Here is a 110,676-nt window from a genome sequence, read left to right as displayed (position 1 = left end):
CTTTCGGAAAACGAAATTCGGCCAATCCTCCGACCTCATTCTCAAGCTTAGTAAAGACTGTCCACCAATCCCGTACGCCTTCTTCTGTTGCAACGGCATCATATACTTTTTCAGCGATTACAGGTAGAGTTAATTTTCTATGAAAATGGTTTGGCACGAAACTCGCCTCCTTTCTATTAAAAACTTCGATTATGCCTCTTTCACTGCATTTTTCAATGATTTGATTATTCCAATATGTTCACTTTCGTGGAATGCTGCAAAGGAAAGCAATTCTCCTATTGTTTCTAGCTTTAATGGGCCAATTGGTACTGGGTTCGCAATTTTCTCATCCAGACGGCCGGTAAATGTTTCTCTTACTCGACCAATTTGTTCGGCTAATAAAGATTGAATTTCATCAAGTGATGGAGGTGTGACCTTCCACTCTGATGGACGTGTTCCACTATTAAATAAATCTCCGTATCCTTCTGGAAGATTCATGGTTTCGTTTGAGTAATGAAATGCAATGCCCTCTACTGCTGCGTAAATGTGACCAAGCTGCCAGCGCAAAGAATTTGAGAAGCCATCAGGAACAACATCTGCATTTTTTTCTGTCATCTCCTGAGCATGTTTTAATACGATGTTACGCGCAAATTCCATTTGATCCAGAATCATTTTTTCGTTCATGTTCATTCTCTCCCTTTTCCCTCTTATTTTTATCCTAGATATTTTTTCAAGCTTTCTTCTAATGAACTTGTCCAACCAAAATTATGCTGCTGAGCTGCTTCTTCACTCGGAAGGTTTGCATGTGTCACCACTATTTCGGTAGCATCATCTTTCTCCAAGAAATCAATAGTAACCTTTGTTGCAGGAAACTCTTGCTCTCCGTTTTCCCACTTCCAAGTAAAGACTAATTTATCATGTGGAACGACCTCTAAATATTGACCTGTTAAGACATGTGTTTGACCATCCGGGGAATGCATGTTTAACCTGTACGCTCCGTTTACTTCCACATTCATTTCATCAATCGTAGTCGTAAATCCATCTGGGCCCCACCAGTTCTTCAACTCTTCAGGTTTTGTCCAAGCATGAAATACTCTTTCCTTTTTAACAGGGAACGTGTGGTTTAACTGTAGGGTAAAATCTTGCACGCTATTCATTGTGATCATCGTTGTTTCCTCCTTTTTCTTCTTTTAATAGATATTTCTCTAAGCTTGTCAGCTGACTTTTCCAGAAGGACTCAAGATCATTAAGCCATTTTGTTGCCTCATGAAAAGCTTGTGGGTGAAGATAATAATATTTGTACCTTCCTACCTTTCTAAAAGAAACTAACTCCGCATTTTCTAACACCTTCATATGCTTTGAAAACGCAGGCAAAGACATGTCAAAAGGCTCTGCTAGCTTTTTAACGGTCTTCTCACCCTTAGACAACTCTTGAATGATGCTCCTTCTGGTTGGATCTGATAGAACGGAAAATACTTGATCAAGGTTTCGTTTATAATAGTTAACCATGTAGTTAACTATAAGGGATTAAAAATAGAAATGCAAGTTTTTTTAAGAACGGACATTCTATTTTTTATCTAGACGTTGTCGCTATGCGTTCTTTTCCCGGAGGTAGTTTTAATCATCTGTCTTCACTTAAAGATTGGAAAAAGCAACATTCTTTTAGAAAAGAGAACAAAAATCCCCTCCTGCATAATCAACTAAAATTTGTAAACATTAAATACAAAGCAGGTCGATGGGGGTGAAATATTGTCACCGATTAAAATTATTCCTAAAAAGAAAAAATCCAGGCCAAAACAGGAACAAGTCAAAACGGAGGAAAATGTTAGCTCTGTCTCGCAGGATCTTGTTCAAAGAGAACTAGAAAGTAATATCACGTATTTGAAAAACATATTCGGTGAAAGCTCGGACCTCGTCTTTAGAACCCTTCACCCCCATTCGAATTATAAGCTCGCCATTGTGTATATGGAGGGGATGGCTGGAATACAGAACATCCAGGAAAGTGTCATCAAGTCTATGCTGGAATGGTTTAAGGGCTATAAAGAACAGGAGCCCCCGTTAGATTTGATTACCAGTTTAGGCGATTCGTGCATGACGATTGGATCTGTTAACTATACAGATCAATATAAAGATATTGTTTCTTCTATTCTTACAGGAAATACCGTTATTCTCGTGGATGGTTATGCTAGAACGATTATTGCGAAAACAAAGGATCCCTCTAAAAGGGATGTAACAGAGCCGAAAACCCAAAGTGTGGTTCGTGGTCCGATGGAAGGATTCACGGAAGATATTCAAACGAACACCGTATTAATTAGGAAAAAAATCAAAGATGTCAACTTACGGATGGAATCAAAGGAGATTGGTAGGTATACCAAAACAGAAGTAAACATTATGTACATCAAAGGGATTGCCAATGAAGACATTGTCGATGAGGTCCGTTCTAGGTTGGAAGAAATTGATATTGATGGGATTCTAGAAAGCTCCTATATTGAGGAACTCATTCAGGATGATACCTTAAGCCCTTTTCCTACGATGTTTAACTCAGAAAGGCCCGATGTAATAGCTGCTGGATTATTGGAAGGAAGAGTGGCCATCCTTATTGACGGTACACCATTTGTGCTTTTGTTACCGGTTGTCTTTTTTCAATTTCTCCAAGCAGCCGAGGATTATTACCAACGATCTGATTTTGGTTTGATGAGAATATTAAGATTTATAGCCTTCTTTTTCGCATTATTGAGTCCTTCTTTTTTTGTTGCGATCCAGACCTTTCATATTGAATTGATTCCTACTCCTTTAATGGTTACGCTTGCGGCTCAAAGGGAAGGGGTTCCTTTTCCGGCTTTTGTGGAGGCTTTAATCATGGAGGTAACCTTTGAAATTCTTCGTGAAGCGGGAATCCGGATGCCTAAAGCGGTGGGGCAGGCGATTTCCATTGTTGGGGCTTTAGTAATTGGCCAAGCTGCGGTAGAAGCTGGATTTGTTACTCCTGCAATGGTCATTGTTGTTTCCATTACGGCCATTTCCACCTTCGTTTTTCCTGCATATAATCTTGCCATTGCGGTTAGGGGTTTACGATTTGGATTCATGATTCTTGCCGCAACCTTTGGCCTGTATGGTGTTACGGTTGGATTATTTTTACTGGTGCTTCATCTGTGCAGCCTTCGTTCGTTTGGTGTTCCATATATGGCGCCCCTTGGTCCCTTTAACAAAGAAGCTCAGCGGGATACCATTTTTCATTTACCATTGCGATGGTTGACAGGAAGACCGAATATCTTTCATCAGCACAATCTGACCAGACAGAATTCTAAGGGTAAGTTTCAAAAGAATTGAGTGGTAAAGGAACGTGATTTTATGAAGCATGTTAAAAGGGCCATGATCCTCATTATTTGCTTATTCATGATGACAGGGTGCTGGAACAGGCGTGAAATCAATCAATTAGTCATCGCCATTGCATTAGGTATTGATAAAACAGAGAATGGCTATTCGTTCACAGCACAGCTGATCAATCCGACCATGTCCTCCCAAGCCACCAAAAAAGGGGGAGCAGGAAGTATGGTTCGCACCGTTCGATCACAAGGCGAAACGCTTTTTGAGGCCTGGAGGAATCTGACGGAAATAAATCCTCGTAAAGTATATTTTGGGCATGTCCAGCTTGTCGTGTTGAATGAAAAATTAGTGGAGGAAGGCATTCAGAAGTCCCTCGATCCACTTATGAGGGATCATGATTTTAGATCAGACTTCTTTTTATTAGTGAGCAAGGAAAATACCGCCAATGATGTATTAAGCATATTGACGGTTTTAGAGCCTATTCCTGCCTTGTCCATCCATTCCATGCTCCTTTCAACATCCAAGCATCTAGGTAACATTTCTGTCCTCAAATTCGATGAGCTTTTGGAAGAATTAAATACAGAAGGAATGGATCTTGCCCTGACGGAAATAAAAGTTATCGGTGATGTAAACAATGGGAAATTGGTGTCCAATGTGGAAGCTTCTGCACCTGAGACTTATGTTCAGGTAGGAACCTTAGCATTACTTAAGTACGATAAGCTAGTAGGATGGTTTGATAAGGACCAAAGCAAGGGACTAAATTATGCTAAAGGAAATATTAAGAGCACATCAGAAGTACTGCCGTGTCCGAATCCTAATAGCGGAAATCAGACAGTAGAGATCATCACAACCAAAGCAAATATGTCTGCCAGCATAAAAAACGATACCCCGAAGATTGAAATTGAGGTGGAAGTAAAAGGCAATATTGTAGATGTGGAATGTGAGGAGAATCCTGTTGATATGAAGATATTTAAACAAATAGAAGATGCTCTTTCCAGCAAAATAGAAACCATGATAAAAGATGCTATCAAGGTTTCGCAAGAAGAAGTTAAATCAGATGTGTTTGGATTTGGTAATACGATTCACCGAAAAGAAAACGGTTATTGGAAGAAGCACAAAGATCAATGGTACGAAATCTTTCCTACCATTCCCTACACCGTAAAAGTAACAGCAAAACTACATAATACAGGATCACTGGACCATTCTGTTAAGGAAAAGGATGAGTAGAGCTTGCTAGATTTTTTGCTAATATTGTTGGTTTCCGGCATCATGGTGATGGCAGATTATATGTCTTTGAAAAAGGAAAAAAAATTAATGATCGCGTATCTATCATTAATTGTTATTGGTCTTTCCCTGTTTTTGGCGGAAATGTTAATGGAAGACGTTCCAAACCCTCTGAATGTTATCGTCTATCTTTTTAAACCATTAACAGAAATGATTATGTCACTATTTAAATAAGGTGGGACGGCATGGAGAAGCATATTCAAAAAATCGCACCCAATCAATTTGGTATTCTTGTTATGTTCTTTACGGTTGGCAGTTCCATTTTACTGATTCCAAGACCTTTAATAGCCGTTTCTAAACAGGATGGCTGGATTGCGGGTACCCTTGGATTAGGCTTAGGACTTCTAGTCATTTGGTTATATTTGAAGATTATAAAGCTCTCACCAGACACAAATCTATACAAGCTCATGGAAAAAGCGTTCGGGAAAATCCTCGGGAAGGTTGTATCGGTATGTTATTTCTTCTTCATCTTTTTGCTAACCTGCGAAGTATTAAGTAATCTAGGTGACTTTCTTACCACCCAGATAATGGTAGAAACACCAAAAATCTATTTACACCTTTTATTTTTGTTTCCAATTGTATATGGAGCAAGACAGGGAATTGAGACCATTGCTCGCTCTGCTCAGGTTGTTCTTCCAACCTTCTTGATTATGATTATCTTTATGGTAGTAGCACTCATTCCTCAAGGGGACATCGCAAACCTTGAGCCAATTTTCGGTGAAGGAGTGAAGTCTACAATAAATGGTTCCTTGTCCATCTTGACTGTCCCTTTTTTAGAGCTTTTCATCTTTTTCGTGATTGCGCCTCATGTCACAAAAAAAGAAAAAATTAAAAAAGCTTTTTTGTTAGGTGGGTTGACCGGCGGCTCCATCCTAATTATTATCACTTTCTTGGTCATTTTGGTTTTGGGTCCTCATTTCTCCTCACAGGTAGAGTACCCAACCTACTTACTTTCAAAGAAAATTAATATCGCAAACTTTCTACAGAGACTAGAGGTTGTAGCTGCAGCGGTTTGGGTGATCAGCTTGTTCTACAAGGTCATCATCTGCTTTCACTCGACAGCTATTGGTTTAAGGGAATTAATAGGGTTAAAAGGGCAAAATCTTCTCATTCACCCTTTAAGCATCGTTGTTTTATACTTTTCTGTCACTATTTATCCAAACGTCGCCTTTTTTGTCATGTTTATTGAAAAGGTTGTTCTCTCCTATACCCTTTTATTCGGACTGGTGATTCCGTTGGCAGTTTACATCATTCTTAAAGTGAAATCTAAAAAAGGAAAAAATAATTGACAGTAGCTAATTTTATTATGTATTATATGTTTAAATACTTAAACGTTTAATCATTCTAACATAAAGGAAGGTAATTTTTATGACGAAAACAGCTTTAATAACAGGGGCATCAAGTGGATTAGGGTATGAATTTGTTAAATTATTTGCCAATGATGGATATAACCTAGTTGTCATTGCACGTAATGAAGAAAAGCTTCAAGAAATAAAAACGAAGTATCCGCACATTAATGTTACCGTTATTTCAAAGGACTTAAGTGAGCCTAATGCCATTAACGAAATTATGACTGAAATAAATAATCAATTTATTACAGTGGATGTATTAGTAAATAATGCTGGCTTTGGTCTATTAGGGTCCTTTGAAGATCTTAGTATTGAGCAGCAATTAAATATGATTCAGCTTAATGTTTCCTCCTTAACGGAACTAACCTATCGTTTGCTGCCAGATTTGAAGAAGAGTAAGTCAGGAAAAATCCTAAATGTTGCAAGTACCGCAGCCTTTCAACCTGGTCCGAACATGGCCGTTTATTATGCAACAAAAGCCTTTGTTCTATCCTTCTCAGAAGCATTAGCAGAAGAATTAAAAGAACATTCCATTACGGTGACAACTCTCTGTCCTGGTGCAACTAAAACAAACTTTAGCTCTATTGCAAAGGTAGAGAACACAAAAATGTTTAGCAATGCTATGTCATCAGATGTAGTTGCGAAACAAGGGTATCAAGCCTTAATGCAAGGAAAACGAGTGGTAATAACTGGAGGATTAAATAAAGTTGGTGCTTTGGCAGCAAAATTTTTACCTAGACGCACGGCAGCCAATGTTGCTAAACTTGTGATGAAAGAGAACTAGACAATATGCATAAATGAGGTCTGATTATGACACAAAGAGCTATAGATGTTTTTCGTTCCTGTATCCCATTGTTTACAACACTAAGTGATCCAGCCAGACAAGATATCATCTTACTTTTGGCAGAGCATGAAAGCCTTAGTGTGAATGAAATTGCCAACTCGTCGACGCTTTCTCGACCTGCAATTTCTCACCATTTAAAAATATTAAGAGACAATCACCTAGTACAAATAGAACAAAAGGGAACCATGCGCTACTATTCATTAACGTTAGAAACGAGTGTAAGTCAGTTAAAAGCCTTAATAGACATAGTAGAGAAGGATTGTATCATATAAGTCCAATATCCTGATTTGTTTTTATTAGTGCACAAGCATATTTGTGTAAGCCATATTACATGAATTCTATTACTAAAGGAAATATAATAGGGGTGTACACTAATAAAGAACGAATAGGAGGATTTTCTAATGACAAGCCTTAAATTAAACGATTCCGTACCGACTTTTTCCTTACCGACGACAAATGGTGAAATGTTTAATTTTGAAGATCATAGGAAGAGCCATGAAAGCTGGCATCTACTGATATTCTTTAGAGGTGCCTGGTGCCCAGTATGTGTTCAGGACCTGAAGGATTTACAAGAAAGTGTTGGGTTCTTTCAGGAAAAAAATGTTCATATCATCACGATAGCCACAGACAACGTCGAGGCATTGAAGGACATGTCTGAAGAACATTCGCTTAGTTTCCCGGTTCTTTCAGATGAAAGCCTTGAGGCATTAAAAGCATACGATGTTTTTTATCATGGAGACGATGCTCCCTATGAAGATCACGGGACACACGGTGAACCTGCCTATTTCTTAGTGGATGAAAACGGAAAACTATTGTATCAACAAAGACAAACGAGTCCATTTGGTCGACCGTCCGCAACGGAGCTGAGAAAAATTGTTCAGTACATTAGGAAGAATTTAAAATAGTACTTCCCTATAATAGCCGAGTATGAAGAGCTTCTCTTCATACTCGTTCTTTTTTTACCCCTTCACTTAATTCCAAGTAGGCTTCTTTCTAATCGCTTCTTGTAAGATACATTACAGAATTTTCAAAACATTAGTTTTACACTAGTGTTATATCACCGAAAGGAGCGATTGATGATGAACAAAGAAATGGGAAAATTACTTTCTACTGGGATTATTGCTGGGGTAGTTGGAGGGATTATTTTTGGCCTGATGATGCAGATGAGAGGAATGATGGGGATGGTTGCCGCCATGATGGGAAGTGAAAGTCTTGCTATCGGATGGCTTATCCACATGATTATCAGTGTGATCTTTGGTCTTTCCTTTGCCATATTGACAACATTCATCAAAAATATTTGGGTAGCTGCCCTTATTTTTGGGGTCGGCATTTGGATTGTCGGACCTTTAGTCATCATGCCTATGATGATGGGAATGGGAACCAATCTCGCAAATGCGTTCACATCTGATATGTTAATGAGCTTAGGCACGCATCTATTCTTTTCCATTATCCTCGCCATTGTCTTTAAGGCTCGTTCATCAAAACCAGCTACAAACCCGCACGTTCAAGCTTAACATTCTAGGAGGAATTTAACATGAATACCATTACAAGCGAAAAGCAATTCACAGAAATCACTCAACAGGATTCACCTGTGGTGGTAAAATTCTATGCAGATTGGTGCCCAGATTGTAAGAGAATGGATGCCTTTATGCCATCTGTATTAGAAGAGGTACAACATGTGCCCCTTCACGAACTGAACAAAGATAGTTTACCTGGTATTGCAGAAGAACAACAGGTGATGGGAATTCCAAGCCTTCTGGTATATCAAAATGGCGAAAAAATCGGCCATCTACACAGCGCAAACGCTAAAACACCAGACGAAGTCATTGCATTTCTTTCTAACTATTCTTTTTAAAAAGCTCTTTTCTAAAAGATTGTTGTTACAAACTAGGAAAAAGTCGGCTTTAGGACTTTTTCCAGGCCGAAAGCTGCCATAAACTTGTTTCGTGTTGCTAATCTTTTCGCAGTAGCAACAAAGTTTAAATGGAAAGCCTCCCTAAGTGGGGACTTTCCATTTATTTATTCATAAAAAAATACCCAACTCTTCATGTAGGTTGGGACTTATTATGTATTCTTTTCAGTCACACTTTGGAATGTGCATATTCATCAATGGCTTCTTGCAATCCTTCTGATATCACTTTTCGGTTGATGGAAATTGATTTACTAGCAGCATGGGCTTTCTCACTTTCGAGCTTTAATTCTGTAGAGATTCGCTGCAAATCGTTCTTTTGACCATCCATTTTCGAAATGGACGTGCTTATTTCTTGAAAGCATTTTTCTGTTTCCACAACATCATTAATACCCGTAATAGCGAGAGCTGCCCCTTTTTTGGAGCTTTGGCGTATTTCATCCATCTCGTTGAAAATGGACTTAATAGACCCTTCGGCTAGTTCTGTTGCTCGTTTACTTTCTTCAGACAGCTTTCGAATCTCCTTCGCCACGACATCAAAGCCTCTCCCAGCTGCTCCGGCTCGTGCAGCTTCTATTGAGGCATTCAAGGCTAAGAGATTTGTTTGAGAGGAGATTTTCTTTAAATTTGAAACAATATCGGTAAGGGTGGTAGAAATCTCCGAAAGAGACTCAATTTTCGCTAAAATATACTGAGATGAATCCTTTATTCCTTCCATATTCTCCACTGTTTTTGATACCGAATCTTTTCCAGCGACTGATTGATTCGATGCTTTTGTCGCGTTTTCGCTTATGGCGAGCGCTAAGGCAAATAACGATTGAGAATGCTCCACAATCCCTTCTGCATTAGTTAAGAACTGCTCCATTTCGTGTTTTTGTTTCTCCATGATATTATTTGCTTGTACGATCCTTGAATTCATCATTACTCTCCTCTTCAAAATAATCAAGTAGTTCCTTCCCGATCCAGATGGAATGATCAGACTTTAACACCGGCGCCCTTACTTCTCCGATTAATGAAAGTAATTCCTTTGCAGCTTCCGGCTCATGGAGTAAATTTTTCTCGTTGTAACGAATGCCATGCTGATTCAAAATCAATCTCGCTTTTTGACACCTGATACATCCATCAATAGTATAAAGTGTAAGCATGTTTATGCGCCTCCTGCCTCCTAAATACACTTTATCATATACACATGAAATATCTGTAATACACATTACAATGCAAAGAAAGAGGGTTTCTTCAATGGATAAATTAATGTTACTTTCGCAAATTAGCTTATTTGACGAGTTACCAATGGAAGAATTAAGAATTATAGATGACCTAAGTGAGATGCGGCCAGTGAAAAAGGGTACTATCATCACTTCCCCTGACAAACATATCCAGGCGCTTTTCTTCTTAAAAGAAGGACAAGTGCGCCTATATCGGATGAATCAAATGGGAAAACAATTCACCGTAGACATCCTAACAAGCGGAAACATTTTCGGCGAAACGTCGACTCTCTCTTTAACCGACGACCAAATTTATGCCGAAGCGATGATTGATACATACATATGTATAATGGGAGTCGAAGAATTTGAAGAATTCATTGTCAAAAATCCCACCATTGCCATTAAGTTAATTAATATTCTGTCCAATCGCTTAAAGGAAGTCTACTCCTTAAGCGAAAAAATCGCTTTAAGTGACGTTAAATATCGAATCGTCTATCTGCTTCTTAAATTAAGTGAAAAAACCGGAAGAAGAAAAAAAGAATGGCAAACGATCAATATGAAGCTGACTCATGCGGATATTGCCAATATGATCGGATCCACACGCGAAACGACATCCGCCATCATAAGTCAGCTTAAAAAAGAAGGATTAATAAAAAAACGCTTAACATTATCCATCAACGCCGATAAGGCCGATGAATTGTTAAACGATTTGTGAACCAAAGGGACGGTTCTCTCGTCCCTATTCCAATATACCGCGCGAAAATAGTTGAAAAATCACAAACGCTTAAAAACCCTTCTAAACCAACATCAAATTTAAAATTCAACAAACGTTTGTTTGAAAATTATTTTCTTGCCAAAATAAATAATGGGACGAGGTACCTGTCCCTCCGACCCATATGGTATGATATTGAGGTTGTTTTACCTACTACATTAGGCATTTTTCAGCTCAGAAAAGAGGTACTTATGCATTCTGATAAATTAACACGGCAACATTGGTTGCTCATTTTCACTCTTTCTTTATTAACCTTTGTTCTTGGGACAAGTGAGTTTGTTATTGTGGGGATATTAACGGATGTCTCCTCAAGTCTTTCGATTTCCAATGCCAAAGCAGGTACGCTTGTTTCTGCCTTTGCCATTACATTTGCTATTGCCACACCGATTGTGATGTCCGCAACAAGTCATTTTCCAAAACGGAAATGGATGTTGTTTCTAATAGGAGCTTTCATCATTTTTAATGCATTGTGCGCCGTTTCAACCTCCTATGCGATGCTGCTTCTCTTTAGAATTTTGACGGCAATTGTGACAGGAGTGCTAATCTCACTAGCTATGATCGTGGCAAGTGAAACCATGCCGGCAGCTAAACGCGGACTTGCGATTTCTTTTGTGTTCGGTGGGTTTACCCTTGCGAACGTCGTGGGTGTTCCGATTGGGACGGTCGTGGCATCTTGGTTTGGGTGGAATTCTACGTTCATGCTGACTACAATACTCGGAGTGTTGGCATTTTTGTCTTCCTATTTTGTATTACCTAGCAAGTTAAGCCAGGTTCGAAGCTCAATCAAGGATCAGTTCTCGCTGTTAACCAATCCGCGCATCCTGATTGCCTTTTTCATTCCCGCGCTCGGATTTGGAGCAACCTACGTCGTCTTTACGTATCTAGTTCCAATCCTAAAAGGAATGGGAGCACCAACCTATTCCATTAGCTTGATTCTTTTCGCTTACGGTTTTATCTCGATTTTCAGCAATATCATGGCAGGTAAAATCGCTAGCCATAACGCAATCGGCCGCCTTCGATTTGTGTTTCTTATACAGGCAGCTGTTCTGATATGTTTATTTTGGACAACCCATCATTTCGGGTTGGGTCTTGTAAATATCGGATTGATGTCGTTTATGGCTATTCTATTAACCACATCCACACAGCTTTACCTGATAGACCTTGCGAAAATCTATCAGCCTACAGCAACCGGACTCGCCGCCTCTCTCATGCCGGTGGCTAGTAACGTCGGCATCGGGCTTGGGTCCGCACTAGGAGGGGTCGTGTACCATCAAGTTGGGCTCATTCATGTCACTTGGGTTGGTGGCATAGTTGCGGTCGGTGCGAGTCTTCTTACGTTTTTAAGTTATTATTTGGATCGGAGAGCGGATAGAGAGGACTTGCACGCCAATTGAGTAACAAAGCCGAGAATACATGGTATTCTCGGCTTTGTTTGGATTGTGGGGCGTTGTGGTTTCAAGGTTTGTGTATGTAAAATTCAATTGAATCTGAAATTCAGCCATATGGAGTTAACGGATTTTTAGTTAAGCTTGTAGCTATTGATAAAGGTGGAAGTGTTTTAAACTATACAATAAAATGGTTTGATAAGGATACAGCAGCATAATTTACTAAAAATAAATCTAATTGTAAAAGCTTAAAATCAGTTAGAAAACTGGATCGATGATGGAAGTGATCTAGCTCAAAGTACAATTAAAACTAAATTAAATTCTTTATTACGAGCAGCAGGAGTAACAGCTACATATTCATTACCTATTGCTGATGCAATTGCAAGAACTATTACCTGGTTAACACTTTAATTCTTATCAATTCTTCAGAAAGAAAGGATAGTGTTATTTCATGAGAAAAATTTATGAGTATATATCCATCGACGAAAAAAAAGAAGTGGTTGAAAAACTAAAAGTAGACTTAAAAGAATTAGAACAAGAACTAAATCAAAATAAGGATTCCTTTTCAAATTTTATCTGCGAAATATTGTATAGTACACGGGATAAATGGCATTTAGAAATTGAAGAATTAGAAAATGAAATAAAAAGCTAATATACTTTTTTCTTCGCTTCAAACTATAATACGAGCTATCTAGCCTTCGTCACTTTTAGGTAGCAAGGTTATCCTTTGGTTACCACTTCCCCAATAATTACTAAAAGCATCGGGAACGACCCGATGCTTCTTCATTGTAGAGTTCTATTAACTATTGTATTGCACTGTCCCATCAACTTTCATTATCAAAGCTGTCAAGCAACGCCCGCACCTCAACCGTTGATTTCGTATTCATCAATTGATTTCGCAGCTCTCCAGCCCCTCGAAACCCTTTAACATAAATTTTGAAAAAGCGGTGAAGCTTGGAGATGGAGCGTGGTACTATCTCCGCATAATGATCCTGAAGGTCCAGCTGTAATCTTAAGAGATCAAGATATTCCTTACTGGTGTGCTCCCTTGGTTCTTTTTCAAAAGCAAACGGATTTTGAAAGATGCCTCGTCCGATCATCACGCCATCAATGCCATATTTTTCAGCAAGCTCTTGCCCTTTTTGAAGGTCAGGGATGTCGCCGTTGATGGTCAACAAAGTCTCCGGTGCAATGCGGTCACGTAAATCCTTGATTTCCGGAATCAGCTCCCAATGCGCATCCACTTCGCTCATTTCTTTTCTTGTCCGCAAATGAATAGAAAGATTCGCAATATCCTGTTCTAGAATATGCTTTAGCCACTCCTTCCACTCGTCTACTTCTGTAAAGCCAAGTCGTGTTTTCACGCTAACCGGTAGTCCGCCTGCTTTAGCGGCTTGAATCAGTTCTGCCGCAACATCCGGACGGAGAATCAGGCCACTTCCCTTTCCACGCGTTGCCACGTTCGGGACAGGGCAGCCCATGTTAATATCAATTCCTTTAAAACCAAGCTCCGCCATCCCAATACTCATGCGACGGAAATACTCAGGATTATCGCCCCATATATGCGCCACCATTGGTTGTTCTTCTTCAGTAAAAAGTAAACGGCCTCGCACACTGTCCTTACCCTCTGGATGACAATAGCTATCCGAATTCGTAAACTCAGTAAAAAACACATCAGGACGACCGGCTTTCCTTACTACTGTACGAAAAACCACATCTGTAACATCCTCCATCGGTGCCAATACAAAAAATGGTCGCGGTAAATCACGCCAAAAATTATCTATCATGACTAACTTCAATCCTCTCACTATGGTACAACTTCAAACTCCCGAAAAAATCAGTGAATCAATTCTTTTACACTTATATCATGGTTTGTAGCTTGGAAGCAAGGGGGGACAGCTTCCAATTTTGATATAGTGCATGATAGCCTAATTTGAAAAAGGTGAGGTGACGGTGAAATCATAAAGTCCCTTTTACATTCCGTTTCTCGCCAGCACGCTTCTCCCTAATAAACATCACCCCAATAATACCAAAAATAGCGAAGATTACCGGAGTAATAAACCCGTAGTAGTAACCATCACTAATACTCCCTTGAAAATGATCTAAAGTAAAGCCAATAATACTCGGCAGCAAGACTGCACTTAAAAATCCACCCGTATTCGCAAACCCAGTCACAATGCCCGTTTCTGTTAGAGGAAACGTTTGACGAACCACTGCAAAGGTTAAGGAATTCGAGCCAAATCCAAAGCCGATGATAAAGAATAGGATAACTAGTAAGTAAAATGGTGGATGCTCTTTAAATAGCAAAAAGCTGCACCAACACAATAAAACGATTATATGAAAAACAATATAGGGCCGCTTAATCGTTTCTAAATAACTTGAAATCCAACCAATTAGTGGTGCCCCGATCAGTGCTCCAATCAGGCTAATCATAATAAGCTGGCTTGCATCTAATCGTGTCACTCCATACACATCCATTACATATGGCACTGCCCACGAACCGATAAATCCTATATATCCTCCGACAATCCCAAAGTGACAAAAGAATAATGCCCAGGCCTGTCGGTTTGAAAGTATCCTTCTTAGTAAAACGGATGTTTTTTCACGGTGTATGATTGGCGCTACAACTAACGACTGCTGTGAATTTTTTACAAGTACAAAATAAAGAAAAATACTTAATAAACATAAGAGTACTCCAGCTGCAAGAAATGCGCCTCTCCAACCAAGTAAGACAATCAATGTAGAGAAAGGAACGGTTGCCAAAAGGAAACCAAGGCTTCCTGTCATTCCTGCAAAACCAATCAATCTAGTAAATTCCTTTTCATTAAACCATTGACTTAAAATCAACACCATATTAACCCAGATGGTCGCATCCCCTATACCCGTAAGTATCCTAGCAAAAAACAGAACAGATTCATGTGTACCATAGCTATATATGATGGTTCCTGTCCCTGTAAGAGCCGTTCCGATAATAAGTAGAAAATTAGGCCCATATCGATCAGCCAACATCCCCATCGGAACCTGCAAACCAGTGTAGACAAAAAATTGAATGCTTGTCACTAACCCCACCGTTGCTGCTGTCACGCCAAAATCCACCATCAACTGGTCTGTAATTAACCCTGGAGCCGTTCGCTGGCTCGACATGATCAAATATGTAAACAATACAGAAGTAAAAATAACCCACCGAAATTTACTATTTTGTTTGTCCAAGGTCATCTACTCCTGTTAGCTTTTATCTTATATATATGAGGTTTACAAAAGTGTAGAAGTGGGGCGAGGGAACGGTTCTTCTGGGGTCACTTGGACAACGATGGTGGGGTGCTCAAAATCCTTTAAAATTGAATCGGCATCAACTCGGGTGCTTTTGGCACGAACTCGGTGGTTTTTAGCACGAACTTGGGTCATTTCCGCATCAACTCTACTCATTTCGGCACGAACTTTTAATCTACCGACCTAAATCAAGCTAACATTTCTATTTATTACCTTTAACGCCTGCTATTTTGACTACAAATCTATTAAAATTTTTTAACACGCAAAAAAATCACTCTTCATTGTGTATTTTTGTACAAAAAAACACCTTTCCTATAAAAATTAGAAAGGTGTTTTCATCTTTAGAATTATGGGTTACAGAAAGGACAATTGGATGGATTAGCAAACTTATTACCGTTAGGATAGAACTTTTCTTCAGACACTCCGCAATTCTTACACTTATAAATATCTGATTTTATTTGTTCTGTTTTTAATCCACAGTGACTACATAATAGCCCCTTTTTCCTTTCCACCACTTCATAGCCAGGGTAAGAGCAGCTAGAGCAGACATGATAAATCTTTCTTATCAAATTATTAGTAGCGGCCTTTATATTTTTCATTCTTGTTGGATTGTATAATGCACGCATATCTGTTTCCATGCAAATTTCATCTGTACTACATTTTTTCAGCATATATTCCAATGCTTCTTCTAATTTGTCCTTTGAATGTATCCCTTTTATTAGTTCGTTTTTTCTTCTTATGATTATGGCATGATCAGGGAATCCAACTGCTTCACAAAACTCGTAAGCTTCTTGATAATTTTTTATTTGCGTTTGTTTATAATTTGTTTCGGTTGTGATGGCTTCACCAAAAATTTCAAATTTATTTTCTTTATCCATCAAGAACACGATCTCACGATTAAAAGGAATCCAAGGTACTGAAGGGTGCGGACCAAAAACGCCTTCACTAGATATAGCAAGTGTCTCTCCTGACAAATGCAAGGCACGTTCCGCTTTGTATTTAGTAGCCTCTAATTGATTTCCCTTTCTTTCAATCTCGAGAGTAAATGTTCCAAATTGATCGGTATCAAAATTCATTGGAACCTGTACTTTTATGCCAAGCATTTCCTCTAAAATGGGGGAGATGACCTTTTCTTTATGATGCATCGTAGCCAACAAACCGGTTCTTTGACCAAAAAAGGAAAAAATAACCTCTTTTTCGTTCATATGACTCCCCCTAATATTAGACAGAATGATAAGCTCCTGTTTCCGGATCAGCAATATAAGCATGGACTGGTAAAGTACTTGGAATTAATGGATGACCTTTAATAAAATCTATATTCTTCTTCATGACATCCATTACTTCTTTTGGCCCTTCTAACCATTTTATTACGTCGTGATTTACTACATCAATGTAATTAATGGTGTTTATGACCCTCTCCGACACGCCTGCTTCTTTTATCTTACCTAAAAATTCCTCATCATTAAATTTACATTCTATACTCTCTTTTTCTCTAATTATATAGATTTCCTCTATTTGCTCATTGTATATCGCTAGAATAATACTTCTAATCAAGCAGCCATAAGGTTGGGAAATGACCGCTCCAAAGCTATTCAAAATGAACAAATCTTCTTGCTTTTTCTTTGTTATAACTGGGAATAAAGGATAGATTTCTGTTGTGACACCAGTTATTATTAATGCTTTTTTCGATACATTTGACATGAATTTTTCCTCCCTTATTGTATCCATTTTGCCATTTCAAAATAGACAGGTATTCCTATAATTAAGTTGAATGGAAAAGTAACGCCTAAAGATAAGCCCAAATAGATGGAGGGATTTGCTTCTGGTACAGAAGTTTTAAGTGCTGCTGGTGCAGCAATGTACGACGCACTCCCAGCTAATACTCCCATTAATGTAACTCCGCCTAAAGATAAGCCTACGAAATTACCTACTAGAACCCCTAAGCTACCAAACAATAGTGGAGTAGTTACACCAAAAATCAGCAAGGGAAGTCCGTGTTGTTTTACCTCAGGTAGTCGTTTCCCTACTAGTAATCCCATATTTAAGAGGAACAGAATTAAAACACTGCTGTATAAGTCGATAAATAAAGGTTTAACCATTGGAAGGGCCTGTTCACCAAGGATCCACCCTATGAACAAACTACCCATGAGAAGCAAGATACTTTTTCCAAAAATACTTTCCCTCAGCACTTCTTTATCTAGGAATGTAGTGGATGAAGGGATAATCCCCATACTTTGGGTGGAATATATCGGTAAATCTTTATTACTTTCTAATATTCTTAATAACAGAAAGGAAACTAATATTGCTGGGCTTTCCATTAATACTACTATTGCATTCATGAAACTTTCATAAGATGTCCCACTCTTATTTAGAAAGGCAATGGCAGCTCCATAAGTAACAATACTAACAGAGCCATAGGTGGCTGCTAATCCAATGGAGTTTTTCAAATCCATCTTTATCAGTTTCAAGATAAACAAAGTAATGATTGGAATGACTGCTCCTAAAAATAATGCCCCAAGGATAGGCGCCCAAACAGATTCAATCGAATAATTTGAAAGTTCAATTCCTCCTTTAATCCCGATCGCAATTAATAAATAAATGCTTAACCCTTCACTTAAACCAGCCGGAAATTTCAAATCAGATTTAAACATTGCAGCAATTATCCCTAAAACGAAAAACAATACAACTGGTGATAATAAATTTTGAACTATTATTTCGCTCATTCAATATCCTCCTAACTTCTCCAATAAAAAAACCGACATTTTCAGCGTACGAGTGGCATGAAACCACTAATTCTGAAATGTCGGTTTATCTTCAACTAGCTCTAAAGCTATTTTTAGATCTCCCTATATTTACTTGTATTAGATTATCGTTTTCTCGTAATCATGAAGTAATTTAAATACCATCACTCGTTCTCCTGTACGAGAACTTATATCCGTATGAAAACTTTTTACTTTTTCTCCTGTGATGGTAAAAATTATCTCTTTAAGATTTTCCAAGCCGGACTCTACTAGCTCCGCACGAGTTTTCTTTATCGTTAACATTCCGTCTTTTGTCTCACAAACGGAGTACTCAGCTGGTGTTAACACGCCATGTAAATTTACAATGATCATATCCCTTAATATATCAGACTTCACAGAAACAGAACCCCGACCAAGATAGTCTTTTTCCCACTGCGTAATTGCCTTACTTATTTCTGACTCAATAGAACCCTTCGACTTTTTCATTAGTATATTTTCCCCCTTGAACAAAAAATCGGTGTATCCTTAATGATTTTAAGGAATACACCGATTTACTTTATTATTACCTTTTACTTTTTAAGAAATACTTTTTCATACAGCCAAATAATTATTTAACGGCATGCTAAAGCTATCTAATTTCAGCAAAAAATAAAAATAAAATCTCTCGAATATAAATTTATAATAAAATTACCTTAATTCTATAATTATGTCAATACTAAAAATTTGCACCTTGTTAAAATACATTTATTGAAAACAAGTATTTGGTCGCAATTTTTATTTTATGATTAAGTGCGCCACACACTCCACATGAGTTGTCTGCGGAAACATATCCACCGGCTGTACTTCTACAGTCTTATATCCCCCGTCTTCTAGCACTCGTAGGTCACGGGCAAGTGTCGCCGGGTTACAAGATACATACACCACACGCTTTGGCTTCATTTCAAGAATCGTTTGAAGCAATGCGTCGTCACAGCCTTTACGCGGTGGGTCCACCACTAGCACGTCTGCTGTGTTTCCTTCCTTATACCACTTCGGAATCACAACTTCTGCTTCGCCAACGGCAAATTCCGCATTGGTAATTCCGTTCAGCTCTGCATTACGCTTGGCATCTTCAATCGCTTCTGGGACGATTTCGACTCCGAACACCTTTCGAGCTTTTTGAGCCAGGAACAGAGAAATCGTTCCGATGCCACAATAGGCGTCTATGACACTCTCTTCGCCGGTCAAATCAGCATATTCCAAGGCTTTTTCATACAGTACCTTCGTTTGCTCTGGATTCACCTGATAAAAAGAGCGTGCTGAAATTGCGAACTTAATGTCGCCGATGAAGTCGTAGATGTACTCGTTGCCCCATAGCACGCGGGTCTCGTCACCAAAAATGACGTTTGTTTTCTTCGTATTCACGTTTTGCACAACTGACTTCACTTCCGGAAGTGCCGCGGTGATTTCTTCCACAATTAGCTTGCGGTTTGGAATATCAGGAGTCCTCGTGATGAGCACAATCATCACTTCCCCAGTAACAAGTCCGTAACGTGCCATCACATGCCTGAGCACACCTTTATGTGTTTTTTCATTATAGGCACGAACGCCATGCTTGTCGCAGATTTCACGAACAGTCTGGACAACACGATCATTGATTTCCTGCTGGATGATGCATTCCTTCATGTCGATGATTTCGTGGCTGCGCTGCTGATAAAAGCCGGCAATGAGGCCGCCTTCGTGTTCGCCGATTGGAACCTGGGCCTTGTTGCGGTAGCGCCAAGGATTGTGGTCCATGCCGAGTACCGGGTGAACCGGCACGTCTTTTAGATGCCCGATGCGCTCAAGCACATCCTTGACCTGCTTTTGCTTGGCAACGAGCTGGCCTTCATAGCTTAAGTGCTGAAGCTGGCAGCCGCCGCATTGCTTGTAGATTGGGCAGGGTGCGTCGACTCGGTAAGGGCTTGGCTTATAGATCTCTTCAAGCCGCCCAAATCCGTACCCTTTTTTCACCTTGATGACTTTAATTTTTACTTCCTCATCAGGCAGGGCATTTTGGACGAAAATCGGAAAACCGTTTATTTTTGCTACGCCGGCACCGTCGTGGGTCAGGTCTTGGACGGTGACATTGTAAGATTCATTTTTTTGAACAGGTAGATCTGTCATATCATTTCTCTTCCTTCACGTTAAAATCGCTGTTCCGATTGTACCACATGCAGGAAGGCCGTGCCAGTTGAGGGTTAATCCATATTCCGAACGACAAGGTAGGCAATTAAGCCGAGTGGGCCCGTTGCTAACACAATTAGTGCCCACAAGCAGCCAATGTTCGTGCCGTGCTTGTCTCTCGCATCCACAAACACCCAAAACAAAATCACATAACTAACGAAATAAAAAAATGGAATGATGAAAAACAATAACGAACCATCCATCTTACTATCCCTCCCCTTCTTCCTTTCTATCACAATTACGGTTTGGGGCTAGAATATGTTTCAATTCACAACTAAAAAATAACAAAGTTTACCAACTTTTTATGATAATATAAACATAGATTCATAATGAGGAGAGGTTGCCAAATGACCATTGCCGCTTTTTTAATTATTGCATGGGTGCTAAGCTGGTTCGGATTTAACCGCTTGTTTGTAAAAGCTATTCAGGAGTTATTTAATAAGGAAGTATCGAGCGCGAGCTATTATTTTATCTTTTTCTGCATCGGCGTGATTGGGGATTTGATTTTGTTTTTTAGAGGGCAGTATCCGTTTGATATTTGAGTGGGGAAGCCATTGAGTTGAGTAACATAAACCTGTGCTTGACTCTGATTTGCACCACCAAGCACAGGTTCTTCTTCACATACTTTCATTCTTATAAGCATCCAAAATCAACGAAGGACTCGCTAGCTTCTCTCCTTGGTTTCTAGGATCATATTTTTTCGAGCGAAAAATAACACCTTCCGCTCCATCCCAGTCGTTCTGGTGAAACTCACCATAATCATCGCAGTATTCAAGCAGCTTCACCTCGTACCCTGCATCTTCAAACAATGTTGTGAGTGTTTTATAGTTGTGCACAATTTTATGACTGGCAGCTGGATGATCGGGATCACCAGGTCCACCTACTTTTACAATGTGTTGGTAGGTCTCGTCAGGAAAATAACCATCCGGGACGGCACAACGAATGTAGCCACCTGGTGTAAGATATTTTTTACATATGGTTGCCGCTGCAAGCCCCTCTTCGTAGGAAAGATGCTCCCAAACATGTTCTGCCAAGATAGCTGCGATGGAATTCTCCTCAAATCTGTTTTGCCACGTCTTTTCGTCAAGTAAGTTCAATTCTTCTTCCTGTGTGTGGAGCCAGCCTGGGTTATTGTTATACTCTCCTGCTCCGATTACTAGCTTGATATCTTTTTGCTTGATGTTCATGCATTTCGCCTCCTTTTCACTATTTCCACAAAAAGAAGCACCAATCCTCTTTTCGATTGGTGCTTCTTGTTATCTCGTCATTCCATACACACAAGTATCCCGCAGCTCTCCGTTTACATCGCGGTCGTTATTTTTCAAAATCCCCTCAAGTGTGTAGCCTGCTCTTTCAGCAACCCCGCGACTTTTTGCGTTGTTGGAGTCACAGCGAATCTCCACACGTTTGGCTTGAAGTTCATCAAATGCGAAACGGCTGATTCCTTCTACTGCTTCGGTGATGTAGCCCTTACCGCTAAAACGAGAATCTACCCAATAGCCTATCTCAAATTTCGGGATGGACCAATCGATGCGATGCAAGCCTGATGATGCCACGAATTCCCCGGTCTCTTTTAAAAAAACGAGCAATCGTAAATCCTTGCGTTGTAAAAATTGGGCGTGGCTTTCTCGGATGTTTGCCTCTACTTCTTCTAGGGACTGCTCGCGTTGGGCAAAAATCATCCATGGCTGCAAGTCAACTAGAGAGGTATGAATGGCGTTATGTACCACCGCACCATCTCCTGGCAACGGCATTCTAATGAGCAGCCTTTCTGTTGTAAACTCTGCTGGGAATTCTTTTAAAATTGGGTTCATCCTTGTCGCTCCCTACCCTAAGTCACTCTGTTCTACATTAAATTCAATCAGATTGTGAGAAGGATCCATGCAGAAAATCTGCGCAAAGCCGCTCTTTCCGGTGCGCTTGTCCAGTACTTCCACACCTTGTTTTTTCAAATAGGCGAGCGTTTCATGATAATCCTTCACACGAATGGCAAAATGGCCATCCCTGCTGTCTAACTTTTCGCTATGTCGAAGTGTCATGGCCTCTTTATTTTCAATCAGATGAAGCTGAGCACTTCCAACCTGATACCACGCACCGGGAAAATCAAAATTCGGCCGCTCGATTTCTGGGAATCCAAGTACCGTACCATAGAAATGGCGGCATGCATCGATATCGGTGACGGATAGGCTGATGTGATGGAAGTCTTTGAGCTTTATCATGGAATCACTCCTATTCCTTAAATTCTTTAAGAACTTCGCTTAATTGCAGAGGCGATATGGTGCCCTGGTGAAAATATAATTGCCATCTGCCATTAATATGTTTCCATATAGAACTTCGTAACGTGTTGCGATTCCTGGTTTTATCTACAATAAAATAGGTAGATAAAACGACATCCGGTGCTAATGGATAAATTTCATAGTTATGTAGTGTCATTTCCGTCAACACGACTCCAGTTTCAAGGCATTCTTTTCTATCAAACATATACCCTGAACTGCCAATTTCAAAGAACTCGTCTGCAAGAATCTCCGCTAGCTTTTCACGACTTCTGCGCACTTTTAAGCCTGTGTGACTTTCTTCTAATTCTTTTAAATGTTCCTTTAAATTAGCTTCCATCATTTCAGCACCTTTATATAAAATTGTCTTTACCCAATCAAATCTCCGCGCAGCTGTTCCGCCTGAAACATCGCCGCTTTATCCTCGTAAATATCTCCCGGTTGATTTGCAGCACCAATAATGTATCCCTTGAACTCCATGCTCATGAATTCAAAGATGTACTTGAATTGCTCAATCATCGGAAGTCCTTTGATATAAGGCTTGTCGCCTCCGACAGCAATCACGTATGCTTCTTTGTTAGCCATGGTTGCCTTAAAATCTGGGAAAGCCGCATCCCTCATCGAATGGGACCAGCGATCCACAAAGTTTTTCATCGCGCCTGACATGCTGTACCAATAAATTGGCGTGGCAAAGATAATCGTATCGTGCTGTAGCACCCGCTCAATGACCGCATTGTAATCATCTCCTCTATCCTGAAAGCCCTGCTCATCATGACGCATATCAATAATCGGCAAAATGGAATAGTTGCGAAGATAGATCTCCTCGACTTCCACTCCTTCAATCGCATGCTTTGTTAGAATTTCGGTATTGCTTTTTTCACGTGTGCCTCCATAAATAACGGCAATAGACATATGTATCTTCCTTTCTTTTCTCCTCTTGGTTATAAGGGTGATTATATCATGTCTAGAGGGAAGAGTTGACTAGAGTGTTTTGACATCGATTGGTTTAACTAAAAAAAGGCTCTAGCTACAAGACGTAGATAAAGCCCTTTAGGATAGTAGTTATTCGGGAAAGCTATTAAAAAATGCTATCCTCTCGCCCTTCTAATTCTGGTTGAGTACCCTTGGTTTGTCTAATTACTTTTTCAATCATGTACTGATATCCATATAATACAGCGGCTAAAACTACTGTGATAAACCAGTACATGCTTGGGGACATCCTTTTTAATTTAAAGATTCCCACTTTTTTCAATGCACCACCATATGGGAAAATATTAAACCAATCTAACACGATGTTGGCAATCATAAATTTTAGAAAGGAACCGTATGTTAGCTTAAAAATCCACAGCGTTCCGATAAAGTGAGAACCTAAAATATATGTAAAATCTATTGGCGCATTCGGAAATAACGGACTGTTGTTTTTAAACCATTTTTTTTGATTCGCAATGACAGAAAAAACACTTATAACCAGGTTAGCAAAAGTCGCTACAGGCAAAAAACGGACAAAAGATTTTTTCCCTAAAAAAGGGGCAGTTAACCATGGAACGATTAAAACACTTAAAGAAATAATGGTTTTCGTTTTTTTGTTAGACATAGATATGCTCCTAAAACCTTATTTTACAGTTATTATTAACAGTTTTTAGAAAGACATGTACGATAAAATAACGCAATCCAGATGCGTTTGTTTACACCTGAAAATATTTACAATTTTTATGGTAAAATGGCTAAAGATTTAAGTATGGAAAAAGGGGAGATAGGTGCATGGAATTTAGGGGAGCAAGTGCATATGATCAGCAGGATTTTTTTGAGCAATTTTCAAAAAGAAGAGCGCGATCGGATAGTCCTAACAACGCGATTGAAGGGCCAATTATGGATGAGCTTATTGGCAATGTGGAACGCCAGCACATTTTAGATCTTGGCTGTGGGGATGCTGTTTTTGGCAAGGAATTGCTTGGACGAGGGGTCGCTTCCTACACAGGTGTCGAGGGATCTGCCCAAATGGCTGCAGCCGCAAAACGTCATTTGACAGAGGAAAACGGCAATATTCATCACGAAACAATGGAATCGTACTACTATCCACCTGGCACCTTTGACCTTGTTACCTCTCGATTGGCTATACATTATCTAGCGGATGTGGACGTATTGTTTCAGCAAATTTACCAAACGCTTAAGGCTGAGGGAAAGTTTGTGTTTAGCGTTCAGCATCCTCTTACTACCTCTTGCTTCGCTAGTAAAAAAACAGGTGACAAGCGCGGAAACTGGTTGGTGGATGACTACTTTCTTGAAGGCGAAAGAAAAGAACCCTGGATGGAACAAACGGTTGTCAAATATCACCGTACCACCGAGCATTATTTTTCCGCACTCACTAAGGCCGGATTTTCGGTACAAGCTTTGCGCGAGGGGACGCCTGAAAGGAAGCATTTTTCCAGTGATGAGGAGTATCTTAGAAGGCTACGAATTCCTGTCGTGTTGGTGTTTTGTTGTTGTAAGAATTAAAAGTGCATCAACTAAAATACAAGTTTAAACCTAAAAAACCGATTCCTTAAAGATAACAGGAATCGGTTTTTTTCTGTCTCATATAGTGCGGAAAAATAAATCACCCTTACTTTAGCTGATCATTCAACACGCTATCTGATAAAACAGAGAATTTATCTCCATATACTTTCGTTAAATGATTTTCACCCCAGGCACATAGTGAATCCAGGATTCCTTTTAAGCTTTGTCCATATTCACTGAGCTCGTATTCTACTTTTGGCGGAATTTGATTATGCACAATTCGATTGATAACACCATCTTCTTCTAGCTCGCGCAGCTGCTGGGTGAGCATTTTTTGTGTGATATTTGGCATCAGGCGCTTTAATTCGCTTGTTCGTAATTTACCGTGAGTTAGATGGCAAAGTATCACACATTTCCACTTTCCACCGATGACTTCTAATGTCGCTTCAACAGAAATATTGTACTTCTTTTTTTGCATACTTGTTCTCCTCCTTACAGGCACTAAAAAGTACCTATGTTACTTTTTAGTTACTATATAACTTAAAAGTGCGTACTTTTCATTATGGTTTATATATCTCATAATAACATTTGCCGGCCGGTTCACACTATACTTTCTTTTTCCATTATGATGAACCGAAATGAATGTTTCCATTTATAAAACCATAAAAAAAGGAGTCGATAATATGGCTTTGAGTAAAAAGCAAAGCACCCTAGCATTGCTAGCATTAGCAGTAAGTGCTTTTGCCATTGGAACAACTGAATTTATCAGTGTCGGGTTGCTTCCTCTTATTGCTGATGATTTGAATATACCAGTTACAACAGCGGGATTAACTGTTTCTTTATATGCTTTAGGAGTAACGTTTGGAGCTCCTATTTTAACTTCTTTAACATCAAATATGGCTCGCAAGACATTATTACTATGGATCATGGTTGTCTTTATCATTGGTAATACTATTGCTGCCTTTTCTACGACCATAGGGGTATTGCTCGTAGCACGAATAATTGCAGCATTTTCCCATGGTGTGTTCATGTCCATTGGATCCACAATCGCTGCCGATTTGGTTCCGGAAAATCGCAGAGCTAGTGCCATATCCATTATGTTTACAGGTCTAACTGTAGCTACCGTAACAGGTGTTCCATTTGGAACCTTTATTGGCCAGCAATTTGGGTGGAGAACAGCCTTTCTTGCCATCGTTATCATTGGTGTCATCGCCTTGATTGCCAATAGCATCCTTGTTCCAGCTAATCTACGAAAAGGAGCAAAAACGACCTTTGGAGATCAACTTAAGCTTGTAACAAATGGTCGACTATTGCTTTTATTTATCATTACAGCCTTAGGATATGGCGGAACTTTTGTCGTGTTTACCTTCATATCACCACTTCTACAGAACATTACTGGATTTAAAGAGGGAACGGTGGCTGTCATTTTATTAGCTTATGGAATAACGATTGCAATTGGAAATATGATTGGAGGTAAGTTATCCAACGAAAATCCCATTCGCGCCTTGTTCTATATGTTTATAGTCCAGGCAGTCGTCTTATTTGTATTGATGTTTACCGCACCATTTAAAATCTATGGACTAATCACCATTCTTTTAATGGGTTTATTAGCATTTATGAATGTGCCGGGCTTACAGGTATATGTTGTAATGCTAGCCGAGCGCTTTGTTCCTAGTGCAGTTGATGTGGCATCGGCAATAAATATTGCTGCATTTAATGCCGGAATTGCCATCGGCTCATATTTAGGTGGCATCATTACCGACTCAATAGGGCTTATCCATACTACCTGGATCGGGGCAATTATGGTATTGATGGCTTCCGTCTTAGCTGGAGTAAGCAGCGCTTTGGAACGTAAAGATCAGAGAGTAGATGGTGGGGCAAATACTTTGAGTGCATAAGACAGACCATGATAATGTACTTGAACTCCGAATGATCAAAGTGTAGAGAAGTTTTTTCTCTACACTTTTTTATGATGCTGCAGGTTACGATAAATCAGCATTACTTTCTTTTACCTTTCATAGACATGGTGATAGATATGGTTTAAAATTAGTAAGTGAGAATGATAATCATTACTACATAAACCTAAAGGTAACGGAAGGTGAAGATTCCATGGAAAAATCAAATTTAGCACAAATCATCCGCGATCGTCGTTCAATAAAAGCGGGATATACAGATAAAGAAGTGAAAGGAGAAACCGTACTAAAACTCTTAAACGATGCGGTGTGGGCACCAAATCACGGCTTGCGTGAGCCTTGGCGCTTTATCTTTGTATCGGCAGCTGAGAAAGAGGGCTTTGTGGAAAACTTGGTCAAAACCTTCCCAGCCGAGATGCAGGAAAACAGAAGAAATTACTTTAGCCAGCCTGCAGCATTCCTCATTGTCGTCATGAAAGAGGACCCTCGACAAAAGCAATGGGAAGAGAATTTTGGCGCTGTCAGCTCGCTTATTCAAAACTTCCAACTCCTTGCATGGGAACAGCAGCTTGGCGTAGTGTGGAAAACAAATCCCCACATCTATGATCCAAAAGTGCATCAACTGTTAGACGTAAAGCCGGGAGAAAAGGTGGTAGGATTTTTGCATTTGGGGTATTTCGATAAGATGCCACCGATGCGAGAGCGAACGCCTGCTGAGGTGAAATGGACGGTTTATAAGGGGTAAGTAATACTTTTTTGGTGCGTTTTTGTTTGATGTTAGTGGGTAGGGGAATATCTAATTTGATATTCCCCTATTTTAGTGCCTTGAACATTCATTCTAGCTTGTGATTGCGATACTTTTTTGGGTTATTGCGACACTTCTGGAAGTTATTGCAACACTTTTCTGGGTTATTGCGACACTTTTATGAGTTATTGCAACACTTTCCTCGGTTATTGCAACACTTCCGCCAATTATTGTGACACTCGACAATGTGATTTTGATTCTACCTATAAGGCATCAATTTGAACCTGAAGAGCAGTCCCCCCGCCTCGCTCTATCTACTCCCCACTTCTCTCTTTCAACAATCTAATAATTTCTCTATTTTGCCTAACCATTACAACCGAATTCTGTTTGATTTTGTAGATCCAGATGAGTACCAGAGCAACGATTATGATTGGTATTAAGTAAAATAATATTCCAAGTGAAATTAATGCCTCCATTTTAAAACTTCCTTTCGATTAAAAATCCAAATCTATCTTATTTTATTTTCCAATTCTTATATTCTTTTTTCTAGCTTTTTGCTTCTTTTGTCTGCTTCATATGCGCTGTAGAATGCGCCTGCTGCAAGTGTAAAGGCACACCATGTCCAGTACCATTCCATTTGAGCTACCCCCAACTTTTGCTAAGGATTTACTCTTCCAACGATGCCACTCCCAGCATAATTTAACGATAGTCCCGAATGCTCGCCACCTTTAGGTCACCTTTTAATAACGTGTATCTTTAAATTTCTCTGGCTTTTTCACATACCCTTCGATAATGAACCCACATTGGGTGCAAATCGTGTACTCAATATCAGAACCTAAACTCATTTTGTTTTTCGGTAACATCACACCATACCCTGAATGAATTCCTATTCCCAGTTCCTTCGCTCCGCATTTTGGACATTCTGTTGCTTTCATTTTGAGAACCTCCCTTTAATATCCTACTTGTATACGGATGGACTGGAAAATTGTTTCATTTTATTGGAAGCGAGCATCCCTTATTTTAAAATCGTTTTTAATCCTGCCCCATTCTTCTGTGGTAATGGAGTAAAGGACAGTATTTCTGATATAACCATTGGCTAGTATTTTTTCGTTCCTTAGAATTCCTTCTTTTGTGGCACCTAGTCTTTCTATCGCTTTTTGTGATCGAATATTTCTTTCATCTGTTTTAAATTGCACCCTAACAAAATTCAATTTTTCAAAACAATACTCTAATAATAAGTATTTACAATTTGAGTTAACAAAGGAGCGTTGAAAATCTTTTCCATACCATGTGGAGCCTATTTCACATGACCTATTCTTCGCATCAATCTCGTAAAGACGAGTTGTCCCAACAACTTTGTTCATTCCTTTCATTTCTACAATAAAAGGCAAAGCTAAGTTTTTCTTGCGAAGTTCTATTGCCGCCTCCACCCAATTTTGCATATCTTCCAAGGCGTCTACTTGACTTAGCATATAAGACCATATCTCAGGATGGTTAATGTCATAAAGATCTTTCGAGTGATATTGCTCCAATGGTTTTAGTATGATTTTTTCATTTTCCAACACCGGAAATGAGTGAAACATCTCATGATTCAACATGCTTTGCCCCCTCTTTTTTTGGTTTTAATGGAATTTACCGCTCTAGCTCAATATATTCCCTCAGCAGCTTCCACTGATCTCCTTCTTTTCGCCAAATAACCATACACTGTGCAGAAAAAGGCTGCCCGCTAATAACATTAGTCTCTCTTCCTACTACAATTTTTTCGGTAGCAGCGTTTCTTTCAGTGATGGAGTAGATTTCAAAGGATTTCTCGGCATCATTCATTTGTTCTAGTACACTATTAAGGTCATAGGAGTAATAGTAGGGGTCGGGCTGCGAGATTTTGGAGTGAGCCCAGTATCCAACAAACTCTCGCGACATAAAACTCCGAATACTGTCTCCATTTTTGCTCACAAATCCTTCATTCCAAGCTTTAAAGTAATCCTGGATCACATTTTCAATGCTTTTCATTACATTATCCACACTTTCTGTTATTTTTGGGGTATTGGTGGCATTTTACGATGATGAATCACCGTGAAGTTAGGAGAGTTGCGAGGGATTTTCATAATTCTCAGAAGTTATTGTGACACTTTTTGGATTGATTGTGACACTTTTCTGGGTTATTGTGACACTTTTCTGAGTTATTGTGACACTTTCCTAGGTTATTGCGACACTTTCCCAGGTTTTTGCGACACTTTCCCAGGTTTTTGCGACACTTCCTAATTGATATCCAATCAATCACTTAGTTTCCCCACCTGCCAGGTTCAACGTGCATCAATTCTTGCAATCGCGCCTCTTTTCCCCTCATTTTTAACCCAGTAGAACCGTCCCCCCGCCCCGAAAATCATAAACTTTATAATTCCCTGTATCAGACGAGTATTTTAGTATGTTACCGTCGGCGGGAATGCCTTCAAAATAGGCTCCCATGCAGCCTGTTGTGCAGCGGTGGCCAGATAAGAGGATGTTCTGCTCCCGATTGCTGCTGTGATGCTGTTCTAATTCCTTCATAAAGTGGAAGACTCTTTTCACAAAAGCCTGTGAATCCTCCACTCCTTTGTAAATTGCCGAATCTGGCAGGGCTCCTGATCGCTTCATTTCAGCAATTGACAGACCATCAGCCTCTCCTAAATCAAAAACATCCAACCTGTCATCCATGGTTACCTTCAAGCCAGTAACAATTTCGGCTGTTTGAACCGCTCTTTCTTGCGGTGAGGAAAAGACGGCATTAAATGAAATGTGCTTAAGCTTCTCTCTTAATCTCTCTGCCTGCTCAAGCCCCGTTTTGTTTAGCGGGAGCCCCTTTCTGCCTTGCATTCTCCGTTCTTTATTTAAATCAGTCTGACCGTGCCGTATGATATAAATCATCTGGTAGCTCCTATCCTTAAATTTTCCCTTCAACCAACCAAACCCCAGCCATAAATAGAAAGCCTGACGCTAGGTATATGTAAAAATAAAGCTTCTGACGGCGTTTCAGATTATCGACTCCCCATACTACTAGGGCAGCTCCAAATATGAAAACCCCTAAAGGAAAATGAAAAAACACTGTAATGATAGATAGGAGGGATAACGTTAATCCGAGTGTCCTCATAATAATTGCCTCCCTTTAAACAAAAAACTAATTTGCTAATTTCCACTATGCTGCCGCCTCTTAGAAACTCCTAAACTAACAAGTATCGCCACCACATTTGCAATGACTATTTTAAAGAGAACATAACTAAAGAGCCCTTCGGTGACATACCCTTTAACCTTCTGATAAAGTGTTGCTTCAGGATCCCAATCAATTACAAAGCCAAAACCGAACATTGCAGGTAGGCTAATTAGGATATATACACTGATAAAAGTGATTAGGTATAGTTTTGTGCTGATAGATCTGCTTTGTCTTTGGACCATAAAACTCCCCCCCCTTACTTTATGGTGTGTGGGCTAACTCTAAAGTAGCATCTTCCTTATTCAGAATACCAAAAAATAGAAAAATATGGTTCATTATTTGAAAATTTATTTTGACTATTGGATTTAGGGATTTTTTCAACTGAATTGTCTCACGGACGGACTCGTGGGGGATGTTATTGGAGGATTATTGGTCAGAGGCTAGGATTAAAGAGAAAATTAGCTGTTCTGGAGGGGGACAGCGGCGATTTTGGGGTTGCCGAGGGGACATAGATAGATGATTGCATCACTTTTCGGAGTTATTGCATCACTTTTTGGGATTATTGCATCACTTCTCGGAGTTATTGCATCACTTTTCGCGGTTATTGCATCATTTTTCACATTTATTGCATCACTCTTTACTCCAGGCACCAAGCCGTACTCACCAATCACCATTTGTTGGGCGGGAGAACCGACCGTCCCCCCGCCTCACTTTTTAATGATGAATGCTAAGTAACTTAATTAGTTTGATGATTTCCTTTTCTTCACCTGGGTCGACATATACTAGTTCTGTGTTTTCGATCATGCTTGTTGTGAGTTCGCGCATGTAGTTTTCATCAAGGTCATCGGGAACATTTTGCTCAAATCGTAATGGCACCTTGTACACGTTAATGGTGCCATCTCCATTGCCGCTGTAAGTTACCGATCCGTCTACTAAGCGAGAGCCTGCAAGTTGAATGACGGTTTCTGGATAGGTGGCACTTGTCTCATCGTACGGATTAACAGGTTGACCAGCTGGGATAAAGGTAACATTCAACTCATCTATCTCCTGATTTGGCCCAAGAAGCAGCCAAACACGAGCGTACTCAATTTGCTGGCTTGAATACTGAGATAAGCTATCCTGTGTATCTACCTGTGAGCTACTATTCTCAAAATCTTGTGTTAACATAACCGAGAATTCACCATCATGTGATACCCAATTAACGGAATCGATATGTAGATTAGAATTGATTTTGGGTAATTCATTCATTATTTTTTCCGCTGTTTCAACCATCACTTCTATTTCTTCATACACTCTCGTATGGCCGTTCTCAAATTTCTCTTTCATTTCATCGCTATACTCTTCCGTATCAGCAACGATGTTAACCGTATAATTGGCCTTTCCTGAGTCTCCATTTTGAGTTACATAGTGAGAGTTTTCTACCGGGTAATGCTCTTCTAAGTAATTTTTGACATCAAATTCTTTTAAGCTATCATTTGTGTCCGGTTCTGACTCCCCTTCTGTCTTTCCATTTTCCTCTGTGTTGGTAGTGGTGGTATCGGGGTTTGTTTGTTTAGAACTCTCCTGAGTAACTCCCTTCACCATCTCTTCATTTTTTTCTACTGACTTGGTACAACCCACAATCACAAACAACAATCCTACTGACAAAACAAATAAACTGACTTTCTTCAATAAACACACACCCTTCTTAATATGCCAATTATTTCAAAATATTACGCATATTTCAAGGGTTATGGGGCGGTTCCGACCGCTCAAAAGGAAGAGGTAGCATCAAAAAACGCTGGAACCTTTGTGAGTCCAGCGTTTTGTTATAGATAATAGAATAATCCCCCGCCTCATTCATCGGGTCTATATTCGAGAATGTCGCCTGGTTGGCAGTCCAGCGCTTTGCATATCCCCTCTAGGGTGGAAAATCGAATGGCTTTGGCTTTGCCGTTCTTGAGAATGGAGAGGTTTGCCATGGTGATTCCCACTCGCTCGGATAATTCTGTGACGCTCATTTTTCTTTTTGCCAGCATAACATCTACATTTATAATTATGGCCATCGTATTCACCTCACACTGTTAAGTCGTTTTCCGATTTTATATCAATGGCTTCTTGTAAAAGTCTCTGTAATACAGCTCCAAAAACGGCGATGACGATGGAAGCAAAAATGGGAACCATTCCAAAAATGATTGCACCTGGCGCATCATCTTTCTCAGCTAAAAAATAAATGAACGGCATAATTACCACATACACACTTCCAATGGTAATCGCACAAAGCTTGATTTTCTTTAATGCTTCCACTGAAAGCTGGGAGAACGCCTCGTTCTTATCGATATAACTTAAAAGTGTAAACGCCTGATACAATGCAAAATAAAACGGGATCGTGGTGAGAAGCATCCCCGCTACAATAGGATATAGAATAGGCGCGTACTCTGCACTTGGCGGGTTATTCAACAATGAAATTATTCCAACGATGCTTAACACCAATACCGGTGTTCCTATTAAGAAAACCGCTATTTTCAAAAAGAGGGTGGAACCATGTTTCATAAATAGCACCTCGCTTTAATCGTGATAACTTGAATTTAGCATGATATTTATTGTTTTTCAATAAATTTATATTATATTTTGATATTTTTACAAGTTAGTGGAACGGGGTAAAGCTAGCTATTTTCCCTTCAATAATGTTGCGAAAATTGAAGAAAACCGTCGATTGGCAAAAAAACGAGAAAAGTAGCAAAATTAATAGATATCTTGGCAAAATAATCATGAAAGTAGCTAAATAATCATGGAAGTTGCAAAATAACGAGGCTAACCGGCAAAATAAACGCCAACCCCCAACCCCGAAGCTACCAAAACGCCTCTCTACCCCTTCCGCATCAACGGAAACAGCACACAATCCTTAATATTGTCGCAATCCGTTAGGACCATCAGCAACCGCTCAATCCCAAAGCCCCAGCCAGAGATCGGTGGCATGCCATACTCCATCGCAGTAAGATAATCCTCATCGAATTCCATCGCCTCGAGGTCGCCACCACTTTTCAAGCTAGCTTGTGCCTCTAGCCTCCTTCTTTGTTCTAGGGGATCCACCAATTCGGAGTATGCATTTATAATTTCCGCCCCATTCACCACAAGCTGGAAACGGTCTGTTAAACTAGCATTTTCATCATTCGCCCTTGCAAGCGGGGATAAATCAATCGGGTGCTGCACCAAAAATGTCGGCCTCACAAGTTGCGGGCGGCACGTTTTTTTGTAAAGCAAATCGATGAAATTGCCTCTTCCTAGCGTTTCCGCTTCCTCATAATCCAGCTCGATTTCCCTTCGTTTTGCCTCCTCACAAAGCTCGCTCACATCGGGATACAGATCGATATCAATTTCCGTTTCTTTTAGGATCAACTCCCGAAATGATACGACTTCCCACGGTTCCGAAAAATCAATTGGTTGCCCGTCGAGTTCAATCGTGGTGGTTTGAAAGGTCTGCTCCAGTAAAAATAGAACCATCTCCCGCATCAATGACATCGTGTCCTCATAGTTCCAATAGGCCGCATATCCCTCAACCATCGTAAATTCCTGAAGATGCTGTGGACTGATACCCTCGTTGCGAAAGCATTTAGCTAGCTCAAAAACCTTGGTGAAGCCACCAACAATTAGTCTTTTGAGATAGGTTTCTGGCGCAATTCGGAGATTCAATTCTGTGTCCAGTGCGTTGTGATACGTTTTAAAGGGCTTAGCCAGTGCACCGGATGATGTGTGTTGCAAAACTGGTGTTTCGACCTCCAGAAACCCTTTCTCTTCAAAAAAATGACGAATGGCTCTTACCATTTTACTCCTGGCTAGCATGCGATTTTGCGTTTCTTTTGTCATCATCACATCCAAATATCGCTGGCGATAGCGAAGCTCGATATTGCTTATCCCGTGCCATTTTTCAGGAAGACTGCGCAATGCTTTGCCCAGAAATACATAGCTTTGGATGCGCAGCGTTTTTTCATTGGTTTGAGTGGTGTACATTAGTCCTTCCACTCCAATAAAATCGCCAATATCGTAAAATTGATGAAACTGTTGAAATGCTTCCTCCCCTATTTCTCCTTTTTTGAGTAAAAGCTGCAAGCTGCCTTGGATGTTAGAAATGGTGATAAAAGTTAAGCTTTTGAAGCTTCTAATGCTCATCATTCTTCCTGCCACTCGTACCTCTGGTGTGCCATCGGCGAGGTTTGCTGCTTCCTCAAGGTCACAATTTACATGAAATTTTTCAGGGTACACCTCGATTTCCTGCGTCCTTAATGCTTCTAATTTTTCTAATCTGCCTTCCGTTTGTTCATTTCTCATTTTTCTCGCTCCATTCCATTAATTTTTATAAAAAGGCTATTTTCGCAAACTTTGTTGCTACTGCGTATAGTTAAGCCACCCGTAATCAACGTTGCTGTCGTGCTCTTTTCGTGTAGGGAGTTTTAAACATGTGGCAATTTTTCTTCGCATAATGATTGGAAAAAGTCTTAAAGCCGACTTTTTCCTGGTTAATAGCAACAATCTTTTAGAAAAGTGCTTTAAAAAGACAACAAAAAAACTCTCACCCCCAAGACTTGTCATCTTGAGGACGAGAGTTTATCACTCCGTGGTACCACCCCAGTTTATTGATATGTCACCATACCAACCTCTTCGGGTACGTCCATTCGTTCATGGAGTATACCCTATCTCTGTAACGGGAGATCCCGTCGCAGCATCACTAAGTTCCCTTAGATCCGTGCGAAGCTCCGAGACTTTTTTCATTAAGACCATTATTACCCCTTTTCACCACCCGAGGCTCTCTGAAAATAATGCACCCAAACTACTCTTCTCTTCCTAGCCTTTGTTTCCGTATTGAATATTGGGACTATTCTATATGATTTTGCATGGTGTGTCAATGGGCGAAAGTGGACTTAGATGGTCACTCTATTGCGGCTTGATTGTCACCTTTCGTCATACGCAAAAAATACGTGCGAGACGCAAAATAAATGCCTCCCCCAACAACTTGCACTAGCTATTCCTTCACCAGCCTCGGGTCAATCAAATCCGTATCGGGCGGCGTGTAGCCAAGCTGGCGACCAATTTTCACAATCTGCCCTTTATGATGAAATTCATGGGTGGTGGTGTGGGTGAACAGCCAGAGCGTGGTGAACGATGCAGTTTCGCCGCTCTTGAAGGTGACAGGGATGGCGTGGTCCCAGTTGCCTTGATATTCTCGTAAAAATTCTTCCACGAGGTCATCGGTTTTGACGAAAAGCTCTCTCATCTCGTTTACACTGTTGACGCTCTCTGGTTCGAGGTTGGGTAACTCTTTCCCAAGTGCTCGTTTACCGAGCCAGTAATGATAACAGTCAGCCGCATGCACATGCAGATCGCGAACAGAATCCCCGGCAAAGCTATCAAGTTTCTTGACATAATCAGCGTGTTCCATGCTTTCGCAATATTGAAAGAGCGTTTCTCTCGTATGTTTAATCCAGTCGTACTGGGTTTTAAATAGTTCCATCTCTCATATCCCCTTTGTTGACATTATTTTAATAAATCATTTTTAAAAGTTGATTTCATTTTTCTAGCTGAATCTCTTGGGCGACAATCACTTCAAAAAAGTTTGTTCGAACGTTCGTTTTAAAAAAACTATGGTGAAAAAGTTTTTTGAACCGTCCCCCTGCTTCATCTAAAACTTTGCAAAACGGTTCCTTTTCCTTGGTTCATCGAGATTTCAGCAAATGCTCCGTTGATGAGTGTTAACTGTGGTGGAACATGGCCACAGTCGATGTTGTAGAGAATTGGGATGTTGAGTTCTTCGGAAAGCTCTTGATACACATGTTCTATGGTATAGCCTTTTACAGGTGTATCTGCAGCACTTCTGCCGAACATTATACCCGCGCAGTCCTCAAACCAGCCAGCTAACTTCATCTGCACGAGTGTACGACGTATGTCGGTAGTCGTTAGCTCGCAATTTTCAAAGAACCAAATAATGGACTCCCCTTGCATATGTTTCTTTTTAAAGCTTGCCACGTCACCAAATGGAGTTCCAATTAAATGTCTAATCACATCCACACAGCCACCAAGCAAACGGCCTTGCATGGTCACCGGTTCATTTGAAATGGATTGCCACTCTGTTTTTTCGGTTAAATGAAAAACATGTGGGCTAGGCTTATCAAACTGCCATTCTTTTTGATATTTTTCAGAGGAATGTTGTAAAACAGAATCTCCCTTTTGAGTGGATAATACTGCTTCCCACATCGCGGTGGTCTCGTCTGCGTATTCTCCTCGTAAATCTACTAAATTTGTACCATGAGCTGTCGCTATCCCCGTTTTCAAGGTAATGGCCAGCAGCAACACGCTAATATCGGAATAGCCCAGCACCCACTTGTTTTGCAGCTTTTCAAAGTCTAAGTGTTCAAGCATCTCCACGAGTAACTCGCCACCCCATGGAGGAATGATAAGATTAATATTTTCATTGGTCATTAGGTTTTGAAGCTCTTCGGCACGAACCTTAGCAGGTGCAGACCTTACTTTATCCTGAGTCCAAGCAGTTTGACCGCTAATGGTGTGGTATCCTTTCGATTCCAAGCGACTTATTGCCGTTTTTAACAAGTCATGTAATTCTTCTGGTACACCCGATGATGGAGCCGTTACCCCAATCGTTGAACCTTTTTCTAAAGTTGGATAAGTTATCATGATTGCTCTCCTTATATAAAAGTCTATCGTTCCCTTACCGTTTCCTCTCGCCAAACCCGCTCCACATTTCCATCTTGATCGTTTAACAAATATACATCTGGATTACTTAATTTCTTCCATTCTTCAAAGCCTACTTTGTGATCGTAATGTTTTAGGAGGAGGGACATGAGGTTTCCGTGCGTGACGATGATGGTGTTTTCAGCCTCACTTTTCCACACTTCCTCCACCACATTTACAATCCGATTCATCGCTTCCTTACTTGACTCCCCGCCAGCGAACTTCAAATCTAAATCCTCGAAGGTTTCGTTGAGCTTGTTCAGCCAATCTGGTAAGTCTCCTGTGCTTAGGATTCGCTCTGAAAGGCGATCATCAATTTCAATTTCCAAGTAAGTTTTCGTACAAAAAGGGGTTATTGATTGAACGGCGCGTAGGAATGGACTGGATACAATACGATCGATCTCCTTACTAGCAAAAAAACCTGCTAGCTCTTCCGCTTGCCGAAGACCCTTTTCTGTTAGCTCGGCTTGAGGCGGTTGGCCTTGGGCTTCACAGTGTCTTACAAGGTATATCTGTTTCGACATTGTAAAATCACTCCCTTCAAAAAATTTACTCCCTCCACCCTTCAGGCACTTGCACAATCACATAGTTACCTGTCCACATCCGTGTTTCTACAATTAGCGTCTGCTCATTTTTTTCAAAAAAATAACCAGCTCCTTCTTGCATTTCAAAAACCCAACCTTTTTCACTTATCATTTGCTTAAGATTTTAACGGCCTTGTCCTTGCTCCATTCTTGTTATGAACCATTCATAGCTTTTTTCATTCGCTATTTTTACGATTGGCTCTGTAGCGTTTTCAATAGATTGCAAGACTTCTTTTTTACTAACGGACTCAACAGGCAGCTCCGGATAATAGAATTTACTGTTGAAAGCTAGGACACCAAGAGTGACTATGATGAGTCCAATAATAATAATTACTAACCACTTTTTCATGGGATTCCTCCGTTGATCCAGGAGAAGGTTCTGTTGCATCGCAAAATGAACCACGAGAACCGTCCCTCTGTCTCTCACATTTTATAGTAATCCTGCGAATGGTAGACTTTGAAGCCGCAAGTTTCGTAGAGTTTGAGGGCATGGGCGTTTTTGGCTTCGACTTCTAGGAAGACTGGGAGGCCTTTTTTGTTCTCTACTTTTACGACTTTGGATAGGGCTTTTCTGCCGATGCCTTTTCCTTGGAGTTCAGGGAAGACAGCGAATCCGTAAATCCAAGCTTCGCCGTTATCTTCGGATACACGAATTTTCCCTGCTATTTTTCCTTCTGCTTCTATGATGTACATATCTTCACTGTTATGCTTCCTCATCCGTAGATTGAATTCCCGCGCTTCTTGTTCAGTAAATCCAAAGCAAGAAACTTCAAGCTGTATTTGTGCTTCCATGTCTTCAGTTGAAGTGGAAGGTCTTACCGTGATATTAGAATCAACATGCAACTCGGTTTGGTGCCATTTCATTTGATGTTCTGCCATCAAAAAGGTGCAGGGAATGTTCTTCAAAAACTCTTTTGCCGTTGTGGAATTGGTTGGCGCATTTAACAAAATAGTCGTTGCGTTTCGCGCTTTTGCCTCGTCCACTGCGATCTTAAATAATTTAGAAAATATCCCTCTCCGTCGGTAATCTGGGTGCACCATTCCCGTCAATTCTACTTTATTGCCAAACCCGTAGCTGCCCACAAAACCAACAAGCTGGCCATCCTCATAATGAAAGAAGTCTTCCTTGTTATGTTCGTCACGATTTTCAAGCATATCGAAATTTAACTTCAGCTCAAATCCGCCCTCCTTTTCGCAGACGTCCTGAAGCTGTTTAATTTGAAGTAATTGTTCTTTAGTTAGCATTATTTGCACCTCTTGATTATTCTTTATACAAGCACATAGACCGTACTAGCACATCTATTAGCTCTGAACAACAAGTATCATTTTTCATGCTTCTTCATTTTTTTTAAGCATAATTTTTCTATACATTCCATTAAACATCAGAGATTTATCTTCTTTAATGATTATCATTTTTTTGTTTTTGTTGTATAGTCTTTCAAAGTTGATGCCAATGTCGGTTCCTAATAATCGAACGAGTGGCCTAATTGCTTTTTTAAGTTTAGAAAGTTCTTTGTCTTTAGGCACAAATTTATCAAAAATCAGAATATCTCCGCTTAGTTTTACCACTCTAATCATTTCTTCCAGGCATTTATCAGGGTTTGGAACAACAGAAAGAACAAGACTTCCAATTACCAAATCGAATTGGTTATCCTGAAAATCCATCGATTGTGCGTCCATTTTTATAAATTTTATTGAGGTATTTTTGAATTTATTTCTTGCTTTATTAAGCATATCATCAGAGTAATCTATAGCTGTAATCTCTGAATTTTTGTGTTCTATTAGTTCTAACTAAATCAGCTCCAGTTCCAACTCCTACGAATAGTATTTTTTGGTTTTTGGTGAAAGTCATGTCTTGAAAAATCTTTTTTCTTGCTTGAAGGAATGGACCTTTGTTGAAAAATAAATCATATACCGGGGACCATAATTTGTAGATTTTTTTATTCCATTGGTTATTCATGTTGACACCTCGTTCAAAGCTACTTTTTTGAGTTAGATAAAGCTCTCACACCTTTTAACTGTGACTTATTACAAATCTTTCTTTTCAAGCAGCATTTCCTTATGTAGCTTCGCTAACTCCAACAATTGAAACTCATTTTGAAGAAGTAACTTATTAATCTTGTTCGCCTCTGCCCAAGCCATGTTGAATTGATCTTGACTAATCCAACCTTTTTTCAAAGCTACCTCGAGCTCTTCTGCATCTTTCTGAATGATTTCACCACTAGGAAGGACAACGATGTCAAGAAATAGGTCATCTAAGAACGGAATATTATTTTCGATTCCGTTCTTTTCCGCGATATCGATGTACCACTGAACGACTTCTCCTTTGGCGTTGAACATGGTCGTTAGAGAGTGTTGCTCGTGGATGGGAAAATGCTGAAGCCATATATAACCGTCATCCACAATGCAGACCTGCTTTTTCTCATAGGAAACCTCGAGAGGCTCTGAGACTTTTTGCACGTGGAGTAAGGTAACATACCCTTTGAATTTTTCTATATCTAGGAATGTTTGGGTGTATTGGCGTTTGATGACTCGCTTCCATTCTGCACGGTCGCCGTATTTTCTTTTTAGCATCGCTATCCCCCTTTGGAAATATCCTAATTGTACCATTTTTCAAATAACTAGGGTGAAAATTAGTGTGATAGAATAGGAATATATGTTCGTTGTTTGAAAGAGGGGTTACATTTATGGATAAATACGATGTGCTACAGATGATTCAAAGCGATGACGAGATGATGGAGATCATAAGGGCTGCACGTACATTAGGACTTCATGACTGGTGGGTTTGTGCTGGTTTTGTACGGTCAAAAATTTGGGATGTGTTGCACGGGTTTACGGAAAGAACCGCTATTCCAGATGTGGATGTGATCTATTATGACCCTTCCTATGTGGATGAAAATGTTGAAAAATTACTAGAGGAAAAATTAACAAGCTTGATGCCTCACGTACCATGGTCGGTAAAAAATCAAGCAAGAATGCACACGGTGAACAACCTTTCTCCATACATTTCTTCGGTCGATGCCATCTCGAAATTCCCAGAGACCGCGACAGCTTTGGGATTAACATTGGATAAGGAAAACAACTTGGTCCTAATTGCGCCTTGGGGACTAGAAGACGTACTGAATTTGGTGATAAAACCAACCCCGATGTTCACCGAAACAAAAGAGCTCGCTGCCATCTATGAAGAACGAATCGTGAAAAAGAATTGGAAGGGTACATGGCATAAGGTTAGGGTGTATTAGTTGGGAGATTCTCTTGGTTCTTTCAGATTTCGAATGAACCAAGAAAACCGCCCCCCTGTATTCTAGAAAAACATAGCAAATGTATTCCAAAGGGAGTGTGCTACGATCGTGACTAAGATGTTTCGGTAGCGAATGGCCAGAATGCCTAGAACTAGGCCTATTATAAATGATCCCCAAAAAGCGGCGTGTATTAGACCGAATAGGACCGATGAGATGATAAGCATGATGTATTTTATTTTGGTTGAAGGGATGAGTATTAATAGCCCTCTATAGAAAAGCTCTTCTTCTATAGGGGCAATGATGACCAATATAAAAAAGAGTTGTAGATATTCCCCAAATGTAAATGGTAAAAGTCTAAAAGAGAAGGGTTGAAACTGAAGGAATAAGGCGACCACGAGCAACCCGATGATCCAAAGATATGTACCTTTCTTTTTTAAAGGAGCGATGCTGAACATTCCGATATATTTTTTTCCAAATAACAGTAACAACAAGACGAAAAATATAATCACTGACAGCCTGTTTTGCACCTTAAAATTTAGGTTTCCTTCTGGAAGCGTGTCTGAGATGAGGATAAAGTGTTCTGGTAGTTTAATAGCGCTAAGTAAAAATCCAACAACAAAAATGGTAATAAATAAAAAGAATTTCCCTATCTTGATTAATACAGTCGGTTGATTTTGCTCTTGTACAACATTTGAATCCATCTTTTTACTCCCTCACTCTATCATTTACGTTCTAGCGAATTGTTTGTATCAAAAACTCTCTATCTTCCGGAAAGGAGAGTTCTAGTTTGCTAATTTCGTTGGCTGATTTCCAAGCTATTTTGTGAATGAGGTTGTCAGGGTCTTGGATTTTCGCTTCTCCGCCTGTGATTTCCACTTCGAAATATTGTACCTCCACGTTAATGCCATAAATTACACTTTTTTTGGAGAACAGAGGTTGGATAATTCTTGTGTCGTAGCCTGTTTCTTCTCTTATTTCTCTTATACAGCATTCTTCAAATGTTTCGTTGTCCTCTTTTCCTCCAGACGGAATTGTCCAGGCTTTTTTCTCTTCTGGTAATCCTTGTAACACCATAAGGACTTGTCCTTTTGTATTAACGCAAACGCCAGCTGAACCTTGCCAATTTTCCATGTGATTGCCTCCAAAAAATTCCTCTTATTCTACTAATAGGTAAATTTTAGCATATAGTCTTTCATATTCCAATTACAGAATGAAGGGAATTGTTCTCGCAATTTATACAGAGTTCAGCAACCATGAGCAATGTTTCCTTGTCCTTTTTCGGTGTAGTGTAAGCCGCCTTTTAATCAGAATATTTTAATATTGCTTTTATTTCACTTAAAACTCAAGTATACTAAAACCAAATTGAATAGAAATAACTAGGGGAGTCCAATAGGTTGGGCTGAGAGAGAAACACGTTAAAGTTTCTTGACCCTTTGGACCTGATCTAGATCATACTAGCGTGGGGAAGTTAGAAAAAATAATCATGTATTGAATAAACTTCTACGTACAAAGCCGGTCCATCCTTTTTGGATTCGGCTTTTTTATTTTATTCAATTCTTCATTCCTCTTTTATTGACCTAGATCTCGTCCTTTAATTTAAGAAAAGGGAGAGATTTACTTTATGTCAACCACTTCATTAAACGAAAAAAACATTTCCATCATGTCTAGTTTTTCAGGTAGTAAAAAAGTTTATGTTGAAGGCTCAAGACCCGATATCAAGGTACCGATGCGGGAAATTGAACTAAGTCCTACAACGGGCGTCTTTGGTGAAGAAGAAAATCCACCAATTCGTGTTTATGATACAAGCGGACCTTATACAGATACCAATTATTCCGTTGATATTACAAAAGGTCTTCCTCCTCTTCGAAGCACATGGATTCATGAACGAGGAGATGTGGAGGAATATGAAGGAAGAGAAGTCAAGGCGGAAGACAATGGATATAAGGATGAAAATGACCCTCGTGCTAATCATAATGTGTTCCCAGGTTTAAAGCGTAAACCACTACGTGCAAAAAAAGGTGGAAATGTCACACAGCTTCATTATGCAAGGAAGGGCATCATCACTCCTGAGATGGAATTTATCGCATTAAGGGAAAATATGAAACCTGAATTTGTGCGTGAAGAAGTTGCAAGAGGTCGAGCAATTATCCCATCTAATATCAATCATCCAGAATCAGAGCCTATGATCATAGGACGTAATTTCCATGTGAAAATCAACGCAAATATTGGGAATTCTGCTGTTTCATCCTCTATCGAAGAAGAGGTCGAAAAAATGACATGGGCCACACGTTGGGGTGCTGATAATATTATGGACCTATCCACAGGGAAAAACATTCATACAACAAGGGAATGGATTATACGCAATTCAGCTGTTCCTGTAGGAACCGTTCCTATCTACCAAGCACTTGAAAAAGTAAATGGGGTTGCCGAAGACCTTACATGGGAGGTTTACCGTGATACGTTGATTGAGCAAGCCGAGCAAGGCGTGGATTATTTCACCATTCATGCTGGTGTTCTTTTGCGATATGTTCCGCTAACGGCCAAACGGTTAACAGGTATTGTATCGCGGGGTGGATCTATTATGGCACAATGGTGTCTTTACCACCACAAAGAAAGCTTTTTATATACTCATTTTGAAGAAATCTGTGAGATTATGAAAACTTATGATGTTGCATTCTCTTTAGGAGATGGTCTACGTCCTGGTTCCATTGCTGATGCTAATGATGAAGCACAATTTGCGGAATTAGAAACGCTTGGAGAACTAACAAAAATTGCTTGGGAGCATGATGTGCAGGTAATGGTAGAAGGTCCAGGTCACGTACCTATGCACCTTATTAAAGAAAACATGGACAGACAACTTGAGGTTTGTAAGGAAGCGCCATTCTATACTCTTGGGCCACTTACCACTGACATAGCTCCTGGCTATGATCATATTACATCTGCGATTGGTGCAGCCATGATCGGTTGGTATGGTACGGCTATGCTATGTTATGTTACACCAAAAGAACATTTAGGTTTACCAAACCGAGATGATGTGCGCGAAGGTGTTATAACTTATAAAATTGCTGCCCATGCTGCTGATTTAGCGAAAGGGCATCCAGGCGCATATAAAAGAGATGATGCCTTATCAAAAGCTCGTTTCGAATTCCGTTGGAGAGATCAGTTTAATTTATCATTGGATCCTGAACGCGCGTTAGAATATCATGATGAAACGTTACCTGCAGAAGGTGCAAAAACCGCACATTTCTGTTCCATGTGTGGACCGAAATTTTGTAGCATGAGAATCTCTCAAGATATTCGTAATTACGCAAAAGAAAACAAGCTTGATACAAATGAAGCAATAGAAAAAGGAATGAAGGAAAAAGCGGAGGAGTTTAAGAAATCTGGTGGTGAATTATATCAATAACTCTTGCTGTTAGGAGGTTTATGTTGAAGGTCCAAATACTTGAAGAAGAGATCAATCAATTAAAAACTCACCTTGCTTTATTGGAAAAACGCTTAAAAGAGATTCAACAAAATTGTGATCATCATTTTAAAGGACATCAATATTATGAAAGATGCATCAAGTGTAACAAAGTAAATGTTTTATACTATTAACAGCGAAAAGCTAATAAATGATAAAAGAAACCTTGCCCTCATTCTATCTTTTTAGAAGAGGCAAGGTTTTTTTATCTTCCATTACTTATTTTTTATCTGATATGGAAAGGCATTCTTAGGGCTAATAGGGTTGTAATCCGTCTGACGGTACCCTTTTTTGGTGCAATGGATGGGGGAGGTTAGTTCTGTTTTTTGATATTTACAAAAAATTAACCGACGGTGCTTGATAATTGTACTAATATTCTAGTAGATACATATTTTTCATTTATTGATTCATGGTGTTCCTCGAAAGGTTTTGTTTGTTATTGGAATCTCATTTTTTGTGAGGAGATTTTAATATAAAAATTTAATAGTAGGAGGCATTTCTATGCTGAAGAAATCATTTTTAGTAGTTGTAGCATTTGTCCTGTCGCTTTCTGTTTTTCAATTTGATCTACAAACGGCCTCGGCCCTTCCTCCGGGAACACCGTCCAAATCAGAAGCTCAGTCTCAATTAAACTCACTTACTGTGAAATCGGAAGGCTCTATGTCAGGCTATTCGCGGGATCATTTTCCACATTGGAGCAGCCAAGGAAGTGGCTGCGACACCCGCCAAATTGTGCTTCAACGGGATGCCGACTATTACAGCGGGAACTGTCCTGTAACTTCTGGAAAGTGGTACAGTTACTATGATGGCGTCATTGTGTACTCACCATCTGAGATTGATATTGACCACGTTGTTCCTTTGGCTGAGGCTTGGCGTTCTGGGGCAAGTAGCTGGACCACTGATAAGCGCCGCAGCTTCGCCAATGATTTGAACGGACCACAGTTGATTGCGGTTACTGCTAGTGTGAATCGTTCCAAAGGAGATCAAGATCCTTCTACTTGGCAACCTCCACGAACCGGTGCTCGCTGCGCATATGCGAAATGGTGGATTAACACGAAGTACCGCTGGGGATTACACCTTCAGTCATCGGAAAAAACCTCTTTACAAACAATGCTTAACGGCTGTTCTTACTAGTTTCATAGAGATGTCAAATGGAAGGAGGCATGCAAATGGAAAAGAAATCGTCTATCTTCACTGCGACCCATGGCGTGATGACAGCGGAGGTTGGTGTAATTAGCGGAGAGTTAGAACTGCGGACCACTTGTGATGAGGAGGGAATGCTCTCCCTATCCATTACTTATGTCGGCGCTGAAGAATGGTACACCCTACCAGGCGAAGACTACCAATTGCACGATTCTCGTGATCACGAGGTTGTCCACCGGATGCTTGTTAACGTATTAGAACGGAATTGATTTTCAATAAAGGGGGACGGCTCTCGCGGTTCATTCGGTTTCCGATTGGACCAGGAGAACCGTCCCCTTGTCTCTTTGCACTTTCTACGAACAATGCGTATAATTACAACCACACTTAAATATTGAATAGAACGGATGAAAGTTACATATGCGACAGTGTCTTACAGTAAAGGTAAAGAGTAATTTTGTAAAAAAATATAAGAGTGGCTATCCGCTGATTAGCAAGCAGTCCTTAATCAATGGGGATGTGTTGAAGGAAGAAGGCACACTCGTAAACTTGGTGGATGAGCGTCATCAATTTCTCGGCAAAGGGTATTATGGAAATCAAAACAAAGGCTACGGTTGGATTGTTAGTAACGATCCAAACGAGGAATTAGATGTTACTTTTTTTAAAAAAGCGCTCGAAAAAGCAGTATCGAAGCGGGCATCTCTAATGAAATCAAAAGATACCAACGCATTTCGTCTTTTTAATGGCGAAGGAGATGGAATCGGTGGGTTTACCATAGAATATTTCGATGGTTTTTTAGTCATTAATTGGTACAGTAAAGGGATTTACTCGTTTCAAGAGGACATTCTAACTGCACTAGAAGGCATCATCAGCTACAAAGGAATCTATGAAAAAAAGCGATTCGATACAGCTGGTCAGTATGTAGAGGATGACGATTTTATTCGCGGCAAGCGGGCATCATCCCCTCTGATCATAAAAGAAAACGGGGTTAATTTTGCTGTACACTTGAATGATGGCGCGATGGTGGGGGTATTTTTAGACCAACGCGAGGTGCGAAAAACGATCCGAGATAAGTACGCTAAAGGGAAAACAGTGCTTAACACCTTCTCCTACACCGGGGCTTTTTCGGTTTATGCAGCGCTAGGTGGAGCCGTTAAAACAACCAGCGTCGACCTGGCAAAAAGAAGCCTGCCAAAAACGATCGAGCAGTTCAACGTAAATGACATCGATGAAAAAACACAATCCATCCTGGTGGAAGAAGTGTTCCATTACTTTAAATATGCTAAAAAGAAAAATGTAAAATACGATGTCGTCATCATGGATCCACCAAGCTTTGCTCGCTCCAAAAAGGTTACATTCCGCGCGGAAAAGGACTACACAGATTTGGTCACAGACGCCATTGCCATAACTGAAAAGAATGGCGTCATTGTTGCCTCCACCAACGCTGCAACGTTTGGAATGGACAAGTTTAAAGGATTTATCGACCAAGCGTTCAAAACAAGCAACACCAAATACAAAATCGTGGAAGAGTTCACCCTCCCAAGCGACTTCGCCACCATCAACACCTTTAAAGATGGCAACTATCTAAAAGTCCTTTTTATTCAACTGATCGGTTAAGGCAGACAGGGGGACGGTTCTCGCGGTCCATCGCCAACCGGCGAAGGAACCAGGAGAACCGTCCCCCTGATTTGATTTATTTCAAGTTCGTCCATGCTTTTTCCGCTTCCTTGACCACAAATGCTGAGCCAGGAGATTCTTCTCCTCGCACCTTCATAACATGCTCAAGCGCCAATTTGTAGGCGGCGTCATAAGGGTTGTTGGTTTTCATATCAGGTTCTATACCGGTTCCTTCCCAGTTGGTTTGGGTGATAGGATTGATGGCACGTCCATTTGGAATAAAGATACTGATGTGTTTGGTAAGCTGGTGGGTCTCACCAGGATTTGCTCCCCCTGCGGTCACATCCCCTATAATCGTTGCTCTGTTTAAGTTTTTTAGATTGTAGGTGAATTCCTCTGCCGCTGAAAAAGTGCGATCACTTGTAAGAACATAGACCGGCTTCTTCTCCCCATACTTTTTCCCTGGAACATAAGGTAGCGTCCAAAATTGCCTTGTAGATTCATTCGTCCTTAAATAAAAGCTGTTCAGATGAAAGGTCTCTGATTCAAAAAGATAGCTTGTTAAGAAAACAACCATCTCTGGATAGCCACCGCCGTTTTTACGCAAATCAACAATAAGCGCATCTGTGTGAGCCACAAAATTCATGGCATTCGCAGCTGTTTCTGCCGCATATTCTGGTTGATGAAACCCACGAAGGTCGATGTAGCCGATGTTTCCTGGCAAACGCTCCACCTTCCTAAAACCGTAATTGTCTAGTTGGGCTTTCAGTTGGTACTCTTCTTGCTGCTCCACTTTACTTCGCGTTTGATCCACCGATTTCGCTTGCTCGTTGTAGCGTACTATTATATGTTTATCCCGACTAACCTCTCGAAGGTCTCCTGTAAGCTTCTCACAAAAGTCTTTTTGATTATCCAGGCTTTCGTATTCCTTTTGATTTAGCTTCATTTCAATATGTTTTGCCATATCATCTGCAACATCTGGAAACACATAATTATCCTTTAATGCTTTAGCCATTAGGCTAACTATTTCGCTTTTTGTAACCTCGTTTCTCTTCTCCACCTGCAAAAAAACGCATCCCCTCTTGATTAAATTTCTATCCTACTTACTTCTCTATCAAGTGCCACTTCTCCTTTAAGAAACAAAGCACGGTTCTGACCGTTCATTCCTCCGAATAAACAAGCAGAACCATCTCACCCCATCTCTCGTGGGTGTGAGCAGTTAGCTGCAAGGTAGAGAATTCGTGCAAGGAGAGTCTTTTTCCGGAAGGTTTGAAAGCGTTGGACCCAGGTTTCGTCTTGTGGCACAAGGTTGGTGACGACATGTGGGATGTGGCCAAGGTCGAGCAGCACAAGGTCATGAGCGGCCATCTGTTGGTGCACATGAATCGCGCTCTTCTCATACGGATCAATCCAATCCACTTGAAAGCCTTGCTCTGACAAAAATTGCTGATACCTGCTCCCGTTATCACTTGTTACTAACAAAACACTCCAATTGTAAGCGTGCGGTGGGAACTTTTGCACAAATTCTGGGGAGGAATGATTATTGTTCCTTCCACGAGTACTCTCCCGTTCCTTCTCAATCTTGATGGAATCCCGTTTTTGCTCGATTTCATCTTGGTATATGGTGATAACTTCTACTCGATTGCCAATTTGTGAGGCTAAAACTGGAGTACCCTCTTTTAGATGAATGGGTGGATGACTGGTTATCTTCCAATACTCCCCCGAAGGTCCTTTCAACCACCAGCCATCTTCTTTTTTTGTTAAAGCACCAAAAATGGGTTGTTTATCTTTTATGTACCTAGCATTATGACGTTTTATGGTACTCTGCATCCACCGAAATTTCCGATGCAAACTAATCGTGTCAAAGTATTGCTGGTGATTTTTTAATGACATGCTTTCATAAAGGTGTTGAAGGAGAAGCTCTGGAGATAGGTTATGCCATTTTTCTAGCTGCTTTGCCTGCTCTCTGTTGGTCGCTTTTATCTTGTTCTCTTGCTGGTACCGCCTTTCCTGCATCCTGTTCCATTTCTCTTGTTCTTTTTGATACATCTCATTTTTGAATGTTAATTCTTTCATTTTCTTTTGTAGCGGCTTGATCATGCCCTTATAGGTGGTGGCGCTGTTTTTGTATTTAAGAAGGGAGGTTTCGAGTTGGAGGTTTTTTTCTTGAAGCTGTTCGTTTTGCTTTTGTAAATCCTCTAGTCTTTCCAGCGCTTTTGCCAACTTTTTTTCAAGGTGTTGGATAGTTTTGTGTTGGTTTTCCAATTTATTTTGCGTGTGATGTAGTTTATCTCGAGCTGTTTTCAGCGTTTTCTTGGTGTTTAAATGTTCCTTTTTTTCCTTCTGCCATTTTTCCTCCTGAAGATGCGCTTTCTGCGTTAACTTTTTCACTTTTTCTTTCCAGGGCTTCAAAGAAGGTTTTGCTGTTTTTGGAGAAGTTGTTTCCGTTGCTTCCGTCTGAGTTGTCTGTGCTGCTAAGGCTTTTTTCCTTAGAGAAGCCAAATGTGATTTCTTGTTTTTATTCTTTTCAAACATGCTATGTTTAGAGTAGGATGAGAATGGTTTCATCGTCTAACATCACCTCTTTTTCATCTACCTTTATTTTACAGCGAAGGCGATGAAATAGGCAATTAGTATGATAAAAACCAGAAGGACGGTTCTGGCGCTTCTATCGTTAAGCAAAAGAAGCTTTCGAACCGTCCTCCTGTCTCTTTTTGTACACCCATCCACAAAGCATAATGCTAGATTCGTACAATAGGATTAATGGGATGAGGACAAAGGTTTGGGATATGAGGTCTGGTGGTGTGAGGATTGCAGAAACGATGACCATTGCAAGGTAGACAAATTTGCGGTATTTGGTCATCATCATCGGCGTTAAGAGACCTATTTTTGTTAAAAACCACACCAGGGCTGGTAGCTCAAATATTAGTCCTAGAGGTATGGTTAGCTGAAATAGAAAGCGAAAATATTTTTCCGCAGTAAACATGGTTTCAAACATTCCCTCAGACAGTGTTACGACGAAGTTAAACACCTTTGGAAACACTACCCAATAGCCGAAACTAACACCTGCAAGAAAAAGGAAAAATAATACCGGGATAAAAACCGCAGTCGATTTTCGTTCCTCAGGCTTTAGGGCAGGATTGGTAAACGCCCAAACTTGGTACGCTGCAAACGGAATGGTGGCTGCAAGCGCACAGATACTCGCCAGCATAAAATATACCCACAATATTTCTGAAGGACCAAGTACGGTTAGTTTAAGATTTGCGTTCTTCATCAACCACTCATACACTTTCCCTACCTGGAAGAAGCTAATCAAAAAAATTAGGACATATAATAGTAGAATCTTTACTAAACGTTTTCTTAACTCCGCTATATGCGCAAGAAAAAATGTCTGTTCCAACCGTCATCCTCCTTCCTAACGCTAGCTTTGAAAAAATAGCGGGCTACCTATAAAAGATAGCCCCGTCTTTGATTACACTTTTTCTTCTACCTTTTTATTACCTTCTGTTGTTGGTTCGTCGTCCTTCATTAGATCCTTCGTTCCTTTTTTGAACTCACGTAAGGTGACGCCAAATGAACGGCCAATCTCCGGTAGCTTTGTTGGTCCGAAAATAAGAAGCGTGATAACTAAAATAATGATAAGACCAGGAATACCAATATTCTGTAGCATGAAATCGTCCTCCTTATTAATAGCAAATTTAGCTCCTATCTTTTTAGAAAAGAGCGTTATTGAGGGACTAGTCCTTGTCCTTGTGTCACATTTATTTTTACTTCGCCATTAGGCACCTCGCATTGCCATAATAGCGATTTCTTAGATTGTGGTTTTTCAATATTGTCCACTGAATAGGCGGTCCATGTTGCTTTAGCATTTGTTAGCTCCAGCAAAGCATATCCATGTGTTGTACTATCAAACAACTGAATCCAAGGGTTGTCTGCTTTGACGATTTGTTGAATTTCTTTAAATAAGACCTCTGCAGTTAATGCAGCTCCTTCACCTAAGCGCCCTTTCACTAAATTAATTAGCTCGTCAGCCGCTTCAATTGGAATCGGACCTGACGTATCAGGAGCTTGATTTAAAGCATTTCGTAGCGTTTCACGCAGGTTACTTGATGTAACAGATCCAACCATTAATTCAACACCGTATTTCTCACTATCCTTTTCATATTTATATTGCATATAGGAAGCCTCAAACGTGTGAAAGTCGCCTGTTAATGCAATAAAATTCTTTATTTTTTCGTTCATGATTGTTTGTGAGATGACATCTCTTTCATAGGCATACCCATCCCATGCATCAAGGTTTGCATAGCGATTTAACAATTTTAATTGGGTAACTTGTACTTCATTGCCCCAGATTTTCCAGGTTCCAGAAGCATTTTTCAATTCATTTAAGAACCAATCACGCTGAGTTTTTCCGAGCATGGTGCGGGAAGAGCTATTGATTCCTGCGCATCCGCCTGAAATGTAGCGATCTAGCGTTTCTTGTCCACAAGGGTGTGAACTACGATATAAGCGCTCATCTGTCAAAAGAATGTTTGCCAGATTACCAATGGTGACCGCACGATAAATTTTGATGGATTCTTCAAAGGACTTAGTCCCATCATAAGGAACACGTGCAGGCATGTATTCAAACCAAACTTGATTGGCGATTAGTCTTCTTGTCGGATCTGACTCAAGGTTATCATCTGGTGCAATTGCTGGATAATACGTGTCATTGGCAAACTCATGGTCATCCCAGGTTGCTACCATGCCATGACGTTCATGAAGCTTTTGTAAGTCTTTATCCCCGCGATACGTTTGATAGAGCTTTCGGTAATCCTCTTTGGTAAATGCTTTGGCTTGTCCACTTGGAAGCTTGATTTGCCTATCCTTTAAATTTCCTTGGTAGGCTGCATCTCCAACAGATTCATAAATATAGTCTCCGAGATGAATGAAGAAAGTCATGTCCTCTTCTGCCATATGACCTAGTGCAGAAAAATACCCATTTGTATAATCCTGACAGGAAATATAGCCTATTTTAGCGGAGGAAACTTGGCTGTTTTCTTCTGGAAGTGTTTTACACGTACCAGTTTTACTCACATAACCTTTTTTCGTGACAAAACGATAGTAATAGGTTTTATTCGCTGCTAACTGTCCATCTAAATCAATGCGAACGACATTGTCATGATCCTTCCAAATCGGAGAGAATCCTTTTAGCTCGACATTTGAAAAGTCCTTCGTTGTACTTACCTCAAACATGATAAATTTCCCTTGTTCGATGGACTCTGTTAGAGATTCATCATTTGCTTCCGATGGATTCTCTAGATAATAAATAACATCACTCGTAATTTCTTTTGTAGAAAATCCTTCTTCTTTAGCAGGATCAATTCTCGTCCATAGCATCATCCCACTAGATGTTGGGTCTCCTGATGCAACAGATTGTGGGAAACCTTCCCCAACTGGATACACACTCTTATAAGGAGAAACACCCTCTGCCGCTTGTGCCTTCGAAACAAAGGAAGTTAATCTTCCAATTCCAGTTGTCTCCAGTGCAACTACCGCTGACCCTGCTAAGAAATATTTTAAAAAAGTTCGCTTTGACGAATCATATTTTTCGTTTTCCAATCGCTTGTCATCTCTCATGCTGCTTCCTCCTCAAAGTAAAGTACGTTTTTAGATTAAAACGAAAAAATAAACGTGGTTTAAATTATCTGTTACAAACTCATTAACACCTTATTAAAAGCTGGTAACATTCACTCATAAAATTTCATGAAGAAGAATTATTTGGAAAAAAAACAAGGAATAAAGAAGGTTTTTTACGTCTCTCGCCTTCGTAAAGGACCAAAAGTACCGTCCTCTCGTTCTATGTTTTATCCCATATTATTAGGGTAAAACACCCCCAATAAATCTTTTATACCTGGTGGGAGGTTGGGCGCTGATGTTTGGTTTTAACGATTTATGGAAGTTCTTTCTTTCTTTTTTTCTTGTTCTCCCGATGGTAACGGTCTTGCATGAGTTTGGGCATTATTTTTTTGCAAAGTTATTTGGCGGGAAGGTGATCATGCATGTGGGGACCGGAAAAACCATCTTTAAATTTGGGCCAATTCGAATTCGTAATTTGTACTTTTACGATGGCTGGTGCGAGTATGTCAAGGTATGTAGTGGTGCAAGGAAAATAGAAAAGATTCTTGTGTATTTAGGAGGAGCTTTGTTTAACATCACCTCCATCCTAGTGTTGAATCAGCTTATTATCATGGAGATACTTGAGCCAAATATATTCATTTATCAATTCACTTACTTTTCTTTTTACTACGTGTTCTTCTCGCTGTTTCCTATTAATTATCTAAACGGTTGTCCTAGTGATGGGATGGCTGCACTTTACGTGTTAAGAAATATAAAATTTGATTACAATCCTCCTAATTAAAATCAGTGGGACGTTTCTCCAGTTCATTTGGACCTCGAGTGAACCAGAAAGAACCGTCCCCTTCCTCTCGTGTTTATTTCCTCTCTTTTAGGGGAAATTAAAAGCAATTTTAGATATTACATAATGGGAGGTTTTGTTTTGAAGAAGGTCTTTGGGGTTCTTCAGAAGGTCGGGAAGGCGTTAATGCTTCCGGTGGCGTTGTTACCAGCAGCTGGGATATTGCTTGCCTTTGGTAATGCGCTTGGCGAGGAAAATTTATTAGAACTGATGCCGTTTCTTGGTGCGGATTGGGTACAGATGGTAGCCAATATCATGAATGCTGCCGGGGGGATTGTGTTTGATAACCTTCCTGTTCTCTTTGCCGTAGGGGTTGCAGTGGGACTAGCTGGCGGGGAAGGAGTTGCCGCACTTGCTGCCATTATTGGTTACCTCATTATGAATGCCACAATGGGTGTTGTTCTCGGAGTGGATGATGGGATGCTGAAGGATCCGGCATACGCTAGCGTACTTGGTATACCGACTCTGCAAAGCGGTGTGTTCGGCGGAGTGATTGTCGGTATTTTAGGCGCGTTCATGTACAATAAGTATTACAATATTGAGCTTCCCTCTTATCTTGGATTTTTTGCAGGAAAGCGTTTCGTACCAATTGTAACCGCTGCCAGTGCGGTGGTTCTAGGGATTTTGATGTCCTTTGTGTGGCCACCGATTCAAGGTGGACTAAACACACTATCAGAAAGCATGATTAATACAAACCTGACGCTATCTGCGTTTATTTTTGGGGTCATAGAACGGGCATTAATTCCGTTTGGTCTCCATCATATTTTTTACTCTCCATTTTGGTTTGAGTTCGGCTCCTACACAACAGAGGCAGGAAATCTTGTTCGCGGAGATCAGGCGATTTTCTTTGCCCAGCTCCGGGATAAGGCCGAAATCACTGCCGGTACATTCATGACAGGAAAATTCCCATTCATGATGTTCGGATTGCCAGCTGCAGCACTTGCTATTTATCACACTGCTCGACCGGAAAAGAAAAAGGTCGTTGGTGGTATTATGGCATCCGCAGCATTGACTTCTTTTTTAACAGGAATTACAGAACCAATTGAATTCTCCTTCTTGTTTGTTGCACCAGTATTGTTTGCGATTCACACGGTATTTGCAGGACTATCTTTTATGGTGATGCATATTTTAAATGTGAAAATTGGGATGACCTTCTCAGGAGGTGTCATTGATTACCTGCTCTTTGGAGTGGTGCCTAACCGCACGGACTGGTGGCTGGTAATTCCTGTTGGGCTCGTATTTTCGGTTATCTATTATTTCGGTTTCCGTTTTGCCATCACAAAATTTAACCTTGCCACACCAGGTCGAGAGGATGTGGAGGAGGACGAGGATGGCACCACCCCCTCCACTGCTGGCGAGCTGCCGCATGATGTGCTAGAAGCGATGGGTGGAAAAGCAAACATCTCTCATCTGGATGCCTGTATCACAAGGCTTCGAGTTTCCGTAAATGAGATTTCGATGGTGGATAAAGGACGGTTGAAAAAGCTTGGTGCCTCAGGTGTGCTAGAGGTAGGCAATAATATTCAAGCAATTTTCGGACCAAAATCAGATACATTAAAATCACAAATCAAAGATATTATCGACGGAAAGACCCCTCGTCCTGCAAAAAGTGAACCAAAAGAAGAAGTCGAGCAACAAATTGAAGAAATTAATCCAGATGCGTTGCAGACAAAGTCCACAGAAGGCGGTTTTGTCGCCCCCATCAAAGGAGAGATTAAACCACTTGATGACGTGCCAGACCAGGTTTTCTCCGGAAAAATGATGGGTGACGGATTTGCGATAGAACCTTCTGAAGGGCTTGTGGTTTCTCCTGTAGACGGAAAGATCGTCAACTTGTTCCCAACCAAGCATGCAATTGGGATTGAGTCTGATGAGGGACATGAGATTTTAATCCATGTTGGAATAGATACCGTGAATTTAAAAGGGGAAGGCTTTGAAGCACTAGTTGCACAAGGTGACACAGTAACACGCGGCCAGGAGCTTCTGAAGTTTGACATGGACTTTATCCGTGAAAATGCTCCTTCCTTAATTACACCAATTGTGTTCACCAACCTAAAAGATGATGAAAAAGTAAAAGTGAACAAGCATGGCGCGGTGAATTTGAAGGAAGAAGGAATTGTGGAAGTTTCGAAAGGATAGAAAGCATGTGGCCAAAAATTCTCGATTATTCCTAAATGAAAAGGCATTGATAGATTTACTCTATCAATGCCTTTCTTATTAATCGTCGCTATCTCGCTTTTTCTTCTTACCTTTTTCACGATCGCGTTTTTCCTCTTCATCCTCATCGTCATCGTCGTCATCGTCATCTTCCTCGTCTTCCTCGTCTTCCTCATCCTCACGTTCACGCTCTTCCTCTTCTTCCTCATCCTCGCGTTCTCGTTCTTCCTCTTCTTCCTCATCCTCACGTTCTCGTTCTTTCTTTTCTTCCTCTTCCTCACGAGCACGCTCTTCCTTTTCTTTCTTTTCCTCACGAGCACGTTCTTCCTTCTCTTTCTTATCCTCACGAGCATGTTCTTCTTTTTCTTTCTTATCCTCACGAGCACGTTCTTCTTTTTCTTTCTTATCCTCACGAGCACGTTCTTCTTTTTCTTCGTCCTTTTCTTTCACTTCTTTGCGCTTAGTTTGTCCGGTTTTTGAAGAAGCTTGTTCTTTTTCCTCTTCTTCAGCTTGGTCCTCATCTTCATCTGTAGCTTGTTGTTCGTCATCTTCCTCTTCGTTCGTTTCTTCGTCCTTTACGTTTTCTTCCTCTGATTCATCGTTATCTTCTTCATCCTCATGCTTATCTTCGTCCTTTTTCTTCTTTCCAGACGCTAATTCTGACGGATGGAAACCTAATTCTTTTGCTATTTCTCCAAATCCTTTGTTCTCTTCTCCGTTAAAAAGTGCAGCTATTTCATCCACTGTTTTTCCTGAGGTAGCTGCAAGTAAAATCACATGTGAAATTTGGCCATATCCTAAGCCTAATTCACGAAGCTCCTTTACTTTCTCTTTGGAGAGTCCATTCACAACTGCAGGTATTTGCTTAATTATTTCTCTTTTTTCCTCTAGCTCTTCTTTTGTTTCGTCCTCTAGCTTTTCCTCTATTTCATCATCCACTTCCGTTGCTTCCTCTATTTCTTCCTGAAGCTCCTCTAATCTTTCTTCATCTATTTCATCCTCTAAAATAAGCTCTGACACGACTTCCTCTGCTTCTTCTAGCTTTTCTATGTAGTCTTCAATGATTTCTAGAAAAAATTCTTCTTTTTCTGCTTCGTTCATTTCCTTTGCTTCTGCAAGTCTTTCTTTCGCTATGCTCAGTAAAATAGCTGTTTCTTTCTCATTGTTTACTGTTATCAATAGATGGAGATCTTCGACAAGCTTATCAAATGTGTAGAAGAATTGATCAGGTGTTACGCCTCCATCCACTTTTTCTGTTGCTGCTGAGACTGTTGTTCCAAAAGCTAAGAAACCTGAAAATAATAATGGAATAATGACTCTCTTTTTCATCTTAATCCTCCCTGAATGAATTGAACCAATACGACAGGGGAGAAACCTGCAGAAAAATTTCTGCAATTTTCGGCAGCTGGCTGGCTTTTTAGCCCCTATAGCTTTGCGTCCCTACATTTCTATAGGTTTGCCTTTATCGGCTGGTTCTAAGACCATTATACAGTCTTATTTCTGGGTAAAAATAGATAATTCTGAAAAAAATGTCGAAAATGGTACTTTTGGAGGAGCTTGCATCGCTAGTGCAGATGTAGTAGGAAAACCTTCCTCTTAGTTATCCATCCTTAATCCCATTTTTCTCCAAATTAACATTTTTCCAATCTATTCCTAATACATTTTTACTAAGTGGTCCATTTTTTAGGGGGGATTGGGATGAGAAAAAAATTATTGGTATTTGCAGACCCAGGTATTGATGATTCTTTAGCCATTATTTATGCATTAATGAATCCTAATCTCGAAATAGTAGGGATTGTAACTAGCTATGGAAACGTGAGTAAAAGTCAGGCAACGGCCAATGCCTACTTTTTACTTCAACTTGCGAAACAAACGCACATCCCCATTATTCCAGGTGCATCAAGGCCTGTTCAGCAGGATGAATTAACTTTTTATCCTGAAATACACGGTGCAAATGGAATTGGACCAATAAGCCCCCCAGAGGACATGAAATATTCCATTTGTCCCTTCGATACCATCCGACAACTTGTGAACAAGCATGCTCATAATCTGATTATTGTAGACTTTGGAAGGTCCACAAGCTTAGCAACAGCGATGATTCTTTATCATCAAGAATTTATGAAAGTACATTCTTTTTATGTTATGGGAGGAGCTTTCTTTGTTCCTGGCAATGTGACCGCTTTAGCCGAAGCCAATTTTCATGGAGACCCTGCTTCAAGTAACCACATCCTAAACAATGCCCACAATCTCACCATCACACCACTTAATGTTACTAACAACGCCATCCTTACCCCAGATATGGTGGAATACCTTGTAAAGGAGGCAGATTCTCCGTTCGAATTTTTGTTAACTCCTATTTTTGACTATTATTATCAAGCCTACCAAAAGTTCGCCCCTGGCATTGAAGGTGCCCCAATACATGATTTACTAACCGTCATGCTTGTTGATGATCCAACCATAGCGGACTACATTTTTTATGATGCAAAAGTGATAGACGGAACGATTGAAGCTAAAGGGCATTCCTATATTGATGTAAGACCAACAAGCCAATCAGGAAAAACGAGGATTGCTATCAAGCTAAACTATGATCAGTTCGTGGAAAATTTCTTTCGGGTGATGCTGCAAAGATAGGGATGGAAGAAGCTTGGGAGATATGAAAGTTTGGGAAGTAGAGTGAGAGCTTGGAGGGGGTGTGAAAGCGTGGGAGGTGTGGAAAAGCTTAGGGAACGGAAGCTTGTGGTAACCGAATAATAAGGTTTAGGAAAAGGTACACGGAGATTTCAAGATGCTTTTAGCCTGAAATCGCGAGAAATTGGGGTTCTGGCTAATTTTTTAATTTTCTGGCGGAAATCTCATTATTCTGGCGAAAATAAAAATTATTCAGCGAAAAACTTCCCTCATTCAGCGAAAATAACATTATTCTGGCGAAAACTTTTCAAATTCTGGCGGGAGGGATGATATTACCGAAAGCCGGTACCTACTTGTGTGTTCCGACTTTCGTTTTTTACGCAACCTTGTTGAGCTCTTTTAATGTGCTGTCAGCTTTCCCACTCCAAAAATTCAAGCCTGTTGCCAAATACATCGTGAACATGTATTCGATTTGCACCAGGGAGGTTATCATCTGTGAGGTACTCTACTCCTTGATTGTTTAGGTGCTGTTTCATCGATTCGATGTTTTCCACTGTAAAAGCAGGATGAGCTTTTTGGGCAGGGGTAAACGGCTCTTCCACTCCAAGATGAAGCTTCACTGTTCCCAGCGCAAACCATACACCCCCTCTTTTTTTCAGCAATTCTGGCTTCTCGACTTCTTGAAAGCCTAAAATTTGCTCATAAAACTTACGCGCAATCTCTTCCTCTCCTCTTGGCATCGCCAGCTGAACATGGTCAATTTTTTGAATAGAAAAAGACATGCTCTCCCTCCTAAGTAGATAGATTGAATATATTTCCATACTAACCTAGGAGCTTGTTAATGAAAATTACCTTTATTTTATAATTGTTGATAAGATTTGCTTATCGTTCATGAGAAGGAGCTTGCCATTATTATCGCAAAAATAAGGTAAGCAAACATAATGGCTCCCCAACCTGTATGATTTGCTGTGTTTTCTTCGCCCTTTTGTATTTTTTTAGCCAAAGCCACTGCATTTATAAAGAAAATTATCGCTATAATTGGTGTTATGTATACCAGAAAAAACGCGACCATTCTACACTCTCCATCCCCTAGATAATTACAACTTCTCCCACACCCCATTCGTATAAGCAACCCTTAACCCGGCACGTTCCATGTTTTTCTGACTCACGCTTGCAAAGGCTGCTTGGCCAACCACTAGGTGACAGCCTGCCTCCATTGCCTGTTGAATCCTCTTTTGAATCAAAGCCGTTTGAACACCCTTGTTTCGTAAAGTTGGAACCGTGGCTGAAGCAGCTAATGTGGCAATCCCGTCTTTGATAAACAAAACACCAACACCAGCTGGCTCACCCGCGACACTTGCGAGGTAAAACGTCCAATGACTACTTTCCGCTAATATTTGGTTGTTAGCTGTAACATACTCACTTAACGAGTGTGGCATGCCAAAGCCTTTGGTGTACATTTCACCGAAAATAGCAAAGTTCTCTGCGCTTAATTCTGCTATTTCTATTTTGGTTTGCACTTCTGGAACTGCTGTAGGTAAGTTGCAGTAAAGCGAAGTGTGGAATCCGCTTTGATAAAAGCCATTCTTGCTTAGTGTTTGAAACAGTTTTTTCGATGCATTGGCTGGGGTTACTTCGAAACGGGTCGGAATTCCTTTGCTCGTATAGAAGTCTACTATTGCATTAATGTCATTGAGGTTTTCACCTGATAAGCCCTTTACCGTGTTGAACGAAGGACCGGGGATGTTTTTGACTGAAAAGGCCACTGCTTTACCAAACTTCCTAAGTTCCACACCCATCGCATTATTGTTTTGTGCCATTACTCTTGTCAACCTGTCTTCTAATACCTCTATTTCTGACTGTTCCACAAGATCGATGAGCTCTGCTGTTAAAATAGTCACTTACTCATCACGCTCCTCTATTGTTTCAGAACGGGTCGAAAGATAGAAAGTAGCTAAACCGGTTAAAACACCAGCTCCAAAAAGAATGCTGCCGATGATGACAAAGTTGTTGATATGTGTTTCCACTGTTCGTTCATAGTTGCTCGTATTCGCAAAGCCACCTTGGTCCTGTAGCCATGAGTCCCCTATTGCCGTTCCAAAGCTAACACTTAAAAACATTAGTCCCATACCAATAACAACCAGCAGGGATGTGATGATTTTGAATTGTTTTATATGTTCGTAAGTCATGTGAATTCTCCTTTCAAATAAACACCGTTATCAAGCTAAGTATTGTCCCGATCAAAAACAAAGTCAGCGCAAGCTTCAAATGATAGATACACCTGTCAGCTAGTATACTTGGAAGTCTGTCGCCTACTTTAAGGCTCTTGATGTCACTACATAATCGAAAAAATGCAACACAAGTTAATAAAAAGAATATGATAGCTACCATTGATAAAATTAGCTCCCAGTTCCATACGCACTCCCCTTTCCCTACCTTACCTCCACCACAAACACATAGCTCGAGCTGCCCCTACTCCAAGTTGCTGATAAGTCATAAATATATGTACCTGCTTCTTTTGGAAGAGTGATCTTATCACCATTTACAGGCACAACTATGGATTCTCCGTCTGGATTCCATTGCGTTACACTTAAGGTTCCTGCTTTTGGGTTAAAAAGAAAGTCGATGTTTATTACTGCTCCTGGGGAGACCTTAACCTGCTTCAACTCGTAGTGAGTGATCAAGTCCTGTGGGGCAATCATGTCCACACATCTTGTATGGATGATTCTGTTCCAGCAATAGGATCCTTGCCCAACTGCTATTTCTTTTCCTTCCGCTTTTACTGTTGGTGTGGGTGGATTTAATCCGAAAACGATAAAAACCCCGAAGGCAACGAAAGCGAAAACAAGCATTGCAATTATTGTTTTTTTCAAAGGAACGCCTCCAAATTCACTTTGAGATTCTTACGAAATCTCTTTTCAAACAAGCTTGTTTCAGTCTTTTTGTTCTTAACAGATGCTTTAGATCTGAGCGATTATCATAGGAAAGTTGGATGTGAAAATAATTGATATATTCTAGGATGGCAAAAACGAAGATGAAAAAAGAAAGGCTAAGACCTCCTATAGGCAGTGCCGGCTGCAATCGAATCCAGTCAAGGAAAAAACCGACGCCAGCAAGGAAAATAAATCCGATATTCACCGTTTGAAGCTTCTTTAATAGCCTCACCACGTTTGTCGGCGTGACAGGGGTATGCCCTGCTTTCATTTTTCTGAGTTTAGATGTCCAATACAACACACCTTGAAGCAAGAGAAATTCAAAGAGAATAAAAGATAACCAGAACGATACCAGCCCGTATAGTTGCAATTTTGGGAAGGTGTGATTGAGTAAGTAACTTAGGAAAATAAATAAAATAACAGAGATCAGTTCACCAGTATACAGATAGGTCAATCTCTTTTTTAGTTTGTGTTTCAATAAGCATTGCCTGCTTTCTAATTTGACGTTTAAACACATCAAAAGTTTCTTATATTAAGTATTTTTCACTTCTTTATTTGAGACAAAAGCAATATCAAAAAATGACAATCCTAATGAAGCCCCTAATGCTATAGAGAAAGACTTATAATAATCTGGCTCATTCCAGTTTAGTAGAAGACTAAATCCGCAAAATAAGGCAAAATAAATCAGAAACCTAATTGCTCTCTTTTTTATATCCTTTGATGGTAATTTCTTTGCTTTCCATATCGTTTTAAAAATGTAATAGATACCAGACGTAACAATAAAAAGGACATAGCCGATGATAAATGTAAAAGCATTGGGATGATCAAAATCTTTATAGAGTATGATGGTTGTTAGAATGGTACTAATACTAAAGAGAACTAGATAGGCAATGGTAAGCTTGCGCACAGGATCGACCTCTATTCTATGAAATTGTATATTCCTATTCCTAATTATTCCAGATGTTAGTGTGTTGCTCAAGAGGAATTTTTTTATTGAGTGGTGGGTTTTGAAGAATATTTAGTTAGGTTAGGATGATTTTGTTTGCATAGCGACAACCTTAAGGCACTCCTGACCTTTTTTGTCGCTATTTCCACTTTTGCAAGAAAACCCAGAGGCGACTCTCCCCCTTGTTGTCGCGATTCCCATCCAAATCCCTGCCTCCCCTTCCTCAGACATTAAACCCGATCTTTTCTTTCACTTCCTTCAAAAAAGGCACACTAATCGCTCTTGCTTTTTCGGCTCCTTCTTTCAAGATTGCATCCATTTTGGCAGGAGCACTGAGGAGCTCTTTGTACTTTTCACGGGGTTCTTCGATAAATCTATTCATCACGCGGAATAATTCTCGCTTTGCATCACCCCACGCTATTCCAACCTGAAACTCGCTCTGCATAATTTCCACCTCACGCTCTGTTGCGAATTCCTTATAGAGTGTGAAAATTACGGAGGCATCTGGATCTTTTGGCGCTTCTGGCGGCAAAGAATCTGTCTTAATTTTATTAATTAGCTTTTGCAATTTTTTGGGCTCTTCAAATAAAGGAATCGTATTGTTATAGCTTTTACTCATCTTTCGCCCATCCAACCCTGGAAGAACAGCGGTGTCTTTTTGCACCTGATATTCAGGCAGTATGAAGGTGTCTCCATAATGATGGTTAAAGCTTTCCGCGATGTCTCTTGCAATTTCGACGTGCTGGATTTGATCCTTTCCTACAGGAACCACCTCGGTTTTAAACATGAGAATATCTGCTGCCATTAGAATTGGATAGTTAAACAACCCCATGTTCACACCAAAATCGGTATCTTTTTCAGACTTACTATTGCTTTCGACTTGCGCTTTATAAGCGTGAGCTCGATTCATCAATCCTTTAGGTGAAAAACAGCTCAGAATCCAATTCAGTTCAAAAATTTCCGGAACATCGGATTGTCGGTAGAAAATTGCCTTCGCTGGGTCAAGCCCAAGCGCCAACCAGGTTGCTGCCACCCCATAGGAGAGCTGCCTGAACTCATGTGGCTGGTGGGTTTTTGTGAGGGCATGGTAATCTGCAACAAAATACGCTGTTTCATACTCAGTGTTTTTTGCAAGCTCTAAAGCCGGCTTAATGGCTCCAATATAATTCCCCAAATGAATGTGTCCTGTAGGTTTAATGCCCGTTAAAATTCTCTTTTTCATCATGATTCCTCCTTTTTTGAACACAAAAAGGGTTACCCATCCCCTAAAAAAGGACGAGTAACCCGTGGTGCCACCTTCATTCGTCTACCAATGTAAACGCACTTGTCCGTACAGAAACCAAAATTGGCTTCGATACGTTGTCCCTTTTAACGGTGGGACACTCCGCTACGACCTACTGCTCTTTTCAGTCTAGGTGCTCCAAAGCCCATTCAACCACCATCCCGCACTGATTCTCACCAACCATCAGCTCTCTGAAACGTTCATATGGTTTACTTTTCTTCTTCCATGCACGAATATGATTATGTAAATTGTAAAATATGGATATCAAAAGGTCAAGATTAAGCAACTGTCATTTCCTTCTCCTTAATAAAAATAAGGACCCAGTATACAAATAAATAAGCAAATCCTAAGCTAACTAGTATGGACCAAAGTGAGCCTTCCTTTAGTTGAAAAACATAATGTTCTAGCTCGTTCATCCCCTCCGGACGCCCTATGCTAAACAGGATAAAAACTATTGGTAGTAATATCGTCGTGATTACCGCCAGTAATGATAAGCCTATCCTTCTTTTTCGAATTGCCTGAACCAACCCCATTACGAATGTCAAAATAAAAAATGAATAATAAATATACCAAACCCATTCTGGAAGCGTCTCCCAAGCCATTTTTACACCTCCGCATCATTTGTCTACTTTTCTGACGAGGCCCACCTAAAAAAGGTTGTGGGTGGCTATATTTTTTGCGATATAATTAAAGAAAAAGGGTGGATGGGTGACATGTTCAAAGGTAATTCTATTGTTCTTTATTTCTCCATATTAATTATCCTAGTCATTTTATTATTTTCTATGACCCCTGAGGTAATAAAGGCGTTACTTATTATCTCCACTATTGGTCTGCTGTTTCCTGCTGTTCGGAACAGGTTAATACGGAATAAAGGTAGAAAACTAAAGGTAGCATTGTATACAAGTTTGACATTTTCTATTGGTTTTACGCTTCTACTTATCGTTACTTCAGGAACCAACATAGATTCACCAAACATCTTTGAATTTATTGTAGGATTTATAGGAGCAGTACTTTTCATATTGTTTTATAGTTCATTAGGAGTGTTCTTCTACGGCTTGCCCGCTTCCTTGCTCGCTGAATACATCTCTGAAAGATTTTTCTCCATCCGTTTTTTGGTGTCTGGTTTGATTCTCCTTGGTTTTGGGTTGGCTTCCTACCTATTGATGCCGGAATTCATGTTGTTTGCTTTCATTTGTTCCGTAATTTTCTTCTTTTTTGATGAGGTTACGAGAAGACGGGTTATGAATGCTTATTAGTATTACTAATGCTCTCTTTTGCCAGTTAACTAATGCAATCCCCTCTTAACATTCTTCTACTTTTAAGAGGGGGATGTTTTGAAGAAGGGGTAATTTGTACCCTTGGTAAGCCTACAGCTTATTAGCATTGCAGTTAGAGCTTTTTTCATTTGGCATCCTCTCGTAAGAGATCTTTTTCCATTTCCTTTATCATCGTCAAAATTAATTCAGCTACCATTTCGGGCTTTTCACAGTGAATAAAATGTCCACTTTCATTGGCTATTAGGTGCTTATGTTTGCTGGATGTGTGTGCGATTTCTGATTGGAGTTTGTTCCAGTTTTGATTTACAGCTAGTATGGTTTCCTCCGTCAAACTTCCCTGTTGGAACTCTCCTCTGCTGATGACATAAACGGGGATGGTTAGTGGTTGCTTTCCTTTTAGTAAGGATACCTGCTGCATACTTTTATCCATAGATAATAGTTCTCTGTAAGCCGTGGTGTATGCACAGGTTTGATAGCCTAATTGTCTTGCGGCCTCTTTTTGTTCCTCTGGCAAAATAAGATTTCCCATAGGCATTTTAAATAATCTTAATAAACCGAATGGTGCTAATAGCTTCGCAGCTTTTATCATTCTTTTTTCCATTGATAGTTTTTTCATGTAGTCTGGGGGAAGAGTTCCAAATAAATTCTCAGGAGTGGAATCTACCAACACTAGCCCGCTAACCTCATCTGGATACTTTTGCTGAAATAGTCTCATAGATAATCCACCAAAGGAATGTCCTACTAGTATGTAAGGTGGTGGAATCCTTGCTATTACTAAAAGTTCTCTTAATTCTTCTACTATTTCTTCACTTGTTCTTGGATTTTTACTAGGCTCACTCCAACCATAGCCTGCTCGGTCGTAGGTGACAACCTTTGCTACAGAAGCAATTTTCGGTTGGATCCAGCTCCAATCTAAGCAGGAACTTCCAAGTGCGCTGTCCATCACAACCGTCTGTGACCCTTGACCTGAGAAATATAGATGCATTTTTCTGCCGTTCACTTCTATTAACGTTCCTGGATGCTTGTATTCTTCGAGTGTGGATTTACTTTTATAACTTTGGTAGAAAACGCCCCACATAATAATTGCAAAAAGGACTGTCAAAACTACCATCGGGGCACTTATATACCATGCTCCCACAATCCATTCACTTATCTCCACTATCACTTCTTTTCAGACCTCCATAAGTGCACACTTAATCCCAATAAACTCAATCCACAAATTATTAACAAGGTAGATCGCACCCAAAAAAAAGTGGAAATGGTAACTCCATTTCCTATCGGACCAACTCTAGGCTTAGTCGCATAATAGGCGTTAAACATTGCGTAAACTGTCATGGAAAGGATGATAAATGATAAGATGAACAACATATAGCTTCTCAAAAAATTCCTCCCTGTGCCGTTTGTTTATTCCAATTATTTCAAACAGAGCTCCTATTCACAAGATTTTTTTACAATTCACGAAAATTAGAAGCTCCAAATGAAAGATTACTATTCAAAATTATATTTCTATACTTTTTTCAAAAGTTAATTTGCAATTTTTCGCTGGAACGCTTGGGGGGCAAGGGATGCGTATTTTTTTGATTGAACGTTTGTTTGAAAAAACCTATGTTAGGAACATGGTTTCCTGGGAAATTTGTCGGTAATTAGAGATTGGTGGAGGGTTTGTGAATTATGCCACAACACCTTTTTTAAAAGTTAATTTCTCAAAAAAAGTTTTCTCCTTACAGCCACAAGGAATTCAAATTTTCTTGGTCGAACGTTTGTTTAAAAAATTATATAGTAGAAAAGCACATGTTCTGCTAAAGTTCAGCTGAACATGTGCCAAAAAAAGTGGTATTCTTATTTATTTTGACATTGAAAAAGGAACTGTTGTTGACTTAGTGATATTTAATTCCCTGCATCCAGTCGACCTTTAAACTCTTTCAATAATTTTTTACATCTGATAATTTCTCTCAAAGTTGTTGCATTTGCAATTTGCTCTTTTAACAATTGTAGCTCGTGAAGGTCTTTTTCAGTCCCATGTTTTTTTAGATTCAGGAAAAGGAAAGATATCTCCCCATAAGCATCCACCTCAACTTAATCTATGCATTTTGGATAGTGGAAGTTCACTTCTTTCACCTAGTTTTAATATGGTAAAGAATAGCACCCCCAACCGTTCCTAACCCAAGCCCGAAGCTCAAGGAAAGAATAGCAAGGAATACATAGTCAAACATATATCCTATTGTACTTAGGACCGACCCACAAAATAAACCAACTAGCATTCCGTAAATGATATAGTCTTCTAGTCTTGGTTTTTTGAATTTTTTATTAATAGACATAACCACCCTCACTTTATGATTCCCTAATTAGTGATTTGTTTTGAACAGTTTATTATTTCAATAGATATCAAGATCAGACTAAGGAATGGTAACTTTTTATATCGATTCTCCCATTTCAGAGTATTTCAATGGCTCCCGGTGATGTTAATTTGCTTAGTTCCTCGTACATTTGTATGCTCGCCTCAAAGAAAAGGCTAGTTCCGTTATCGTAGGAATGCACTAGCACGCCTGAACTGTTTTTTAATTGGAAATCAAAGATGTCTGTTGACTGTCCTGTTGTGGTGCTTTCTAACAATATTTGTTTAATTGGTGGTGCAAGGGAATAGGAAGCGATATGCATGTCAAGATCGGTGGGTTTGTCATCTATCATGTATGGGAGTAGCGAATGGTATTTCTTGGTGCTAAATTGTCTGTCTTCTGTGAGATGTAGATCTTGCGGCCAGTAATGAACAGCTAGCACCTCTGCTTTTTCAAAATAGTACAGTACGACTGCATCCCAGTTTCTTTTGTTTATAATGAATCTTTCTATCTCTTTTGGTGTTTCAATGAACGGATTGCTCAAATCTAAGGAATGAGTGAAATGCTCCATCATACTTATCACCCTTATTGATATCTTTATTTTAGAAAAAACGTTTTATAACAAATCAGCAGAACCGCTCATACGTTGTAGCCAAGATTCTTTGGTTAAAACCATATTAATAGAATCAATCCATTTCCCTTCATATTGCAATTCATTTTTATCGATACTCTCTAACTTAAATCCGATTTTTTCATACACATGAATGGCTCTAGGGTTGAAAGCAAACACACTTAAAGTAAGTTGAGCTAGTTTGGTTTGTTCAAAAATAAAATGCAATAGCAGCTCTGTAGCTTCTGTTCCAAAACCTCGATTTCTTCCCGTTGGACCAATCATGATACGGAAATTCATGCTATTAAGCTCTTCATTGTATAAATTAAGGACGACTTCTCCTACAGGATTGTTCGTTCTGTTATCAATAATAGCAAGGTCTAAGCGATCCTCTTGTTCATTGCGAGTGGCGTACCAATTTTTCACCACTTCTTTATCAAAATCATCCTCGGTTCCACCTGTAAATTTATTTACTTCTGGATCTATTAGGCATTCTTCGATGAATGGAAGGTCCTCCATTGTAAATGGCCTTAGTGTTACTAGTTTTCCTTTAATGGTTAGTTTTTTAAGTAAATTGATCATAGCGGCAATGGCTCCCTTTAATTCTGGTAATAGGAAAGGAAACAGAGGTGCTCCACTTCCCTATTCCAATATATATTGCGAAAATAGTTGAAAAATCTCGAATGGCTTTTAAACCTTTTGTATAAATCCCAAAAATATTTTTTAACAAACGTTTGTTTAAAAATTACTATTCTAATAAACTAATTGTTCTATACCAATTTTTAAAGAGCAAGCCATTGATCAACGAGAACCTCTTCTCCATTCATAAAGGATATCCGGAAGGTTTTCTTCGTTTTGATGGCCTCTGCCAATAATAGTGAATCCGTGTTTTTGGTAGAAAAGTTGTGCTGATTTGTTTATTTCGAAGGTGTATAGTGTTAAGGTTCCAGCTGAATCGTTTTTTGCTTTGTTAAGCAGCAAGGTGCCGATTCCGATGCCTTGATAGTCAGAATGGATATAAAGCTGGCTTATTTCTTCTTCGTTGTATGCAATCATTCCAACCACTTTTTCATTCAGTAAAACCAAATAGATTTGGTATTCTTTCTCTAAAATAGTTGTTAAAAAATAGACGTGGCTTTCAAAGCTGTGGGCTTCCTTTTGGCCAATTGCTTTAACCTTGCTGTCTCGCCACATTTCTACTGTTTGTTCGGCATATCTAGGTTCAAACGGAATAATTGTTAAGTTAGGTTGCAGCAATTCGTGGCACCCTTTCGATAGAGCATTTATATTTAGTACTGGCCAAGCAGTCCTTTTCTCATCGCGATTTTTTCACACCAATGGAAGATAAGAAGACCAAGAATTAAGTAAATGATTGAGTTAAGCAGTAGGATTCCGTAATCCATCCAGGCGATATCTGCTAGTGTTAGATTTTGAATCATCACTTCTCTTACCATGTTCACTCCTTTTACAAAAGGCGCAAAGACTAGGTATGGTGCGATGGAAAGTGGGACAAATACCAGTGCCATTAGAATGAACTGGAAGATTTGCAGAAATGCTTGGATTTGCTTCACGATGATGGCAAGACCTGCAATCATGAAGCTAACTCCTACCATGCTAATCATTGTGATGAGAATGATGGGAATGGTGGTCATCGGGTTAAGATTCAGCCATTGACCAGATGTGAGCATGACAGCAAAAAGCAGGAAAATCATGCAAACGGATTGCAGTAAAAATTGACCGATGATGCGGGTGAGCATGATTTTCCACACACCCTTTGGTGACATATAAAGCTGTTCAAGTGTTCCGCGCATCGCTTCTGTTATGATGGCAAATCCGATAAAGTTCATCGTCATCAGGGTTAGTCCCCAAAACACCACACTAACAATCGAATATTGCACATTGGACTCAAAGGTTGCTGGATCACCGATAAACATGATTCCAAAAAAGGCTCCGAGAAAAATAAAATAGAAGGTGAGCACAAGCGCGATGGTGTTTGGCAGGTAGCGTTTTAATTCAATATATTCTTTTCGGACATTGGCATTTAGGACATTAAGCCATTGCATAACGCTTCTCCCCCTTCACGATTTGCAGGAATACTTGCTCAAAATCAATCGTCGTGCGGTCGATGCTTTCTACAGGTGTTCCCTCCTCTTTAAAAATATCAAACAGAAGATAGATGTCTTCACTGCGCTCGAGGTTTACTTCAACGGTGGTTTGATGTGAGGTTTCGTTGTATTTGCTTAATGGAAAGATGGTTGCGAGTTTCTGTTTCTGAGATGAGCTTAACGATTTTCCGAGAGTAACGGAATATGCTTTTGTTTCAAAGAGGTTGAGGAGATTCTCTACTTTTTCATCCACTACTACGGTGCCTTTGTTGATAATAATCGTGCGGTCACAAAGCTCCTGTACAACCGGCATGTCATGTGAGCTAATGATGATTGTTCGTTGTTCATCCTTGACGATTTTTTTGAGGCTTTCACGTAGCTCATAGCTAATTTCCACGTCAAGCCCAAGGGTTGGTTCATCAAGTAAAATAACATCTGTATTTGCTAAGAGCGCCACGGCAATCGCAAGCTTCTGCTGCATCCCCCGAGATAGCCCTTGCACCAGCTCGTGCTCTTTTTCTTTTAGGTTAAATTGTTGTAGTAGTTTTTCAATTTGTGGCGCTACTTCTTTCCGGGATTGTCCACGGTTTCCAGCAAAATACTCAAGATTTTCCCGTACGGTTAACCGCCAGTAGAGATTGCGGTTTCCTTCAAGTACAGCGCTGATATGCTTTAGTGATCTCAGGCGATTTTTTTGAATATCGAGGCCATTAATATGGATGCTACCTTCGTCTGGTTTAAGCAACCCGCATATCATTTTTATGGTCGACGTTTTTCCTGCACCATTCGGGCCAAGCAGTCCAAGTACCTCTCCTTTATGTACATCAAAGGATACATCGTTGACCGCTGTGACGATTTCCTTCGATTTCCGTTTGGTATATTGCTTTTTAATCCCACGCACTTCAATGATTTTTTCCATAGATACCTCCATTTTTCATGATATTTTCATTATATTCTGTAAATTTCAGATAATAAACAACTAGGAGACGTATTTTGACTAGGGCTCAAGACGTATGTGTGTTGATGAAGATGCATCTTTGGGAAGAATAGGAATGCCGCATTATATTAATATATATTTTCAAAAAGTTAATCTCGTTTTTTTTGCTGAAACCCTTGCGGCGCAACGGTTATGGGAATTATTGATCAAACGTTTGATTGAAAAAACCTATCCTGCAATAAAGGTTTCCTGGGAAATTTGTCGGTTGATAGGGAAAGGTTGAAGGTTTGTGAATTATGCCACAACACCTTTTTTAAAAGTTAATTTCTCAAAAAAAGTTTTCTTCTTACTGCCGCAAGGGATTGAAATTTTCTTGGTCGAACGTTTGTTTAAAAAATGCTATTTTAATAAAGTGGATGACTGACTAAGAACTGGTAGGCATGAGTCATGATTTTTTGTGTTTCGACATTAGCGAGATTGTTCTCTTAGGATATAGGGTACAGTTGTTATTTTGTTGACTAGACCTTTGATATCGTTCCGGATATGGACGTATTTCTCCGCCTCACTTTTTGGCATCCAAATTACTTCTTCAATTTCTTCAGGGAACAGTATCTTGGTTTCTCCCCCAACTATTTTTCCAGTAAAGGTAAAAAAGATAGCATGGTGGCCACGATCTTCAAAAAACGCCTCGCCCACACTGAAAATTCCTCCTAGTTCCACTTCCAACCCGGTTTCTTCTTTTACTTCTCGTATACCAGCTTCCTTTAAGGTCTCTCCAGCTTCGACAGCGCCACCAGGCAACGTATAGTAGGAGGCTGATTTCCCCCTATTTTTCACCATTAAAATTTGCTCTTCCTTCTCGTCAAACAAAAGAGCATAGACCACATCGACTCGTTTCATGCTTATACCTCCTGATGAAAATACCTTTCTATCTCTCTGCTATCCTTTAAGACAATGGAGTTCTTCTGTTGAAGCATGCTTACTATCCTTGGTTTTGCTTCCTTTTCAAACGCTTTGTTCCATTTAAACATCTTCTTGAAAATTGCAAATGTTGGCGTGTAGTGTGCCGCTTCTTTTCCAGCAAGCTGCTTTATGTATCGTTTGGTGATACGAAAAAGCCTTACGGGATTTGGAGGATCGAGAAAGATGATTACATCTGCTTGTTTAAAGCTCTTTTCAACCCACTGCAGACTATGTGCGCCCTCGATAATCCAGCTTTTTTCCTCGACGATTGTCTCTAGGTAGTGGTCTCGCTCCTCTTCAGACCTCCTTCTATCCCCGTTTGGGTGGCGCTCCCAGACAACATTATCTAGCTCGAAGTATGGAATGTTATATTGGGTGGATAGCTTTCTTGCTAGGGTGGTTTTGCCGCTTCCGACGGAGCCGATGATGTGGATTCGGTTTGGGATGGTGTTTTTCATAGGGTCACCTCGAGATTTTTTGTTACTTACTAAGTTGCTCCGCTTTCTTACCGGCATAGTGCACTAATTTAATTAGTCCGGTAGCGAATAATGATGCAATGGCATTGAAAATAACCAAAAACCATGGACTTGGTACTTCAAATTTGATTGAAATTATATACCCGGCCACCATACTTAGCAAGACAATGATGAGAAAATGAAGTCTTTTGAACAGTAAATAAAGGATTCCGCTTACTAACATGACAGTTGCACCCAGCATGAAAAGATAAACAGTGAACATCATTACAAATTCCAAATTCATCTCCCCCTCATGAATTAGGTAACATTTTCCTATTATTCTATCATATTTTCTTTATTTGCTAGGCTTCCGTATGGAGAAATGATGCAATAAAGTGGAAAAGTGATGCAATAACTCGAAAAAGTGATGCAATAACCTCTGGGAGCCTTATCAAATTGCTTGAATATCCTTCATCAGCACAAAAAAGACCCTCACTTAAGGTGCAAGGGCTTTGTTTTCAAGCAAGCTGGGGTGGATTATCATCGTTTTTTGCCTTCCTCCTGTAAAAAAGGTCGCTTAACCCGAGCTTTCGGATGCTTCCGCAATCTTCTTCAATTCTTTTGCACGGTCAATAATGAATCCCGTCATGTAGCGTTTTAGGAAGAGCTTATCTGCAAGTATTCCTAGTGGCCCAAGAGGAGCTGTATATTCAAAGGTATCATGCATCATGGTGCCATTTGTTACGCTTTCAAATCGGTGGGTGTGAGTGAAGGATTGAAAGGCGCCTTTAAGCATGATGTCCGTAAACTCGTATGGCTTTTCCATGCTGATTACTTTAGCAGTCAGTCTTTGTTTTACACCAAAATGAATGGCTTCCCAAGTAACACTGTCCCCTTCTTCTAACAAGCCACGAGTAACCCCGTCGACTGCTTTTTCTCTTGTTTTTGCTGTGGTTTTGGTATGAATGTCTACATTTCTTGCAAGATCAAAGCATTTCTCCATTGGTGCCTTAATGAACTCTTTATGGATAATAGTTGGCATGTGGATGGGTCCTTCCTTTTTCATACTAAAAATCGCCCGGACCACTTTATAATGTCCGGGCGATTGCTCTGGTAGTTTTGAAATATTAGACTCTTTTTTCCGCTTCCTTCATAGAGGTAACATGTTCTTCTAAGCGATCCCAAGTTTCGGTAATGCCTTTTTCCATGCCCATATCGAGGACGGTCTTAAGAGCTTCTGGAGTGGCGTAGACGGCACGGTTAATGAGTTTTGTTTTGCCTTGGTGTTCTTCAAAATGCAAGGTCAATAAAGTGGATGGCATATCCTTTGATTCGTTGCCTTCAGCGTCGGAAAAATAATCTTTGTATTCGATTTTTTCGTTTTGAATGATATCTTGGTAAACTCCCTTACCCCATGATTCGAAGCCGAAGAAGTCTCCTTGGTTTTCATCCACACACTTCATGCAGTAGTGCCACACACCGCCTACTTTGAAGTCCAGGTCACAAACTGTTAGCTCCCAGCCGCGTGGTCCCCACCAATGCTTCAAGTGTTCTGCCTCTGAAAATGCCTTAAACACTAACTCCTTTGGTGCATTAAACTCGCGCTCTAAAACAAGTACATTACCTTCAACCTTTGAGATCATTTTGGTTGTCATGTTACATTCCTCCATCAATTCAATTTTTTATTGCGGATTTCTAAAATAACCAATGGCTTCTGCAACTTACAATGTTTCCTTTTCGCTCAACCTTTCCCTTTCTCCTTTTTGTTTGATGCATTTTTTTGCATTTTTTGAAGATAGTCATCCAGGTTGTTGTACCTTTCATCCCAGATTTTGAGATAGGATTCCAGCCACGTGTTCAGTTCTTGAAATGGTTCTGGTCGGAGTTTGTAAATTCTACGATTGGTAACTGGCTGCACCTCCACAATACCTGCATCGCTTAGAACCTTTAAGTGTTTGGATGTCTGAGGTTGATTCATTGCCAGTTTTTCAGCGATCTCCCCTACAGTAAGGGGACCCTGTCTCAAGAGGTCTACGATGAGCATACGTTTTGGTTCGGCTAAAACATTTATCACTTTCATAGTTATAATATACTCTATGAGGAATATTCCTGTCAACGAATATTGAAAAAATTTTTATTTTTTTTGAAATTCATCGCACCAAAAGACCCTCGCACGAGGTGTGAGGGTCTTTTTTAACAACAGTCTATAAGTTAGATCAGGAGCTTACTCCCACTTAAACACATAGCTAGCCAGCGCAAAACCACCAACTAGCCAAGCTCCTAACACCAATGTTTCCATGCCAAGCTCAAGCATTGGTGTCCCAAGGTTCATCGTTTCGCGCAGAGCAGAGGACAGATGCGCAATTGGCAGCACGTGGATGATTGGCTGGATGATGTCCGGCATGTTGCTGATTGGGAAGAAAACTCCTCCTAAGAACAACAGTGGGAAGGTGGCAAAACCAGCGATTGGTCCTGCGCTTTCAGGGTTTTTCGCTATTCCGGCAATAATGAAGCCAAGTGACATGAAAGCCAAGGTCCCTAGAATGATAAAGAAGATTAGGGCAAGCCAAGAGCCGACCACATCAATATTAAAGACGAGGTTGGCGATTAGGACGACAAGTAACGCTTGAGACCCATTTAGCACCAAACGCGCCGTTATTTGTGCAGCTATAAAGGTAGAAGCTTTTAACGTCGTTCCTTGCATTCTCCGTAAAATCCCTCGTTCCCTCCATGCAGAAATTTGGCCAGCAACTCCGTTCATGTTGTTACTCATAATCATCATCGCCACAATTCCTGGAACGAGAAAATCGATGTAACGGAGGTTCAATGCTTCCATGCCAAGCCTCTCAATCGTCACCAAGGGTTGATAGTCTACAAGTTCTTTGCTGTACTGATCGACAATGCCATTTACAACAGTCAGGCCGAGTTCTGCGGCACTGAGATTTTTTTCATTATAATAAACAGGAAGCGAGAACGGTTTTTCTGCCTCTTCCACACTCACACCATAACCTTTTGGAATCTCAATAAAAAGCTGAATGTCCCCATTGCGGACTGCTTCCTTCCCAGCGTCACTCGTTTCGACTTTTTCGGTTTTAATGCCTTCATTCTCTTCAAAAAGTTCCACCAGCTCCTGTGATGCTTTCGACTGATCCAAATCGGCTACTCCAACATTCAAGGAAAGAGAATTGCCTCCTCCCACAAAGGTACCTAATGCAAGCATTAAGATAACTGGGAAGAGCAGCGTAAAAAATAACACCTGCTTGTTTCTTGCAAAAATACGTAGCTGTGCCAGGGTCAATTGCCAATAAGCTCTCATGATTCGCGCAGCCTCCTTCCGGTCATATGTATAAAGACATCCTCAAGTGTCGCAAGTCTTGTTTGCAGGTCTTCAATTTTAAGACCGTGCTCGGTTGTCACCTGAATCAAGGAAGTCAAAGCCTGTTGGAGGTCATCTGTGTATAGTTGCACAAAAGAGTCCTTTATCGCAGCCTCTTTGACACCATCCATTTTTAAGAACCATTCCGCTACAGGGGGATTGGCGACATGAAATTCCACCGTGCTAGTAGATTGTAAGGTTTTCACGAGATTGGCTGGGGTATCGAGCGCAATCAACTCCCCTTGATCCATGATGCCGATACGGTCACAAAGCACATGTGCCTCATCCATATAGTGAGTGGAGAGAAGAACCGTTTTTCCTCGCTCCTTCAGCTTTAATACAATATCCCAAAGCGTTCGTCGCGCCTGTGGATCTAAGCCGGTCGTAGGCTCGTCCAAAAATACAATATCGGGGTCGTGAATTAACGCAAGCGCAATGGCAAGGCGTTGCTTCTGCCCTCCTGAAAGCCCCTTGATGCGGCTCTTGCGCTTTTCCGTTAACAGCATATCTTCAATTAAAGTGTCGATATCAACGTGACTTGGATAAAAGCTTGCGTACATATGTAAGATTTCTTCTACCTTTAACAGTTCAAACAATGAGGTGGACTGAAGCTGAACACCGATAACCTCTTTCACCTTGTTTCCTTGCTTCCGCACATCAAAGCCTGATAGGGTTGCGGTACCTTCATCCGGTTTACGTAGACCAACGAGCATTTCAATTGTAGTCGTCTTACCTGCGCCGTTTGGACCGAGTAGACCAAAGATTTCCCCTTTATTCACTTGAAAACGAACACCTTTTACCGCCGTAAAGGACCCATATTTTTTCACTAGTCCTTGAACATCGACCATTACTTCATTTAGCATTTTGGCCCTCCTTTTTCATAAATCAACCGCTCCTGGCTAGAGCGGTTGCATCTCATTATTTAGACACGATGATGGTCCGCGCGCCAATTCTGTATTGCTTTTTTGATTTCATCCGGTGCCAAATTTTCCGACACTGCTCGCTCAACCAATGCCTGATACTCTCCATCTGAGGCAAAGCGCAAGGCAATGATTTGACGTGTCGTCAGCTTTTCATCCAACATGTTTCCTGTCATGCGATAATAACGGAACTGCTCTTCCTGCCGAATGACCCGGTCCTGTACGCTAAGGGCATACGTGCGCAGCCTTACTCCGATGAGTAGGACAAGAAGTGCCATCACCATTACGAAAATACTTAAAACTAGATTACTACCCACATTCTGAACAAAAAAAGTAATGGATAATACTAGTGTTGCCAACGCTAGTAAAGCAATACCTCCGTGATATAGCGGATCCATCTTCCTGTGATTTTGATAGTTTTGTTGATTCATGGTCATACCTCCTATGTAGATTATTTCATTATAGCTTACTTTATTCTTGAGATGGAATAAGAATGCTTACTGTGTGTGGGGGTTTTTAAGGTGAGCTGGTACAAAAAACAGAAATGCTCAGAAGGGGTTCTGCGCTGCGTTTCATGTGGTAATGAGATGGAGGGTAGGTGGCTTTTTGAGAAGTGTTGCAATAACTTGCAGAAGTGTCACAATAACTCGGAGAAGTGTCACAATAACTTGAAAAAGTGTCACAATAACTCGGAGAAGTGTCACAATAACTCGGAGAAGTGTCGCAATAACTTGAAAAAGTGTCACAATAACTCGGAGAAGTGTCACAATAACTTGAAAAAGTGTCACAATAACTCGGAGAAGTGTTACAATAACTTGAAAAAGTGTTACAATAACTCAGAGAAGTGTCGCAATAACCCAAATAAGTGTCGCAATCCTTCTCTGAGAAGCACATATATATAGAAAATCCACTGTTTCCAAGTTCAGGCACAACCAAAAGCCCCTCACACAAAGTGCGAGGGGCTTTATTTTCAACAAAACTTGGTGATTTCCGAAGGTTTATCTTCCTTTTTCCAGGTAAAACCATGCTAGACCAGCGGAAATTTCCCCTGTTATCTAACAATCAACACCTTCACCAGGTTGTTGCCGATACGGGTTTCTTTCATTGTCTCGGCTTTTGCTAGTTTTAGGTTGTTGACGAGGACGTTTTGGCGGATGAGGGGCTCATTTTGTTTGATTGCTTGCTTTACCTCTTCATCGCCATCTAAAAGTAAATCTACTCTTAGGTCGATTGGCAGATCCTGTTGCTTGCGTTCGTCCTGGATGACCCGGATGACTTCACGCGCTAAGCCTTCGAGGCGCAACTCTTCTGTAATCGTTGTGTCTAGGACAACGTGGAAGTTCTGGTTTGATCCCATGGATAATCCCGATTCGGCGACACGTTCCACTAGTAAAAGATCCAGAGGTAACTCCACTTCTCCAGTGCTAGTGGGAACGACTACTTTTTGTTCCTTCACCACACGGGAGGCTTCTTCTTCTGAAAGGTTTTCTAAAAAGGCTTTAGCAGCACCAATATTTTTGCCAAGAACCGGACCTGCCGCTCGGAAGTTTAGCTTAATCTCATAGCGGACAAGGTCATCTGAGGTCTGCTTAACATGGAGCTTTTTCACATTGATTTCGTCTTGGATGATATCCTCATATTTTTCAAGCGCAGCTCCCATTTCAGGATGAACCGGGATTACCACGAGCTCAGAAAGTGGTTGCTTCGTTTTCACTGCCTCAGTGTTTCGGACACCACGGGCGAGTTCTACAACTTGTAAAACGGCGTCCATCTCTTGTTCGAGCGTTGTATCTACTTCCTTTGGATTCACTGAAGGGAATTCAGCAAGATGAACGCTCTCCCCTGTAAGGTTAAGGTGAATATCCTCTGCCAAGAATGGAATGAATGGTGCTAAAAGCTGACTGGTGCGCACCAGCACTTGATGAAGCGTGTGATAGGCAGCTTTTTTGTTTTCATTCATGCCTTCCTTCCAAAAGCGGTCACGAGAACGGCGGATATACCAGTTGCTGATTTCATCCACATATGCTTCAAGTGCCTTTGCAGCTTTCGTGAAATCGTAGTCATCTAACGCTTCTTTTACAACAGCAGTGACGCTGTTTAAGCGGGCAAGCACCCAGCGGTCGAGCAGCGTTTTCTCACCAGCATCTGCTTCGTTAAATTGGTAGCCATCAATGTTGGCATAAAGAGTGTAAAAACCATGAGTGTTTACGAGTGTGTCGATAACTTTTGATTTTGCTTCAATCACAATGCGTTCTGAGAAACGCTTGTTGTTCCACGGAGCACTATCAGCAAGGAGCGCCCAGCGGAAGGCGTCTGCTCCGAATTTTTCCACAAGCTCCACTGGATTCAATGCATTCCCTTTACTTTTGGACATCTTCCGGCCATGTTCGTCTAAAATATGGCCAGTGGATAGGACACGTTTGTATGGTGCTTTTCCGGTAAAGAGTGTGGAAACCGCAAGCAGACTGTAGAACCAGCCACGCGTCTGGTCAATTCCTTCACAGATAACATCAGCTGGGAACTGCTTTTCAAACGTTTCTTTATTTTCAAAAGGATAGTGATGCTGTGCAAACGGCATCGAGCCACTGTCAAACCAAACGTCAATTACTTCCGAAACACGTTTCATCGTTCCTGCGCACTTTTCACAGTGCAGATGCACGCGGTCCACATACGGTTTGTGAAGCTCAATGTCACCAATGTCGGTGGTTGCTTTCTTTTTCAGGTCCTCCACACTATTTGGCGCATATTGGTGGTCGCAGCTTTCACAAATCCATACCGGAAGCGGGGTGCCCCAATATCGATTTCGACCGATATTCCAATCCACCATATTTTCAAGGAAGTTTCCAAAGCGACCATCCTTGATGTGAGACGGATACCACTCGACTTCCTGGTTATTTTGAAGGAATTGCTCTTTTAGCTCGGTCGTCTTGATGAACCAGCTCTCGATTGCGTAGTAAAGGAGTGGCGAATCACAGCGCCAGCAATGCGGGTAGCTATGCTCGTATTTTTCTTTATGAAAAAGTAGACCCTCATTGGCTAGGTATTTGACGATGTCCACGTCGCAATCTTTTACAAAACGACCGGCAAATGGCGGAATTTCTTCTGTATAACAGCCTTGCCCATCGACGACATTGAAGAAGCTTAGCCCATGCTGTTGGACAAGGTTGTAGTCATCCTCCCCATAGGCTGGGGCGATATGGACAATTCCTGTTCCACTGTCGGCAGTAACAAAGTCCGCTTCCACGACAAAGTGACCTCTTTCCGGTTTCATGTATGGAAATGGCGCGTCATAAGCGGTATTTACTAGCTCGCTACCTTTGTGAGTGGAAAGGATTTCTGCACCTTCTCCAAAGGTTTTGTTGGCGAGTGCTTCTGCAACGATGAACACCTCGTCGCCAAGCTTAGCTTTGACGTATGTGAGCTCAGGGTTCACCGCAAGTGCGACATTTGCTGGCAAGGTCCAAGGAGTCGTTGTCCAACCGAGGAAAAATTCATTTTGTGTGCCGGCCACTTTAAATTTTGCGGTTGCAGATAGATCCTTCACGTCCTTATAACCCTGTGCCACTTCATGGGAGCTTAACGTCGTCTGACAGCTCGGGCAGTAAGGAGTGACGCGGTGACCTTTGTACAATAGCTCCCTACGATGAAGGTCACTAAGGATATACCAAACACTTTCAATGTAGCGGTTTTGCAGGGTCACGTATGGATCATCCATGTCGAGCCAGTAGCCGATGGACTCCGTAAATTCGCGCCACTGCTTTTCATAGTTAAAAACACTGTTTTTACAGGCCTCAATGAATTTTTCAATTCCGTATTCTTCGATTTCTTGTTTTCCTGAAATACCAAGCTGCTTTTCTACCTCAAGCTCCACTGGTAGACCGTGGGTATCCCAGCCACCTTTTCTAAAAACCTGATAACCATTCATCGTCTTATAGCGTGCGACAAAGTCTTTAATGACACGGCCTAGCACATGTCCTGCGTGGGGTAGGCCGTTTGCCGTTGGCGGTCCTTCATAGAAAACAAAGGTCTCCGCTCCGTTGCGGTTTTCAATTGATTTGGTGAATACATTTTCTGATTTCCAAAATTCCTTTACTCTGTTTTCACGTGTTAGTGCTGCTTCCTTTGTGTTGACGTTCTTCATTGCTTTGCCTCCTCAATTTTTTGGTAAGGTCATGGTTTCTTTGCTTATTGATAGAAAAACCTATTACATTCGTTTGGGGATATTCCATCACTTTTGCTTCCTGCTCTTAATATCCAAAACAACAAAAATCCGCCCCTAACAATAGTCAGGGACGGATTATATCCGCGGTACCACCCATATTCCGTGTTACGTTCACACGGCGCTCGGTTCACAAAGCGGATAACGGCCGCTTTCCGGTTTTCCTTACTGAACAGGTTCAGGAAAACTTCTCAGAGATGATTTTCAGCATGTAGTTGCCATCGCATTTCCACCAGCCTGCGACTCTCTAGGGACAAGGGTACTGCTTACTCTTCTCGTCATGGAATAGATAATTTCCAATATCATACAACGAAAAAGTGGTAGTGTCAAAGAGAATTTGCTAAATTTTCATAAATATCTCTGCGAGCGTAATATTCACATCTCACCTCTCTCCTTTTGGATCTAATCCGACCTGTCACTGTTTTTCTTTTATCAACGTAATAGGCTTTTCCGTCTGATCAATTACCTTGATATATAAAACATTATTAATTTCATTTTGCATATTAAAGGAACCGGGACCATCATTAAATACGGTATATACTCTGATTTCATCTGTTAACTCTTGTATCTGACTGATCATTCTATTAGGCTCTAAAAGCATTAAGTATGTTTTATTATCATCATGATACGAGTGGAGGCCACCATCTCCTAGTTGTATTTTTTCATTAAAAAAATTCATTGCAGCTTCAGGTGTTCCATTATGCAGATGGACTAGATTTTGTTCTATTAGAACCTTTTCTTTACTTTGATTTGAACAGCCGACCATTATCAAACAGCAAGACAAAACAACAATGTGTATTTTTTTCATTTATCATTCACTCCCCAAACTTTCTAGAAACTCATACAACTCCTCTTCCTCATAGGTTTTAAATAACAGCTCTTCTTGGTTAAAAACAAAGATTACTGGGAATCTCTCAATTTCTAGCTCTTCTTTGAAATCCACCACATACTCCTGTTGATATGTGATTTGAGTTCCATCAATATTTGTTGCTGTATTGTTCATAATGGCCTCAAGATCCATCGTTATGGGGGAGTGTTCGTTATACATTATTACTATTCTTGGGACTTCATTGTGCGAGAGGAGTGTTGCATATTTTTCCTTAAAAGACATGTCGAGAAGGATAATTTCATTCGGATATCCTTCAAATTTGTTGTTTCTAGGTGGGTTGACTTGAATTTTCTGGCCAACTTTTATGTCTGCAAGTGTCGCCTGATTATCATTTTCAAAGTGGATTTTAGTGTTTTTGTTGAGCTTTGCATTATACATATAGCCATCATCGTTTAAACCATCGCCTTCTATATCCCGCTTTTCCCATTCAGATATGTCCACAACCAGTTCATTGTCCGCAATCTCCCAAACTGTACCAATCATTTTTTCATCCTGATAATGAGAAAACGGGCCGTTACTTTCTTTTGTATTTTCCGCACAGGAAGTAAGGATAACAATACAAAGGATGCTAATGGGTAGAATAAGTATATTTCTTGGCAAGGAAGTACCTCCTTTTTGGTTATGGTTTTTAGAAATAGAAAGGTTCATTTCTTTAAGCTCAAGATACGAATAATTTGATTTTAATTGGTAAAAATGAGAATACTAATTTCTGGAGATGTTTACTATGACAAAAATGTATGAAGCTTTTGCTGCTGTTCTAAAAAATTTTGTAGACGAAGAACCTAAACCGCATCTTCATGTTGGAGAGGTAATGGATCTTTGGACCGCACATACAGCCTTCCGAGAAGCGCATTCCCTTTATCAGATTGGATTGAATACGACAACGGATAGTGACTTGAAAAATGTACTAGAGAATGCACTAAAAGGGAGCTATGCTGATACAGAAATGCTTGAGGATTTTCTTGTAAAAGAGGGGGTACCACTGCCTCTTGCCAGTATAAAAAAGCCAATATCACAATCTGATGCAATTCCAGAAGGGGTAAAATTGACGGATGACGAAATTGCCAATCTAATTGCAGTGAAAATTGCCGCTTCGATTACATTTTGTGCCCAAGCAGCATCGAAGTCCATTAGAACAGATGTCGGGCTGATATTTGTAAAGATGCAATTTGTTTTAATGGAATTCGCAGCACCGTTAAAAAACTTAATGAAATCAAGGGGCTGGCTTCGAATCCCACCTTACTATATTCCACCAGGTAGTCCTAACACTTAATCTTTACTAGAGGGACGGTTCTGCTACATTAGAATGAACAAGTAGAACCGTCCCCTTTTTTACCTTTTCTTTGTTTTTGCATGCTTCTTTATCTTATTTCTTACTTTTGTTTTTTCTGTTTCGTTGACGTATTTTTGCGGAAGGATGATGGCTCGATTTTTGGAAACAAAAAATAAGAAGGCATTTTTAGTTTCGTAGATGGATAGGATCTCCTCCCACGCATAGTGAGCTTGAGAGTTGGGCAGGGTCTGTATAATGCCATCTGCGTTAAGCTCTAAGTGAATATCGTTATGTAAGCGTCGGTCACTTCTGTATTCCGCAGTAGCCTTCCAATTAAGATAGGTTGTGAGGAAATACCAGGTTGCTAGGCCGACCACTACTGCGAATACTGCTATGAAAATACTCATCTTATATTCAAACAAAACCAGTGTTAGAAAAAGATAAATGGCAATAAACCCAAATGGAAAAAGCATCTTTATTTTTCTTGCGAGAAAGTTAATATAGGCAAGAAACATCTTTTCGCTAATGAAGATGGTAAAGGTCAAATCCTCAGGGTTTCCTGTTTGTTTTCTTGCAATTGGCTCGCTGTATACGCTTTGAGAGCTATGGGAATTCTCATTTTCCTTGATAAGTTGACGTAAAAGCTGCATTTCATTCTTTACCAAGAATTTATGTGGAATGACGATGGCTTTATTTTTTGATATGTAAAATATAAATAGGTTTTTCGTTTCGTGAATCGAGAGAATGTCTTCCCATCTTGTCAGCATTTCTGATTTTCTCACTTTTTGAGAAATTCCGTCTCTACTAACGATGTAGAAAACCTCTTGCTGCATCAGTTGATCACTTCTATATTCCTTAATGGCTTTCTTTTTTGTTGCCATCGGAACGATAAACCAAACAATCATGCCCGCAAAAAGCATCGCAAACAGCATGAAGATGATTGGGATATCAGGGATTGCTATACGAATCAAGACCGCATACAGTAACATCCCGAAAATGACATACCAGATTCTTGATTTCCTTGAGTGAAACACCAAATATTCCTTCATTACTTCTTCGCTAAGTAAACCACTTACTTTTATTTCTTCTTTATTTTCCAAAATAACCACACCTTTCCTATCCATGATAGCACGGTTCTTTTTTAGTATGGGCACAGGTGTTTTATTGGTTCGTATTTCCAGTTTCATAAAAAGTGCTAGCCTGTTCGATTAATCAAACTGACCATCCGACATCTGATAAAACTTCCCGAAAATTCCGAGATGGGTGATCCCATGTTCATGATGGACTACGGGAGTGTATGTGGAGAAAACGTAAAAGTTGATATGTTCAACCTCTCCCTCTAGAAGCTCCCCTTTTTCCCCCTCATAATCGGCTAAAGTGGGATTGGTGAGAATTGCTATTACGATAAGCAAAAGCACTACTCCTCCACCAATCCAACCTCGTTTCATTTTTATCATAGTGAATCTCCTTTCAGTTCAACTCCCCTACGTCCCTAGTCTGTTGAAGTGTTTGCGGAGGCCTTCTCCAAGAATATTAAAGGTAAGGATAACGAACATGATGGCGGTGGCAGCTGCAGCTGGAATCCAGACGGCGGTGTAAATGTCTTTTCTTGCTTCGCCGAGGATGGTGGACCAGTTGTAGCTGGTGTTGACTAGTTGGCCAAATCCGGTGTTCATCATAATGAATTCTTGGGTGATGAACACAGAGAAGATTCCGAGCTGCCCGATGATGAGCGTGACGCGCCCGATGTCAAAGCAGAAATTGACAAGCATATTTGGCAGCACGTTTGGCCAGTAGTGATGAATGGCGAGGGCAAATGGGGACATCCCCACCATTCTCCCTGCTTCCACGTAAGGTTGTTTTTTTACATGAACTAGCTGATCACGAACGGTGACACCAACCCGCCCTACTTCTACAAGCGCAATGCTAATCACAGCAATCCAGAAGCGATGTTCCGTGAAAATAAACATTGGCAGTGTTAAAAAGAGAATGGCCACAAAGATGATGGGCATGCTGGAAAAAATTTGATCCCAAACGTTCAGGACATTGGAGACAACTCTCCCACGGAAAGATGCAATCGTACCAAGGATGACTCCAACAGCGTAACGGATACTTGTAATAAGTAATATGAGAAGCAACGTGTCCCTTGTCCCCATCAGGATAAGACTGAGAAGGTTTCTCCCCTCATGATCAGAGCCGAGAGGAAAGTCACGAGACGGCTCAAACGGGGCTCTTAATAATCCGCCACCTTCTAGAAAAATTAGGCGGCCTGGCTCAATGCCCTCTTTTACATAGGTCAGGTGGGGGCCGATGATGGCGGTGATGACCAAAAGCGCAAGAAACATACCACCAATAAATAAGTTCATATTCTTTTTTAGCATGTCCTCACGCTCCCTTGTGGCTGAGTCTTGTCAGCAAAATCAATTTCACAATATGTACAATGAGAATCGTTGCCATAAAGCAGAGACCAAAGCCGATGACAAGTCCCGCTTCAATATCGCCAGCTCCATTGCCAATATTATTTTGCCTCCCACCTAAGGCGATGAAAATTCTATTTCCTGCTCCTGCATAGCCTGTAAGGTATTCGACCATGAGCATATTAGATATGACAACAATCATAATGGTTGGAAGGTGGCCTACAAGGTCGAGCAAACTATTTTTTAAAATATGGCCCTTGATGACCTGCTTAATTTTGTTCCCCTTTGCAAAGGCGGTGCGTATGTAATCCGAGCCATCCTGATGCAGAAGGGACGCACTAGTCAGACGTGCCACATACATCATTGGATAGATGGTAACAAGGATGGTTGGTGCGGCAAAGCTGTACCAATTTTTATTGCTGAATATTACCCCCATAGGCAGGTAGTAAAAGGCTAGGTAAAACGCGATGATGACGACAAAGAAATCAGGAATTGCCTGAAACAGCCAGGTTGTTCCATTACCGAGAAAGTTTTTCTTGGAGTGTTTGTTTTTGTAATCAAAGATTCCTTTGTACAGACCTAGAGTGATGCTGATGATGAAAGCAAGTGCGATGACCAGCAAACTCTTTGGATAGTAGCGCATTACCTCTTGCTCCACCGTTGTCTGGCTGAATCTCGTACCACCAAGACTTTTGTGTTCTTTTACATGGGTAAAAAAATTAGTGAGGTTGGCTTTATACTCTTGAAAAAAAGGCATCATTCCGAATTCCTGCATTTCCACCGTAGTAGTCAGCTGAAAGTTAGGTGTTCTTGGAAAAAGAACGAGCAGGACCATAAAAATGAGTGCTGCAATGACAGATGCGGTGAGTTTGAATGTTTCTTTTTTTATGTTCATCGTTTCCCCCTTACTTGCTTTGAGATGCTAGGTAGTATGTGTTGTTGATTTTGTAGAGAATGGATTGTTGGTCGTTTTTATGCGTGTAGAGCGCAGTGCCTGGATTCAAGCTGTTGGAGTCAAAGTCGGTTTCTGTGAGGTTGGGGTCTGTGTCCATGTCGACAATATTACGTTTCACTTCTCCTAAACGTTCTCCCACTTCTGATGGGTTAACTTCTTCGGTCGTGATGACGTAGCTGATGCCGTTTACTATGACAAATTCGTGAGCCCAGGACGCTTCTTCGTTGATCATTAGTGGTGGTTGGTAAACTTTATTGGTGCTGCAGCCTACAGTGAAGATTAGCATAGTGAAAATAATATAGTTTGGTAATCTCATTGCATCACCTCAATAGGATAGACGTGCAAGGTGTGTAATGGGTTTCATTTTTTATTTCAGAAGTAGTTCAGACTCCTAAAATTTATCTTAATATGTTAATTATTCCAATAATTTGATTATTACGCAATAGATGGGAAGGATTTCGAAGGGAGATTCAGTGGGAAGTTTTGGAATCTGACACAATTTTAAAAAAGGGGACGGTTTACTCTGGTGTCGTGTGAACCAGTAGAACCGTCCCCTTGCCTCTCGTAAAGCTTATATTTTCCTCTCAAACATGATCATATCGAGCGCGCGGATGCCGTTTTCGATGATGGGTTCTGGATATTTTAGAAAAAAATCTTTTTTGATGCCACTTATACGGAAGCCTGCTTTTTGATAGAATGCAAGGTTTTCGATGCTAGAGTTGGCGGTACCGACTGTGAGCGTTTGGTAGCCTTTTTGACTCAGGATTTTGGCAGCTTCATGAATTACTTTTTTGCCGATGCCCTTTCCGCGAAATACAGAAAGGAGTGCCATGTTTTTAAGCTCGATCACTTGCTTATTTTCGGGAACAAACAGCACCACGCCTGCGACTTCCCCACCTAATTTAATTTCATATAGGTCTCCGTCATGAATATACGCACGTACGATAGCCTCGCTCTCATCTGCAAGCAGCAAATAGGGTAAAAATCGTTCTCGATTGTTCCATACTTGGTTAAGTTGCATACCGTTTACCTCCTAAAATCAAACCCACCCTCGGAATGTAAGGTCTGCCCAGTAATCCATTCGCCTTCTTCACTGGCTAAAAATTTGACTAGTCGCGCGGCATCTCTAGGTTCTCCAACCCTTCCAGTTGGAAACATGCCAGAAAGAGCATCTTTGATTGGTTCGGTCATCCAGCCTGTATCGGTTGGACCTGGGTTGATGGCATTCACTGTGATTCCAATGGCGCCAACTTCCGCAGCAAGCGTATACGTGAGTGCTTCAATTGCTCCCTTGGTAGTCGCATAGGACAACTCTCCCGGCATTGGTCGTTGAAATTGACCGGACGTTAGATTGATGATGCGTCCTCCCGTTCCTTTTTTGAAGCGGCGGGCAAAATAACTGCTCAAGAGGGTGGTGGTACGGATGTTTACGAAATAATGACGATCCAGCTCTTCAAAAGTTATATTACTATAGTTATCGTTGGTAGAATAGCAGGCATTGTTAATCAGAATAGATGGCGTACCAAGTTCTGCTTCCACTTGATTCAATAATTTTTCCGGTGCATCGTGTGTGGTTAAGTCAAGTTCCACACATCCAACAGGCACGCCTTTAGCTTCTAGTTCTTTTTTTAGTAATAAAGGTTCTGCTAGGCTGCTATTTTGAAATATTTGTTGATCATACGTCGTCCAATAGGTGAAAAAGATAGAATGGCCAGCATCGGCCAGTTCGCGACAAATAGCCGCCCCAATTCCATTTTGTCTACTTGCACCTGTCACAATTGCTATTCGATCTCTATTTTTACTCATGTCATGATCCTCCCTTATAGTGAAAGGACATCTACATGGAAGTCGGAATTTCCAATGACGCCAAGAGATGTTTCTCCAACAAAAAAACAGGTACGCTAAGGGCACCTGTTTTTTGCGGGGGTTCGAATTCCTCTGCAAATGTCCCTTTAATGAATAGTTAGATAGACAGACTGGTCCCATTGCTGAGAGCTGTTCTGCCTTATCCAGTTAACGCACATTCATTAAAGGTTCTGCCACATGAGTTGAATTTCGATTCCCCTTCCGATCATCTCTTATCATGATGGTAAGATTTGCTAGGGTATTTGTCAAGCTAGGAAGACATTCGAAATCAGTCTACCTCCCTACAATCCCAAGATACTCTTTCCATGGTCCCACCTCTTCTGTGTATCGTTTTGCAATGTTTCTCGTAATTTGGTTGATGTGGGTGAGATCGTGAACAGCCCAAGTAGCGATAAGCTCTCTCATTTTCACCTTTCCAAATGCAGGATGAGTCCCCTCTAGCTCCAACACTTCAGGCTTTGCAAGAGATTGCAAGATAACGAGATTTTCTTCCCTAAGCTGTTTGAAATTCTGAAGCTTTTCCGGTAGAGTCACTGCCTCTTCCTCTTTCAAGTGAGCAAATCTATCAAACACAGGAAAAGGCTTGCTGTCTCCCTCTTCCAAAATAAAACGAATCCTCGGTATGAAGTTCACCTTCTCGCACTCTATTAAATGATCGACTACCTCTACCGTGTTCCAAGTTCCCTCCCCTTCATTACTGAAAAGAAACCTCTCTGGTAACCCTCTCAACATTTCATCCAGCACACGCGGTGTTCGCTCTAGCAAGCTTATTGCATCCTCTAATGTAAAATTCATCTCAGCACTCCTCCCATTATGGTCCGTCCTTTTGCTTTCTAATTCGCCATTCTGCCGAGGAATTCCTCCAGTAGCTAGGGAGAAGTCCAAGCATGGCAAGCTGTTTTTCATATTCTAAAGTATGTGAAAAGACAGGGGGACGGTTTCGGTGGCTTCAAGGCAACTGGAGAACGGCTCCCCTTTTAGGGAAGGAGGGAAGATGATGGGAGATTGTTTGGGTTTTAATATTCGAACGCAGGTGACGTTTACAGCCAGTGACCGGGAATTGAGCAAGATTTTGAATGGATTGGCGGAGGCTGGTGTAAATATTAATGGCTATTTCCAAACCTTAGCTGGGAAGCGAAATAGTTTTGTAAGAATGGTTGTCGGAACGACCTCGGAGGAAACGGAACGCGATGTCCGCACACTACGCAAAGTGCTGCGAATAGTGGGTGTCCGTTACAGGGAGAATCAAGTCATCCAGCTTCTTGACCCAGTGTCTGGTGTGCCCGGTCAGCTGAATGCTATTTTTGGAACACTTTGGTGCAAAATGCAAGTACGCGCTATTTACCTCGGTGAAGACTCAACCATCTATTTAGATGTGTCCAATATTGGTTTAGCACTTAAGCTTTTATCGAAAGAAAATCCACCACGCTGTTTGGAGTAATCGTTAGAAAGGACTTCCCATTTGGCTTGCTGATGTGAAGGGCAGGTCATTTCGGATGGATTTTTAGCTCTTTTTGTGTTTTTTTATCGATTTTACTCGAGTCACGGAACCTTTCAAGGGTGTTTTTTGGGGATAATTAGGGCGCAACAATCATAATTAGTCCGATTTTCAATTATTTAAGCCACTTTCGAAATATTTAATCCGGTTTCCATATATTTAAGCCACTTTCCAACATAATTAAGCCACTTTTTAAATTTATCGTCCAAGTTGAATATTCTGAATATTCACGACCGACCACAACCACCAAAAAATGTGTACAACCCCTCCCTACCAACCAGCAACCAACTTCCAAGATGCCTCCAGATCGAAAAAAAAGCAGACCTCTAATTCAGAAGTCTGCTCACTTTTTATCCTAAGTCCACATTATGGTACACACGCTGCACATCGTCTAGATCCTCAAGTGTGTCTATCAATTTCTCAAACTGCGCTTCCGCATCACCGGAAAGCTCCACTTCATTTTGCGCAAGCATCGTTAGCTCGGCAACAGAGAATTCCTCGATTCCAGCATCCTTTAATGCTGTTTGCACCGCGTGGAATTGGTCTGGCTCTGCGTACACGACCACCGTTTCGTCTTCCTCCATGATGTCACGCACATCAAGATCTGCTTCCATCAGAATTTCAAGTACGTCATCGGAAGATTTTCCTTCAAACGCAAATACTGCCGTTGCATCAAACATGTAAGCAACAGAACCACTAACGCCCATATTGCCGCCGTTTTTACCAAAAGCTGCGCGCACTTCAGAAGCTGTGCGGTTCACGTTGTTAGTAAGGGTATCGACAATAATCATCGAGCCATTCGGTCCAAAGCCCTCATAACGTAGCTCGTCGTATTTCTCATCGCCGCCACCTTTTGCTTTTTCAATCGCGCGGTCAATAATGTTGCGTGGTACGTTATATGTTTTCGCACGCTCTAAAACAAATTTTAGTGCCATATTGGATTCAGGATTCGGCTCGCCTTGCTTTGCTGCTACAAAAATTTCAAGGGCAAACTTGGAATACACTCTACTGTTATTCGCGTCCTTTGCCGCCTTTTTTTCCTTAATGTTGTTCCATTTACGACCCATCTCTATTCACTCTCTTTCAGTAAGTAAAAGTTTAACTTGTTTCATTATACATCAAACCCTCTCATTCTTTCGAGTTTTTCCGGCATGATAAATCGTGTGGCTGTGATAAGATGGGTTTTGAAGTTATTTACTATTTTAGGAGGCTCGCAGTTTTCAAGCGCTGCGGTATTTTAATATGAAACGTTACTCTTTTACGATGTTTTCATCGGTGCAATGGTTGTTTTTTATTTTTGCTAATACGGTGGTCGTTCCACTCTCGGTCGGTGCCGCCTTTGATGTGGCACCGGAAGTCGCGCGAACCATGCTGAGTGCGTCACTCCTCTTCACTGGTCTCGCCTGCATTTTTCAAGGCTGGATGGGACATCGCTATCCGTTAATGGAGGGACACTCCGGACTCTTGTGGGGTGTGATGCTGAATCTTGGGATTACTGCACAGTCTCTAGGTATGAGTTTTACTCAGATTGGTGGTGGAGTGGCAACTGGTCTATTGCTTGCTGGTGCATTGACGATGATCATGGCGCTGCTTGGATGGACAAAGGTACTGCCACGCATCTTTACGCCGATGGTCATGACGGTTTATTTGTATTTGCTAACCTTTCAGCTCATGATGGTGTTTTTTCAAGGTATGCTCGGGGTGACGGACGACGGCGGAATGAACGTCCAAGTCAGCTTGCTCTCAGTCGCCTTGGTTATTTTCGTCAGTGTCTTAAAAATAAAAGCCCCAAGAGCTGTTGGCAATTTTTCGATTCTAATTGGAATAGTGGTTGGGTGGATTTTGTATGCTTTACTGTTTCCAGACGGAGGCCAGGAAGCACCAGCAGCTGAATTCGCGTTTGCGTTATTTCCACTCGGCGCGCCAAACTTAGAGTACGGCATCATCGCGGTCACATTTTTTGCTGGCTTGATGAATTTAAGCAACACGATTGCGTCGGTGCAGGCGGCAGCAACCTTGTACGGGGAAACGGCAGGTGCCGGACAATTCCGCAATTCCTTCTTTTTAACGGGGTTGTTCTCTGTATTTGCATCCTTATTTGGCTTGGTTCCTTACACACCTTTTACCTCCACGATTGGCTTTTTACAGAGCACGAGAATTTTGGAGCGCAGGCCATTTTTCATTGGTGGTGCGTTGCTTGCAGTGATTGGCCTTGTGCCACCACTCACCTCATTTCTTGTCACCATGCCGATGACAGTCGGAAACGCCGTGTTGTTTGTCGCGTACCTACAGCTATTTGGGACCGCTTATGCAAGTCTAAACGGAGCGGAGTTCAACTCAGATACTATTTTTCGACTCGCCATGCCAGTATTGCTTGGTGTTTGCTTGATGAACACCTCACCGTCAGTGTTTAGCCCTCTGCCAGTCTTGCTACAACCGTTTGTGGCAAACGGCCTGATTATGGGTGTGCTGCTTTCCATTGTGCTGGAGAAGGTGACGAATTGGCGGAGGTACGAGCTGGATAATATATAGGAAAACACTATCATCTAACCTTGGTTGATCTGACTTTCCAGTTGGAAATTAGGTAATTTTGATCTTATCGGGAGAAGAGACCTACGAAGAAATATATTTAAAATATGGATAGGATTTAAAGTTAAAAAACGCAAAGTGGATGAAATGTTCATTTATGCCTCATTCATTCCCTAAAAAAGTGCCGCCTCTCCCAGAGTGCGGCACCTTTTTTTTATTCACATAATCCTAAAAATCACTCTTCAAAATAACAAACCCCTAAAATATGACCATCGGGATCTTTAAATTCAAAAGATAAGACATTTCCGTAATCCATAACGTCCGCAACCTCCACGCCACGTTCCTTAAGCAAATGATTAGCACCGTGAATATCCGCAGCATAGAAATTCAACAAACAATGCTTTCCTGGTGTAACTTCTGCCGCCTTCACGAGCGTGATAGGCGTCTCACCCACTTCCATTGCCGCATAGCCATTTTCCTTATCATGCCATCTTACGGTAAAACCAAGCACTTCGGTATACCAGCGGATGGATTTCTCCATATTCGTTACTTCCAAGAAGACCGTGTCAATCCGTTTAAACATTTTATACTCCCCCTATTTAGGTATCTTGGCTAGGTTTGCCCTCAAATACGCAAATGTAAATGGCTCTCCGCAAACGTCTTGCACTCGCTTTTGCCATGAATATAGTTGATTTGGCTTCATATAATGGTCCTTGAGTTTTAGAAATATGTCTTTTTCACCATAGGGACTCATTACGTGAAATGTGTGAAGGAGCATTTCACGAATGGCAAGTGCGAAGTTATAATCCTGAAAAAAGGCGGGGCTTTCTACATAAAACAATTCACTTGCAGGGTGAAATGCCTCTCCCCTGTTGCCAAATACCTTCATGTAACAATCATTGGCAACCTTCTGGAAATCTCGTGTTGGGTTTTCGTAAAGCTCGAATTCTACCAAACTATAATAAAAATTCATCTTCACCATGATTAAATCCATTAGTGATTTTTGTTTAGAGAGCTGGTCTATTTGTTCCTCACTAATCGAAAAATGGTTACGTAGAAATTGCTTATCCACAACCATGGTTTGGTAGAACTCCGCAAGTCCTTCTGCTGCAATGGAGGAGTAAAATCTGTATAATTCAGGATAGTCATAGGAGCTAAAAACTCCATCAACAGCATGTCCTAGCTCATGTAATGCGGAAACAAAAACTGAAAAACCATTTCTTTTATTTACGACTAGACGACAATCATTTGGGTTAATATTCATGCAAAAGCCACCAAAGGCTATTTCCGCAAATTCTGTGGTAATCGGAAGTCTTTCTGGTATTCCCAATCCCTTAATAACATCCTCTAAAGCCTTTTCTAATGTCTCAGCCTTAAAAATCTTCTCACTTTGAACCTCTTCCAAAAAATGAAACGCACAGAAGTATTGATCATATTGATGAAGCGCATTCCACTTGAATTTCTCGATGATTTCTTTCTCCCAATAGGCTTGATGAGATTCAGCTTTTTCAAACAATGCTTTCATTTCATTCATATAAGCGGCTATATCAAGATCTTGAAAGCTACATCGAAACTGATAGTAACTCCTATAACCATACTCTGAGGCAAGCTGGTTCCTTTTTTCAATCAACGTTCGAAAAAGCTCTTCGTTTTCTTTGCCAATTTTCTTTGCTTCCAAGAAAAGCAACCTACGAAGTTCCCTGTCAGTACTATTCATCACGTTGGAATGAACATTACCAAGAGTATATTCCGCTCCCTTTACTTGTATCTTACTCTTCAAGAGGTTTGATTGTAGCTGTTGCTGGATTGCAACCACCTCGCTATTACTATCAAGTGACTCCTGTTGCATTTTTAAAAGGAACACTTCTATGCGTCTACGCCAAACTGGGTCCTGTTCGAACAACTCTTTTTTCAAGGACAGTTCTTTGACAAGAATTTCATCTGTCATGATTTCATGCTTTTGTTGCTTGATTTCTTGCAGTCTTGGATTTTCGCTATTTTTTGTATAAACTTCATACTCCAGCTCAAGTTCTTCTTGGTATAGTTGATCCAACGCTACTATTGCCGAATGATAGACTTCCTTCCATTCCTCTATGCACTGTTTGTGTGGCAATTTTTCAAATCCAACTATCAAGGGGTCACCTCATTTATTGCGATTTTTTCTTCCACTCCTCCGCCAGCATTCCATACACCATATGGTCCACATGATGGTCATACAGCCACTCCGCCTGACGAATTTTCCCTTCCAGCGTGAAACCAAGTCGTTCCGGAATACTGCGGCTTTTCACATTTTTCTCGGCAGCCCGAATGTCCACACGATTCATGCCAAGCTCAGTGATCGCATAATCCGTGAGTGCCCCTGCAACCCTTGTCATGATGCCCTTTCCTTGGTAATCCTTATCAAGCCAATAACCGATATTAGCAACCTTGTTCGACCAATCCAGCGTGTTGAAGCCTGCGGACCCAACGATTTCTCCCTTGTACAAAATCATCGCCGTCAACGCTTTGTTATCTGCATAGCTTTGTCTTGTCATTTTGATAAAGTTACGCGTGTCATCGGCACTTTTCGTAAAATCTACCCATGGCAACCACTCACGCAGGTATTCTCGAGAGTTATCTGTCAGTTCATAAAGTCTTTCTGCGTCCTTTACTTCTGCTAATTTTAAAGCTAGTTCCTCATCAATTTTATGTACAAACATGGTGTTTCCTCCTCAAGGTTTTCCTCTTTTTATCGGCTCAAATGCTCATGTATTAATAGCCACTTGCCGTCTTTTTTTACAAAAACATTGGTCGCTCTCCCGCTACCAGATAGGAATTCGCCATTCATGTACCCTTCAAAACGGAAGGTGTAGAGACAAACCGCTGTCACCTCATCCGTTACCAGCCATTCCACGTTTTCTGCCATATACTTTTCTTCCTTAATTGTATTCCAGGCATTTTCAAAAAAAGCTCGTATTTCTGCAGGTGTCGTGCAGGTTGCGTTTGTAAACCAATAAACCGCATCCTTGTGGAGACACTCCTGCACCTGATCAAAATCGTGGGTATTAGTTGCGTTTATGTAGGTTTCTAGTGCTTCTTGATAGCTCATCTGTTATTCCCCTTTCTAAGGTCGTTTTTCCCATGGCTCTATAGTTCCTACAAGCGAACGCGGCTGTTTCCTTTTCACCGCTTCTATGACTCCCGCTGCAATCTCGCTATTTTTGAGCCATCTCGAGCTCTCCCCTTGCAAAATAAAGCCTAGCTGCACCTGGTGATAATTGCAGCTTTCTGGGATTTTTAACCCTTCTTTTATTTTCTTAAGGTCTGCGCGACTACCCAATACATGATAAAATTCATTGGTTTTAGCGAGTAGCATCTGAACCGCTGCCTCCCCGCCACTATGAACCCAAGCAATAATGAGATCATACTGTCCTTGCAGCTTACTCTTTAGTTGTGCGGTTTGCATGTAATCGGCCAACACTGGCGTGATTTTTTCTGGTGAAGCTGCAGCAATTAATGCTTCCATTTTCACAGGATATCTTGCCACGACAGTGACGTGAAAATCTTGCTCTGTCAGCCAAATGCAAACCTCCTTCAGCATGCCAGTTCCACCAATGACAAGTGCTTGCTTCATGCTCTTCCCTCCACCGTCCAGTTCGATTCCATCCTTATTTTGATAGTTGCTAAGAATGCTAGATTTAACGGCGTGTTCGGAACGAAAAGTTGCCTGCCTTCCACGATTCCGACAGTATAAAGTAACTTGACCCTCTCCTCTACCTCCACTAGCTTTACCTCTATCTTTTCATAGGTTTTAGCCTGGTCATTTTTTTCAACGATTGTGTCATGGTAACCGTTCATAAAAGTATGATAGGATTGCTTGTCTTCCCATAATGCAACAATGCAAGCCTCAGTAAGATTGCATGCATTCCACCCGCCCATTTGACCGTGGAAACCTTCGCAGCTGCTTAAGCTTTTCCATTGCTCTTGGGCTTTCGAAAATGAGGCTCTGTTCTCCTCCGTGACCTGACACGTAATCCATTTTACTAGCAATATATCAGCTCCTTTCCAAATCGAATCATTGCTCTTAGCCGCTCTTCATTGGTTGGGTAGAATCGTTCGGAGTTTCCTGTTCGGATATTACATGCTTCTTTTATGAGAGGATGCCATTGCTGCTCTATTTTCTGCAATCCATATTCACCCGCACCAAGCTTCGAGATAATGTCACGTTCTTTTAGCGTATAAAATTGGCGTAACAACCCCAGCACAGTCCACTCTAGTTCCTCTTCAATGAGGAGTGTTGGTGCGGCTGCGTACTTTTCAACCGACTGCTCAATGTGAACCACCCTTGTTCCCCAATAGCTTTGCATGTTTTCTTTTACATAGGAAAGGAGCTTTTCTGTATTCGCTTCAACAGGAAGAGTTTCTATAGAAGGTCCCAAAATGGTAATGCCCTTATTTTTCAGAACCCACCATGTAACAGGAACATCGTGAACCGCCTTGCCGAAGCTTCCTTCGTTATAAAAATAACCCTCAGCAAGCGGTTGCGATGCTTGCACATAAAAACCATCCATTTTCGGTTTTATGCATGTTTGTTCTAGTTTTTCATGAATACCTTTTATCATCAGGGCCTCATCCTCTGTTATCGGACGCGCTGTAGTAGTAACAAAATCAATATCACTTTTCCCTTCTTCGTATGCATCAAGAACGATAGAGCCTTGAAGATACAGCCCGGTAACGATGGTTGGTAGCTGCTCCTGTATTTCTTTTACATATGTATGTAACAGGCTTTGGACATCCGCTGGAACATGCTTCAAGATAGTGATTACCTCCTTGCTGTTAGTCTTCTAGGTTACTTTCTATTTTAAGAATGAGTATCCCTTTATTATTGGCAACATTTCCATCCAAAAGCGCACAAAACGGAAAAATAATGTAATAACATGAATATTTTTCTTGCAAAACTAGAATAAACATGAAATAATAGGAAATATCATGAAAGGGGGTATTTATTTGTTTACAGATGAAAGACGGGGAGAAATTTTACGAAAGCTTGAAGTTGCAGGACGCGTAACAGCGAAGGATTTGGCGGAGGAATTCCAAATGTCTATTGATTCCATTCGTCGCGATTTATCCATAATGGAGGAACAAGGGTTGCTAAAACGTACTCACGGAGGAGCCATCCCAGTAACTTCCGCAAGAACATTACCAAGGCCTCCAGCCGAGCGTTTTGGAGATGGAACAGATTTTCAGCATGCCATCGCCCAAAAAGCCGCTACCTACATTCGGAACGATAAAACCATCTTTATTGGGGGAGCTTCAATTCACTATGTACTACTGAAGTATTTGCCGACCGACATCCCTTTCACGGTGCTGACAAATTCCGTGGAGATTGCTTATGCACTGAGAGATCGTGAGAATGTGACTACCTATCTCATCGGAGGTCAGGTGAAAAGCTCCGGGAATATTACTGACTCTTTAGCCAACGAATTTGCTCGACAGTTTACCGTGGACCTTTGCTTTGCGACTGGTGGAGCACTTTCCGCAAAAGGCCTAAGCACCGCAACGCCAGAAGTCGCTATTTTCTACAAGACGATTTATAACAACGCGAAAAGATTGATTGCCTTAGTGGAGCACACAAAGATCGGGCAAGAAATGTTTGCAGGGATGTATTCACTGGAAAAATTAGATGTTGTCATTACCGATGAAGAGACGGATGAGGAGAAAGTGAAAGCAATTCAGGCCGCTGGGGTGGAGGTTTTGGTGGCGAAGAATTAAATGAAAAAAACGGTAGCCATTTTTGGTTACCGTTTTTGCTTACATGCATTTATTTTATTTAACCACTCATGCCCCCGAGGAAACTGCGAGGATAGCGCTTCATACAACCACTGAACTCTCCCTCCATCCAATAATGGCAGCACTGTTTCCAAGTCCTGCTCATCATTCTTCCGAAGCACAGAGCTACCTCCTTTGTAGAGAAGTTGAATTTCTGGTCGTAAATACGGAATGCCTGATGAACTAACTTCACCAATTTCTGTCCATGGTTTTCGAATGGATTTCTCTCTTTTATAAATCCAATTAACCTCATCATGGTCAAACAACATGATTTGTAGAGACCAGGCATCCTCTGTCTTTCTTTTTGCCCAAAGATTATCATAATGAGGTTCTAGCTGTTCTCCTGCTTGCCATAGGGTTAACGCCCCTTTGTGTGCTATGTATAACTCCCAATCCTTCTCTAGGAGCTTTTGGAGCTTCATCTGGTCTTGTTTCAAAATAACAATATCCGTATCACCATGCTCCCGTGTTTTTCTGCCCACGTATAAATCGAGCGCCCACCCACCTGCTATCCACCATTTAAAAGAGGCCGAGTTCAAAATTTCTTGGGTTCTTTCTAATGATATTGGATTCCATTTCAAGATGATTAACCTGCCATTCTATTTTTAATTTCTATTACTAATGCAAATACAAGCGCCATTACTAGTGTACAAGAGAGAAAAATAATTCCCAGTACATCATAAATTTCATCAAATGCATGCTCTCCTAAGTTGAGCTGAAGCTTTACAAAAAGATAAAGGATGCCTGCTACGAGCACGATGGATGGAGTGTACTTGAAGAGGACTGGTAACGTTTTGGCAAAATACAAGCAGAGAAAGGCCACGATAATCATTAAGATCACTAGAATAATAAATGTTACAGCTACACTCATAGCCACTCCCCCTTTTTAAATAATCATATTTTACCAAATATGTTAATATTATAGTATCTTGAAAGTGACTTGTAAGGTACAAAAGGAGGTTTGGTGTTGAGATTTTTGTTGAGGGTAGGTTGTGTGGTATTGCTGTTGTTACCTGGTTGCGCTCATTCAGAAACAAGTGGGGTGCTGTCTGTTGGTGTAATTGGCGGCGGGGGTACCTCCGTTTCAGATTCGTACTCCCCTGTCACGTTCGGATCGTATGTCCCATGCGTGCAAAATGGGGCAGCTGAGGTAAAAATTACGAAAGTTGGCTATCGTGAGCACAACCTTGCGCCAGCTGCGAACGTAAAAGTGTTCAAAAGAGTCGTAAGTGGAGACAAGATGGAAAGTACGATTGGTACCGCTAGGGGCATGCTTCCTAACCTCAAAGACACTGACCTAAGCGGAGAAATTAGTGAGGACGTGGAGGGAACAATCGTGACACAGTCCTGTGAGGAAAAAGATTCTCAGAACTTCACCGAGATTTTGTTTTCCATTGAGTCAGGCCAAGGTGGAACACACGTGACGGAAGTATATTTCGAATATGAACTTCACGGAAAGTCCTATGTATTAGAGGTGCCACATGAGTTGGTTTTTTGTGGGGAGAAAACGAAGGAGCATGATATGTGTAGGGATTGAGGGTAACAAGGGGCATGAGATGGGCCCCTTTTACTTTGCGTATAACCTCTCGTATTCCTCCCGCAACATCCCGTAGTATGTCAGATCAAAGAACGTGCCGTCGCGCATGCCGTGCTGTCGCCATACTCCTTCGTGTTTCATGCCGAGCTTTTCCATGATGCGCCACGATCCTGGGTTTTCTTTAATAGCACCTGCGAACACTTTGTTGAGCCCAAGTTCCTCAAAGCCGTATGCCATCACTGCTTTGGCAGCTTCTGTTCCATAGCCTTGGTTCCAATATGGACGGCCAATCCAATAGCCAAGCTCCCCACGTTTGAAGGCCGGTGTTACTTTAATGTTGATGAGACCTACCAAACTATTACTCTCTTTTTCAATGATGGACCAAGTGTACAAGCCGTTTTCTTTTTGCTGCCAGTTTTTCTTGATAAAATCCTTGGCGGAGCCCTTTGGATATGGATGCGGAACATAGAGTGTAGTTTTGGCCAGCTCATAGTCGCTAGCAAGCTCCTCAATTCGGTCTGCGTCTTCAAGCTGTTGTTTCTTTAGCATAAGTCTTTTTGTTTCCACCTTTTTCCTCCCCTTAAAAAAAGTAATTTCTTCCATTATATACAATTTTGAAGGGATATCTATATAAAAATTGTGGCTGGTGGTCTTTACGGAATGAGGAAGCAGGAGCAAATGGTGGAATGCTGGGCACTTTTTGAGAAAAAGATGTGGAATTGGCCAACAATTGGGCTCTTTTGTGCAGTTTTAACGGAAAACTTTGACCTTCGCACTTTGTGTGGAGGTTTTTTGGTAGTTGGTGGGGTGTATATCGGGAGGAATTTCAATTATCTGGTCGATGTCGGGTGATAGGAGATGGTGATTGCGACACTTTTTTGGGTGATTGTGACTTTTCGAGAGGTTATTGTGACTTTTTTTAGAGTTATTGTGACTTTTCGAGAGGTTATTGTGACTTTCTTTGGAGTTATTGTGACATTTCGACTTTCGAAACATTCACCTCTCCCCCACTCTCCCCAAAATTCACCCAGCAGCCCCACCTCCAGCTCATAATTTTTTCCGCTCACTCAGCCGCTCCGGTCCTGTTTACTCTATCTTCTCAATCTTAATTAATTTCCCCTCGCTGCCGATTGTTGGGAATCCAAAAAAGTATAAAAAAACCATGATTACGAGCAATGCTATCGCAAACCAAAAAACCTCTTGATTGCTTTTCTTGTTTTTTCGCCGCTTCATTTCTCTGTACTTTTTCTGGATAAGTTTTTGCTTCTCCATGTGATTCTCCCCTTTTTGACTCACTATGTAGTAGAATTCTATGCAGCTACCAAAAAACCTTCCCATTTTATGTAAAAACCCCCTCTCTTTTGTAGAGAGGGGGGATTATCGCCTTATTAAAATCGCTCCAAGTAATGCACACTAAATTTCTCTTCAGAATCTGTCCACACTTTTTTCGCTTGAAAGCCGCACGATTCAGCTAGCTTTTGGAACTCACGAATGGAGTATTTATAGGAATTTTCGGTATGAATGGTTTCTGCTTTGGCAAAATGGAATGTTCTCGAAGCAACCTGAACTGTTTGGTCGACGAGACTTTTCAGATGCATTTCAATCCGCCCTGCCTTTTTGTTGTAACATGCATAATGATCGAATTGTTCCAATGAAAAGTTAGCTTCTAATTCTCTGTTTAGCCGCTCTAATAAGTTGAGGTTAAAGGCGGCTGTAACTCCTTCTGCATCATCATAGGCACGTTCTAAGACCTGAACATCCTTTTTCAAATCGACCCCAATTAAAAATCCATCACCCTTGTGAAGCAGCTCTGCTGATTGCTTTAGAAATCCTCGTACCTCCAGCGGCTCAAAATTCCCAATGGTGGAGCCTGGAAAGAAGATCACTTTTTTCCCTTTTGTGTCAACGGGTAAGGAAAGTGGCTTTGTGTAATCCCCACACACCGCTTTGATGGTGAGATGGGGAAACTTCATGGCAAGCTCCAGGCAGGATTGAAAAAGAAACTCTCTTGATATATCAATTGGTACGTATTCCTTCAGGCCTTGGAAATTCTGCAGTAGCGCTTTGATTTTATTGCTGCTGCCACTTCCGTACTCAATAAGGGTATGAACATTTCCGACGACCTCCGTAATTTCGCTTATGCTCTCTTGAAAAATAGTCATCTCTGTTCTGGTCGGGTAGTATTCATCTAGTTGCGTTATTTCCTCAAACAATTCAGAGCCCTTGTGATCGTAAAGAAATTTGGAAGAGATTCTCTTTTGAGGATGGGAAAGGCCCTCCAACACTTCCTCCTGCATGTTTTCATGATGCAGATAATAATCATAGCTTTGTATTTGATTTTTCAACAAACTCATAGGGCATCCTCCGCTAAGCGAAATCCACTAAACTGCCAGCGTTTGTCGGCTGGAAAAAAGTTGCGATAGGTATGGCGGATATGATCAAGCGGCGTCGCACATGATCCACCTCGGAGGACCATTTGGTTACACATGAATTTAGCATTGTACTCACCTAGGGCTCCTTCTAGTGGTTTACTTCCGGGATAGGGAGAATACGCACTCGCCGTCCACTCCCAGACATCCCCGAACATATAAGTGGATTCTGTACCTTTTGATGACACAGGGTGATATGAGCCTGTATCCATTGTGTTTCCGCTTATCTTCAAGCCCCTTGCTGCATGCTCCCATTCCGCTTCAGTGGGAAGTCGCATACCCTTCCACCTGCTAAAGGCATCCGCTTCATAAAAACTCACATGGACAACGGGTTCATTTGGATCGAGCTTTCTTATCCCTGATAAGGTAAAAATGCTCCATTCCCCATTGTCATCCTTTATCCAATAGAATGGTGCCTGCCAGTTATTCTTTTTCACCGTATTCCAGCCATCAGAAAGCCAGTAGAACGCTTTTTTATAGCCACCAGCTTCGATAAATTCTAAGTATTCTCCGTTTGTCACAGGCATATCCGACATCTTAAAGGGCTCTAGCCATACTTTATGGTTGGGACCTTCATTATCAAAAGCAAAGCCCTCTCCATTGTGGCCAATATCCACCAGCCCGCCATCATATGTAAGGAAGGTTGGCTCTTTTTTAACAGACGAAAAAGGTTGCTCCTTCTGATAAACAGGATGCAAGGGGTTCACAAAGAAATTGTACTTCACGTCCATTAAAATCAGCTCCTGGTGCTGCTGTTCATGCTGCATGCCAATCTCTATCAAACTATGAATTTTTTCCGTGTCCTCTGATTCTTGAAAAAGCAAGTCTACTATACAGTTATCAACATAACTGCGGTATTGGAAAATGTCTTTTACACTAGGCCTAGACAGCACTCCTCGCTGATGCCTTGGTTGAAATGGACCGACTGTTTCATAGTAGGAATTAAAAAGGAAGTCATAGGTTGGATGGAATTCTTTGTAGTTCTCAAAATACTCCTTCAGCACAAAACGTTCAAAAAACCAGGTCGTATGGGCAAGATGCCATTTTGGGGGACTGACATCTGGATGTGATTGAATAATAAAATCTTCTGTCTCTAAAGGTTGTACAAGCTTCATGGTCCTGTCCCGCACACTCATAAATCGTTGGGCAATCGATTTCATTGTCTGAGTTTCCATTGGTACAGCTCCTTATTTAGTAAATTTTTACTTTTACCAATACTACTTAACCAACAGGACGTAGAAAATTCCTTTTTTCACCAACGTCCTTTTGTAATTGCTCTCTACCCCAATAAAGCATGTTCTAACCCATTTTTGATACCTAGGATGTGTTAAAGCTTTGTAAAATTCTTGTATCTCCTATCTCTTTGTCAAAAATTCAACAGACATTTTTTCATTAAACACAATAAAAATTTATTGATAAACAATAAATATATGTAGTATATTTTTAATAACAAGACTTTGTTAAATTTCGCTGTTGATTTCCGCATATAGGCTCCACGTCCGCGGGCTGATTGGGGTGCCTCTTCGGAGCAACCTCCTGTGGGGTCTCCCGTCAATCGCTTCGTTCCCGAGAAGAGTCTTCGCCATTTGCTCCAATCAACAGCTAGAAACTCATTTTATCAACAGGCTTCTTTAACACAGCCAATAACAAAGAAAAATTAGGGAGGCAAGTGATTTATGAGATTAGTAACACAGCTCATTCGTTTTGGGTGGCAACAGGCCTTATCTTGTTTGTTTCCGGTTGTTATCTTCGCTTCCTTGGCATTAACGCAGGTTCTTCCACTTCCATTATTGCCTCGCTATGACTGGCTTCTCCTCATCTGCCTCGTAATGCAGTGGATCATGGTGCGGTCGGGGCTGGAAACAAAGGATGAACTAAAGGTCATTACCTTGTTTCACCTGATTGGCCTCGCGCTTGAAGTCTTCAAGGTCCATATGGGCTCCTGGTCGTATCCAGAGGAAGGATATTCAAAGGTGTTCGGCGTTCCTTTGTATAGCGGTTTTATGTATGCGAGTGTGGCGAGTTATCTTTGTCAGGCGTGGCGGAGGTTAAAAGTGGAGCTCGTGAAGTGGCCGCCGTTTGGCCTGGTCGTTCCGCTTGCTGCAGCTATTTACTTAAATTTTTTCACCCATCATTTTTGGATAGATGTTCGTTGGTGGCTGGCTGGACTTGTCATTATTGTTTTTTGGAGATCGTGGGTGTTTTATGAGATTGGTGGGACTCGCTACAAAATGCCAATTGCTTTATCCTATGCGCTTATTGGATTTTTTATTTGGGTTGCTGAAAATATTGCTACCTACTTTGGAGCATGGGAGTACCCAAATCAAACGGAGGCATGGAGCTTGGTGCACCTTGGCAAGGTAAGCTCGTGGCTTTTGTTGGTGATTGTTAGCTTTCTGATTGTGGCGACGTTGAAGCTGGTGAAGAAGGATATCATTAATGTGCCTTCTGAAGTTGAAGGAACGGTTGGAAAATAAAGAAGCACGAGTGCTACCTTAATGAGGCAGGCTCGTGCTTTTGTTAGTTTTTCACTGCTTGTAAAATAAAGCGGTTTTGCCTGATATCTAAATAGCCCTCTTTTTCAATGTAACAATGAATCTTGTAAAGCTGATCTATGTAGTCCTCCACCTGGAAGTTTTCAATTTGCCAAGGGATGGCTTTTAAATAATAGATGAGTGCGCCAACATCATAAAAGCGTTGGGACGGATACTCTTTTTTGCTGAGGAGTAGCTTGAAGCCGTGCTCCATCAGTTGATTTTCCGCAAATTCAAGCTTCCAGTGGTCATATTCCTCGTTGATGGGAGCCCCTAGTAGTCTATTAATCTCCTGGCAGTCATCTCCGCCCACCTGTTGGGTGAGAAAGGTGCCTCCGTCCTTTAAAACCCGCCTTACCTCCGCTGGGTCATACTCCTCGTGTTTGTTGATAATTAGATCAAAATGCTGGTTTGCAAATGGAAGCTTGTTATCCGGGGCTACTTCCACCACATTGACTCCCAGCGGTTCCAATCTTTTTTTAGCAATCGGGTAGTTTGGTTTGTAGCCCTCTGTGGCACAAACCGTTGGTGGATATGGCTGTAGCTTAGATAGCAGCTCCCCGCCACCTGTTCCCATGTCGAGCATGGCACTTGCTCCTGTCATCAATTCTTTAGCGATGCTGCCATAGGACCAGCTCAACAGCCCATTCGCCATTCTGCCAGTTTCAGTTATATGAGAGAAGTCCCATCCCGAAAAGCTGGTCTCTGTTTCTTTTACATATGCTTGAAATACTTTATCACTTTTCATTCTGTCACCTCCCTTTTACTATAGCAAAAGATGTCCACGTGAAGCAGGATGGAAGCGATAACTTAATATTGCTGTTACAATATAATCATACATATAGGGAGGGATTGTTGATGAAGATTCTTGTGGTTGGTGCAGGTGCTGTTGGTGGGTATTTTGGCGGCAGGCTATTAGAAAAAGGGGAAGATGTTACGTTTTTGGTGCGGGAAGGCAGGAAGCAACAGCTTGAGAAGACTGGCTTGGTGATTAAGAGTATGCATGGAGATGTCGTATTGTCGCCAAAGCTTCTAGTGAGTGGAGAAGCATCAGAGCCATTTGATGTCATCTTGTTGTCCATGAAGGCGTATCATCTGGATGCCGCGCTTAAGGACGTGAATCCCTATATCGGTCCAAAAACGGTTGTGGTTCCATTGTTAAATGGGATGGCACATATGAAAAAGCTAACAGAGGTGTTAGGTGAACAGCAGGTGCTTGGTGGCCTTTGCTTTGTAGAGGCGACCTTGGATGCAGATGGGGCTGTAGTGCAAACTAGTGCTATTCATGACTTGGTGTTTGGGGAACGCAGCGGGGAAAAATCAGACCGAATGACGAGAATTGCAGATGCTTTTAGCGGCACAAAAGCAAACTTTGAGCTTTCTGAAAACATGGATCAGGCAATGTGGCACAAGTATCTGTTCATTGCAACCCTTGCTGGTGTGACATCGTTGTTCCGCTCTCCGATTGGGCCGATTCGGGAGGATGCGCTTGGTGCGGTAACCATTCGTCAGACGCTTGAGGAGGTTGCTGCTATCATGAAGACAGTGGACGCGCCGCTTGGTGAAGGTATTGTGGATGGCAACTGGGATAAGCTTCATTCGATTGCCGGTTCCATGAAATCCTCGATGCAGCGTGACATGGAAAAGGGGCTTTCTGTGGAAGCGGAGCATTTTTATGGGTATTTGCTTGAAGTTGCTCTTGAAAATGGTGTGGGAGCGCCGACCTTGGAGAAAATTTATGCGAATTTGCGGATTTATGAAGCGCAGCGGAGTTTGATTTAAAGGGCTTTTGGAAAAAGGTAATCGGGGTTAAGTCTTAAGGTCTTAAGGCGGCGAAAGGTTATCAGCGGAAATCTTGATTTATCAGCCACTTTTTTGTTTTATCAGCGGAAATGGACTATTTATCAGCCACTTTTTCATTTTATCAGCCAAAACAGCCTACTTATCAGCCAGTCGACATGATCCGCTAAATACTGCAACTCACACTACCAAAAAAGACACGGAATCCCGTGTCTTTTCACATTACTCCTGATCTTCAATCACCAGCATGTTCCCTTCATCAAACTCCCAAAACTCTGAATAGGCAACCTCCCAGTAATAACCGTCCAGATCGGTGAAGTAGCCTGAGTATCCGCCCCAATCCGCTGTTTGTGGAGTTTTCTGAATGACGCCGCCTAATCTCTCGACTTTTTGAAAGATTTCATCCACTTCGGCCTTTGTTTTCGTATTATACGCAAGCGTAATTCCCTGGAATCCGCCGCCGACCACAGGTGGGTTTTCCTTATTAATGTCTTTTCGCAATTCCTCCAACGGGTAAAGCGCAAGGCGGGTTCCTTCATTTTTGAAGAAGATGATGGCAGGAGCTGTTTCCTCTCCTCTTATCGATGTATCAAAGCCTAAGTTTTTAAAAAAGGTATGTGCCTTTAGAATGTCTTTTGTTCCTAAAGTTAAAATATTTAGCCTGTTCATAATGGCCTCCCCTTAAAAAAATTGTCTGCATTTTTCGCAATATGGCGCAGTGTGCACTCTTTTTATTTTCGTCTGACATTTCGTGCAGGTTATGTAATTACTATTTTCCCCTTGCCCTAATCCACCAAACCCTCCGCGAAAAAAGCTGCGCATCGAGCTTTCAAACTTATTGACTAATAAAATCGGTATAGCGATGACAATGCCTAATAAGATGAGCGCGAAATAGATCATTATGGACCACCCCTTCTTCTTCTATACGGACGGGGTGGCTTTTGGGTTTCCTTTTTATTGTAGAAAATCACCAGTTGAAACTTCTTGGTATAGGGTTTTTATTATATAGACCCTTCTGCCCTGTTGTTTCTACTTCGAAATCTACTTTTACGGTAAACGTTGCTTCTTGGAATCCTGTTTCCTTCCAATTTAGTGATTGGTAGTTTTTACGATCCTTTATCCAAATTCGCTGTCCCAATAACCAGGGCTCCGCATTCGCATTTTGCATTTTCTTGATGGTTGCCTCCACATCTTTTTGTATTTCTTTTTCCATCTTTGACTCTAAATTTTTAATGAATTCTTTTGTTGTTTCTCCTGTTGAAAGCTCAACAATATTACCTTTTCCCCTTATGGAAATTTCAATAGACACTGGTTTTGTTTGAGGTATAGTGACCTTACTTTTCAGCATAATTCGCGATAAAGAAACAGAGATTTCTTTGCCACCTGAATGTACGTTTGTGACATAGTTCATCTCTTCCACTTTTTCTCCTTTGATTAGTTGGTTTGCAGCAACCTCCCTACCTTGAAGCTTTTCAACCAATTTATCATCTTTTAAAACCCCAACATCCTCAATGATTATCTCACTATCCAATGTCTGAGCAAAAGGAATGATTGCTGCTGATGAAACGGCATTTCTATCTCTTCTGTACTCAAAAATCCTTACTGGTTGGGTACGTTCAATTTTTTTATCTGCACCAAAGAAACGGTTTAAGTATAAAGACGGAAGCTTTATCAGCGAGGATTCAGTTCGTAAAAACTTACTTGCTTCTTCATCTTTGCTTATGATTAGGAACACTTTATTGCCGATATCTGGAATGCGATCGACTAAATCCAATGCACCATTTATGTTGGTTGAAGCGATTTCTTCAGAAATGACGATGACCTTTAGCTGACCAAAGAATAGCACGTTTGGTGTTTTGGTTTCTAAATTGGTGATGGCTTCCCAAACCGTATCTCCTTCACTTGTCATCACTTCGAACTCTCCAGATTTTGGTGGTCCTGTTCCACTTTTTTCGGTTTTCCCTAAAATAGGAAGCTGAATGCTTATCTTATATTTTTTCTCTTCCCCTTGGTCAAGAGAAACACCAAGAACCATGCCTCGTTCATCAATTTCCCTCATATCATTACAACCTACTAAAGCAACGCAACAAATAAGAAGAAGGATAGCACTTTTCATAACGATTGTCCCTGTGACTTTTTGGCTCTAATGTTCAAATAAATTAATAAAATACTTGGCATGACAAAGGACGCTATCAACACATTTATGTTGTAAAATTGCCATTGATCAACAAACTGAAAAGGCACCACAATTGCATAGATGAAGAAAAATGGTGTAATGAGGAAAATGAATACTATCTTCTTTATTTTTGGAAACAATTGCTCTAATAGATAAAGGGAAAACCAAAACAAGATACAGGCTATTTTAATAAAAGAAATAATCCAAAACCCTAGTAACAGCAGATCCATTCTTTCTAAAAGTCCTGTGCCTGGGGTGATGGATTGTGCCAATGTTAATATCGGAGAGGTTAGATTGATTGCTTCCTTGAAACCAAAAACTCCAAGTACCACCAGACTCTGAGAAACATAAATAGCCATGATAAAAAATAGCCCTAAACTCATCGCTCCAAAAATTTTCTCTTCTTTTTTTACATATTGCATTAAGCCTAATAGCGTTACTACACCCCCATACCTAGCAGCATCAGATAGAGAGCTTTTTAGAAATGTTGGGAAATTAACATCTATCATTGGGAGGATATAAATCCAATTGAAATACTCACTAAAAAAGCCATAGATAACAAAAGCACCTATCAAGAGGATTTCGGCAATAACGAAAATACAAATAAACCTAATGATGGTCAACAATCCTGCACTGACTGCAAGTGAGATTAACAGAATAAATGGGATCAGAATTAACAAGGTAGAGGTTGTTTTTAACATAAAGGTTCGAACGAGAAACGTGAGATCCTGTGTTACCTTCATCGTACTAAAAATTGCGCTGATCGTTAGGTACACTGTCACAATTAAATAAACAAAGGACCCGCCCTTCTTTTTCAGCTCCATAAAAAAATCGGTATTCCCATATAATCGAAAATAGGTTGCTAAAAGCCATAGCATGAAGAAATAAGGAATAGATGTTGCGATTAATTTTAGCCATGCACTTTGAATTTCTCCATCTGCTACATAAGGTAAAAAAGCGACACCTAACGTAATTGTAGAGGAAAAAGTAAAAGCAAAAACGTCAAAACCTCTTAAATTAGGAGTGTTATCTAGCATACATCTAACCTCCCCTTCCCACTATTTTGAGTATTTATTATTCCGAAGCCTAAAGAAAACGTCTAAAAGCTCTTTAGGATTAAAAGGACTAAACGGAGATAAATATGGTTTTCCGAAAGATTTTAAGTTACAAAGATGTAAAGTGAGAAAAGCTACTCCAACAGCTAATCCGAAAAGTCCCAAAAAAGAAGAAGCAAAAAGAATGAAATATCTTGCTATTCTCCAGGATGAAATTAAGTGCCAGGTTGGAAGAGTGAAGGAAGTAATTGCCGTTAGAGCACTTACGATAATCATCGTATTACTAACCAGACCTGCCTCTACTGCCGCTTGACCTATTACTAACCCCCCTACAATTCCTATCGTTTGCCCTACGAAACTTGGCAATCGGATACTAGCTTCGACTAGAATGTCCAATGCAAAAATCATCATCAACGCTTCTAAATATACGGGAAACGGGATATTGTTTCTGGATTCAGCAATAGACAATGCAAGGGTTGTGGGTAACAATTCCGGATGATACCCTACAAGCGCCACATATAAAGCCGGAAGAATGGTGGCAACCAAAATGGACGTGATTCTTAAAAACCTAATAAACGAATTATCCAAAGCCATTCGATAGTTATCTGGGCTAATTTCAATCAAATTAAATAAAGTAATCGGTAAGACTAGACAAA

The 110,676-nt window shown here is 40.8% G+C and carries 136 protein-coding genes, 2 pseudogenes, 2 riboswitches and 3 other annotated features (2 of these 143 only partly in view); of the genes and pseudogenes, 34 read left to right on the top strand and 104 right to left on the bottom strand.

Annotated elements, in window-relative coordinates; all coding sequences use genetic code 11:
- The 4 genes in view from FIU87_RS03060 to FIU87_RS03045 are tightly spaced (at most 32 nt apart) and all read right to left on the bottom strand, a layout consistent with a single transcriptional unit that may run on beyond the window.
- Window positions 1-157 carry the 5' portion of an SRPBCC family protein gene (locus FIU87_RS03060; protein ID WP_172970929.1) on the bottom strand. It extends 311 nt beyond the left edge of the window, so 157 of the gene's 468 nt are visible here — the first part of the coding sequence; its start codon is at window positions 155-157; its stop codon lies off the left edge, out of view.
- A gap of 32 nt (window positions 158-189) precedes the next feature.
- On the bottom strand, window positions 190-663 hold the full coding sequence (locus tag FIU87_RS03055) for a DinB family protein (protein WP_172970928.1): 474 nt from the start codon (window positions 661-663) through the stop codon (window positions 190-192).
- Between the two features lie 29 nt (window positions 664-692).
- Window positions 693-1,145, bottom strand: a complete 453-nt coding sequence (locus FIU87_RS03050; RefSeq protein ID WP_152443225.1) for an SRPBCC family protein — start codon at window positions 1,143-1,145, stop codon at window positions 693-695.
- A complete protein-coding gene (locus FIU87_RS03045) occupies window positions 1,129-1,488 on the bottom strand; it encodes an ArsR/SmtB family transcription factor (RefSeq protein ID WP_152443224.1) in 360 nt (119 codons plus the stop codon). The genes FIU87_RS03050 and FIU87_RS03045 overlap by 17 nt, the downstream gene beginning before the upstream one ends.
- Before the next feature lie 240 nt (window positions 1,489-1,728).
- On the opposite strand from FIU87_RS03045, the gene FIU87_RS03040 reads away from it, so the two are divergent.
- The 9 genes from FIU87_RS03040 to FIU87_RS03000 all read left to right on the top strand — a co-directional run bounded on the left by FIU87_RS03040 (window position 1,729) and on the right by FIU87_RS03000 (window position 8,638).
- Window positions 1,729-3,309: a spore germination protein gene (locus FIU87_RS03040; protein ID WP_253905497.1), complete on the top strand. Its 1,581-nt coding sequence runs from the start codon at window positions 1,729-1,731 to the stop codon at window positions 3,307-3,309.
- A gap of 21 nt (window positions 3,310-3,330) precedes the next feature.
- Window positions 3,331-4,533, top strand: coding sequence for a Ger(x)C family spore germination protein (locus tag FIU87_RS03035; protein WP_152443223.1), 1,203 nt, complete (start codon window positions 3,331-3,333; stop codon window positions 4,531-4,533).
- Between the two features lie 3 nt (window positions 4,534-4,536).
- Entirely contained in the window at window positions 4,537-4,764 is a 228-nt protein-coding gene (locus tag FIU87_RS03030; RefSeq protein ID WP_152443222.1) for a hypothetical protein, read from the top strand.
- A gap of 11 nt (window positions 4,765-4,775) precedes the next feature.
- Entirely contained in the window at window positions 4,776-5,879 is a 1,104-nt protein-coding gene (locus tag FIU87_RS03025; RefSeq protein WP_152443221.1) for a GerAB/ArcD/ProY family transporter, read from the top strand.
- A 79-nt stretch (window positions 5,880-5,958) separates the two neighbouring features.
- Window positions 5,959-6,723: an SDR family NAD(P)-dependent oxidoreductase gene (locus FIU87_RS03020; protein WP_152443220.1), complete on the top strand. Its 765-nt coding sequence runs from the start codon at window positions 5,959-5,961 to the stop codon at window positions 6,721-6,723.
- A gap of 26 nt (window positions 6,724-6,749) precedes the next feature.
- On the top strand, window positions 6,750-7,055 hold the full coding sequence (locus tag FIU87_RS03015; protein ID WP_152443219.1) for an ArsR/SmtB family transcription factor: 306 nt from the start codon (window positions 6,750-6,752) through the stop codon (window positions 7,053-7,055).
- 129 nt (window positions 7,056-7,184) lie between these two features.
- Window positions 7,185-7,688 carry a peroxiredoxin family protein gene (locus tag FIU87_RS03010; protein ID WP_152443218.1) on the top strand — a complete coding sequence of 168 codons (504 nt, stop codon included), beginning with the start codon at window positions 7,185-7,187 and terminating at the stop codon, window positions 7,686-7,688.
- Between the two features lie 171 nt (window positions 7,689-7,859).
- A complete protein-coding gene (locus FIU87_RS03005; RefSeq protein ID WP_253905496.1) occupies window positions 7,860-8,297 on the top strand; it encodes a hypothetical protein in 438 nt (145 codons plus the stop codon).
- Between the two features lie 20 nt (window positions 8,298-8,317).
- A complete protein-coding gene (locus FIU87_RS03000) occupies window positions 8,318-8,638 on the top strand; it encodes a thioredoxin family protein (RefSeq protein WP_152443217.1) in 321 nt (106 codons plus the stop codon).
- A gap of 226 nt (window positions 8,639-8,864) precedes the next feature.
- On the opposite strand, the gene FIU87_RS02995 is transcribed toward FIU87_RS03000, so the two are convergent.
- Window positions 8,865-9,614, bottom strand: coding sequence for a methyl-accepting chemotaxis protein (locus FIU87_RS02995; protein WP_152443216.1), 750 nt, complete (start codon window positions 9,612-9,614; stop codon window positions 8,865-8,867).
- Window positions 9,583-9,837, bottom strand: a complete 255-nt coding sequence (locus FIU87_RS20875; RefSeq protein WP_172970927.1) for a glutaredoxin family protein — start codon at window positions 9,835-9,837, stop codon at window positions 9,583-9,585. Before FIU87_RS20875 ends, FIU87_RS02995 begins: the two co-directional genes overlap by 32 nt.
- A gap of 94 nt (window positions 9,838-9,931) precedes the next feature.
- Here FIU87_RS20875 and FIU87_RS02985 point away from each other — a divergent pair, with 94 nt between their 5' ends.
- From FIU87_RS02985 to FIU87_RS02975, 3 genes are all read left to right on the top strand, one after another.
- Complete coding sequence (locus tag FIU87_RS02985) at window positions 9,932-10,612, top strand: Crp/Fnr family transcriptional regulator (RefSeq protein ID WP_152443214.1); 681 nt, start codon at window positions 9,932-9,934, stop codon at window positions 10,610-10,612.
- Between the two features lie 191 nt (window positions 10,613-10,803).
- A complete protein-coding gene (locus FIU87_RS02980) occupies window positions 10,804-12,063 on the top strand; it encodes an MFS transporter (RefSeq protein WP_152446387.1) in 1,260 nt (419 codons plus the stop codon).
- 442 nt (window positions 12,064-12,505) lie between these two features.
- The gene (locus FIU87_RS02975; protein ID WP_152443213.1) at window positions 12,506-12,706 is read left to right on the top strand and encodes a hypothetical protein; all 201 of its coding nucleotides are present in this window, start codon (window positions 12,506-12,508) and stop codon (window positions 12,704-12,706) included.
- A 172-nt stretch (window positions 12,707-12,878) separates the two neighbouring features.
- Here the strand turns inward: FIU87_RS02975 and FIU87_RS02970 are convergent, their stop codons facing one another.
- From FIU87_RS02970 to FIU87_RS02935, 8 genes are all read right to left on the bottom strand, one after another.
- On the bottom strand, window positions 12,879-13,841 hold the full coding sequence (locus FIU87_RS02970; RefSeq protein WP_152443212.1) for a tRNA dihydrouridine synthase: 963 nt from the start codon (window positions 13,839-13,841) through the stop codon (window positions 12,879-12,881).
- 172 nt (window positions 13,842-14,013) lie between these two features.
- A complete protein-coding gene (locus FIU87_RS02965) occupies window positions 14,014-15,264 on the bottom strand; it encodes an MFS transporter (protein WP_152443211.1) in 1,251 nt (416 codons plus the stop codon).
- A gap of 407 nt (window positions 15,265-15,671) precedes the next feature.
- Window positions 15,672-16,529 carry a DUF6671 family protein gene (locus tag FIU87_RS02960; protein ID WP_152443210.1) on the bottom strand — a complete coding sequence of 286 codons (858 nt, stop codon included), beginning with the start codon at window positions 16,527-16,529 and terminating at the stop codon, window positions 15,672-15,674.
- Window positions 16,530-16,545: 16 nt separating this feature from the next.
- Window positions 16,546-17,025, bottom strand: a complete 480-nt coding sequence (locus tag FIU87_RS02955) for a carbonic anhydrase (protein ID WP_152443209.1) — start codon at window positions 17,023-17,025, stop codon at window positions 16,546-16,548.
- A 14-nt stretch (window positions 17,026-17,039) separates the two neighbouring features.
- Window positions 17,040-18,047 carry a sodium-dependent bicarbonate transport family permease gene (locus FIU87_RS02950; RefSeq protein WP_152443208.1) on the bottom strand — a complete coding sequence of 336 codons (1,008 nt, stop codon included), beginning with the start codon at window positions 18,045-18,047 and terminating at the stop codon, window positions 17,040-17,042.
- Between the two features lie 138 nt (window positions 18,048-18,185).
- Window positions 18,186-18,551, bottom strand: coding sequence for a Na-translocating system protein MpsC family protein (locus tag FIU87_RS02945; protein ID WP_152443207.1), 366 nt, complete (start codon window positions 18,549-18,551; stop codon window positions 18,186-18,188).
- A gap of 288 nt (window positions 18,552-18,839) precedes the next feature.
- On the bottom strand, window positions 18,840-20,210 hold the full coding sequence (gene rlmD, locus FIU87_RS02940; protein WP_152443206.1) for a 23S rRNA (uracil(1939)-C(5))-methyltransferase RlmD: 1,371 nt from the start codon (window positions 20,208-20,210) through the stop codon (window positions 18,840-18,842).
- Window positions 20,211-20,284: 74 nt separating this feature from the next.
- The gene (locus tag FIU87_RS02935) at window positions 20,285-20,473 is read right to left on the bottom strand and encodes a hypothetical protein (protein WP_152443205.1); all 189 of its coding nucleotides are present in this window, start codon (window positions 20,471-20,473) and stop codon (window positions 20,285-20,287) included.
- 144 nt (window positions 20,474-20,617) lie between these two features.
- On the opposite strand from FIU87_RS02935, the gene FIU87_RS02930 reads away from it, so the two are divergent.
- Window positions 20,618-20,812, top strand: coding sequence for a hypothetical protein (locus tag FIU87_RS02930; protein WP_152443204.1), 195 nt, complete (start codon window positions 20,618-20,620; stop codon window positions 20,810-20,812).
- A gap of 75 nt (window positions 20,813-20,887) precedes the next feature.
- Here FIU87_RS02930 and FIU87_RS02925 read toward each other — a convergent pair whose 3' ends face one another.
- The 6 genes from FIU87_RS02925 to FIU87_RS02900 all read right to left on the bottom strand — a co-directional run bounded on the left by FIU87_RS02925 (window position 20,888) and on the right by FIU87_RS02900 (window position 24,137).
- Window positions 20,888-21,457, bottom strand: a complete 570-nt coding sequence (locus FIU87_RS02925) for a class I SAM-dependent methyltransferase (RefSeq protein WP_152443203.1) — start codon at window positions 21,455-21,457, stop codon at window positions 20,888-20,890.
- A 69-nt stretch (window positions 21,458-21,526) separates the two neighbouring features.
- A complete protein-coding gene (locus FIU87_RS02920) occupies window positions 21,527-22,084 on the bottom strand; it encodes a GNAT family N-acetyltransferase (RefSeq protein WP_152443202.1) in 558 nt (185 codons plus the stop codon).
- Between the two features lie 12 nt (window positions 22,085-22,096).
- Entirely contained in the window at window positions 22,097-22,489 is a 393-nt protein-coding gene (locus FIU87_RS02915) for a VOC family protein (protein WP_152443201.1), read from the bottom strand.
- 10 nt (window positions 22,490-22,499) lie between these two features.
- Window positions 22,500-22,883 (bottom strand): nuclear transport factor 2 family protein, encoded by a 384-nt coding sequence (locus FIU87_RS02910; protein WP_152446386.1) that lies wholly within the window; start codon window positions 22,881-22,883, stop codon window positions 22,500-22,502.
- 29 nt (window positions 22,884-22,912) lie between these two features.
- Complete coding sequence (locus FIU87_RS02905; protein WP_152443200.1) at window positions 22,913-23,455, bottom strand: flavodoxin family protein; 543 nt, start codon at window positions 23,453-23,455, stop codon at window positions 22,913-22,915.
- Between the two features lie 166 nt (window positions 23,456-23,621).
- On the bottom strand, window positions 23,622-24,137 hold the full coding sequence (locus FIU87_RS02900; RefSeq protein ID WP_152443199.1) for a hypothetical protein: 516 nt from the start codon (window positions 24,135-24,137) through the stop codon (window positions 23,622-23,624).
- A gap of 167 nt (window positions 24,138-24,304) precedes the next feature.
- On the opposite strand from FIU87_RS02900, the gene FIU87_RS02895 reads away from it, so the two are divergent.
- Window positions 24,305-25,039 (top strand): class I SAM-dependent methyltransferase, encoded by a 735-nt coding sequence (locus FIU87_RS02895; RefSeq protein ID WP_152443198.1) that lies wholly within the window; start codon window positions 24,305-24,307, stop codon window positions 25,037-25,039.
- 106 nt (window positions 25,040-25,145) lie between these two features.
- On the opposite strand, the gene FIU87_RS02890 is transcribed toward FIU87_RS02895, so the two are convergent.
- Window positions 25,146-25,517, bottom strand: a complete 372-nt coding sequence (locus FIU87_RS02890) for a winged helix-turn-helix transcriptional regulator (protein WP_152443197.1) — start codon at window positions 25,515-25,517, stop codon at window positions 25,146-25,148.
- A gap of 205 nt (window positions 25,518-25,722) precedes the next feature.
- Here FIU87_RS02890 and FIU87_RS02885 point away from each other — a divergent pair, with 205 nt between their 5' ends.
- Window positions 25,723-26,937, top strand: a complete 1,215-nt coding sequence (locus FIU87_RS02885) for an MFS transporter (protein WP_152443196.1) — start codon at window positions 25,723-25,725, stop codon at window positions 26,935-26,937.
- A 211-nt stretch (window positions 26,938-27,148) separates the two neighbouring features.
- Window positions 27,149-27,697, top strand: coding sequence for a nitroreductase family protein (locus tag FIU87_RS02880; protein WP_152443195.1), 549 nt, complete (start codon window positions 27,149-27,151; stop codon window positions 27,695-27,697).
- A 740-nt stretch (window positions 27,698-28,437) separates the two neighbouring features.
- Here the strand turns inward: FIU87_RS02880 and FIU87_RS02875 are convergent.
- The 19 genes and pseudogenes from FIU87_RS02875 to FIU87_RS02790 form a co-directional block, all read right to left on the bottom strand.
- Window positions 28,438-28,632, bottom strand: coding sequence for a transcription initiation factor TFIIIB (locus FIU87_RS02875; protein WP_152443194.1), 195 nt, complete (start codon window positions 28,630-28,632; stop codon window positions 28,438-28,440).
- 60 nt (window positions 28,633-28,692) lie between these two features.
- Window positions 28,693-29,295: a GNAT family N-acetyltransferase gene (locus FIU87_RS02870; RefSeq protein WP_253905495.1), complete on the bottom strand. Its 603-nt coding sequence runs from the start codon at window positions 29,293-29,295 to the stop codon at window positions 28,693-28,695.
- 34 nt (window positions 29,296-29,329) lie between these two features.
- Window positions 29,330-29,707, bottom strand: coding sequence for a nuclear transport factor 2 family protein (locus FIU87_RS02865; RefSeq protein ID WP_152443193.1), 378 nt, complete (start codon window positions 29,705-29,707; stop codon window positions 29,330-29,332).
- A 339-nt stretch (window positions 29,708-30,046) separates the two neighbouring features.
- Window positions 30,047-30,601, bottom strand: a complete 555-nt coding sequence (locus FIU87_RS02860; RefSeq protein ID WP_152443192.1) for a histidine phosphatase family protein — start codon at window positions 30,599-30,601, stop codon at window positions 30,047-30,049.
- 16 nt (window positions 30,602-30,617) lie between these two features.
- Window positions 30,618-30,824, bottom strand: a complete 207-nt coding sequence (locus FIU87_RS02855; RefSeq protein ID WP_152443191.1) for a hypothetical protein — start codon at window positions 30,822-30,824, stop codon at window positions 30,618-30,620.
- 35 nt (window positions 30,825-30,859) lie between these two features.
- Window positions 30,860-31,126 (bottom strand): hypothetical protein, encoded by a 267-nt coding sequence (locus FIU87_RS02850; protein WP_152443190.1) that lies wholly within the window; start codon window positions 31,124-31,126, stop codon window positions 30,860-30,862.
- 216 nt (window positions 31,127-31,342) lie between these two features.
- Window positions 31,343-31,558, bottom strand: coding sequence for a hypothetical protein (locus tag FIU87_RS02845; RefSeq protein ID WP_152443189.1), 216 nt, complete (start codon window positions 31,556-31,558; stop codon window positions 31,343-31,345).
- A gap of 40 nt (window positions 31,559-31,598) precedes the next feature.
- Window positions 31,599-32,003 (bottom strand): annotated as a pseudogene (locus FIU87_RS21340) (hypothetical protein); the annotation flags it as partial.
- Between the two features lie 716 nt (window positions 32,004-32,719).
- Window positions 32,720-32,929: a helix-turn-helix domain-containing protein gene (locus FIU87_RS02835; protein ID WP_152443187.1), complete on the bottom strand. Its 210-nt coding sequence runs from the start codon at window positions 32,927-32,929 to the stop codon at window positions 32,720-32,722.
- A 10-nt stretch (window positions 32,930-32,939) separates the two neighbouring features.
- Window positions 32,940-33,416 carry a DUF2975 domain-containing protein gene (locus FIU87_RS02830; RefSeq protein WP_152443186.1) on the bottom strand — a complete coding sequence of 159 codons (477 nt, stop codon included), beginning with the start codon at window positions 33,414-33,416 and terminating at the stop codon, window positions 32,940-32,942.
- 315 nt (window positions 33,417-33,731) lie between these two features.
- On the bottom strand, window positions 33,732-35,192 hold the full coding sequence (gene lysS, locus FIU87_RS02825) for a lysine--tRNA ligase (protein WP_152443185.1): 1,461 nt from the start codon (window positions 35,190-35,192) through the stop codon (window positions 33,732-33,734).
- A 261-nt stretch (window positions 35,193-35,453) separates the two neighbouring features.
- Window positions 35,454-35,716: a binding site (T-box leader), on the bottom strand.
- Window positions 35,717-35,883: 167 nt separating this feature from the next.
- Window positions 35,884-36,372: a DinB family protein gene (locus FIU87_RS02820; protein WP_152443184.1), complete on the bottom strand. Its 489-nt coding sequence runs from the start codon at window positions 36,370-36,372 to the stop codon at window positions 35,884-35,886.
- Window positions 36,373-36,536: 164 nt separating this feature from the next.
- On the bottom strand, window positions 36,537-37,550 hold the full coding sequence (locus FIU87_RS02815) for a S66 family peptidase (RefSeq protein ID WP_152443183.1): 1,014 nt from the start codon (window positions 37,548-37,550) through the stop codon (window positions 36,537-36,539).
- 23 nt (window positions 37,551-37,573) lie between these two features.
- Entirely contained in the window at window positions 37,574-38,131 is a 558-nt protein-coding gene (locus FIU87_RS02810; RefSeq protein ID WP_152443182.1) for a histidine phosphatase family protein, read from the bottom strand.
- Window positions 38,132-38,156: 25 nt separating this feature from the next.
- Window positions 38,157-38,303, bottom strand: a complete 147-nt coding sequence (locus FIU87_RS21335; protein WP_253905494.1) for a hypothetical protein — start codon at window positions 38,301-38,303, stop codon at window positions 38,157-38,159.
- A gap of 12 nt (window positions 38,304-38,315) precedes the next feature.
- Entirely contained in the window at window positions 38,316-38,540 is a 225-nt protein-coding gene (locus FIU87_RS21330; protein WP_253905493.1) for a hypothetical protein, read from the bottom strand.
- Between the two features lie 74 nt (window positions 38,541-38,614).
- Window positions 38,615-39,436, bottom strand: coding sequence for a GNAT family N-acetyltransferase (locus tag FIU87_RS02800; RefSeq protein ID WP_152443181.1), 822 nt, complete (start codon window positions 39,434-39,436; stop codon window positions 38,615-38,617).
- An 84-nt stretch (window positions 39,437-39,520) separates the two neighbouring features.
- Window positions 39,521-40,151: pseudogene (locus FIU87_RS02795) on the bottom strand (class I SAM-dependent methyltransferase).
- Window positions 40,152-40,219: 68 nt separating this feature from the next.
- Window positions 40,220-40,765, bottom strand: coding sequence for a ribonuclease FAU-1 family protein (locus FIU87_RS02790; RefSeq protein WP_152443180.1), 546 nt, complete (start codon window positions 40,763-40,765; stop codon window positions 40,220-40,222).
- A gap of 113 nt (window positions 40,766-40,878) precedes the next feature.
- Between FIU87_RS02790 and FIU87_RS02785 the strand changes: the two genes are divergently transcribed.
- Complete coding sequence (locus tag FIU87_RS02785; RefSeq protein ID WP_152443179.1) at window positions 40,879-41,433, top strand: nucleotidyltransferase family protein; 555 nt, start codon at window positions 40,879-40,881, stop codon at window positions 41,431-41,433.
- Between the two features lie 62 nt (window positions 41,434-41,495).
- Here the strand turns inward: FIU87_RS02785 and FIU87_RS02780 are convergent, their stop codons facing one another.
- Both FIU87_RS02780 and FIU87_RS02775 read right to left on the bottom strand, forming a co-directional pair.
- A complete protein-coding gene (locus tag FIU87_RS02780; RefSeq protein ID WP_152443178.1) occupies window positions 41,496-42,134 on the bottom strand; it encodes a CPBP family intramembrane glutamic endopeptidase in 639 nt (212 codons plus the stop codon).
- 31 nt (window positions 42,135-42,165) lie between these two features.
- Window positions 42,166-42,564 carry an NUDIX hydrolase gene (locus FIU87_RS02775; RefSeq protein ID WP_152443177.1) on the bottom strand — a complete coding sequence of 133 codons (399 nt, stop codon included), beginning with the start codon at window positions 42,562-42,564 and terminating at the stop codon, window positions 42,166-42,168.
- Between the two features lie 237 nt (window positions 42,565-42,801).
- Window positions 42,802-42,916: riboswitch (TPP riboswitch) on the top strand.
- 138 nt (window positions 42,917-43,054) lie between these two features.
- Here FIU87_RS02775 and thiC point away from each other — a divergent pair.
- From thiC to FIU87_RS02750, 5 genes are all read left to right on the top strand, one after another.
- Window positions 43,055-44,839 (top strand): phosphomethylpyrimidine synthase ThiC, encoded by a 1,785-nt coding sequence (thiC, locus tag FIU87_RS02770; RefSeq protein WP_152443176.1) that lies wholly within the window; start codon window positions 43,055-43,057, stop codon window positions 44,837-44,839.
- A 20-nt stretch (window positions 44,840-44,859) separates the two neighbouring features.
- Window positions 44,860-45,030 (top strand): serine protease, encoded by a 171-nt coding sequence (locus FIU87_RS02765; protein WP_253905492.1) that lies wholly within the window; start codon window positions 44,860-44,862, stop codon window positions 45,028-45,030.
- 367 nt (window positions 45,031-45,397) lie between these two features.
- Entirely contained in the window at window positions 45,398-46,030 is a 633-nt protein-coding gene (locus tag FIU87_RS02760) for an HNH endonuclease family protein (protein ID WP_152443175.1), read from the top strand.
- A 35-nt stretch (window positions 46,031-46,065) separates the two neighbouring features.
- Window positions 46,066-46,308: a hypothetical protein gene (locus FIU87_RS02755; protein WP_152443174.1), complete on the top strand. Its 243-nt coding sequence runs from the start codon at window positions 46,066-46,068 to the stop codon at window positions 46,306-46,308.
- Window positions 46,309-46,456: 148 nt separating this feature from the next.
- Window positions 46,457-47,653, top strand: a complete 1,197-nt coding sequence (locus FIU87_RS02750) for a class I SAM-dependent rRNA methyltransferase (protein WP_152443173.1) — start codon at window positions 46,457-46,459, stop codon at window positions 47,651-47,653.
- A 76-nt stretch (window positions 47,654-47,729) separates the two neighbouring features.
- On the opposite strand, the gene FIU87_RS02745 is transcribed toward FIU87_RS02750, so the two are convergent.
- From FIU87_RS02745 to FIU87_RS02725, 5 genes are all read right to left on the bottom strand, one after another.
- The gene (locus tag FIU87_RS02745; RefSeq protein WP_301538649.1) at window positions 47,730-48,713 is read right to left on the bottom strand and encodes a S41 family peptidase; all 984 of its coding nucleotides are present in this window, start codon (window positions 48,711-48,713) and stop codon (window positions 47,730-47,732) included.
- A gap of 131 nt (window positions 48,714-48,844) precedes the next feature.
- The gene (locus tag FIU87_RS02740) at window positions 48,845-50,221 is read right to left on the bottom strand and encodes a hypothetical protein (protein ID WP_152443171.1); all 1,377 of its coding nucleotides are present in this window, start codon (window positions 50,219-50,221) and stop codon (window positions 48,845-48,847) included.
- Between the two features lie 106 nt (window positions 50,222-50,327).
- On the bottom strand, window positions 50,328-51,053 hold the full coding sequence (gene tatC / locus FIU87_RS02735) for a twin-arginine translocase subunit TatC (protein WP_152443170.1): 726 nt from the start codon (window positions 51,051-51,053) through the stop codon (window positions 50,328-50,330).
- 72 nt (window positions 51,054-51,125) lie between these two features.
- Window positions 51,126-51,323 (bottom strand): twin-arginine translocase TatA/TatE family subunit, encoded by a 198-nt coding sequence (gene tatA / locus FIU87_RS02730; RefSeq protein WP_152443169.1) that lies wholly within the window; start codon window positions 51,321-51,323, stop codon window positions 51,126-51,128.
- Window positions 51,324-51,379: 56 nt separating this feature from the next.
- Entirely contained in the window at window positions 51,380-53,272 is a 1,893-nt protein-coding gene (locus tag FIU87_RS02725; RefSeq protein WP_152443168.1) for an alkaline phosphatase D family protein, read from the bottom strand.
- Between the two features lie 295 nt (window positions 53,273-53,567).
- On the opposite strand from FIU87_RS02725, the gene FIU87_RS02720 reads away from it, so the two are divergent.
- A complete protein-coding gene (locus tag FIU87_RS02720) occupies window positions 53,568-54,053 on the top strand; it encodes a zinc metalloprotease (RefSeq protein ID WP_152443167.1) in 486 nt (161 codons plus the stop codon).
- Window positions 54,054-54,176: 123 nt separating this feature from the next.
- Window positions 54,177-56,249, top strand: coding sequence for a glucose-specific PTS transporter subunit IIBC (gene ptsG / locus FIU87_RS02715; protein ID WP_152443166.1), 2,073 nt, complete (start codon window positions 54,177-54,179; stop codon window positions 56,247-56,249).
- Between the two features lie 78 nt (window positions 56,250-56,327).
- Here the strand turns inward: ptsG and FIU87_RS02710 are convergent, their stop codons facing one another.
- Window positions 56,328-57,596, bottom strand: coding sequence for a DUF5667 domain-containing protein (locus tag FIU87_RS02710; RefSeq protein ID WP_152443165.1), 1,269 nt, complete (start codon window positions 57,594-57,596; stop codon window positions 56,328-56,330).
- A 68-nt stretch (window positions 57,597-57,664) separates the two neighbouring features.
- Window positions 57,665-57,738: riboswitch (cyclic di-GMP riboswitch) on the bottom strand.
- Window positions 57,739-57,965: 227 nt separating this feature from the next.
- Here FIU87_RS02710 and FIU87_RS02705 point away from each other — a divergent pair.
- Complete coding sequence (locus tag FIU87_RS02705; RefSeq protein ID WP_152443164.1) at window positions 57,966-58,898, top strand: nucleoside hydrolase; 933 nt, start codon at window positions 57,966-57,968, stop codon at window positions 58,896-58,898.
- Window positions 58,899-59,305: 407 nt separating this feature from the next.
- Here the strand turns inward: FIU87_RS02705 and FIU87_RS02700 are convergent, their stop codons facing one another.
- From FIU87_RS02700 to FIU87_RS02665, 8 genes are all read right to left on the bottom strand, one after another.
- Window positions 59,306-59,677, bottom strand: a complete 372-nt coding sequence (locus FIU87_RS02700) for a VOC family protein (RefSeq protein WP_152443163.1) — start codon at window positions 59,675-59,677, stop codon at window positions 59,306-59,308.
- A 315-nt stretch (window positions 59,678-59,992) separates the two neighbouring features.
- Entirely contained in the window at window positions 59,993-60,796 is an 804-nt protein-coding gene (locus FIU87_RS02695; RefSeq protein WP_152443162.1) for a GNAT family N-acetyltransferase, read from the bottom strand.
- On the bottom strand, window positions 60,797-61,084 hold the full coding sequence (locus tag FIU87_RS02690; RefSeq protein WP_152443161.1) for a hypothetical protein: 288 nt from the start codon (window positions 61,082-61,084) through the stop codon (window positions 60,797-60,799).
- Between the two features lie 243 nt (window positions 61,085-61,327).
- Window positions 61,328-61,768, bottom strand: coding sequence for a hypothetical protein (locus FIU87_RS02685; RefSeq protein ID WP_152443160.1), 441 nt, complete (start codon window positions 61,766-61,768; stop codon window positions 61,328-61,330).
- A gap of 16 nt (window positions 61,769-61,784) precedes the next feature.
- Entirely contained in the window at window positions 61,785-62,306 is a 522-nt protein-coding gene (locus FIU87_RS02680; RefSeq protein WP_152443159.1) for a general stress protein, read from the bottom strand.
- Between the two features lie 54 nt (window positions 62,307-62,360).
- The gene (locus FIU87_RS02675) at window positions 62,361-62,735 is read right to left on the bottom strand and encodes an accessory gene regulator B family protein (RefSeq protein WP_152443158.1); all 375 of its coding nucleotides are present in this window, start codon (window positions 62,733-62,735) and stop codon (window positions 62,361-62,363) included.
- A gap of 262 nt (window positions 62,736-62,997) precedes the next feature.
- Complete coding sequence (locus tag FIU87_RS02670; protein ID WP_152446383.1) at window positions 62,998-63,996, bottom strand: tryptophan--tRNA ligase; 999 nt, start codon at window positions 63,994-63,996, stop codon at window positions 62,998-63,000.
- A 46-nt stretch (window positions 63,997-64,042) separates the two neighbouring features.
- Window positions 64,043-64,291, bottom strand: a binding site (T-box leader).
- A 43-nt stretch (window positions 64,292-64,334) separates the two neighbouring features.
- Window positions 64,335-64,658 carry a hypothetical protein gene (locus tag FIU87_RS02665; protein WP_152443157.1) on the bottom strand — a complete coding sequence of 108 codons (324 nt, stop codon included), beginning with the start codon at window positions 64,656-64,658 and terminating at the stop codon, window positions 64,335-64,337.
- Window positions 64,659-64,769: 111 nt separating this feature from the next.
- On the opposite strand from FIU87_RS02665, the gene FIU87_RS02660 reads away from it, so the two are divergent.
- The gene (locus FIU87_RS02660; RefSeq protein WP_152443156.1) at window positions 64,770-65,312 is read left to right on the top strand and encodes a hypothetical protein; all 543 of its coding nucleotides are present in this window, start codon (window positions 64,770-64,772) and stop codon (window positions 65,310-65,312) included.
- A 145-nt stretch (window positions 65,313-65,457) separates the two neighbouring features.
- On the opposite strand, the gene FIU87_RS02655 is transcribed toward FIU87_RS02660, so the two are convergent.
- The 8 genes from FIU87_RS02655 to FIU87_RS02620 form a co-directional block, all read right to left on the bottom strand.
- Window positions 65,458-66,498, bottom strand: a complete 1,041-nt coding sequence (locus FIU87_RS02655) for an alpha/beta fold hydrolase (protein WP_152443155.1) — start codon at window positions 66,496-66,498, stop codon at window positions 65,458-65,460.
- Window positions 66,495-66,713 (bottom strand): hypothetical protein, encoded by a 219-nt coding sequence (locus tag FIU87_RS02650; RefSeq protein WP_152443154.1) that lies wholly within the window; start codon window positions 66,711-66,713, stop codon window positions 66,495-66,497. Before FIU87_RS02650 ends, FIU87_RS02655 begins: the two co-directional genes overlap by 4 nt.
- Window positions 66,714-67,447: 734 nt before the next feature.
- Complete coding sequence (locus FIU87_RS02645) at window positions 67,448-67,651, bottom strand: hypothetical protein (RefSeq protein ID WP_152443153.1); 204 nt, start codon at window positions 67,649-67,651, stop codon at window positions 67,448-67,450.
- A 115-nt stretch (window positions 67,652-67,766) separates the two neighbouring features.
- Window positions 67,767-68,243 carry a hypothetical protein gene (locus tag FIU87_RS02640; RefSeq protein WP_152443152.1) on the bottom strand — a complete coding sequence of 159 codons (477 nt, stop codon included), beginning with the start codon at window positions 68,241-68,243 and terminating at the stop codon, window positions 67,767-67,769.
- A 42-nt stretch (window positions 68,244-68,285) separates the two neighbouring features.
- Window positions 68,286-68,861: a GNAT family N-acetyltransferase gene (locus FIU87_RS02635; protein WP_152443151.1), complete on the bottom strand. Its 576-nt coding sequence runs from the start codon at window positions 68,859-68,861 to the stop codon at window positions 68,286-68,288.
- Window positions 68,862-69,080: 219 nt separating this feature from the next.
- Window positions 69,081-69,536 (bottom strand): GNAT family N-acetyltransferase, encoded by a 456-nt coding sequence (locus FIU87_RS02630; RefSeq protein ID WP_253905491.1) that lies wholly within the window; start codon window positions 69,534-69,536, stop codon window positions 69,081-69,083.
- A gap of 32 nt (window positions 69,537-69,568) precedes the next feature.
- Window positions 69,569-70,342, bottom strand: coding sequence for an ABC transporter permease (locus tag FIU87_RS02625; protein ID WP_152443150.1), 774 nt, complete (start codon window positions 70,340-70,342; stop codon window positions 69,569-69,571).
- Window positions 70,329-71,303, bottom strand: a complete 975-nt coding sequence (locus FIU87_RS02620) for an ABC transporter ATP-binding protein (RefSeq protein WP_152443149.1) — start codon at window positions 71,301-71,303, stop codon at window positions 70,329-70,331. Before FIU87_RS02620 ends, FIU87_RS02625 begins: the two co-directional genes overlap by 14 nt.
- A 94-nt stretch (window positions 71,304-71,397) precedes the next feature.
- Between FIU87_RS02620 and FIU87_RS02615 the strand changes: the two genes are divergently transcribed.
- Entirely contained in the window at window positions 71,398-71,604 is a 207-nt protein-coding gene (locus FIU87_RS02615; RefSeq protein WP_152443148.1) for a hypothetical protein, read from the top strand.
- A gap of 185 nt (window positions 71,605-71,789) precedes the next feature.
- Here the strand turns inward: FIU87_RS02615 and FIU87_RS02610 are convergent, their stop codons facing one another.
- The 12 genes from FIU87_RS02610 to FIU87_RS02555 form a co-directional block, all read right to left on the bottom strand.
- Complete coding sequence (locus tag FIU87_RS02610; RefSeq protein ID WP_152443147.1) at window positions 71,790-72,221, bottom strand: NUDIX hydrolase; 432 nt, start codon at window positions 72,219-72,221, stop codon at window positions 71,790-71,792.
- 2 nt (window positions 72,222-72,223) lie between these two features.
- A complete protein-coding gene (locus tag FIU87_RS02605; RefSeq protein ID WP_152443146.1) occupies window positions 72,224-72,742 on the bottom strand; it encodes an AAA family ATPase in 519 nt (172 codons plus the stop codon).
- A gap of 22 nt (window positions 72,743-72,764) precedes the next feature.
- Entirely contained in the window at window positions 72,765-73,037 is a 273-nt protein-coding gene (locus FIU87_RS02600) for a hypothetical protein (protein WP_152443145.1), read from the bottom strand.
- Window positions 73,038-73,316: 279 nt separating this feature from the next.
- Window positions 73,317-73,781, bottom strand: coding sequence for an SRPBCC family protein (locus FIU87_RS02595; protein ID WP_152443144.1), 465 nt, complete (start codon window positions 73,779-73,781; stop codon window positions 73,317-73,319).
- Window positions 73,782-73,866: 85 nt separating this feature from the next.
- Entirely contained in the window at window positions 73,867-74,394 is a 528-nt protein-coding gene (locus tag FIU87_RS02590) for an SRPBCC domain-containing protein (RefSeq protein ID WP_152443143.1), read from the bottom strand.
- 86 nt (window positions 74,395-74,480) lie between these two features.
- A complete protein-coding gene (locus FIU87_RS02585) occupies window positions 74,481-74,819 on the bottom strand; it encodes an ArsR/SmtB family transcription factor (protein ID WP_152443142.1) in 339 nt (112 codons plus the stop codon).
- A gap of 144 nt (window positions 74,820-74,963) precedes the next feature.
- Window positions 74,964-76,055, bottom strand: a complete 1,092-nt coding sequence (locus FIU87_RS02580) for an ABC transporter permease (protein WP_152443141.1) — start codon at window positions 76,053-76,055, stop codon at window positions 74,964-74,966.
- The gene (locus tag FIU87_RS02575; protein ID WP_152443140.1) at window positions 76,052-76,978 is read right to left on the bottom strand and encodes an ABC transporter ATP-binding protein; all 927 of its coding nucleotides are present in this window, start codon (window positions 76,976-76,978) and stop codon (window positions 76,052-76,054) included. Before FIU87_RS02575 ends, FIU87_RS02580 begins: the two co-directional genes overlap by 4 nt.
- 59 nt (window positions 76,979-77,037) lie before the next feature.
- A complete protein-coding gene (locus FIU87_RS02570; RefSeq protein WP_152443139.1) occupies window positions 77,038-77,466 on the bottom strand; it encodes a DUF6526 family protein in 429 nt (142 codons plus the stop codon).
- Window positions 77,467-78,086: 620 nt separating this feature from the next.
- On the bottom strand, window positions 78,087-81,176 hold the full coding sequence (gene ileS, locus FIU87_RS02565) for an isoleucine--tRNA ligase (protein WP_152443138.1): 3,090 nt from the start codon (window positions 81,174-81,176) through the stop codon (window positions 78,087-78,089).
- A gap of 144 nt (window positions 81,177-81,320) precedes the next feature.
- Window positions 81,321-81,545: a binding site (T-box leader), on the bottom strand.
- 124 nt (window positions 81,546-81,669) lie between these two features.
- Window positions 81,670-82,020: a hypothetical protein gene (locus FIU87_RS02560; protein WP_216647538.1), complete on the bottom strand. Its 351-nt coding sequence runs from the start codon at window positions 82,018-82,020 to the stop codon at window positions 81,670-81,672.
- A 45-nt stretch (window positions 82,021-82,065) separates the two neighbouring features.
- Window positions 82,066-82,743: a hypothetical protein gene (locus tag FIU87_RS02555; protein WP_172970924.1), complete on the bottom strand. Its 678-nt coding sequence runs from the start codon at window positions 82,741-82,743 to the stop codon at window positions 82,066-82,068.
- Between the two features lie 124 nt (window positions 82,744-82,867).
- Between FIU87_RS02555 and FIU87_RS02550 the strand changes: the two genes are divergently transcribed.
- On the top strand, window positions 82,868-83,416 hold the full coding sequence (locus tag FIU87_RS02550; RefSeq protein ID WP_152443135.1) for a DUF3231 family protein: 549 nt from the start codon (window positions 82,868-82,870) through the stop codon (window positions 83,414-83,416).
- A 59-nt stretch (window positions 83,417-83,475) separates the two neighbouring features.
- On the opposite strand, the gene FIU87_RS02545 is transcribed toward FIU87_RS02550, so the two are convergent.
- The 8 genes from FIU87_RS02545 to FIU87_RS02510 form a co-directional block, all read right to left on the bottom strand.
- Complete coding sequence (locus FIU87_RS02545) at window positions 83,476-84,603, bottom strand: YcxB family protein (protein ID WP_152443134.1); 1,128 nt, start codon at window positions 84,601-84,603, stop codon at window positions 83,476-83,478.
- 21 nt (window positions 84,604-84,624) lie between these two features.
- The gene (locus tag FIU87_RS02540; protein ID WP_152443133.1) at window positions 84,625-84,873 is read right to left on the bottom strand and encodes a hypothetical protein; all 249 of its coding nucleotides are present in this window, start codon (window positions 84,871-84,873) and stop codon (window positions 84,625-84,627) included.
- 27 nt (window positions 84,874-84,900) lie between these two features.
- On the bottom strand, window positions 84,901-85,797 hold the full coding sequence (locus tag FIU87_RS02535) for an ABC transporter permease (protein WP_152443132.1): 897 nt from the start codon (window positions 85,795-85,797) through the stop codon (window positions 84,901-84,903).
- A gap of 4 nt (window positions 85,798-85,801) precedes the next feature.
- Window positions 85,802-86,728: an ABC transporter permease subunit gene (locus FIU87_RS02530; RefSeq protein WP_152443131.1), complete on the bottom strand. Its 927-nt coding sequence runs from the start codon at window positions 86,726-86,728 to the stop codon at window positions 85,802-85,804.
- A gap of 10 nt (window positions 86,729-86,738) precedes the next feature.
- Window positions 86,739-87,104 (bottom strand): hypothetical protein, encoded by a 366-nt coding sequence (locus tag FIU87_RS02525; protein WP_152443130.1) that lies wholly within the window; start codon window positions 87,102-87,104, stop codon window positions 86,739-86,741.
- Between the two features lie 255 nt (window positions 87,105-87,359).
- Window positions 87,360-87,809: a GNAT family N-acetyltransferase gene (locus FIU87_RS02520; protein WP_152443129.1), complete on the bottom strand. Its 450-nt coding sequence runs from the start codon at window positions 87,807-87,809 to the stop codon at window positions 87,360-87,362.
- A gap of 5 nt (window positions 87,810-87,814) precedes the next feature.
- Window positions 87,815-88,594: an SDR family oxidoreductase gene (locus FIU87_RS02515; RefSeq protein ID WP_152443128.1), complete on the bottom strand. Its 780-nt coding sequence runs from the start codon at window positions 88,592-88,594 to the stop codon at window positions 87,815-87,817.
- Between the two features lie 333 nt (window positions 88,595-88,927).
- Window positions 88,928-89,449: a DinB family protein gene (locus FIU87_RS02510; RefSeq protein ID WP_152443127.1), complete on the bottom strand. Its 522-nt coding sequence runs from the start codon at window positions 89,447-89,449 to the stop codon at window positions 88,928-88,930.
- A 148-nt stretch (window positions 89,450-89,597) separates the two neighbouring features.
- Between FIU87_RS02510 and FIU87_RS02505 the strand changes: the two genes are divergently transcribed.
- The gene (locus FIU87_RS02505) at window positions 89,598-90,095 is read left to right on the top strand and encodes a hypothetical protein (RefSeq protein ID WP_152443126.1); all 498 of its coding nucleotides are present in this window, start codon (window positions 89,598-89,600) and stop codon (window positions 90,093-90,095) included.
- 407 nt (window positions 90,096-90,502) lie between these two features.
- Here the strand turns inward: FIU87_RS02505 and FIU87_RS02500 are convergent, their stop codons facing one another.
- Window positions 90,503-91,219, bottom strand: a complete 717-nt coding sequence (locus FIU87_RS02500; RefSeq protein ID WP_152443125.1) for a YebC/PmpR family DNA-binding transcriptional regulator — start codon at window positions 91,217-91,219, stop codon at window positions 90,503-90,505.
- Between the two features lie 175 nt (window positions 91,220-91,394).
- Here FIU87_RS02500 and FIU87_RS02495 point away from each other — a divergent pair, with 175 nt between their 5' ends.
- Complete coding sequence (locus FIU87_RS02495; RefSeq protein ID WP_152443124.1) at window positions 91,395-92,684, top strand: uracil/xanthine transporter; 1,290 nt, start codon at window positions 91,395-91,397, stop codon at window positions 92,682-92,684.
- Between the two features lie 232 nt (window positions 92,685-92,916).
- Here the strand turns inward: FIU87_RS02495 and FIU87_RS02490 are convergent, their stop codons facing one another.
- Genes FIU87_RS02490 through FIU87_RS02460 form a run of 7 tightly spaced genes read right to left on the bottom strand, consistent with a single transcriptional unit; the run spans window position 92,917 to window position 97,474 of the window.
- Window positions 92,917-93,264 (bottom strand): VOC family protein, encoded by a 348-nt coding sequence (locus tag FIU87_RS02490; protein WP_152443123.1) that lies wholly within the window; start codon window positions 93,262-93,264, stop codon window positions 92,917-92,919.
- A 12-nt stretch (window positions 93,265-93,276) separates the two neighbouring features.
- Entirely contained in the window at window positions 93,277-94,815 is a 1,539-nt protein-coding gene (locus tag FIU87_RS02485; protein WP_152443122.1) for a gluzincin family metallopeptidase, read from the bottom strand.
- Between the two features lie 13 nt (window positions 94,816-94,828).
- Window positions 94,829-95,380 carry a GNAT family N-acetyltransferase gene (locus FIU87_RS02480; protein ID WP_152443121.1) on the bottom strand — a complete coding sequence of 184 codons (552 nt, stop codon included), beginning with the start codon at window positions 95,378-95,380 and terminating at the stop codon, window positions 94,829-94,831.
- 29 nt (window positions 95,381-95,409) lie between these two features.
- Window positions 95,410-95,769, bottom strand: coding sequence for a YybH family protein (locus tag FIU87_RS02475; protein WP_152443120.1), 360 nt, complete (start codon window positions 95,767-95,769; stop codon window positions 95,410-95,412).
- Between the two features lie 15 nt (window positions 95,770-95,784).
- Window positions 95,785-96,294 (bottom strand): Rossmann-fold NAD(P)-binding domain-containing protein, encoded by a 510-nt coding sequence (locus FIU87_RS02470; protein ID WP_152443119.1) that lies wholly within the window; start codon window positions 96,292-96,294, stop codon window positions 95,785-95,787.
- Entirely contained in the window at window positions 96,291-96,710 is a 420-nt protein-coding gene (locus FIU87_RS02465; RefSeq protein ID WP_172970922.1) for a YdbC family protein, read from the bottom strand. The genes FIU87_RS02470 and FIU87_RS02465 overlap by 4 nt, the downstream gene beginning before the upstream one ends.
- Window positions 96,704-97,474: an aminoglycoside adenylyltransferase domain-containing protein gene (locus FIU87_RS02460; protein ID WP_152443117.1), complete on the bottom strand. Its 771-nt coding sequence runs from the start codon at window positions 97,472-97,474 to the stop codon at window positions 96,704-96,706. The genes FIU87_RS02465 and FIU87_RS02460 overlap by 7 nt, the downstream gene beginning before the upstream one ends.
- Window positions 97,475-97,667: 193 nt before the next feature.
- Between FIU87_RS02460 and FIU87_RS02455 the strand changes: the two genes are divergently transcribed.
- A complete protein-coding gene (locus FIU87_RS02455) occupies window positions 97,668-98,432 on the top strand; it encodes a DeoR/GlpR family DNA-binding transcription regulator (RefSeq protein ID WP_152443116.1) in 765 nt (254 codons plus the stop codon).
- A 26-nt stretch (window positions 98,433-98,458) separates the two neighbouring features.
- Here the strand turns inward: FIU87_RS02455 and FIU87_RS02450 are convergent, their stop codons facing one another.
- Window positions 98,459-99,028, bottom strand: coding sequence for a nucleotidyltransferase domain-containing protein (locus FIU87_RS02450; RefSeq protein WP_216647536.1), 570 nt, complete (start codon window positions 99,026-99,028; stop codon window positions 98,459-98,461).
- Between the two features lie 47 nt (window positions 99,029-99,075).
- Window positions 99,076-99,360, bottom strand: a complete 285-nt coding sequence (locus tag FIU87_RS02445; protein WP_152443114.1) for a hypothetical protein — start codon at window positions 99,358-99,360, stop codon at window positions 99,076-99,078.
- Between the two features lie 96 nt (window positions 99,361-99,456).
- Between FIU87_RS02445 and FIU87_RS02440 the strand changes: the two genes are divergently transcribed.
- Window positions 99,457-100,026: a hypothetical protein gene (locus FIU87_RS02440; protein WP_152443113.1), complete on the top strand. Its 570-nt coding sequence runs from the start codon at window positions 99,457-99,459 to the stop codon at window positions 100,024-100,026.
- A 30-nt stretch (window positions 100,027-100,056) separates the two neighbouring features.
- Here FIU87_RS02440 and FIU87_RS02435 read toward each other — a convergent pair whose 3' ends face one another.
- From FIU87_RS02435 to egtB, 4 genes are all read right to left on the bottom strand, one after another.
- On the bottom strand, window positions 100,057-100,593 hold the full coding sequence (locus FIU87_RS02435; RefSeq protein WP_367643902.1) for a GNAT family N-acetyltransferase: 537 nt from the start codon (window positions 100,591-100,593) through the stop codon (window positions 100,057-100,059).
- Window positions 100,594-101,112: 519 nt separating this feature from the next.
- Window positions 101,113-101,298 carry a hypothetical protein gene (locus FIU87_RS02430; RefSeq protein ID WP_152443111.1) on the bottom strand — a complete coding sequence of 62 codons (186 nt, stop codon included), beginning with the start codon at window positions 101,296-101,298 and terminating at the stop codon, window positions 101,113-101,115.
- A gap of 116 nt (window positions 101,299-101,414) precedes the next feature.
- Complete coding sequence (egtD, locus tag FIU87_RS02425) at window positions 101,415-102,380, bottom strand: L-histidine N(alpha)-methyltransferase (protein ID WP_152443110.1); 966 nt, start codon at window positions 102,378-102,380, stop codon at window positions 101,415-101,417.
- On the bottom strand, window positions 102,377-103,630 hold the full coding sequence (gene egtB, locus FIU87_RS02420; protein ID WP_152443109.1) for an ergothioneine biosynthesis protein EgtB: 1,254 nt from the start codon (window positions 103,628-103,630) through the stop codon (window positions 102,377-102,379). The genes egtD and egtB overlap by 4 nt, the downstream gene beginning before the upstream one ends.
- Window positions 103,631-104,131: 501 nt before the next feature.
- On the opposite strand from egtB, the gene FIU87_RS02415 reads away from it, so the two are divergent.
- Window positions 104,132-104,932 (top strand): DUF817 domain-containing protein, encoded by an 801-nt coding sequence (locus tag FIU87_RS02415; RefSeq protein WP_152443108.1) that lies wholly within the window; start codon window positions 104,132-104,134, stop codon window positions 104,930-104,932.
- 43 nt (window positions 104,933-104,975) lie between these two features.
- Here the strand turns inward: FIU87_RS02415 and FIU87_RS02410 are convergent, their stop codons facing one another.
- Window positions 104,976-105,737 carry a class I SAM-dependent methyltransferase gene (locus FIU87_RS02410; protein WP_152443107.1) on the bottom strand — a complete coding sequence of 254 codons (762 nt, stop codon included), beginning with the start codon at window positions 105,735-105,737 and terminating at the stop codon, window positions 104,976-104,978.
- 110 nt (window positions 105,738-105,847) lie between these two features.
- On the opposite strand from FIU87_RS02410, the gene FIU87_RS02405 reads away from it, so the two are divergent.
- Window positions 105,848-106,771 carry a ketopantoate reductase family protein gene (locus FIU87_RS02405; protein ID WP_152443106.1) on the top strand — a complete coding sequence of 308 codons (924 nt, stop codon included), beginning with the start codon at window positions 105,848-105,850 and terminating at the stop codon, window positions 106,769-106,771.
- A gap of 240 nt (window positions 106,772-107,011) precedes the next feature.
- Here the strand turns inward: FIU87_RS02405 and FIU87_RS02400 are convergent, their stop codons facing one another.
- From FIU87_RS02400 to FIU87_RS02380, 5 genes are all read right to left on the bottom strand, one after another.
- Window positions 107,012-107,458: a VOC family protein gene (locus FIU87_RS02400; RefSeq protein WP_152443105.1), complete on the bottom strand. Its 447-nt coding sequence runs from the start codon at window positions 107,456-107,458 to the stop codon at window positions 107,012-107,014.
- A gap of 12 nt (window positions 107,459-107,470) precedes the next feature.
- Window positions 107,471-107,689: a hypothetical protein gene (locus FIU87_RS02395; RefSeq protein WP_152443104.1), complete on the bottom strand. Its 219-nt coding sequence runs from the start codon at window positions 107,687-107,689 to the stop codon at window positions 107,471-107,473.
- A 67-nt stretch (window positions 107,690-107,756) separates the two neighbouring features.
- The gene (locus tag FIU87_RS02390) at window positions 107,757-108,905 is read right to left on the bottom strand and encodes a Ger(x)C family spore germination protein (RefSeq protein WP_152443103.1); all 1,149 of its coding nucleotides are present in this window, start codon (window positions 108,903-108,905) and stop codon (window positions 107,757-107,759) included.
- Window positions 108,902-110,002, bottom strand: a complete 1,101-nt coding sequence (locus tag FIU87_RS02385) for a GerAB/ArcD/ProY family transporter (protein ID WP_152443102.1) — start codon at window positions 110,000-110,002, stop codon at window positions 108,902-108,904. Before FIU87_RS02385 ends, FIU87_RS02390 begins: the two co-directional genes overlap by 4 nt.
- A gap of 21 nt (window positions 110,003-110,023) precedes the next feature.
- Window positions 110,024-110,676: the end of a spore germination protein gene (locus tag FIU87_RS02380; protein ID WP_172970920.1), read on the bottom strand. The gene runs 832 nt beyond the window's last position; only the last 653 of its 1,485 coding nucleotides appear in the window; the start codon falls outside the window, past its right edge; its stop codon occupies window positions 110,024-110,026.

It is taken from the genome of Bacillus sp. THAF10 (genome assembly GCF_009363695.1).
In the GTDB taxonomy this organism is placed as follows: Bacteria; Bacillota; Bacilli; order Bacillales; family Bacillaceae_I; genus Sutcliffiella_A.
Note: the sequence above shows the minus strand (reverse complement) of the source record. Positions and strands in the feature narration are given on the sequence as shown.

Coding starts and splice junctions, on each gene's coding strand:
- FIU87_RS03055 (WP_172970928.1), bottom strand. CDS start 663: ATGAACGAAAAAATGATTCTGGATCAAATGGAATTTGCGCGTAACATC.
- FIU87_RS03050 (WP_152443225.1), bottom strand. CDS start 1,145: ATGATCACAATGAATAGCGTGCAAGATTTTACCCTACAGTTAAACCAC.
- FIU87_RS03045 (WP_152443224.1), bottom strand. CDS start 1,488: ATGGTTAACTATTATAAACGAAACCTTGATCAAGTATTTTCCGTTCTA.
- FIU87_RS03035 (WP_152443223.1), top strand. CDS start 3,331: ATGAAGCATGTTAAAAGGGCCATGATCCTCATTATTTGCTTATTCATG.
- FIU87_RS03025 (WP_152443221.1), top strand. CDS start 4,776: ATGGAGAAGCATATTCAAAAAATCGCACCCAATCAATTTGGTATTCTT.
- FIU87_RS03020 (WP_152443220.1), top strand. CDS start 5,959: ATGACGAAAACAGCTTTAATAACAGGGGCATCAAGTGGATTAGGGTAT.
- FIU87_RS03015 (WP_152443219.1), top strand. CDS start 6,750: ATGACACAAAGAGCTATAGATGTTTTTCGTTCCTGTATCCCATTGTTT.
- FIU87_RS03010 (WP_152443218.1), top strand. CDS start 7,185: ATGACAAGCCTTAAATTAAACGATTCCGTACCGACTTTTTCCTTACCG.
- FIU87_RS03005 (WP_253905496.1), top strand. CDS start 7,860: ATGATGAACAAAGAAATGGGAAAATTACTTTCTACTGGGATTATTGCT.
- FIU87_RS03000 (WP_152443217.1), top strand. CDS start 8,318: ATGAATACCATTACAAGCGAAAAGCAATTCACAGAAATCACTCAACAG.
- FIU87_RS02995 (WP_152443216.1), bottom strand. CDS start 9,614: ATGATGAATTCAAGGATCGTACAAGCAAATAATATCATGGAGAAACAA.
- FIU87_RS20875 (WP_172970927.1), bottom strand. CDS start 9,837: ATGCTTACACTTTATACTATTGATGGATGTATCAGGTGTCAAAAAGCG.
- FIU87_RS02985 (WP_152443214.1), top strand. CDS start 9,932: ATGGATAAATTAATGTTACTTTCGCAAATTAGCTTATTTGACGAGTTA.
- FIU87_RS02975 (WP_152443213.1), top strand. CDS start 12,506: ATGAGAAAAATTTATGAGTATATATCCATCGACGAAAAAAAAGAAGTG.
- FIU87_RS02970 (WP_152443212.1), bottom strand. CDS start 13,841: ATGATAGATAATTTTTGGCGTGATTTACCGCGACCATTTTTTGTATTG.
- FIU87_RS02960 (WP_152443210.1), bottom strand. CDS start 16,529: ATGAACGAAAAAGAGGTTATTTTTTCCTTTTTTGGTCAAAGAACCGGT.
- FIU87_RS02955 (WP_152443209.1), bottom strand. CDS start 17,025: ATGTCAAATGTATCGAAAAAAGCATTAATAATAACTGGTGTCACAACA.
- FIU87_RS02950 (WP_152443208.1), bottom strand. CDS start 18,047: ATGAGCGAAATAATAGTTCAAAATTTATTATCACCAGTTGTATTGTTT.
- FIU87_RS02945 (WP_152443207.1), bottom strand. CDS start 18,551: ATGAAAAAGTCGAAGGGTTCTATTGAGTCAGAAATAAGTAAGGCAATT.
- rlmD (WP_152443206.1), bottom strand. CDS start 20,210: ATGACAGATCTACCTGTTCAAAAAAATGAATCTTACAATGTCACCGTC.
- FIU87_RS02935 (WP_152443205.1), bottom strand. CDS start 20,473: ATGGATGGTTCGTTATTGTTTTTCATCATTCCATTTTTTTATTTCGTT.
- FIU87_RS02930 (WP_152443204.1), top strand. CDS start 20,618: ATGACCATTGCCGCTTTTTTAATTATTGCATGGGTGCTAAGCTGGTTC.
- FIU87_RS02925 (WP_152443203.1), bottom strand. CDS start 21,457: ATGAACATCAAGCAAAAAGATATCAAGCTAGTAATCGGAGCAGGAGAG.
- FIU87_RS02920 (WP_152443202.1), bottom strand. CDS start 22,084: ATGAACCCAATTTTAAAAGAATTCCCAGCAGAGTTTACAACAGAAAGG.
- FIU87_RS02915 (WP_152443201.1), bottom strand. CDS start 22,489: ATGATAAAGCTCAAAGACTTCCATCACATCAGCCTATCCGTCACCGAT.
- FIU87_RS02910 (WP_152446386.1), bottom strand. CDS start 22,883: ATGGAAGCTAATTTAAAGGAACATTTAAAAGAATTAGAAGAAAGTCAC.
- FIU87_RS02905 (WP_152443200.1), bottom strand. CDS start 23,455: ATGTCTATTGCCGTTATTTATGGAGGCACACGTGAAAAAAGCAATACC.
- FIU87_RS02900 (WP_152443199.1), bottom strand. CDS start 24,137: ATGTCTAACAAAAAAACGAAAACCATTATTTCTTTAAGTGTTTTAATC.
- FIU87_RS02895 (WP_152443198.1), top strand. CDS start 24,305: ATGGAATTTAGGGGAGCAAGTGCATATGATCAGCAGGATTTTTTTGAG.
- FIU87_RS02890 (WP_152443197.1), bottom strand. CDS start 25,517: ATGCAAAAAAAGAAGTACAATATTTCTGTTGAAGCGACATTAGAAGTC.
- FIU87_RS02885 (WP_152443196.1), top strand. CDS start 25,723: ATGGCTTTGAGTAAAAAGCAAAGCACCCTAGCATTGCTAGCATTAGCA.
- FIU87_RS02880 (WP_152443195.1), top strand. CDS start 27,149: ATGGAAAAATCAAATTTAGCACAAATCATCCGCGATCGTCGTTCAATA.
- FIU87_RS02875 (WP_152443194.1), bottom strand. CDS start 28,632: ATGAAAGCAACAGAATGTCCAAAATGCGGAGCGAAGGAACTGGGAATA.
- FIU87_RS02870 (WP_253905495.1), bottom strand. CDS start 29,295: ATGTTGAATCATGAGATGTTTCACTCATTTCCGGTGTTGGAAAATGAA.
- FIU87_RS02865 (WP_152443193.1), bottom strand. CDS start 29,707: ATGAAAAGCATTGAAAATGTGATCCAGGATTACTTTAAAGCTTGGAAT.
- FIU87_RS02860 (WP_152443192.1), bottom strand. CDS start 30,601: ATGATTTATATCATACGGCACGGTCAGACTGATTTAAATAAAGAACGG.
- FIU87_RS02855 (WP_152443191.1), bottom strand. CDS start 30,824: ATGAGGACACTCGGATTAACGTTATCCCTCCTATCTATCATTACAGTG.
- FIU87_RS02850 (WP_152443190.1), bottom strand. CDS start 31,126: ATGGTCCAAAGACAAAGCAGATCTATCAGCACAAAACTATACCTAATC.
- FIU87_RS02845 (WP_152443189.1), bottom strand. CDS start 31,558: ATGGTGATTGGTGAGTACGGCTTGGTGCCTGGAGTAAAGAGTGATGCA.
- FIU87_RS02835 (WP_152443187.1), bottom strand. CDS start 32,929: ATGGCCATAATTATAAATGTAGATGTTATGCTGGCAAAAAGAAAAATG.
- FIU87_RS02830 (WP_152443186.1), bottom strand. CDS start 33,416: ATGAAACATGGTTCCACCCTCTTTTTGAAAATAGCGGTTTTCTTAATA.
- lysS (WP_152443185.1), bottom strand. CDS start 35,192: ATGAGAAATGAACAAACGGAAGGCAGATTAGAAAAATTAGAAGCATTA.
- FIU87_RS02820 (WP_152443184.1), bottom strand. CDS start 36,372: ATGGAACTATTTAAAACCCAGTACGACTGGATTAAACATACGAGAGAA.
- FIU87_RS02815 (WP_152443183.1), bottom strand. CDS start 37,550: ATGATAACTTATCCAACTTTAGAAAAAGGTTCAACGATTGGGGTAACG.
- FIU87_RS02810 (WP_152443182.1), bottom strand. CDS start 38,131: ATGTCGAAACAGATATACCTTGTAAGACACTGTGAAGCCCAAGGCCAA.
- FIU87_RS21335 (WP_253905494.1), bottom strand. CDS start 38,303: ATGATAAGTGAAAAAGGTTGGGTTTTTGAAATGCAAGAAGGAGCTGGT.
- FIU87_RS21330 (WP_253905493.1), bottom strand. CDS start 38,540: ATGAAAAAGTGGTTAGTAATTATTATTATTGGACTCATCATAGTCACT.
- FIU87_RS02800 (WP_152443181.1), bottom strand. CDS start 39,436: ATGCTAACTAAAGAACAATTACTTCAAATTAAACAGCTTCAGGACGTC.
- FIU87_RS02790 (WP_152443180.1), bottom strand. CDS start 40,765: ATGCTAAAAAGAAAATACGGCGACCGTGCAGAATGGAAGCGAGTCATC.
- FIU87_RS02785 (WP_152443179.1), top strand. CDS start 40,879: ATGGATAAATACGATGTGCTACAGATGATTCAAAGCGATGACGAGATG.
- FIU87_RS02780 (WP_152443178.1), bottom strand. CDS start 42,134: ATGGATTCAAATGTTGTACAAGAGCAAAATCAACCGACTGTATTAATC.
- FIU87_RS02775 (WP_152443177.1), bottom strand. CDS start 42,564: ATGGAAAATTGGCAAGGTTCAGCTGGCGTTTGCGTTAATACAAAAGGA.
- thiC (WP_152443176.1), top strand. CDS start 43,055: ATGTCAACCACTTCATTAAACGAAAAAAACATTTCCATCATGTCTAGT.
- FIU87_RS02765 (WP_253905492.1), top strand. CDS start 44,860: ATGTTGAAGGTCCAAATACTTGAAGAAGAGATCAATCAATTAAAAACT.
- FIU87_RS02760 (WP_152443175.1), top strand. CDS start 45,398: ATGCTGAAGAAATCATTTTTAGTAGTTGTAGCATTTGTCCTGTCGCTT.
- FIU87_RS02755 (WP_152443174.1), top strand. CDS start 46,066: ATGGAAAAGAAATCGTCTATCTTCACTGCGACCCATGGCGTGATGACA.
- FIU87_RS02750 (WP_152443173.1), top strand. CDS start 46,457: ATGCGACAGTGTCTTACAGTAAAGGTAAAGAGTAATTTTGTAAAAAAA.
- FIU87_RS02740 (WP_152443171.1), bottom strand. CDS start 50,221: ATGAAACCATTCTCATCCTACTCTAAACATAGCATGTTTGAAAAGAAT.
- tatA (WP_152443169.1), bottom strand. CDS start 51,323: ATGCTACAGAATATTGGTATTCCTGGTCTTATCATTATTTTAGTTATC.
- FIU87_RS02725 (WP_152443168.1), bottom strand. CDS start 53,272: ATGAGAGATGACAAGCGATTGGAAAACGAAAAATATGATTCGTCAAAG.
- FIU87_RS02720 (WP_152443167.1), top strand. CDS start 53,568: ATGTTTGGTTTTAACGATTTATGGAAGTTCTTTCTTTCTTTTTTTCTT.
- ptsG (WP_152443166.1), top strand. CDS start 54,177: ATGGGAGGTTTTGTTTTGAAGAAGGTCTTTGGGGTTCTTCAGAAGGTC.
- FIU87_RS02710 (WP_152443165.1), bottom strand. CDS start 57,596: ATGAAAAAGAGAGTCATTATTCCATTATTATTTTCAGGTTTCTTAGCT.
- FIU87_RS02705 (WP_152443164.1), top strand. CDS start 57,966: ATGAGAAAAAAATTATTGGTATTTGCAGACCCAGGTATTGATGATTCT.
- FIU87_RS02700 (WP_152443163.1), bottom strand. CDS start 59,677: ATGTCTTTTTCTATTCAAAAAATTGACCATGTTCAGCTGGCGATGCCA.
- FIU87_RS02690 (WP_152443161.1), bottom strand. CDS start 61,084: ATGACTTACGAACATATAAAACAATTCAAAATCATCACATCCCTGCTG.
- FIU87_RS02670 (WP_152446383.1), bottom strand. CDS start 63,996: ATGAAAAAGAGAATTTTAACGGGCATTAAACCTACAGGACACATTCAT.
- FIU87_RS02665 (WP_152443157.1), bottom strand. CDS start 64,658: ATGGCTTGGGAGACGCTTCCAGAATGGGTTTGGTATATTTATTATTCA.
- FIU87_RS02660 (WP_152443156.1), top strand. CDS start 64,770: ATGTTCAAAGGTAATTCTATTGTTCTTTATTTCTCCATATTAATTATC.
- FIU87_RS02645 (WP_152443153.1), bottom strand. CDS start 67,651: ATGTCTATTAATAAAAAATTCAAAAAACCAAGACTAGAAGACTATATC.
- FIU87_RS02640 (WP_152443152.1), bottom strand. CDS start 68,243: ATGATGGAGCATTTCACTCATTCCTTAGATTTGAGCAATCCGTTCATT.
- FIU87_RS02635 (WP_152443151.1), bottom strand. CDS start 68,861: ATGATCAATTTACTTAAAAAACTAACCATTAAAGGAAAACTAGTAACA.
- FIU87_RS02625 (WP_152443150.1), bottom strand. CDS start 70,342: ATGCAATGGCTTAATGTCCTAAATGCCAATGTCCGAAAAGAATATATT.
- FIU87_RS02620 (WP_152443149.1), bottom strand. CDS start 71,303: ATGGAAAAAATCATTGAAGTGCGTGGGATTAAAAAGCAATATACCAAA.
- FIU87_RS02615 (WP_152443148.1), top strand. CDS start 71,398: ATGTGTGTTGATGAAGATGCATCTTTGGGAAGAATAGGAATGCCGCAT.
- FIU87_RS02610 (WP_152443147.1), bottom strand. CDS start 72,221: ATGAAACGAGTCGATGTGGTCTATGCTCTTTTGTTTGACGAGAAGGAA.
- FIU87_RS02605 (WP_152443146.1), bottom strand. CDS start 72,742: ATGAAAAACACCATCCCAAACCGAATCCACATCATCGGCTCCGTCGGA.
- FIU87_RS02595 (WP_152443144.1), bottom strand. CDS start 73,781: ATGCCAACTATTATCCATAAAGAGTTCATTAAGGCACCAATGGAGAAA.
- FIU87_RS02590 (WP_152443143.1), bottom strand. CDS start 74,394: ATGACAACCAAAATGATCTCAAAGGTTGAAGGTAATGTACTTGTTTTA.
- FIU87_RS02585 (WP_152443142.1), bottom strand. CDS start 74,819: ATGAAAGTGATAAATGTTTTAGCCGAACCAAAACGTATGCTCATCGTA.
- FIU87_RS02580 (WP_152443141.1), bottom strand. CDS start 76,055: ATGAGAGCTTATTGGCAATTGACCCTGGCACAGCTACGTATTTTTGCA.
- FIU87_RS02575 (WP_152443140.1), bottom strand. CDS start 76,978: ATGCTAAATGAAGTAATGGTCGATGTTCAAGGACTAGTGAAAAAATAT.
- FIU87_RS02570 (WP_152443139.1), bottom strand. CDS start 77,466: ATGAATCAACAAAACTATCAAAATCACAGGAAGATGGATCCGCTATAT.
- ileS (WP_152443138.1), bottom strand. CDS start 81,176: ATGAAGAACGTCAACACAAAGGAAGCAGCACTAACACGTGAAAACAGA.
- FIU87_RS02560 (WP_216647538.1), bottom strand. CDS start 82,020: ATGGTCGGCTGTTCAAATCAAAGTAAAGAAAAGGTTCTAATAGAACAA.
- FIU87_RS02550 (WP_152443135.1), top strand. CDS start 82,868: ATGACAAAAATGTATGAAGCTTTTGCTGCTGTTCTAAAAAATTTTGTA.
- FIU87_RS02545 (WP_152443134.1), bottom strand. CDS start 84,603: ATGAAACTGGAAATACGAACCAATAAAACACCTGTGCCCATACTAAAA.
- FIU87_RS02540 (WP_152443133.1), bottom strand. CDS start 84,873: ATGATAAAAATGAAACGAGGTTGGATTGGTGGAGGAGTAGTGCTTTTG.
- FIU87_RS02535 (WP_152443132.1), bottom strand. CDS start 85,797: ATGCTAAAAAAGAATATGAACTTATTTATTGGTGGTATGTTTCTTGCG.
- FIU87_RS02530 (WP_152443131.1), bottom strand. CDS start 86,728: ATGAACATAAAAAAAGAAACATTCAAACTCACCGCATCTGTCATTGCA.
- FIU87_RS02525 (WP_152443130.1), bottom strand. CDS start 87,104: ATGAGATTACCAAACTATATTATTTTCACTATGCTAATCTTCACTGTA.
- FIU87_RS02520 (WP_152443129.1), bottom strand. CDS start 87,809: ATGCAACTTAACCAAGTATGGAACAATCGAGAACGATTTTTACCCTAT.
- FIU87_RS02515 (WP_152443128.1), bottom strand. CDS start 88,594: ATGAGTAAAAATAGAGATCGAATAGCAATTGTGACAGGTGCAAGTAGA.
- FIU87_RS02510 (WP_152443127.1), bottom strand. CDS start 89,449: ATGAATTTTACATTAGAGGATGCAATAAGCTTGCTAGAGCGAACACCG.
- FIU87_RS02500 (WP_152443125.1), bottom strand. CDS start 91,219: ATGGGTCGTAAATGGAACAACATTAAGGAAAAAAAGGCGGCAAAGGAC.
- FIU87_RS02495 (WP_152443124.1), top strand. CDS start 91,395: ATGAAACGTTACTCTTTTACGATGTTTTCATCGGTGCAATGGTTGTTT.
- FIU87_RS02490 (WP_152443123.1), bottom strand. CDS start 93,264: ATGTTTAAACGGATTGACACGGTCTTCTTGGAAGTAACGAATATGGAG.
- FIU87_RS02480 (WP_152443121.1), bottom strand. CDS start 95,380: ATGTTTGTACATAAAATTGATGAGGAACTAGCTTTAAAATTAGCAGAA.
- FIU87_RS02475 (WP_152443120.1), bottom strand. CDS start 95,769: ATGAGCTATCAAGAAGCACTAGAAACCTACATAAACGCAACTAATACC.
- FIU87_RS02470 (WP_152443119.1), bottom strand. CDS start 96,294: ATGAAGCAAGCACTTGTCATTGGTGGAACTGGCATGCTGAAGGAGGTT.
- FIU87_RS02445 (WP_152443114.1), bottom strand. CDS start 99,360: ATGAGTGTAGCTGTAACATTTATTATTCTAGTGATCTTAATGATTATC.
- FIU87_RS02430 (WP_152443111.1), bottom strand. CDS start 101,298: ATGGAGAAGCAAAAACTTATCCAGAAAAAGTACAGAGAAATGAAGCGG.
- egtD (WP_152443110.1), bottom strand. CDS start 102,380: ATGAGTTTGTTGAAAAATCAAATACAAAGCTATGATTATTATCTGCAT.
- egtB (WP_152443109.1), bottom strand. CDS start 103,630: ATGGAAACTCAGACAATGAAATCGATTGCCCAACGATTTATGAGTGTG.
- FIU87_RS02415 (WP_152443108.1), top strand. CDS start 104,132: ATGAGATTAGTAACACAGCTCATTCGTTTTGGGTGGCAACAGGCCTTA.
- FIU87_RS02410 (WP_152443107.1), bottom strand. CDS start 105,737: ATGAAAAGTGATAAAGTATTTCAAGCATATGTAAAAGAAACAGAGACC.
- FIU87_RS02405 (WP_152443106.1), top strand. CDS start 105,848: ATGAAGATTCTTGTGGTTGGTGCAGGTGCTGTTGGTGGGTATTTTGGC.
- FIU87_RS02400 (WP_152443105.1), bottom strand. CDS start 107,458: ATGAACAGGCTAAATATTTTAACTTTAGGAACAAAAGACATTCTAAAG.
- FIU87_RS02395 (WP_152443104.1), bottom strand. CDS start 107,689: ATGATCTATTTCGCGCTCATCTTATTAGGCATTGTCATCGCTATACCG.
- FIU87_RS02390 (WP_152443103.1), bottom strand. CDS start 108,905: ATGAAAAGTGCTATCCTTCTTCTTATTTGTTGCGTTGCTTTAGTAGGT.
- FIU87_RS02385 (WP_152443102.1), bottom strand. CDS start 110,002: ATGCTAGATAACACTCCTAATTTAAGAGGTTTTGACGTTTTTGCTTTT.